At 73.8% G+C, this 111,068-nt stretch carries 109 protein-coding genes and 3 pseudogenes (2 of these 112 running past the window's edge); 60 read left to right on the forward strand and 52 right to left on the reverse strand.

All coding sequences use genetic code 11. The features are described from left to right. On the forward strand, positions 1 to 5 hold the 3' end of the coding sequence (locus ACQPYN_RS06360) for a VOC family protein (protein WP_433034711.1). The gene continues 886 nt to the left of window position 1, outside the view; the window shows 5 of its 891 coding nt (coding positions 887–891); its start codon lies off the left edge, out of view; it ends in the stop codon at positions 3 to 5. A gap of 3 nt (positions 6 to 8) precedes the next feature. Here ACQPYN_RS06360 and ACQPYN_RS06365 read toward each other — a convergent pair whose 3' ends face one another. Genes ACQPYN_RS06365 through ACQPYN_RS06385 form a run of 5 tightly spaced genes read right to left on the reverse strand, consistent with a single transcriptional unit; the run spans position 9 to position 3,206 of the window. Continuing rightward, positions 9 to 746 (reverse strand): GntR family transcriptional regulator, encoded by a 738-nt coding sequence (locus tag ACQPYN_RS06365; protein WP_433034713.1) that lies wholly within the window; start codon positions 744 to 746, stop codon positions 9 to 11. A gap of 23 nt (positions 747 to 769) precedes the next feature. After that, entirely contained in the window at positions 770 to 1,420 is a 651-nt protein-coding gene (locus ACQPYN_RS06370) for a class II aldolase/adducin family protein (RefSeq protein ID WP_433034715.1), read from the reverse strand. After that, on the reverse strand, positions 1,417 to 1,818 hold the full coding sequence (locus tag ACQPYN_RS06375) for a nuclear transport factor 2 family protein (RefSeq protein WP_433034717.1): 402 nt from the start codon (positions 1,816 to 1,818) through the stop codon (positions 1,417 to 1,419). Before ACQPYN_RS06375 ends, ACQPYN_RS06370 begins: the two co-directional genes overlap by 4 nt. A 33-nt stretch (positions 1,819 to 1,851) precedes the next feature. Continuing rightward, positions 1,852 to 2,316, reverse strand: a complete 465-nt coding sequence (locus tag ACQPYN_RS06380; RefSeq protein WP_433034719.1) for an SRPBCC family protein — start codon at positions 2,314 to 2,316, stop codon at positions 1,852 to 1,854. Next, the gene (locus ACQPYN_RS06385) at positions 2,313 to 3,206 is read right to left on the reverse strand and encodes a VOC family protein (RefSeq protein ID WP_433034721.1); all 894 of its coding nucleotides are present in this window, start codon (positions 3,204 to 3,206) and stop codon (positions 2,313 to 2,315) included. The genes ACQPYN_RS06380 and ACQPYN_RS06385 overlap by 4 nt, the downstream gene beginning before the upstream one ends. 140 nt (positions 3,207 to 3,346) lie before the next feature. Between ACQPYN_RS06385 and ACQPYN_RS06390 the strand changes: the two genes are divergently transcribed. Continuing rightward, the gene (locus ACQPYN_RS06390) at positions 3,347 to 4,174 is read left to right on the forward strand and encodes an SDR family NAD(P)-dependent oxidoreductase (RefSeq protein ID WP_433034723.1); all 828 of its coding nucleotides are present in this window, start codon (positions 3,347 to 3,349) and stop codon (positions 4,172 to 4,174) included. Here ACQPYN_RS06390 and ACQPYN_RS06395 read toward each other — a convergent pair. After that, positions 4,155 to 4,943 (reverse strand): N-acyl homoserine lactonase family protein, encoded by a 789-nt coding sequence (locus ACQPYN_RS06395; protein WP_433034725.1) that lies wholly within the window; start codon positions 4,941 to 4,943, stop codon positions 4,155 to 4,157. The two genes, ACQPYN_RS06390 and ACQPYN_RS06395, sit on opposite strands and share 20 nt — an antisense overlap. 178 nt (positions 4,944 to 5,121) lie before the next feature. Between ACQPYN_RS06395 and ACQPYN_RS06400 the strand changes: the two genes are divergently transcribed. Continuing rightward, complete coding sequence (locus ACQPYN_RS06400) at positions 5,122 to 5,826, forward strand: mycothiol-dependent nitroreductase Rv2466c family protein (protein WP_433034727.1); 705 nt, start codon at positions 5,122 to 5,124, stop codon at positions 5,824 to 5,826. A 49-nt stretch (positions 5,827 to 5,875) separates the two neighbouring features. Here ACQPYN_RS06400 and ACQPYN_RS06405 read toward each other — a convergent pair whose 3' ends face one another. The 3 genes from ACQPYN_RS06405 to ACQPYN_RS06415 are packed head-to-tail and all read right to left on the reverse strand — an operon-like array spanning position 5,876 to position 8,522. Continuing rightward, positions 5,876 to 6,712, reverse strand: coding sequence for a class I SAM-dependent methyltransferase (locus tag ACQPYN_RS06405; RefSeq protein WP_433034729.1), 837 nt, complete (start codon positions 6,710 to 6,712; stop codon positions 5,876 to 5,878). Beyond that, entirely contained in the window at positions 6,709 to 7,728 is a 1,020-nt protein-coding gene (locus ACQPYN_RS06410; protein WP_433034731.1) for a sigma-70 family RNA polymerase sigma factor, read from the reverse strand. The genes ACQPYN_RS06405 and ACQPYN_RS06410 overlap by 4 nt, the downstream gene beginning before the upstream one ends. After that, a complete protein-coding gene (locus tag ACQPYN_RS06415) occupies positions 7,725 to 8,522 on the reverse strand; it encodes a MerR family transcriptional regulator (RefSeq protein ID WP_433034733.1) in 798 nt (265 codons plus the stop codon). Before ACQPYN_RS06415 ends, ACQPYN_RS06410 begins: the two co-directional genes overlap by 4 nt. Positions 8,523 to 8,691: 169 nt before the next feature. On the opposite strand from ACQPYN_RS06415, the gene ACQPYN_RS06420 reads away from it, so the two are divergent. Both ACQPYN_RS06420 and ACQPYN_RS06425 read left to right on the forward strand, forming a co-directional pair. Continuing rightward, complete coding sequence (locus ACQPYN_RS06420; RefSeq protein WP_433034735.1) at positions 8,692 to 9,813, forward strand: ferredoxin reductase; 1,122 nt, start codon at positions 8,692 to 8,694, stop codon at positions 9,811 to 9,813. 52 nt (positions 9,814 to 9,865) lie between these two features. After that, positions 9,866 to 11,092 carry a fatty acid desaturase family protein gene (locus ACQPYN_RS06425; protein WP_433034738.1) on the forward strand — a complete coding sequence of 409 codons (1,227 nt, stop codon included), beginning with the start codon at positions 9,866 to 9,868 and terminating at the stop codon, positions 11,090 to 11,092. A gap of 13 nt (positions 11,093 to 11,105) precedes the next feature. On the opposite strand, the gene ACQPYN_RS06430 is transcribed toward ACQPYN_RS06425, so the two are convergent. After that, on the reverse strand, positions 11,106 to 12,461 hold the full coding sequence (locus tag ACQPYN_RS06430) for an MSMEG_0569 family flavin-dependent oxidoreductase (protein WP_433034740.1): 1,356 nt from the start codon (positions 12,459 to 12,461) through the stop codon (positions 11,106 to 11,108). Positions 12,462 to 12,657: 196 nt separating this feature from the next. Here ACQPYN_RS06430 and ACQPYN_RS06435 point away from each other — a divergent pair, with 196 nt between their 5' ends. Further along, entirely contained in the window at positions 12,658 to 14,394 is a 1,737-nt protein-coding gene (locus tag ACQPYN_RS06435) for a DUF222 domain-containing protein (protein WP_433034742.1), read from the forward strand. A gap of 12 nt (positions 14,395 to 14,406) precedes the next feature. Here the strand turns inward: ACQPYN_RS06435 and ACQPYN_RS06440 are convergent, their stop codons facing one another. Next, positions 14,407 to 15,300, reverse strand: coding sequence for an isocitrate lyase/phosphoenolpyruvate mutase family protein (locus ACQPYN_RS06440; protein WP_433034746.1), 894 nt, complete (start codon positions 15,298 to 15,300; stop codon positions 14,407 to 14,409). 99 nt (positions 15,301 to 15,399) lie between these two features. Between ACQPYN_RS06440 and ACQPYN_RS06445 the strand changes: the two genes are divergently transcribed. Beyond that, complete coding sequence (locus ACQPYN_RS06445; RefSeq protein WP_433034749.1) at positions 15,400 to 16,596, forward strand: FAD-dependent monooxygenase; 1,197 nt, start codon at positions 15,400 to 15,402, stop codon at positions 16,594 to 16,596. A gap of 66 nt (positions 16,597 to 16,662) precedes the next feature. Here the strand turns inward: ACQPYN_RS06445 and ACQPYN_RS06450 are convergent, their stop codons facing one another. After that, complete coding sequence (locus tag ACQPYN_RS06450; RefSeq protein WP_433034752.1) at positions 16,663 to 18,093, reverse strand: amidohydrolase family protein; 1,431 nt, start codon at positions 18,091 to 18,093, stop codon at positions 16,663 to 16,665. A 193-nt stretch (positions 18,094 to 18,286) separates the two neighbouring features. Between ACQPYN_RS06450 and ACQPYN_RS06455 the strand changes: the two genes are divergently transcribed. Then, a complete protein-coding gene (locus ACQPYN_RS06455) occupies positions 18,287 to 19,084 on the forward strand; it encodes an IclR family transcriptional regulator domain-containing protein (protein ID WP_433034755.1) in 798 nt (265 codons plus the stop codon). A gap of 6 nt (positions 19,085 to 19,090) precedes the next feature. On the opposite strand, the gene ACQPYN_RS06460 is transcribed toward ACQPYN_RS06455, so the two are convergent. Together ACQPYN_RS06460 and ACQPYN_RS06465 are read right to left on the reverse strand one after the other, a co-directional pair. After that, the gene (locus ACQPYN_RS06460; RefSeq protein WP_433034758.1) at positions 19,091 to 20,284 is read right to left on the reverse strand and encodes an acyl-CoA dehydrogenase family protein; all 1,194 of its coding nucleotides are present in this window, start codon (positions 20,282 to 20,284) and stop codon (positions 19,091 to 19,093) included. Continuing rightward, positions 20,281 to 21,261 (reverse strand): VOC family protein, encoded by a 981-nt coding sequence (locus ACQPYN_RS06465; RefSeq protein ID WP_433034761.1) that lies wholly within the window; start codon positions 21,259 to 21,261, stop codon positions 20,281 to 20,283. Before ACQPYN_RS06465 ends, ACQPYN_RS06460 begins: the two co-directional genes overlap by 4 nt. A 109-nt stretch (positions 21,262 to 21,370) precedes the next feature. On the opposite strand from ACQPYN_RS06465, the gene ACQPYN_RS06470 reads away from it, so the two are divergent. The 6 genes from ACQPYN_RS06470 (at position 21,371) to ACQPYN_RS06495 (ending at position 27,047) form a co-directional block, all read left to right on the forward strand. Next, positions 21,371 to 22,324 carry a helix-turn-helix domain-containing protein gene (locus ACQPYN_RS06470; RefSeq protein ID WP_433034764.1) on the forward strand — a complete coding sequence of 318 codons (954 nt, stop codon included), beginning with the start codon at positions 21,371 to 21,373 and terminating at the stop codon, positions 22,322 to 22,324. Next, complete coding sequence (locus tag ACQPYN_RS06475; RefSeq protein WP_433034767.1) at positions 22,321 to 23,019, forward strand: alpha/beta hydrolase; 699 nt, start codon at positions 22,321 to 22,323, stop codon at positions 23,017 to 23,019. Before ACQPYN_RS06470 ends, ACQPYN_RS06475 begins: the two co-directional genes overlap by 4 nt. Before the next feature lie 70 nt (positions 23,020 to 23,089). After that, positions 23,090 to 24,271 (forward strand): CaiB/BaiF CoA transferase family protein, encoded by a 1,182-nt coding sequence (locus ACQPYN_RS06480; RefSeq protein ID WP_433034769.1) that lies wholly within the window; start codon positions 23,090 to 23,092, stop codon positions 24,269 to 24,271. Next, the gene (locus ACQPYN_RS06485; RefSeq protein WP_433034772.1) at positions 24,268 to 25,095 is read left to right on the forward strand and encodes a citryl-CoA lyase; all 828 of its coding nucleotides are present in this window, start codon (positions 24,268 to 24,270) and stop codon (positions 25,093 to 25,095) included. Before ACQPYN_RS06480 ends, ACQPYN_RS06485 begins: the two co-directional genes overlap by 4 nt. 16 nt (positions 25,096 to 25,111) lie before the next feature. After that, on the forward strand, positions 25,112 to 25,990 hold the full coding sequence (locus tag ACQPYN_RS06490; protein WP_433034775.1) for a dioxygenase: 879 nt from the start codon (positions 25,112 to 25,114) through the stop codon (positions 25,988 to 25,990). A 22-nt stretch (positions 25,991 to 26,012) separates the two neighbouring features. Next, a complete protein-coding gene (locus ACQPYN_RS06495; RefSeq protein ID WP_433034778.1) occupies positions 26,013 to 27,047 on the forward strand; it encodes a 5-methyltetrahydropteroyltriglutamate--homocysteine methyltransferase in 1,035 nt (344 codons plus the stop codon). 4 nt (positions 27,048 to 27,051) lie between these two features. Here ACQPYN_RS06495 and ACQPYN_RS06500 read toward each other — a convergent pair whose 3' ends face one another. After that, the gene (locus ACQPYN_RS06500) at positions 27,052 to 27,339 is read right to left on the reverse strand and encodes a hypothetical protein (RefSeq protein ID WP_433034781.1); all 288 of its coding nucleotides are present in this window, start codon (positions 27,337 to 27,339) and stop codon (positions 27,052 to 27,054) included. A 143-nt stretch (positions 27,340 to 27,482) separates the two neighbouring features. Here ACQPYN_RS06500 and ACQPYN_RS06505 point away from each other — a divergent pair, with 143 nt between their 5' ends. Both ACQPYN_RS06505 and ACQPYN_RS06510 read left to right on the forward strand, forming a co-directional pair. Continuing rightward, the gene (locus ACQPYN_RS06505) at positions 27,483 to 27,995 is read left to right on the forward strand and encodes a hypothetical protein (protein WP_433034784.1); all 513 of its coding nucleotides are present in this window, start codon (positions 27,483 to 27,485) and stop codon (positions 27,993 to 27,995) included. A gap of 1 nt (position 27,996) precedes the next feature. Then, on the forward strand, positions 27,997 to 28,611 hold the full coding sequence (locus ACQPYN_RS06510) for a hypothetical protein (protein ID WP_433034787.1): 615 nt from the start codon (positions 27,997 to 27,999) through the stop codon (positions 28,609 to 28,611). 23 nt (positions 28,612 to 28,634) lie between these two features. On the opposite strand, the gene ACQPYN_RS06515 is transcribed toward ACQPYN_RS06510, so the two are convergent. After that, complete coding sequence (locus ACQPYN_RS06515) at positions 28,635 to 29,795, reverse strand: FAD-dependent monooxygenase (RefSeq protein WP_433034790.1); 1,161 nt, start codon at positions 29,793 to 29,795, stop codon at positions 28,635 to 28,637. A 90-nt stretch (positions 29,796 to 29,885) separates the two neighbouring features. On the opposite strand from ACQPYN_RS06515, the gene ACQPYN_RS06520 reads away from it, so the two are divergent. Beyond that, positions 29,886 to 30,782, forward strand: a complete 897-nt coding sequence (locus tag ACQPYN_RS06520; protein ID WP_433034793.1) for a GntR family transcriptional regulator — start codon at positions 29,886 to 29,888, stop codon at positions 30,780 to 30,782. On the opposite strand, the gene ACQPYN_RS06525 is transcribed toward ACQPYN_RS06520, so the two are convergent. The 3 genes from ACQPYN_RS06525 to ACQPYN_RS06535 are packed head-to-tail and all read right to left on the reverse strand — an operon-like array spanning position 30,774 to position 34,110. Beyond that, positions 30,774 to 31,208 carry an acyl-CoA thioester hydrolase/BAAT C-terminal domain-containing protein gene (locus ACQPYN_RS06525; RefSeq protein WP_433034796.1) on the reverse strand — a complete coding sequence of 145 codons (435 nt, stop codon included), beginning with the start codon at positions 31,206 to 31,208 and terminating at the stop codon, positions 30,774 to 30,776. The genes ACQPYN_RS06520 and ACQPYN_RS06525 overlap by 9 nt on opposite strands. Then, entirely contained in the window at positions 31,208 to 32,743 is a 1,536-nt protein-coding gene (locus tag ACQPYN_RS06530) for an acyl-CoA thioesterase/BAAT N-terminal domain-containing protein (RefSeq protein ID WP_433034799.1), read from the reverse strand. Before ACQPYN_RS06530 ends, ACQPYN_RS06525 begins: the two co-directional genes overlap by 1 nt. Before the next feature lie 26 nt (positions 32,744 to 32,769). After that, positions 32,770 to 34,110: an MFS transporter gene (locus ACQPYN_RS06535; RefSeq protein WP_433034802.1), complete on the reverse strand. Its 1,341-nt coding sequence runs from the start codon at positions 34,108 to 34,110 to the stop codon at positions 32,770 to 32,772. A gap of 98 nt (positions 34,111 to 34,208) precedes the next feature. Here ACQPYN_RS06535 and ACQPYN_RS06540 point away from each other — a divergent pair, with 98 nt between their 5' ends. The 3 genes from ACQPYN_RS06540 (at position 34,209) to ACQPYN_RS06550 (ending at position 37,413) form a co-directional block, all read left to right on the forward strand. Then, positions 34,209 to 35,423, forward strand: a complete 1,215-nt coding sequence (locus tag ACQPYN_RS06540; RefSeq protein ID WP_433034805.1) for a PucR family transcriptional regulator — start codon at positions 34,209 to 34,211, stop codon at positions 35,421 to 35,423. Positions 35,424 to 35,573: 150 nt separating this feature from the next. Next, positions 35,574 to 36,254, forward strand: coding sequence for a GntR family transcriptional regulator (locus ACQPYN_RS06545; protein ID WP_433034808.1), 681 nt, complete (start codon positions 35,574 to 35,576; stop codon positions 36,252 to 36,254). Positions 36,255 to 36,276: 22 nt separating this feature from the next. Further along, positions 36,277 to 37,413: an acyl-CoA dehydrogenase family protein gene (locus ACQPYN_RS06550; RefSeq protein WP_433034811.1), complete on the forward strand. Its 1,137-nt coding sequence runs from the start codon at positions 36,277 to 36,279 to the stop codon at positions 37,411 to 37,413. Here the strand turns inward: ACQPYN_RS06550 and ACQPYN_RS06555 are convergent. From ACQPYN_RS06555 to ACQPYN_RS06565, 3 genes are read right to left on the reverse strand one after another with little or no spacing between them, the layout of a single operon-like run. Continuing rightward, positions 37,401 to 39,104: an AMP-binding protein gene (locus ACQPYN_RS06555; RefSeq protein ID WP_433034814.1), complete on the reverse strand. Its 1,704-nt coding sequence runs from the start codon at positions 39,102 to 39,104 to the stop codon at positions 37,401 to 37,403. The two genes, ACQPYN_RS06550 and ACQPYN_RS06555, sit on opposite strands and share 13 nt — an antisense overlap. Beyond that, positions 39,105 to 40,151, reverse strand: coding sequence for an LLM class flavin-dependent oxidoreductase (locus tag ACQPYN_RS06560; RefSeq protein WP_433034817.1), 1,047 nt, complete (start codon positions 40,149 to 40,151; stop codon positions 39,105 to 39,107). It abuts the gene before it with no gap. Between the two features lie 59 nt (positions 40,152 to 40,210). Further along, the gene (locus tag ACQPYN_RS06565; protein WP_433034820.1) at positions 40,211 to 40,621 is read right to left on the reverse strand and encodes a GlcG/HbpS family heme-binding protein; all 411 of its coding nucleotides are present in this window, start codon (positions 40,619 to 40,621) and stop codon (positions 40,211 to 40,213) included. 231 nt (positions 40,622 to 40,852) lie between these two features. On the opposite strand from ACQPYN_RS06565, the gene ACQPYN_RS06570 reads away from it, so the two are divergent. After that, positions 40,853 to 41,464, forward strand: coding sequence for a sulfite oxidase-like oxidoreductase (locus ACQPYN_RS06570; protein WP_433034823.1), 612 nt, complete (start codon positions 40,853 to 40,855; stop codon positions 41,462 to 41,464). Beyond that, complete coding sequence (locus tag ACQPYN_RS06575; protein ID WP_433034826.1) at positions 41,439 to 42,197, forward strand: FAD-binding oxidoreductase; 759 nt, start codon at positions 41,439 to 41,441, stop codon at positions 42,195 to 42,197. The genes ACQPYN_RS06570 and ACQPYN_RS06575 overlap by 26 nt, the downstream gene beginning before the upstream one ends. A gap of 26 nt (positions 42,198 to 42,223) precedes the next feature. On the opposite strand, the gene ACQPYN_RS06580 is transcribed toward ACQPYN_RS06575, so the two are convergent. Further along, positions 42,224 to 42,580, reverse strand: a complete 357-nt coding sequence (locus tag ACQPYN_RS06580) for a UBP-type zinc finger domain-containing protein (RefSeq protein WP_328310465.1) — start codon at positions 42,578 to 42,580, stop codon at positions 42,224 to 42,226. After that, the gene (locus ACQPYN_RS06585) at positions 42,577 to 42,933 is read right to left on the reverse strand and encodes a GNAT family N-acetyltransferase (protein WP_328310463.1); all 357 of its coding nucleotides are present in this window, start codon (positions 42,931 to 42,933) and stop codon (positions 42,577 to 42,579) included. Before ACQPYN_RS06585 ends, ACQPYN_RS06580 begins: the two co-directional genes overlap by 4 nt. A gap of 191 nt (positions 42,934 to 43,124) precedes the next feature. Here ACQPYN_RS06585 and ACQPYN_RS06590 point away from each other — a divergent pair, with 191 nt between their 5' ends. Then, positions 43,125 to 44,336: a thiolase family protein gene (locus tag ACQPYN_RS06590; RefSeq protein WP_433034831.1), complete on the forward strand. Its 1,212-nt coding sequence runs from the start codon at positions 43,125 to 43,127 to the stop codon at positions 44,334 to 44,336. After that, positions 44,333 to 45,031 (forward strand): SDR family oxidoreductase, encoded by a 699-nt coding sequence (locus ACQPYN_RS06595; RefSeq protein WP_433034834.1) that lies wholly within the window; start codon positions 44,333 to 44,335, stop codon positions 45,029 to 45,031. The genes ACQPYN_RS06590 and ACQPYN_RS06595 overlap by 4 nt, the downstream gene beginning before the upstream one ends. A gap of 10 nt (positions 45,032 to 45,041) precedes the next feature. Here the strand turns inward: ACQPYN_RS06595 and ACQPYN_RS06600 are convergent, their stop codons facing one another. Both ACQPYN_RS06600 and ACQPYN_RS06605 read right to left on the reverse strand, forming a co-directional pair. Further along, complete coding sequence (locus ACQPYN_RS06600; RefSeq protein ID WP_433034837.1) at positions 45,042 to 46,343, reverse strand: hemolysin family protein; 1,302 nt, start codon at positions 46,341 to 46,343, stop codon at positions 45,042 to 45,044. A 52-nt stretch (positions 46,344 to 46,395) separates the two neighbouring features. After that, the gene (locus tag ACQPYN_RS06605; RefSeq protein WP_433034840.1) at positions 46,396 to 46,956 is read right to left on the reverse strand and encodes a TIGR03086 family metal-binding protein; all 561 of its coding nucleotides are present in this window, start codon (positions 46,954 to 46,956) and stop codon (positions 46,396 to 46,398) included. A gap of 204 nt (positions 46,957 to 47,160) precedes the next feature. Between ACQPYN_RS06605 and ACQPYN_RS06610 the strand changes: the two genes are divergently transcribed. Further along, positions 47,161 to 47,361: a hypothetical protein gene (locus ACQPYN_RS06610; protein ID WP_274191171.1), complete on the forward strand. Its 201-nt coding sequence runs from the start codon at positions 47,161 to 47,163 to the stop codon at positions 47,359 to 47,361. A gap of 16 nt (positions 47,362 to 47,377) precedes the next feature. Here the strand turns inward: ACQPYN_RS06610 and ACQPYN_RS06615 are convergent, their stop codons facing one another. From ACQPYN_RS06615 to ACQPYN_RS06635, 5 genes are read right to left on the reverse strand one after another with little or no spacing between them, the layout of a single operon-like run. Next, a complete protein-coding gene (locus tag ACQPYN_RS06615) occupies positions 47,378 to 47,926 on the reverse strand; it encodes a VOC family protein (protein WP_433034843.1) in 549 nt (182 codons plus the stop codon). Further along, on the reverse strand, positions 47,923 to 48,933 hold the full coding sequence (locus tag ACQPYN_RS06620; protein ID WP_433034846.1) for an LLM class flavin-dependent oxidoreductase: 1,011 nt from the start codon (positions 48,931 to 48,933) through the stop codon (positions 47,923 to 47,925). The genes ACQPYN_RS06615 and ACQPYN_RS06620 overlap by 4 nt, the downstream gene beginning before the upstream one ends. Then, entirely contained in the window at positions 48,930 to 49,307 is a 378-nt protein-coding gene (locus ACQPYN_RS06625; protein WP_433034849.1) for a nuclear transport factor 2 family protein, read from the reverse strand. The genes ACQPYN_RS06620 and ACQPYN_RS06625 overlap by 4 nt, the downstream gene beginning before the upstream one ends. Further along, on the reverse strand, positions 49,304 to 50,413 hold the full coding sequence (locus ACQPYN_RS06630; protein ID WP_433034852.1) for an LLM class flavin-dependent oxidoreductase: 1,110 nt from the start codon (positions 50,411 to 50,413) through the stop codon (positions 49,304 to 49,306). Before ACQPYN_RS06630 ends, ACQPYN_RS06625 begins: the two co-directional genes overlap by 4 nt. After that, the gene (locus tag ACQPYN_RS06635; RefSeq protein WP_433034855.1) at positions 50,413 to 51,804 is read right to left on the reverse strand and encodes a phytoene desaturase family protein; all 1,392 of its coding nucleotides are present in this window, start codon (positions 51,802 to 51,804) and stop codon (positions 50,413 to 50,415) included. The genes ACQPYN_RS06630 and ACQPYN_RS06635 overlap by 1 nt, the downstream gene beginning before the upstream one ends. Positions 51,805 to 51,883: 79 nt before the next feature. On the opposite strand from ACQPYN_RS06635, the gene ACQPYN_RS06640 reads away from it, so the two are divergent. The 12 genes from ACQPYN_RS06640 to ACQPYN_RS06695 all read left to right on the forward strand — a co-directional run bounded on the left by ACQPYN_RS06640 (position 51,884) and on the right by ACQPYN_RS06695 (position 62,466). Beyond that, positions 51,884 to 52,762, forward strand: coding sequence for an LLM class flavin-dependent oxidoreductase (locus ACQPYN_RS06640; protein WP_433034858.1), 879 nt, complete (start codon positions 51,884 to 51,886; stop codon positions 52,760 to 52,762). 241 nt (positions 52,763 to 53,003) lie between these two features. Next, positions 53,004 to 53,795, forward strand: a complete 792-nt coding sequence (locus tag ACQPYN_RS06645) for an endonuclease domain-containing protein (RefSeq protein WP_433034861.1) — start codon at positions 53,004 to 53,006, stop codon at positions 53,793 to 53,795. A gap of 283 nt (positions 53,796 to 54,078) precedes the next feature. Next, positions 54,079 to 55,308, forward strand: a complete 1,230-nt coding sequence (locus tag ACQPYN_RS06650) for a cytochrome P450 (protein ID WP_433034864.1) — start codon at positions 54,079 to 54,081, stop codon at positions 55,306 to 55,308. Next, on the forward strand, positions 55,305 to 55,715 hold the full coding sequence (locus tag ACQPYN_RS06655; protein WP_274191180.1) for a nuclear transport factor 2 family protein: 411 nt from the start codon (positions 55,305 to 55,307) through the stop codon (positions 55,713 to 55,715). The genes ACQPYN_RS06650 and ACQPYN_RS06655 overlap by 4 nt, the downstream gene beginning before the upstream one ends. Before the next feature lie 2 nt (positions 55,716 to 55,717). Further along, a complete protein-coding gene (locus ACQPYN_RS06660) occupies positions 55,718 to 57,289 on the forward strand; it encodes an AMP-binding protein (protein WP_433034868.1) in 1,572 nt (523 codons plus the stop codon). Between the two features lie 14 nt (positions 57,290 to 57,303). Further along, a complete protein-coding gene (locus tag ACQPYN_RS06665) occupies positions 57,304 to 58,143 on the forward strand; it encodes a mycofactocin-coupled SDR family oxidoreductase (RefSeq protein WP_433034871.1) in 840 nt (279 codons plus the stop codon). Between the two features lie 25 nt (positions 58,144 to 58,168). Continuing rightward, the gene (locus tag ACQPYN_RS06670; RefSeq protein ID WP_433034874.1) at positions 58,169 to 59,287 is read left to right on the forward strand and encodes an NDMA-dependent alcohol dehydrogenase; all 1,119 of its coding nucleotides are present in this window, start codon (positions 58,169 to 58,171) and stop codon (positions 59,285 to 59,287) included. Positions 59,288 to 59,298: 11 nt separating this feature from the next. Further along, positions 59,299 to 59,724, forward strand: a complete 426-nt coding sequence (locus ACQPYN_RS06675) for a nuclear transport factor 2 family protein (protein ID WP_433034877.1) — start codon at positions 59,299 to 59,301, stop codon at positions 59,722 to 59,724. Next, complete coding sequence (locus tag ACQPYN_RS06680) at positions 59,721 to 60,158, forward strand: nuclear transport factor 2 family protein (RefSeq protein WP_433034880.1); 438 nt, start codon at positions 59,721 to 59,723, stop codon at positions 60,156 to 60,158. The genes ACQPYN_RS06675 and ACQPYN_RS06680 overlap by 4 nt, the downstream gene beginning before the upstream one ends. After that, entirely contained in the window at positions 60,155 to 60,514 is a 360-nt protein-coding gene (locus ACQPYN_RS06685) for an AMP-binding protein (protein WP_433034883.1), read from the forward strand. The genes ACQPYN_RS06680 and ACQPYN_RS06685 overlap by 4 nt, the downstream gene beginning before the upstream one ends. Further along, positions 60,436 to 61,695 (forward strand): class I adenylate-forming enzyme family protein, encoded by a 1,260-nt coding sequence (locus tag ACQPYN_RS06690; RefSeq protein WP_433034886.1) that lies wholly within the window; start codon positions 60,436 to 60,438, stop codon positions 61,693 to 61,695. The genes ACQPYN_RS06685 and ACQPYN_RS06690 overlap by 79 nt, the downstream gene beginning before the upstream one ends. 99 nt (positions 61,696 to 61,794) lie before the next feature. After that, positions 61,795 to 62,466 (forward strand): TetR/AcrR family transcriptional regulator, encoded by a 672-nt coding sequence (locus ACQPYN_RS06695; protein WP_433034889.1) that lies wholly within the window; start codon positions 61,795 to 61,797, stop codon positions 62,464 to 62,466. A gap of 69 nt (positions 62,467 to 62,535) precedes the next feature. Here ACQPYN_RS06695 and ACQPYN_RS06700 read toward each other — a convergent pair whose 3' ends face one another. Together ACQPYN_RS06700 and ACQPYN_RS06705 are read right to left on the reverse strand one after the other, a co-directional pair. Continuing rightward, positions 62,536 to 63,390, reverse strand: a complete 855-nt coding sequence (locus ACQPYN_RS06700; protein ID WP_433038759.1) for a biotin/lipoyl-containing protein — start codon at positions 63,388 to 63,390, stop codon at positions 62,536 to 62,538. Next, positions 63,385 to 64,310 (reverse strand): annotated as a pseudogene (locus ACQPYN_RS06705) (biotin carboxylase N-terminal domain-containing protein); the annotation flags it as partial. The pseudogene ACQPYN_RS06705 and the gene ACQPYN_RS06700, both read right to left, overlap by 6 nt. Positions 64,311 to 64,571: 261 nt before the next feature. Between ACQPYN_RS06705 and ACQPYN_RS06710 the strand changes: the two are divergent. The 10 genes and pseudogenes from ACQPYN_RS06710 to ACQPYN_RS06755 all read left to right on the forward strand — a co-directional run bounded on the left by ACQPYN_RS06710 (position 64,572) and on the right by ACQPYN_RS06755 (position 74,866). Further along, positions 64,572 to 66,019: pseudogene (locus tag ACQPYN_RS06710) on the forward strand (acyl-CoA carboxylase subunit beta). Continuing rightward, positions 66,016 to 66,792 carry an enoyl-CoA hydratase/isomerase family protein gene (locus tag ACQPYN_RS06715; RefSeq protein ID WP_433034892.1) on the forward strand — a complete coding sequence of 259 codons (777 nt, stop codon included), beginning with the start codon at positions 66,016 to 66,018 and terminating at the stop codon, positions 66,790 to 66,792. Before ACQPYN_RS06710 ends, ACQPYN_RS06715 begins: the two are co-directional and overlap by 4 nt. Next, the gene (locus tag ACQPYN_RS06720) at positions 66,792 to 68,195 is read left to right on the forward strand and encodes an LLM class flavin-dependent oxidoreductase (RefSeq protein WP_433034895.1); all 1,404 of its coding nucleotides are present in this window, start codon (positions 66,792 to 66,794) and stop codon (positions 68,193 to 68,195) included. Before ACQPYN_RS06715 ends, ACQPYN_RS06720 begins: the two co-directional genes overlap by 1 nt. Beyond that, on the forward strand, positions 68,192 to 68,542 hold the full coding sequence (locus ACQPYN_RS06725; RefSeq protein ID WP_433034898.1) for a hypothetical protein: 351 nt from the start codon (positions 68,192 to 68,194) through the stop codon (positions 68,540 to 68,542). Before ACQPYN_RS06720 ends, ACQPYN_RS06725 begins: the two co-directional genes overlap by 4 nt. Next, on the forward strand, positions 68,539 to 69,780 hold the full coding sequence (locus ACQPYN_RS06730) for a cytochrome P450 (RefSeq protein ID WP_433034901.1): 1,242 nt from the start codon (positions 68,539 to 68,541) through the stop codon (positions 69,778 to 69,780). The genes ACQPYN_RS06725 and ACQPYN_RS06730 overlap by 4 nt, the downstream gene beginning before the upstream one ends. Then, positions 69,777 to 70,199, forward strand: a complete 423-nt coding sequence (locus tag ACQPYN_RS06735) for an AMP-binding protein (protein ID WP_433034904.1) — start codon at positions 69,777 to 69,779, stop codon at positions 70,197 to 70,199. Before ACQPYN_RS06730 ends, ACQPYN_RS06735 begins: the two co-directional genes overlap by 4 nt. 8 nt (positions 70,200 to 70,207) lie before the next feature. Further along, positions 70,208 to 71,374 (forward strand): class I adenylate-forming enzyme family protein, encoded by a 1,167-nt coding sequence (locus ACQPYN_RS06740; RefSeq protein WP_433034907.1) that lies wholly within the window; start codon positions 70,208 to 70,210, stop codon positions 71,372 to 71,374. Continuing rightward, positions 71,371 to 72,234, forward strand: a complete 864-nt coding sequence (locus ACQPYN_RS06745; protein WP_433034910.1) for a MaoC family dehydratase — start codon at positions 71,371 to 71,373, stop codon at positions 72,232 to 72,234. The genes ACQPYN_RS06740 and ACQPYN_RS06745 overlap by 4 nt, the downstream gene beginning before the upstream one ends. A 34-nt stretch (positions 72,235 to 72,268) precedes the next feature. Next, positions 72,269 to 73,183, forward strand: coding sequence for an alpha/beta hydrolase (locus tag ACQPYN_RS06750; RefSeq protein WP_433034913.1), 915 nt, complete (start codon positions 72,269 to 72,271; stop codon positions 73,181 to 73,183). A gap of 45 nt (positions 73,184 to 73,228) precedes the next feature. Next, positions 73,229 to 74,866, forward strand: a complete 1,638-nt coding sequence (locus ACQPYN_RS06755) for a flavin-containing monooxygenase (protein WP_433034916.1) — start codon at positions 73,229 to 73,231, stop codon at positions 74,864 to 74,866. A 75-nt stretch (positions 74,867 to 74,941) separates the two neighbouring features. On the opposite strand, the gene ACQPYN_RS06760 is transcribed toward ACQPYN_RS06755, so the two are convergent. Both ACQPYN_RS06760 and ACQPYN_RS06765 read right to left on the reverse strand, forming a co-directional pair. After that, positions 74,942 to 75,265 carry a hypothetical protein gene (locus ACQPYN_RS06760; RefSeq protein ID WP_433033058.1) on the reverse strand — a complete coding sequence of 108 codons (324 nt, stop codon included), beginning with the start codon at positions 75,263 to 75,265 and terminating at the stop codon, positions 74,942 to 74,944. Between the two features lie 117 nt (positions 75,266 to 75,382). Beyond that, complete coding sequence (locus tag ACQPYN_RS06765) at positions 75,383 to 76,384, reverse strand: helix-turn-helix domain-containing protein (RefSeq protein ID WP_433034919.1); 1,002 nt, start codon at positions 76,382 to 76,384, stop codon at positions 75,383 to 75,385. Positions 76,385 to 76,588: 204 nt separating this feature from the next. Here ACQPYN_RS06765 and ACQPYN_RS06770 point away from each other — a divergent pair, with 204 nt between their 5' ends. Beyond that, the gene (locus ACQPYN_RS06770; RefSeq protein WP_433034922.1) at positions 76,589 to 78,724 is read left to right on the forward strand and encodes a molybdopterin-containing oxidoreductase family protein; all 2,136 of its coding nucleotides are present in this window, start codon (positions 76,589 to 76,591) and stop codon (positions 78,722 to 78,724) included. Between the two features lie 38 nt (positions 78,725 to 78,762). On the opposite strand, the gene ACQPYN_RS06775 is transcribed toward ACQPYN_RS06770, so the two are convergent. The 5 genes and pseudogenes from ACQPYN_RS06775 to ACQPYN_RS06795 form a co-directional block, all read right to left on the reverse strand. After that, positions 78,763 to 79,095, reverse strand: a complete 333-nt coding sequence (locus tag ACQPYN_RS06775) for a hypothetical protein (protein WP_433034925.1) — start codon at positions 79,093 to 79,095, stop codon at positions 78,763 to 78,765. Beyond that, positions 79,085 to 79,303, reverse strand: coding sequence for a hypothetical protein (locus tag ACQPYN_RS06780; RefSeq protein ID WP_433034928.1), 219 nt, complete (start codon positions 79,301 to 79,303; stop codon positions 79,085 to 79,087). The genes ACQPYN_RS06775 and ACQPYN_RS06780 overlap by 11 nt, the downstream gene beginning before the upstream one ends. Positions 79,304 to 79,497: 194 nt before the next feature. Then, positions 79,498 to 80,910 (reverse strand): HAD-IC family P-type ATPase, encoded by a 1,413-nt coding sequence (locus ACQPYN_RS06785; protein WP_433038761.1) that lies wholly within the window; start codon positions 80,908 to 80,910, stop codon positions 79,498 to 79,500. After that, positions 80,814 to 82,013 (reverse strand): annotated as a pseudogene (locus ACQPYN_RS06790) (HAD-IC family P-type ATPase); the annotation flags it as partial. The gene ACQPYN_RS06785 and the pseudogene ACQPYN_RS06790, both read right to left, overlap by 97 nt. 75 nt (positions 82,014 to 82,088) lie before the next feature. Further along, entirely contained in the window at positions 82,089 to 82,679 is a 591-nt protein-coding gene (locus ACQPYN_RS06795; RefSeq protein ID WP_433034931.1) for a TetR/AcrR family transcriptional regulator, read from the reverse strand. 77 nt (positions 82,680 to 82,756) lie between these two features. On the opposite strand from ACQPYN_RS06795, the gene ACQPYN_RS06800 reads away from it, so the two are divergent. From ACQPYN_RS06800 to ACQPYN_RS06810, 3 genes are read left to right on the forward strand one after another with little or no spacing between them, the layout of a single operon-like run. Then, positions 82,757 to 83,128 carry a DUF1330 domain-containing protein gene (locus tag ACQPYN_RS06800; RefSeq protein WP_433034934.1) on the forward strand — a complete coding sequence of 124 codons (372 nt, stop codon included), beginning with the start codon at positions 82,757 to 82,759 and terminating at the stop codon, positions 83,126 to 83,128. Next, positions 83,125 to 83,517, forward strand: a complete 393-nt coding sequence (locus ACQPYN_RS06805; protein ID WP_433034937.1) for an alpha/beta fold hydrolase — start codon at positions 83,125 to 83,127, stop codon at positions 83,515 to 83,517. Before ACQPYN_RS06800 ends, ACQPYN_RS06805 begins: the two co-directional genes overlap by 4 nt. Beyond that, on the forward strand, positions 83,514 to 83,681 hold the full coding sequence (locus ACQPYN_RS06810; protein WP_433034940.1) for an alpha/beta fold hydrolase: 168 nt from the start codon (positions 83,514 to 83,516) through the stop codon (positions 83,679 to 83,681). The genes ACQPYN_RS06805 and ACQPYN_RS06810 overlap by 4 nt, the downstream gene beginning before the upstream one ends. A 147-nt stretch (positions 83,682 to 83,828) precedes the next feature. Here ACQPYN_RS06810 and ACQPYN_RS06815 read toward each other — a convergent pair whose 3' ends face one another. Together ACQPYN_RS06815 and ACQPYN_RS06820 are read right to left on the reverse strand one after the other, a co-directional pair. Next, a complete protein-coding gene (locus tag ACQPYN_RS06815; protein WP_433034943.1) occupies positions 83,829 to 85,046 on the reverse strand; it encodes a cytochrome P450 in 1,218 nt (405 codons plus the stop codon). Further along, the gene (locus tag ACQPYN_RS06820; protein WP_433034946.1) at positions 85,043 to 85,720 is read right to left on the reverse strand and encodes a TetR/AcrR family transcriptional regulator; all 678 of its coding nucleotides are present in this window, start codon (positions 85,718 to 85,720) and stop codon (positions 85,043 to 85,045) included. The genes ACQPYN_RS06815 and ACQPYN_RS06820 overlap by 4 nt, the downstream gene beginning before the upstream one ends. A 50-nt stretch (positions 85,721 to 85,770) precedes the next feature. Here ACQPYN_RS06820 and ACQPYN_RS06825 point away from each other — a divergent pair, with 50 nt between their 5' ends. Together ACQPYN_RS06825 and ACQPYN_RS06830 are read left to right on the forward strand one after the other, a co-directional pair. Continuing rightward, positions 85,771 to 87,291 carry an MFS transporter gene (locus tag ACQPYN_RS06825; RefSeq protein WP_433034949.1) on the forward strand — a complete coding sequence of 507 codons (1,521 nt, stop codon included), beginning with the start codon at positions 85,771 to 85,773 and terminating at the stop codon, positions 87,289 to 87,291. Next, on the forward strand, positions 87,288 to 87,488 hold the full coding sequence (locus tag ACQPYN_RS06830; protein ID WP_433034952.1) for a hypothetical protein: 201 nt from the start codon (positions 87,288 to 87,290) through the stop codon (positions 87,486 to 87,488). Before ACQPYN_RS06825 ends, ACQPYN_RS06830 begins: the two co-directional genes overlap by 4 nt. Here the strand turns inward: ACQPYN_RS06830 and ACQPYN_RS06835 are convergent. From ACQPYN_RS06835 to ACQPYN_RS06845, 3 genes are read right to left on the reverse strand one after another with little or no spacing between them, the layout of a single operon-like run. Continuing rightward, positions 87,485 to 87,970 carry a VOC family protein gene (locus tag ACQPYN_RS06835; protein ID WP_433034955.1) on the reverse strand — a complete coding sequence of 162 codons (486 nt, stop codon included), beginning with the start codon at positions 87,968 to 87,970 and terminating at the stop codon, positions 87,485 to 87,487. The genes ACQPYN_RS06830 and ACQPYN_RS06835 overlap by 4 nt on opposite strands. Positions 87,971 to 87,996: 26 nt before the next feature. Further along, the gene (locus tag ACQPYN_RS06840) at positions 87,997 to 88,608 is read right to left on the reverse strand and encodes an FMN reductase (RefSeq protein WP_433034958.1); all 612 of its coding nucleotides are present in this window, start codon (positions 88,606 to 88,608) and stop codon (positions 87,997 to 87,999) included. Beyond that, positions 88,608 to 89,699: an LLM class flavin-dependent oxidoreductase gene (locus ACQPYN_RS06845; RefSeq protein WP_433034961.1), complete on the reverse strand. Its 1,092-nt coding sequence runs from the start codon at positions 89,697 to 89,699 to the stop codon at positions 88,608 to 88,610. Before ACQPYN_RS06845 ends, ACQPYN_RS06840 begins: the two co-directional genes overlap by 1 nt. Positions 89,700 to 89,927: 228 nt before the next feature. Here ACQPYN_RS06845 and ACQPYN_RS06850 point away from each other — a divergent pair, with 228 nt between their 5' ends. Continuing rightward, a complete protein-coding gene (locus ACQPYN_RS06850; protein ID WP_433034964.1) occupies positions 89,928 to 91,607 on the forward strand; it encodes an FAD-dependent monooxygenase in 1,680 nt (559 codons plus the stop codon). On the opposite strand, the gene ACQPYN_RS06855 is transcribed toward ACQPYN_RS06850, so the two are convergent. From ACQPYN_RS06855 to ACQPYN_RS06865, 3 genes are read right to left on the reverse strand one after another with little or no spacing between them, the layout of a single operon-like run. Further along, entirely contained in the window at positions 91,592 to 93,067 is a 1,476-nt protein-coding gene (locus ACQPYN_RS06855; RefSeq protein WP_433034967.1) for a protein adenylyltransferase SelO, read from the reverse strand. The genes ACQPYN_RS06850 and ACQPYN_RS06855 overlap by 16 nt on opposite strands. Beyond that, a complete protein-coding gene (locus ACQPYN_RS06860; RefSeq protein WP_433034970.1) occupies positions 93,064 to 93,690 on the reverse strand; it encodes a hypothetical protein in 627 nt (208 codons plus the stop codon). Before ACQPYN_RS06860 ends, ACQPYN_RS06855 begins: the two co-directional genes overlap by 4 nt. A 37-nt stretch (positions 93,691 to 93,727) precedes the next feature. Further along, a complete protein-coding gene (locus tag ACQPYN_RS06865; protein ID WP_433034973.1) occupies positions 93,728 to 94,963 on the reverse strand; it encodes an alpha/beta hydrolase in 1,236 nt (411 codons plus the stop codon). 96 nt (positions 94,964 to 95,059) lie between these two features. Here ACQPYN_RS06865 and ACQPYN_RS06870 point away from each other — a divergent pair, with 96 nt between their 5' ends. Continuing rightward, entirely contained in the window at positions 95,060 to 96,820 is a 1,761-nt protein-coding gene (locus tag ACQPYN_RS06870; RefSeq protein WP_433034976.1) for a pyruvate dehydrogenase, read from the forward strand. Here the strand turns inward: ACQPYN_RS06870 and ACQPYN_RS06875 are convergent. Beyond that, positions 96,817 to 98,382, reverse strand: a complete 1,566-nt coding sequence (locus ACQPYN_RS06875) for an adenylate/guanylate cyclase domain-containing protein (protein WP_433034979.1) — start codon at positions 98,380 to 98,382, stop codon at positions 96,817 to 96,819. The two genes, ACQPYN_RS06870 and ACQPYN_RS06875, sit on opposite strands and share 4 nt — an antisense overlap. Before the next feature lie 42 nt (positions 98,383 to 98,424). Beyond that, positions 98,425 to 101,109, reverse strand: coding sequence for a pyruvate, phosphate dikinase (ppdK, locus tag ACQPYN_RS06880; RefSeq protein WP_433034982.1), 2,685 nt, complete (start codon positions 101,107 to 101,109; stop codon positions 98,425 to 98,427). A gap of 332 nt (positions 101,110 to 101,441) precedes the next feature. On the opposite strand from ppdK, the gene katG reads away from it, so the two are divergent. Continuing rightward, a complete protein-coding gene (katG, locus tag ACQPYN_RS06885; protein WP_433038763.1) occupies positions 101,442 to 103,634 on the forward strand; it encodes a catalase/peroxidase HPI in 2,193 nt (730 codons plus the stop codon). A 69-nt stretch (positions 103,635 to 103,703) separates the two neighbouring features. Here katG and ACQPYN_RS06890 read toward each other — a convergent pair whose 3' ends face one another. Together ACQPYN_RS06890 and ACQPYN_RS06895 are read right to left on the reverse strand one after the other, a co-directional pair. Next, positions 103,704 to 105,158, reverse strand: a complete 1,455-nt coding sequence (locus tag ACQPYN_RS06890; RefSeq protein WP_433034985.1) for a carotenoid oxygenase family protein — start codon at positions 105,156 to 105,158, stop codon at positions 103,704 to 103,706. Between the two features lie 11 nt (positions 105,159 to 105,169). Further along, positions 105,170 to 105,778, reverse strand: coding sequence for a hypothetical protein (locus ACQPYN_RS06895; RefSeq protein WP_433034988.1), 609 nt, complete (start codon positions 105,776 to 105,778; stop codon positions 105,170 to 105,172). A 371-nt stretch (positions 105,779 to 106,149) separates the two neighbouring features. On the opposite strand from ACQPYN_RS06895, the gene ACQPYN_RS06900 reads away from it, so the two are divergent. From ACQPYN_RS06900 to ACQPYN_RS06915, 4 genes are all read left to right on the forward strand, one after another. Then, the gene (locus ACQPYN_RS06900) at positions 106,150 to 108,903 is read left to right on the forward strand and encodes a DUF6777 domain-containing protein (RefSeq protein WP_433034991.1); all 2,754 of its coding nucleotides are present in this window, start codon (positions 106,150 to 106,152) and stop codon (positions 108,901 to 108,903) included. Between the two features lie 186 nt (positions 108,904 to 109,089). After that, on the forward strand, positions 109,090 to 109,599 hold the full coding sequence (locus ACQPYN_RS06905; RefSeq protein WP_433034994.1) for a hypothetical protein: 510 nt from the start codon (positions 109,090 to 109,092) through the stop codon (positions 109,597 to 109,599). Continuing rightward, positions 109,596 to 110,612, forward strand: coding sequence for an HTTM domain-containing protein (locus ACQPYN_RS06910; protein WP_433034997.1), 1,017 nt, complete (start codon positions 109,596 to 109,598; stop codon positions 110,610 to 110,612). The genes ACQPYN_RS06905 and ACQPYN_RS06910 overlap by 4 nt, the downstream gene beginning before the upstream one ends. 155 nt (positions 110,613 to 110,767) lie before the next feature. Continuing rightward, positions 110,768 to 111,068, forward strand: partial view of a hypothetical protein gene (locus tag ACQPYN_RS06915; protein WP_433035000.1) — the 5' portion only. 26 nt of this gene lie beyond the right edge of the window; 301 of the gene's 327 nt are visible here — the first part of the coding sequence; its start codon is at positions 110,768 to 110,770; its stop codon lies beyond the right edge, outside the window.

Genomic DNA, 111,068 nt, shown 5'->3' on the forward strand with positions numbered 1-111,068 from the left:
ACTGACCCCTACGCACCGAGCAGCAGCGCCAGCGCCCCGTCGACGCACGGGGTGCCGTGGCCCGGGGCGTGGCCGTCGACCACGCGCCGGGCCGTGCCGGCGAGGTGGCGCGCCATCTCGGCGACCGCCGCGTCGGGGTCGGCGTCGCGCACGGCGTCGAAGATCGCCTGGTGCTCGCGCTGCCGGGCCCCGAAGTCGGTCCGGTGCTGGGCCTGGTCGATGCGCACGTAGCGCTCGCTCTGCTCGGCGTAGGAGTTGATCGTGCGCAGCACGGTCGCCCCGCAGCGTCCGACCAGCAGACGGTGGAAGCCGCGGTGGGCGACGGTCCAGCTGGCCATGTCGCCGGCCCGGTAGGTGCGCTCCATCTCCTTGAACGCCGACGTCGCGCCCCGGATCTCCTCGCGGCTCAGCCGGCCGGCGGTCAGGCGCGCGCCGAGCGACTCGAGCGTGATCCGGGCGGCGTAGAGCGAGTCCAGCTCCTCGGCGTCGAGCCCGAGGACGTGGCTGCGCTGGTTGGGCTCCGAGGAGATGAGCCCCTCCTCCTGGAGCATCCGGAACGCCTCGCGCAGCGGCGTGCGGGACACCGCGAGGACGCGCGCGAGCTCGGCCTGCTTGAGCTGGGTGCCGGGCGGCAGCGTGCCGGAGATGATCAGGTCGCGCAGGTACGCGTGCACGCTGACGCTCGTCTGGCGCGGGTCGTTGATGCGCAGCCCCGCCCGTCCCCCCAGGAGCTCGCCGATCGACACCGCCGGAGTGTATGCAGACGTGCTCACGGCAGCCCTGCGAGGTGACGCCACAACCGCTCCATCAGGGGCGGGGCGGCCGCGCGCCACGCGTCGATCTCGTCGACGGTGAGGGCCCGCGGGCCGTGCCCCACGGTCGTGAGGTGCACCCGGCAGGCGGCCTCGAGCAGCCACATCCGGGCCACCGCCGCCCCGGGGTCCGCGCCCACGGTGAGCGCGCCGTTACCCCGCAGGAGCACGGCGTCCTCGTCGGCGAGGGTGTCGGCGGCGGCCTCGGCGCGCTCCCGGTCGCGCAACAGCCGCGCGGAGCCGTGCACCGGGATGCGGCGCCCCAGCCAGGAGGCCTGCCCGTGCAGCGGGACCAGCTCGGTCGCGATCGCCGACGCGGCGAACGCCGACTCGGGCTGGGCGCGCACCACGGCGCCGACGTCGGGGCGCGCCCGGTAGATCGCGAGGTGCGCCCAGGTCTCCGGGGCGGTGCCCGCCGGCAGCTCCCCGGCGGCCGCGTCGAGCGTCACCAGCACGTCGGCCGTGACGTCGCCCGGCGCGATCGGCGGGGTCACCACCACGAGGTCGTCGACGCGCGCGGACACGTGCCCGAACGCGGTGACCAGCCCGTGGCGGGCCAGCGTCCGCGCCGCGAGCGCGACCTGCTCGCGAATCTCGTCGAGTGTCACGGGACCGGCGCGGCCTCCTGGGATTCGGCCTCCATCGCGGAGAACAGGGGCGCGAGATCGATGTGGATGCGCAACGAGGAAACCAGGCCCTGCGGGGTGCGGTCGAGGATCGACACGCACGGCATCGACACGTGGGCGCCGCCCTTGGTCGTGTAGTGGGTGGTGACCTCGAGGATCACGGTCGCGCCGTCGTTCTCGTCCCAGCGGTGGTGGACCTCGTGGCGCATCCCGCCGATCATCGACCAGAAGCCCTCGAAGGCGTCGTGGATGGCGGCGATGCCGACCGTCGGCGGCTGGTTGCCGAAGGTCACCACGGCATCCTCGGCGTGGCGCGCGACGAACGGCTCGAGACGCAGGGCGTCGACGTCGGCGTAGTAGTCAGTGACCCAGTCGGACATGGTTGCTCCCAGGAAGTGGTCAGGCGGGTGGACTCAGACGGCGGCGCCGGCGGCGATCTTGCGGACGGCGCCGAGCGTGGCGGCCACCGCGGCGCGGTAGCTGTCGGTCATCTGGTCGGCGTGGGCCTTCTCGCCCGCCGACCCGCCCGGCTCGCCGGACACGGTCAGCGCGAAGCTGAACCGCAGCGTCAGGTGGTCCGGACCGTCACCCTCGATCTCATTGGCGATCGTCCCCAGCACCGGCCCCGCGATGCGGGTGAACACCACGCGGTGCGGGCGCTCGAGGGTGATCCGCTCGGAGAACGCCTGGCCCTTGAACACGATGTCCCGGTCGAACACGGTGTCGCTGTGCCGGGCGGTGACGGTGCAGTCGGTCATCGACGGGACGAACGGCAGCGCGTTCTCCGCCTTGCGCACCAGCCCGTCCCACAGGGCCTCGCGGGTGATCAGCGGCTCGCCCGGGGTGTTCACGGGCAGCGCGTGCGTCACGAAGATCATGGACGGATCCCCTCCGGGACCAGTTGGGGTTGAGTGATCGGCTTCTGCGTCGGACCGAGCCACATGTCGATCGATCCGCGCTCGGCGGGGTCGAAGTACCGGGGCCGCCAGGCCGCCTCGTCGGTGATCCGGCGGACGCCGTACGAGTACTCGTAGGTCAGGCCCTCGGGGCCGAGGAAGTAGAGGAACACCGCGCCCGACTGCGGGTGGCGTCCCGGGCCCATCTCGATGAGCACGTCCCGCTCCTGCAGGTGGTGCCAGTTGCGGAAGACGTCGTCGAGCTCGGCGACCTGGAAGTTCACGTGGCACAGGCCGGGACGGTCGCCCTGGAACACCGCGAGCTTGTGGTGGACCTCGTCGATGCGCATCAGGCAGGCCGCGTCGCCGATCCAGTCCGAGGCCCGCGCGTTGAACGTCGTCGACCAGAACCGGTGGGCTTCGGCGACGTCGGGGGCGTCGAGGCAGAGGTGGCCGAACTCGGTGATCCCCGACCCCCGGCCCGGCCGTACCGGGCGGGCGAGGGTCTGCTGCCCGCAGACCAGCTCGATCCGGTTGCCGAACGGGTCGTCGAACCCGATCAGCGCGCCGACCCGCCGCGACCGGGCGTCGGCCGCCCCGCCGCGCCACACCGTGAACCCGCGGCTCTCGAGCTCGGTCTCCGCCAGCGCCAGGGCGCCGGGGCCGGCGACGGTGAACGCCGAGGCGATGACGCCCGAGACCCCCTCGACGAAGGCCAGGCAGTGGTGCCGGGAGTCCGCGCGCAGGTGGGCGACGCCCGGCTCGCCGCCGTCGACGTGCTCGAGCCCGACCACCTCGGTCGCGAAGCGCACCGCGCCCGCGAGGTCGGCGGCACCGGAGCGGACGTAGGCGATGTCGACCAGCTCGATCACACGGGGCCTCCCGCCTCGACAGTGATGGGGACCACTCAGGGTGCATACAGTTGCGGCGGGTGTCAATGCGCTCCGGGCGGGCTGTCCGTGGAGCTTCGGGGCGGTTGACCGGCGCCGACAAGTGTGCACACTCTAGAGACGTGAGCACAGTGCCGACGGACGCCACGCCCGCTCGTTTCCCCGCGACCGCCCCCTCCGCCCCACCCGGCGGGCGCCTGGCCGGCAAGCGGGTGCTGATCACCGGCACCGCCGGCGGGCAGGGTGAGGCGGCCCAGGCGGTGTTCCTCCGCGAGGGCGCGCGGGTCGTGGGGTGCGACGTGCAGCCCGGCGCGGCCGAGCGGACGGCGGGCCCGCTCGCCGCCGAGGGGTTCGACGTCGCCGGTCACACGGTCGACCTCGCGGACCCGGTGGCGGCGGAGCGCTGGATCGAGGAGAGCGCCGCGCGGCTCGGCGGCATCGACGTCCTCTACAACAACGCCGCGGGCGCCGGGTTCGCGCCGTTCGACCAGATGACCCTCGACCTCTGGCGCCACGTGCTCCACGTCGAGCTGGACATCGTCTTCCACACCACCCGGCCCGCCTGGCCGCACCTGCTGGCCACCGGCAACGCCTCGGTGATCAACACGGCCTCGATGTCGGGGCTGCGCGGCATCGCACCCCTCGGACAGGTCGCGCACTCGGCGGCCAAGGGCGGGGTCATCGCGATGACACGCTCGCTCGCGGCCGAGGGCGCCGAGCGGGGCGTCCGGGTCAACACGATCTCGCCGGGCTTCGTCACCTCCCCGGCCACCGACCAGTTCGTCGGCGACGAGCTGCGGGCGTTCCAGATGGGGTTCCACCTGATCCAGCGGCCCGGCACCGGGCTCGACATCGCCCACCTCGCGGTCTACCTGGCCTCCGACGAGTCCGTGTGGGTCACCGGGCAGAACATCTCGATCGACGGCGGGGTCACGGCCGGCTTCCGCTGATCTCGCCGGGCGCCCCGAACCGCGCCCAGTCCTCGGGGTCGTGGGTCACCCAGATCGCGGCGTCGTGGGTCGCGGCGAGCCCGATGAGGCGCTGCAGCGAGGTGAGGGCGAGGCTCCGGTCGGTGTCCGCCGCCATGGGCGCCGGCGCCCGGATCGCCTCGTGCAGGTGTGCGGTGTCGCCGGCGAGGAGCAGCGTGACCGCGGGGAGCCGCACCAGCAGGCTCGTGTTCCCCGGCGTGTGCCCCGGCATCGCGAGCACGACGACCGAGCCGTCGCCGAAGAGGTCGAGGTCGCCGTCGACGAAGGTCCAGTCGGCGTCGCGGACGGGGTCGAGGTCCTCGGGACGGGCGAGCGCGGCGACGTCGGGGTCGCTGCCGTCGACCGCGCCCCGGTCGCCCACGCCGAGCACGAACCGGGCGTGCGGGACGTGGCGCAGCCCGCCCGTGTGGTCGAAGTGCACGTGGGAGAGCACGACGTGCGTGATGTCGCCGGGGTCGACGCCCGCCGCGGCGAGCTGCCGGTCGAGGCGCTGGGCCGGCGTCATCCGGACCTTCTCGCCGATCTCGCCGTAGGTGCCGACGGGGTCGTCCGCGGCCTCCGGCGCGAGCCCGGTGTCGAGCAGGACGAGGCCCTCGTCGTGCTCGACGAGGAAGCTCGGCACCACGAGCTCGACCGGGCCCGGGTCCGCGCCGTCGAGCATGTCGGCGCGGTCGAGCGTCAGCCGCGCGCCGTCGAGGGCCCGGAGCCCGCGCGCCGTCCCGGTGGTCATGGTCTCGGCTACCCGGTCCGGGGAGATGCGCGAGCGTACGGCCGATCGGCGCGACGGTTGGTCTGGACGCTCTACCGCGACGCCGGCGGCTCCGTCGCCCCCTGACCGGCGACGCTTCGGAAACCGAAGCATCTCCGCGAGGGCCCATGCCGGTCCGGGCTCCCGGGTATCCGGCCCCATGAGCGATCGACTCGAGTTCTTCTTCGACCCGATCTGCCCGTTCTGCTGGGTGACCTCGCGGTGGGTCGTCGAGGTCGCGCGCCAGCGGCCCATGGAGGTCACGTGGCGGCCGCTCTCGCTCGCGATCCTCAACGAGGAGATCAGTTACGAGGAGCGCAAGAAGGCGTCGCCGGAGTACCCCGACAGCCACGTCCGCGGCCTGGAGATGCTGCGCGTGGTGCACGCGGCGCGGGAGGCCCACGGGCCGGAGGTCGTCGGCGACCTCTACACCGCGCTCGGCGAGCTCGTCTGGGACGCCGACCCGCCCGAGGGCGACGACTTCGAGGCCGTCATGCACGAGATGGCCCGCCGGCGTGACCTGCGTCCGGCCCTCGAGCGCGTGGGCCTGCCCACCGACCTCGCCGAGGCCGCGGACGACACCTCCCGCGACGACGACCTGCGCGCCGAGACCCAGGAGGCGGTCGACCGCTGCGGGGGCGGGGTGGGGACGCCGATCCTCTCGTTCAGCCCGCCGGACGGTCCGGCCCTCTTCGGCCCCGTGATCGACGCGCCGCCGCGGGGCGAGGACGCCCTGCGGCTGTGGGACGCGGTGCAGACGCTGGGCGAGTGGGGCGGCTTCGCCGAGCTCAAGCGCACCGCGCGCTCGTTCCCCGACACCCCCATGTCCTCGAAGCTCGCGCGGACGGAGACGACGGTGCGGTAGGTCAGCCCGGGGGCCATGCTGACGTCAGCCGTCAGGAAAGCCCCCACGATCACGGCCGTCGGGCGCGCACGATCCAGGTCGCCGCGTCGTACCGGACGCCGCCGGGGCCGTGGTGGGCGACGAGGTCCGCGCGCAGGGCGGCGAGGGCGTCGGCGCGGGCCGCCGGGTCGAGGTCGGCGAGCATCCCCGCCTGCTGACCGGCCACGTAGCCCAGCGCGTCGTCGGGGTCGGCGCCGAACACCATCGGCGCGCGGTGGGCCATGAACTCGACGTCGGTGAACCCGGCCTCCCGGAGCAGCGCGTCCACGCGGGCGGGCACCGAGAGGGACAGCGGGCTCGCGCCGTGCGCCGGCGGGAACGCCACCTCGCGCCCGGCGGCGAGGACCGTCAGGAACGAGCGCAGCCACTCCTGGTGCTCGAGGCCCTGCCAGGTGAGCAGCACCATCCGGCCGCCCGGGCGCAGGGCGCGGGCGAGGTTGGCGAACGCCGCCACGGGGTCCGCGAAGAACATCGCACCGTGCCGGCTGACGACGACGTCGGTGCCGCCGGCGGGGAACGGGTGCACCTGGGCGTCGGCGTGCTCGAAGGTGACGGTGTCGAGCCCGGCGTCCGCGGCACGCTGCCGGGCGATCGCGAGCAGGCGCGTCGAGAGGTCGACCCCGGTGACGTGCCCGGGCGCCGCCGCCCGTGCCGCGTCGAGCGACGTCCGGCCCGCGCCGCAGCCGACGTCGAGCACCGTCTCGCCCGCGGCGACCGCCGCCGCCCCGAGGAACGGCGGGTGGTGCGCGGCCACGGCGGCGTCGAAGCGGTCGGCGTGCTCCGCCCAGAACGCGCCGGTGCCCCCGTCCCACGCCTGCGCCTGGGCGGCGTTGCCCGGATCGGTCACGGGAGGGACGCGGGCAGCCCGAAGCGCGCGTGGTGCTCGGCGCCGATGAACGAGGTGACCGCGGCGATGCGGTCGCCGCGCAGGGTCAGCACGTCGATCGACCAGGGCGTGTGCGGGGCGTCCGCGGGCTCGTCGGGCGCGCGCCGGTACGAGGCGACGGCGAGCTGGCCGTTGGCGGTGACCTCCAGGTGGCGCCACGAGCCGCAGTCGCCGCCGAGCGGCACGGCGCGGGCGAACGCCGTCACCGGGCCGATCCCGGCGTACCAGTGCGCCATGGGCGGCATCGACCAGGTGACGTCCTCGGTGAGCAGGGCGACGAGCGCCGGGGCGTCGCCGCGCTCGAGCGCCGAGGAGTAGCCGTGGACGACCTCGCGCAGGCGGGCGTCGTCGATCTCGCGCAACGTGCGCTGCTGGCTCGCCGTCGGCACCTTCTCGGCGACCAGCTTGCGGGCCCGCTGCAGCGCCGAGTTCACCGACGCCGTCGACGTGTCCATCGTCGTGGCGATCTCCGCGGCCGAGAAGCCCAGCACCTCGAACAGCACGAGCGCCGCCCGCTGGTTGCCCGGCAGGTGCTGCAGGGCCGCGACGAACGCCAGCTCCACCGACTCGCGCTCCTCGGCGCGGGCGCCGGGCTCGTCGGGGTACGGGCCCAGCCAGGCGACCTCGGTGACCGGGACGTCGCCCGTGGTCACGGTGTCGCTCGCGGGCCCGAGGTCGACGGGCAGGGCGCGGCGGCCGCGGGCGTCGACGAGGTCGAGGCACGTGCGGGTGGCCACCGTGTACATCCAGGTGCGCAGCGAGCTCCGGCCCTCGAACGAGCCGAGCTTGCGCCAGGCGCGCACCAGCGCGTCCTGCAGCGCGTCGTCGGCGTCGTGCGCCGAGCCGAGCATGCGGTAGCAGTGCGCGTGCAGCTCGCGGCGCAGCGGCGACACCAGGCGGCCGAAGGCGTCGTCGTCGCCGGCGCGTGCCCGGTGGAGGTCGTCCGTCAGATCGGGACTGACCGTGGTCTCGCTCACCTGTCCGATTCTGCCGCAGACGGGCTGCCCCTGGGAGCGGATCCGTCCGGCCCCGCGGAGCCGGACTCGAGTGCGTCGGAGACCTCGTCGAGGAAGCCCGAGATCGCCCGCGGCATCTCCTCGCGGAAGGCTGCGAGCAGGGCCTGTGCGGCCACGGGCTGCAGGGCGCCGACGACGTCGAGGACCTGCCCGTGGCGCTCGTGGGGGAGGCCGTCGCGGAGGTGGTCGGCCCACACCGTGCGCCGGAACAGGTCGATGAAGCTCGCCGTCACCGCGCCGACGTGGGTGGTCAGCTCCTCGTGCAGGTCGACGAGGGCGCGCAGCGGCATCCCGAGGCGGACGGCCTCGGCCCCGGCGCGCACGAGCCCGGGGTTGGGGACGCGCACGCGCCCGTCGTCGAGCGTCTGCACGAGGTGCGCGTCCACCAGCGACGCCCAGGTCTCCTCGTCCACCGCCACCCCGAGCCAGCCCGGCAGGTCCGCGAGCGGCATCTCCAGCGGCGGCTCCGGGGCCCAGGGCGCGAGCATGTGCAGGTACTGGGCGAGCGCCTCCTCCGCGGACTGCCGCGGGGTCGCCGTGACGAGACGCTCGATCGCGGCGAGCGCGAACCCCTGCTCCTGCAGCTGGGCGATGAGGTCGAGGCGCGCGAGGTGCTCGGGCCCGTAGTACCCGGTGCGTCCCTGCAGGTGGGGAGGCGGCAGCAGCCCCCGGGCGGCGTGCGCGCGGACGTTGCGCACGGTCATCCCGGCCCGCCGGGCGAGCACGGCGACCGTCATCTCGGGCCCGGTGTCCACGACCTCCACGCTAACGATCGCTCGGCGTGACATCTCGGGGCGACATATGACACGTGATCGTGTTTCATGCAGCCGTCGAGGGGTCATCCGTGGCCAGACGACAACCTGTACGTGTAACCCCTAGTTCCCGGTACCGCAGGTTCCATGTAGCGTGGCGGAGGTGAGCGACGTGAGCGATGGACAGACCGCCGGCCGACTCCCTCGCGGGGTACGGCGCCTCCGCAAGGTGGCGTCCCGGTTCACCACCCCGCTGCTCCCCGACGACTACCTCTCGTCGTTGGTCAACCCGCTCTGGTCGGCCCGCGAGCTGCGCGGCAAGGTCGTCAAGGTCGTGCCCGAGACCGAGGACGCGGTCACCCTCGTCATCAAGCCCGGCTGGGGCTGGTCGTTCGACCACCAGCCCGGCCAGTACGTGGGCATCGCGGTCCAGGTGGACGGGCGCTTCCACTGGCGGTCCTACTCGCTGACCTCGCCACCCAAGCGCGATCAGGGCCACCTGTCGGTGACGGTCAAGGCGATGCCCGAGGGCTTCATGTCCCAGCACCTCGTCGGCGGCCTCGAGCCCGGCACCATCGTGCGGCTCGCGCCGCCCAGCGGCGAGTTCGTCCTCCCGGACCCGCCGCCCAAGAAGATCCTGTTCCTCACCGGCGGCAGCGGCGTGACGCCGATCATCGCGATGCTCCGCACCCTCGACCGCCGCGGCACGATGCCCGACGTCCTCGTCGCCCACTCGGCGCCGGACGAGGAGAGCCTGCTCTTCTCCGAGGAGCTCGACCAGCTGTCGGAGAAGCACGAGAACCTGCGGGTGCACAAGCAGTTCACCCGCACCGACGGTCACCTCGACCTCGACAACCTGTCCGACCTCTGCCCCGACTGGCAGGAGCGCCAGGCCTGGGTGTGCGGGCCGAACGCGCTGCTCGACGACGCCGAGCGCGTGTGGAGCGACGCGGGTCTCGACGAGCAGCTGCACCTCGAGCGCTTCTCGGTGGACCTCGCGGGCGGCGAGGCCGAGGGCGGCACCGTCACCTTCAAGCAGTCCGACGTCGAGGTCGAGATCGACGGCGCGACCACCCTGCTCGAGGCCGGCGAGCAGGCCGGCCTGCAGCTCCCGTTCGGGTGCCGCATGGGCATCTGCCACACCTGCGTCGTCCCGCTGCGTCAGGGCGTCGTCCGCGACCTGCGCGACGGCACCGAGCACCGTGCCGACGGCACGGGCGGCGCCGACTGGGACGCCGTCAAGATCCAGACATGCATCGGCGCCGCCGCAGGCGACGTCGTGCTCGACATCTGACCTCGTTTCCCGCCCGACCAGGTCCAACGTCCCCGCCGGAGAGGAACAGACCATGGCCATCGCCGACGTCAAGGAGTTCGCCCACCTCAGTGAGGCGGACGTGGAGGCCCTCGGCCGCGAGTTCGACCAGATCCGCGCCGACTTCGAGGAGAAGCGCGGCGACGAGGACGCCGCCTACATCCGACGACTCATCACGATCCAGCGCCGCCTCAACGTGGCGGGCCGGGCGATGCTCTTCGGCAGCCACCGCCGCGAGCTGTGGTGGGCCGGAGCACTGACGCTGTCCGTGGCCAAGATCCTCGAGAACATGGAGATCGGCCACAACGTCATGCACGGCCAGTTCGACTGGATGAACGACCCGGAGATCCACTCGGCGACGTGGGAGTGGGACAACGTCTGCCCCGCCGACCAGTGGAAGCACTCCCACAACTACCTGCACCACACGTACACGAACGTGATCGGCAAGGACAAGGACGTCGGGTACGAGATCCTCCGGGTCCGGTCCGACCAGCCGTGGCACCCGTACTACCTCACCCAGCCCGTGGTGAACACGCTGCTGATGCTGGCGTTCGAGTACGGCGTCTCCCTGCACGACCTCGACATCGAGGGCCTGCGGAAGATGGAGCTCGAGGACCCGAAGGAGTTCCAGCGCAAGCTGCAGGGCATCGCGCAGAAGCAGGCCCGCCAGATCGGCAAGGACTACGTCCTGTTCCCGGCCCTGGCCGGCAAGAACTTCGTCCCGACCGCGACGGCGAACTTCACGGCGAACATCATCCGCAACATCTGGTCCTACGCGATCATCTTCTGCGGGCACTTCCCCGACGGGGCCGAGGTGTTCACCGAGGAGGAGCTGGAGAACGAGTCGCAGGGCGAGTGGTATCTGCGCCAGCTGCTCGGCTCCGCCAACTTCACCGGCAACCGGCTCATGCACATCATGTCCGGCAGCCTCGGCTACCAGATCGAGCACCACCTGTACCCGGACCTACCGTGCAACCGGTACCCGGAGATCCAGGAGCGCGTCCTCGCGCTGTGCGAGAAGTACGACCTGCCCTACACCACCGGGTCGTTCCCGCGGCAGTTCTGGCAGGCCACGCGCTCGATCTGGCGGCTCTCGCTGCCCGCGAAGAAGATGCGTGAGGCCTCGCAGCGTCGTCAGGCCCGCGGCCTGCCGCGCAGCGCGGGTGCGGTCAAGGCCACGGGCTCGGACAGCCCGGACACGCCGCAGACCCCGCCGGCCCCGGCGAGCACCCCGGGCCACCCGGGGCCGAACCAGGCCTGATTCACGAGCCCGGTCACGAGCCCAGCGCGAGGACGTTGCAGACGTCCCCGCGGGGCCCGGTGCTCGTCAGGCCGCGCTGGGAGCGGATGCGCTCGGCGAGGTACTGGGCGTCACGCCCGACGCCCGAGAACCGACCCGAGCCCCAGGTCCACTGCCACGGCAGACCGAGAAAGTAGAGCCCGGGGGAGCTGGTGACGCCGCGGCTGTGGGTCGGGGCGCCGCGGCCGGTGAACACCGGCACGTCGACCCACCGGAAGTCCTGGCGGAAGCCGATGCACCACACGACCGAGGTGATGTCCGTGTCCGCCAGCGCCAGCTCGGTCGTCTCGGCCTCGGGGCGCCACACCGGTGTGTAGCGCTCCTCGGCCGGGACGTCGAGCTGCTCCCGCGCGATGTACTTGTCGATCGTGTCCTTGATCGACTCCGAGACCTCGTCGGCGTGGTCCAGCCGCTCGGTGAGGTCCGGGTTGAAGTGCAGCTGGCCGTCACGATGGTCGGTCATGAGGCCGTAGAGCCTCATGCCCTCCTTCGCGTGGGCCCGCAGGTCGATGTCGCGGCCGCCGTCGCGTCCGGTGACGTAGTGGTTGGCCTGGGCGCGGACGGCCTCGCGGCGCGGGTGCTCGGTGACGGGCATGTCGTAGTAGCCCATCTCGGCGAGCCAGTCGGTGACGTCGCGGCCGCGGTAGAAGCGCGCGACCCGCGGGGCGTCGCCGACGACGAGGTGCACCCGCCGGCCCTCGAGGTGCAGGTCCTCCGCGATCTGCGCGCCGGACTGGCCGCTGCCGACCACCAGGACCTCGCCCGGTGGTAGCTGCGCGCCGGACTTGTAGTCCTGCGACTGCACCTGGGTGATCCCGGCCGGCAGCGGCTCGGACATCGGCGGGGTGATCGGCGTGTGGTACCCGCCGGTGGCGACGACGACCTGGTCGGCGGTGAGCTCGCCCGCGGTCGTCGTCAGTCGGTAGGTGCCGCGGTCGTCGCGGGCGAGCCGCGTGACCTCGACGCCCTCGACCACCGGCGGCTCGATGAACGCGCGGTACGCCTCGAGGTAGTCGACGATCTGGTCGCGGACCATGAACCCGTGCGGGTCCTCCCCGGCGTAGGGGAAGTCGGGCAGCTGGCACTGCCAGTTGGGCGTGACCAGGCAGAACGTGTCCCACCGGTAGGTCTTCCACGAGTGCGCCACCTCGGCGCGCTCGAGCACGACGTGGTCGACGCCGCGCCGGTCGAGGCAGCGGCTCATCGACAGCCCGGCCTGCCCGCCACCCACGACCACCACCGGCCAGTGCCCCCCGGCCAGGTCCTCGGGTCCGGTCGGGCGGTGTCGCGAGAACCGGTTCTCCGGGGCCGTGTCGGTGGACAGCGCCATGATCACTCCTGCGTCACGTGAGCGGGATCGGGGTCGACGTCGACCGGTGATCCCCACGATGCGCAGGGCCTGTTGCCTGGTGGTTGCGGCCGGACTGCCGCGGCGTTGCCGCGTGTAACGGGGGGACGGGGTTCGTCCCCTGGAGGCTCGGGAACGGCTGGCGGCCGAGTTCTGCGGGTCGCCCCACGGCTCGAGTGTGACTGGTATCATCGAACATATGTTCGACAGCGGCTACGCGGCGGTGGCGGAGAAGCCACGTCCGTCCGCCGTGCCGCTGTGGTCGTCCTGGGTTCCCGGCCCCGAGCTCGCAGCGGCGCTGGCCGGGTCCGAGGCCGTCGACCTCGTGGACGACGAGGGCCACGACGCCGCCGAACGCCTCGCCGGCTGGGAGGCCCTCGCGAACTGGGCGACCGGTCACCTCTACCGCGAGACCGGCGAGTACCTCCACGCCCGTCAGGGCCGTGTTCGAGGTGCCGGGCAGGCGGAGCTGGCGTCGGAGGCCGTGGCGATGGAGGTCGCCACGCTCGCCCGGGTCGCGCCGCGCACGGGAGAGATCCGCATCTGCCAGGCCGAGACCCTGATCGACCAGCTGCCCCGCACCCTCGACGCGCTCGAGGCCGGGCAGATCTCGATGTCGCACGTGCGGGTCGTGATCGAGCAGACCGAGCTGTGCGATCCCGGGACGGCGCGCGCCGTGGACGCCGAACTGTGGTCCCGGCCGGCCCGCGACCGGACGCCGACCCAGCTGCGCGACCTCGTGCGACGCATCGTCACCCGGCTCGATCCCGATCAGCTGCGCCGCCGGCCCGAGCAGGCGCGGAAGGACCGCGATCTGCGGTACTGGTCGGACGACCACGGCGCCACCGGCGTCCTGCAGCTGCGCCTGCCCGCCGACGAGGCCCGCGGGGTCTACGCCGTCATCGACGGCTTTGCCCGCCGCGCCGGCGACGGACCCGAGGGCGAGAAGCGCACTCTCGCGCAGAAGCGCGCCGACACCACCCGCGACCTCCTCCTCGACGGTGCCACCGCCCGCCGCGATGGCTGCGTGGGTGAGTGCTTGTGCGAGTCGACCGAAGAGGGAGAAGGGGCCGCGGGCAGAGTGTCGCCGGACGGGCCGACCGCCGAGCCGAACGACGAGGCGGCCGACGGGCCGACCGACGAAGAGCCCAACAAGCCGACCGCAGGCACGCCCCGCGCGGGCGACGCGACGTCCGGCCCGGGCGACGACCCCGATCCCGACCCCGACCCCGGGACCTCTCCCACCGCGGACCAGCGCGACCCGGCGCGCGGCGTGCGGGTCGGCACCCGGACACCGGTGCGCGCCGAGGTCCGGGTGACCATCGGGTGGGACGTGCTGGCCGGCTTCTCCGACCGGCCCGCGGAGCTCGAGGGCCACGGTCCGATCCCCGCCGAGATGGGTCGCCGGCTGGCAGGCGATCCGGACGCCTGGTGGCGGCGGCTCCTCACCGACCCGGTCACCGGAACGGCGTCCCACCTCGACGCGCGGCGCTACCGACCACCCGTGCCGATGCAGGAGTTCGTGCGCGCCCGGGACATGACCTGCGCGGCACCCGGCTGTCGCGTACCGGCGGCCCGCTGCGACCTCGACCACGTCGTGCCGTACGAGCACGGCCGTCCGGGCGGCGGTGGCGGGCCGACGCGCGCCGACAAGCTCAAGCCGGAGTGCCGACGGCACCACCGGCTCAAGACGCTGTCCGACTGGACGGCCGAGCTCGGCCCGGATCCCGAGGGCGGCGGCGAGGCGGTGATCGTCTGGACCTCGCCGTCCGGACACCGCTGGTGGGTGCGGCCGCCCGAGCTCGACCCGCCCTCGTGGGAACGTCCGGCGGACGACTGGGCTCGGGACGTCGACTCGTGGCGACGGCGCGAGGCCGATCCGCGGGCCGTCGGCTCGTGGCCGCGCGCGGGCTGACGAGCGCCGTGGTCACCCGTCGCCCCCGGACATGAGCGCGGCCAGCCGGGCGTAGGGGAGCTCGTCGGCCTCCGCGAGCGTGTCCCACCCGTGCCCGGCGGTGGTGTCCTCGACGATGACGAGGGCACGGGCGAGGGCGGCACGGTAGAGCGAGGAGCCGAAGCTGATCCGGCGCACCCCGAGGGCCGCGAGCTCGTCGAGCCCGAGCCCAAGGTCGCGGGAGGCCAACAGGTTCACGGGGACGCCGTCGCAGGCGCCGACCAGCTCGCCGACGAGGTCCGCGACCGAGCCCAGCTCGTTCCCCGTGCGCTGGATGCCCGGGACGAACAGGCAGGTGGCCCCGGCCGCGCGGTAGCGCTCGAGGCGGTCGAGGGCCAGTCCGAGGCGCTCGTCCGGCCGGCCCTCCGGGTTCCAGAAGACGTCGGTGCGCGCGTTCAGCACCGCCACCGACGACAGCTCACGGATCGCGGACGCCGCCGCGGCGACGATCTCCGCCTGCAGACCGACGTCGCGGAGCCGCCCGGTCGCGGGGTCGGTGTCCTCGACGTTCACCCCGCTCGCACCGGCGAGCACGGTGCGCGAGACGGTCTCGTGCACCTCCCCCGGCGTGGCCCCGAAGCCCGCCTCCAGGTCGACGGTCACGGGAACGTCGTCGGCAGCGACCGCCTCGATGACGGCGGTCGCGGCCGCGGCCGCCGCGTCCCGGCCCATCCGCTCGCCGTCGGCGAGACCCGCCGTGGCGGCGACGGCCGCGCTCGACGTCGCGATCGCGACCGTGCCGGGGCGGGCGGCCAGGACCCTGGCGCTCCCCGCGTCCCACGCATTGGGCAGCAGGAAGAGCTGGTCGTGCGCCGCCGCGAAGCGCTCCGCGCGGGCCTGGGCCGCGTCCGAGAGGGAGGGAGCCATGACGACACGCTAGGTCGGCGTCGCTTCGGTGATCGCCGAACCTCCCGCTCCCCGGGAGTCGCGCTGCGCCGGGGTGGCGGTGGGAGCGAAGGTGGCCGCGTGCGTACGGACGTGGTCGTCGTCGGCGCCGGCCCCGCGGGGCTGGTGCTCGCCTGGCTCCTGCAGCGGGCGGGGGTGGCGACGACGGTCGCCGAGTCCCAGCCGCAGGCCGAGCTGGGCCTCCTGCCCAAGGCCGGCATCGTCGAGTACCGGACGGTGCAGATGCTCACCGCGGAGGGCCTCGGCGACACCGTCCTGCCGTTCGCGGCCGAGAACCGGCGCTGCGAGTTCCGCACCGCCGACGAGTCGGTCGTCGTCGACTACGCCGAGATCACCGGCGGCCGCCCGCACTACGTCTTCCCGCAGCACGAGCTGGTCGCGCGGGTGGCCGCCTCCTTCCTCGACGAGGGCGGCACGGTCCTCTTCGAGCACCGGGTCACGGCCGTCGAGCAGGACGACGAGGGTGCGCGGCTGTCGGTGACCGGCCCGGACGGGCCGCGGGAGGTCCAGGCCGACACCGTCGTCGGGTGCGACGGCGCGGGCAGCGCGGTGGCGCGCTCGCTGCGGGGGCACCTGAGCGTCCACGACCGCCACCACCCCATGCGCTTCCTCGTGATCAGCGCCGCGATGCCGCCCCTGGTCGACCACACCATCTACGCCGCCCACCCCCGGGGCTACGCCGCGCACATGCGCCGGCTGCCCGACGTCACCCGGCTCTACCTCGAGGTGCCGGCCGGCGACACCGCCGCCGACTGGCCCGCCCCGCGGCTGCGCGACGAGCTGGGCCGGCGCCTCGGGGCGGACCTGGGCGACGTCGACCTGCCCGAGGTCGACGTCCTCGACCTGCGGGTGCGGGTGACGACGCCGATGCAGCACGGGCGGGTGTTCCTCGTCGGCGACGCCGCGCACCTGATCACCCCGGCCGGCGGCAAGGGCATGAACCTCGCGCTCGGCGACGCCGTCGAGCTCGCCCATGGGCTGATCGAGCAGTACGGGCCGCAGCGCGACGGCGCCCGGGCCGCGCGCTACAGCGACACCCGCCTGCCCGTGATCTGGCGGACCGAGGCGTTCTCCGACTGGTTCCTGCGCGTCATCACCGCCCCGCCCGGCGCCGGGGACGACCGCGACGGCTTCGGGCTCGGCCTGCGCGAGGGCTGGGTGTCGACGCTGCAGCACGACCCGCTGCTGCGGCGCTGGTTCGCCCACGCCTACGCGGGCGTGGACCCGGAACGAGACCCGGAACCAGACCCGCACTGACACGACGGCCCCCGCCCCGGGTCCCGGGACGGAGGCCGTCGCGCGCGTCGGCGCCCTACGGGGGGTTCAGGCGCCGTGCGTCGTCGCGGAGCGGTAGTCGGTGTACTGGTACGGGTTGTCGAGGATCTTCGTCTCGGGGATGTCGGGGTTCATGCCCTGGCGCCACTCGTCCTCGCCGAGCTCGCCGCGCAGGTGGTCGACGGTCTCCTCCACCGCGCGCCGCGCGGCGGCCAGGTCGACGCCGACGAGGCGGTGGTCGCGCTTGACGACGCGGCCGTCGACGAGCACGGCCTCGACGTCACCGCGCTGGGCCTGGAACGCGACGTGCCCGTGCGGGTGCAGGATCGGGAAGCTCACCGGCGAGTGCTCGTTGCGGACGAGCACGAGGTCGGCCTTCTTGCCGACCTCGACGCTGCCGAGGTCGGCCTCGCGCCCGAGGGCCCGGGCGCCGCCGCGGGTGGCCATGTCGACCACGTGCTCGGCGCGCAGCGCGGCGTGGGTGACGGTCTCGCCCCGGGCGTGGGCCTCGAGGTGCTCGCGGGAGCGGTCGGCGCCGAGGGTCGTGCGCATCGCGGTGAACAGGTCGCCCGACCACCACACCGAGGTGTCCATCGACAGGGACACCGGGATGTCGTGGCTGCGCAGCGCCCAGGTGGGCGGGTAGCCCTGGCCGGCGCTCTGCTCGCTCTCGGTGGACACCGACACCGAGCCGCCGGTGGCCGCGATCCGGTGGTACGAGTCGGCGGACAGCGTCGCCGCGTGGACGTAGATCGTCTCCGGCGCCATGAAGCCGTGCTCGTACATCAGCCGGATGCCGTCGTCGTTGGTCGCGCCCCACACGCCGGCGTGGGTGGTCACCGGGAGGGCGAGGTCGCGGGCGACCTCGAACGCCGGCTTCTCCGGGAACGACGGGTCGCCGGTGACGTCGAACGCGAGCTGGAAGCCCTCGACGTCGCCGCGGCGCCGGTCGAGGAAGTCGCGGAGCTCGGAGGTGCCCGTCCAGTTCGCGGGCGCGTCCTGGATGTTGCCGTAGGCGAGCAGGAAGCGGCCGGGCACGGCGGCGAGGCCGTCGACGGCGGCGTCGGCGTGCTGGGTGGTCTGCAGCCCGTGCGACCAGTCGACGCAGGTGGTGACGCCGGCGTCGACCGCCTCGATGGCGGCGACCAGGTTGCCCGCGTACACGTCCTGGGGGCGGAACTTGCGCCCGTGCTCGAGGTAGTACCAGACGAAGTACTGCGTGAGCGTCCAGTCGGCGCCGTAGCCGCGCATGGCCGTCTGCCACATGTGCCGGTGGGTGTCGATCATGCCCGGCATGACGATGCCGCCGCGCGCGTCGATCTCCTCGGTGCCCGCCGGCACCTCGAGGTCGACCCCGACGCCGGCGATGCGGTCGTCGACGACGAGCACGTCGTGGCCCTCGAGCACGGTGTGCCCGGCGTCGACGGTGAGCACGGTGCCGCCGCGCAGGACGACGGGGCGCCGCTCGGGCTGGCTCATGGACGGGCTCCTCGTCGCTCGCGGACGGATGTCCGGCAGACGGTCAGATGATGTGGGTCACTGTCGTCCAGCGATGGTCCAGCTGTCAACGACCTGACGCACGCGACCCGATGACCGGAAACTGCGGGTGCTGTCCGCCAGGCGGACGTGCGGTTACGCTCCCGCCACCCGGACCTCGAGGAGGGTGGTGCCCGTGCCACGGGACGGAGCGGGCCCGGACTTCATCGAGGCCCTCGCGCGCGGCCTGGACGTGATCACCGCGTTCAAGGCGGGGCGACCGGTGATGACACTCGCCGAGGTGGCGACCGCCACCGGGCTCGCGCGCCCCACGGCGCGGCGCATCCTGCTCACCCTCACCGAGCTGGGGTACGTCCGCGCCGGCGAGCGCGGCTTCACCCTGACGCCGCGGGTGCTCGACCTCGGCGTGGCCTACGTCGACGCGCTGGGCCTGTGGGACATCGCGCGCCCGCACCTCGAACGCCTGGTGGAGCGCACGGGGGAGTCGTGCTCGGTCGCCCAGCTCGACGGCTCCGACATCGTCTACGTCGCACGCGTCGCCGTCCCGAAGATCGTGTCGCTGACCGTGCAGATCGGCACGCGCTTCCCCGCACTGCCGACGTCGCTGGGCAAGGTCCAGCTCGCCGCCCTGGCACCCGACGACCTCGAGCGCGTCCTCGCCGAGCCCACCCGCTCCGGCCTGGTCGCGCGCTGGCGTCCCGACCGCGAGGAGCGCGACGCCGCGCTGCGCGAGGTGCGCGCCCGCGGCTGGGCGCTCACCGACGAGCAGCTGGCGCCGGGCATCCGCTCGGTGGCCGCACCCCTGCGCGACGGCGAGGGCCGCGTGATCGCCGGGGTCAACGTCAACTGCCACGCCGCCGAGACGTCGGTGGCCCACCTCCTCGAGCACCACCTGCCCCTGCTGCTGCAGGCCGCGGGCGACATCTCCGCGGACTTCGCGAGCCGGGAGAGGCTGCCGAGGGTCACCGCCTGAGGGCGCTCACCCCGGATCCACCAGGTCCAGGAAGACCCACGTCGCGCCGGGCGCCAGCCCCGCCAGCCGGCGCCCGCACCCGTGCCGGACGGCCGGCCCGGACGTGACGTGCTGGGTGCCGCCGTGCAGGTCGCGGAAGACGCGGTTGAGGTCCCCGCTGCGCAGCGCGGTGGTGCCCGCCCACTGGTAGACGGTCCGCCCGACGTCCTGGGCCGCGGTCGTCGCCGTGTGCAGGGCGAGCCGCAGGAGCGTCTCCTGGTCGGCACTGAGGTGCTCGCCGCGGTCGAGGGTGGCCTCGACGTCGGCCCACACCTCCATGTTCCAGGCGCGGGCCGAGCGCAGCGTCGCCTCGGCGCGGGCGTAGTCGGCGTGGAACTCGGCGGTGTCGACGCCGGCGTTGCGGGTCCCGGTCTTCGCCGCCGCGACCGCCTGCATCTCGTCGAGCAGGCGCCGTCCGACGCCCAGCGCCCAGCCGACGTGCTGGAGGCTCGCGAAGTTCGCGAGGCCCAGCCGGAACACCGCCCCGCCGAGCAGCGGCTCGGTGGTGGTCGCGACGTAGGTGTACTCGACGGGGACGAAGACGTCCTCGCAGTGGTAGTCGACGCTGCCGGTGGCCCGCAGCCCCATGACGTCCCAGTCGTCGACGATCGTCACCTGCTCCTTGGGCAGGGTGAAGACCCGCACCTCCCCGGTGTCGACCATCGCCGCCGTGTGGATGTGCGTGGCGTGGTGCAGCCCCGAGGCGAACGACCACGAGCCGGACAGCAGGAACCCGCCCTCCACGGCGCGCGCCCGGCCCGGCCGCGTGCCCTGGCCCGCGGCGAGCGTGCGGTCGCCGTGCGCGGCGACGAGGTCGGCGAAGGGCTCCCGTCCGAGATAGGCCGCCGTGGTGCCGATGGCCATCTGCAGCGTCATGACCACCCAGCCGGTGGACGCGTCGGCCCGCGCGAGGGCCTCGATCGCCGCGATGACCTGGCGCGGCGCGAGCTCCATCCCGTCGAGCTCGCGCGGCATGCTCATCGCGTAGAGGCCGCTCGCGTGCAGGGCCTCCTCGACCTCCGGGGTGAGGCGGAAGCCCTCCTCGTTGTCCCCGGCCTCGGCGCGCAGGAGCGGGTCGAGCTCGTCGATCCGCGCCATGACCTCGTCGAACCGGTCGCTGACGTGCAGTTCTGTCGTCGGCCGCACCATCTGGTCAGTCATGACTCCTCCTCGTCCGGCTCCTCCGGCGTCTCGATCGGCTCGAGCTTGGAGAAGATCTCCTCGCGGCGGTCCTCGAACTGCTCGGGGAGCTGGAAGCGCGTCCCGAGCTCGTGCGGGGACTCGTCGCACGTCCAGCCGCCCTCGGCGTGGGTGACGGCGAGCTCGAACAGGGCCCCGGACGGCGTGCGCACGTAGACCGACTTGAAGTACTTGCGGTCCTTGAGCTCGGAGATGTCGGTGTAGCCGTTGCCCTCGATGTCGAACTTGAGCGCGTCCTGGTTCTCGAGGGTCTCGAGGTTCCAGGCGACGTGGTGGAAGGTGCCCGCGCCGTAGCGCCAGGTGCCCTGCTCCTCGCCGTTGTCGGCGATCAGCTCGACGTGGTTGCCGACGGGGTCCTGCCCGACCTGGTAGGCGGCGCGGTCGCCGTCCTCGACGAGCTTGCCCTGCGAGTGGAAGACCTCGTCGGAGAACTCGATCATCCGCTCGGGCGTGGCGACGTGGATGCCCACGCCGTGGATGCCGTGGATCGCGTACTCCGGAGGGACGCCCTGCCCGGGATGACCGACCCTGGGGTCCGCGTCGGCGGGGACGAGGGCGTACTCGATGCCGCAGGGGTGGCGGAACTCCAGGCGCCGCCGGTCGAACACCTCCGTGCTCGTGGCCTCCACGCCGCGCTCGGCGAGGCGGCTCGCCCAGAAGTCCAGCGAGTCCGCGGGCACCGACAGGAGCACCTCGCGCGCCTGGTTCGTGCCGCGGCGCCCGACGAGCCCGGCCTGGCGCCACGGGAAGGTCGTGAGCACCGCCGACGGGTCGCCGGCCGCGTTCGAGTAGTACAGGTGGTAGATCGGCAGCGAGCCGTCGAACAGCACCGTGCGCTTGATGAACCGCATGCCCAGGGTGCCGACGTGGAAGTCGACGTCCTCCTGGGCGCCGGACACCGACAACGTCGTGTGGTGCGAACCGCGGATGTGGGACACCGGGCCTCCTCGTGGCAGGGGGGTCTCGCCCGTGACGCTAGATGTGGCCCGCGTCTCGTGGCTCTCGCTACAGTGCACGGACATCTCCACCCGGTGCAGGGACGACGGTATGGACGACGAGGTCCGGGACGTCGACGCCTGGCGGGGTGCCGTCACCGGGGCCCTGCTGCCGTTCCACGTCGAGTGCACGGCCCCCGAGCGCTTCCGCGGCAGCATCAGCCGCCGCCGGCTGGGCGACACCTCGCTGATCGCGATGACGTCGCGCCCCCACCGCGCGGTGCGGACGGCCGAGCACATCGACGACGGGCCGGCCGACTACCTGCTCTCGCTCCAGCTCGCGGGCACCGCACGGTTCCGGCAGGACGACCGGACCGCCCGCGTGGACCCCGGCGACATGGTCTTCTACGACTCCGGCCGTCCCGTGGAGATCGTCAGCGGGGAGGGCTACCGCAGCCTGTGCTTCCGCTTCCCCACCGACGGCCTCGGGGCGCACCGCACCGCCGGGGAGCTGACCGCCACGACGCTGGACGCCGCCCACGGCCTCGCCCCGGCCGTCGCGGGCCTGCTCACCGGTCTGCACGAGGGCCTGGAGAGGTCGGCCGGCGACGCCGCTGCCGCGCCGCTGCTCGCCGGCGCCCGGCACGCCACCGAGCTCGCCCGGGCCCTCTTCGACGACGAGCTCGGGCGCCGGGGACTGCTCTCCACCCCCGACCCGCACGCGGAGCTGCGCGCCCGGATCGACCGCCACATCGACGCCCACCTCGCCGACCCAACGCTCTCGCCGCGGGCGGTGGCCGCGGCGCTGTTCGTCTCGCCCCGCCACCTGCACGCCCTGTTCGCCGAGGACGGGCGCACCGTCGCGGGCACCATCCGCGAGCGTCGCCTGGAGCGGTGCCTGGCCGACCTCGCCGACCCGGGCCAGGGCCCCACCCCGGTGTCGGCGATCGCGACGCGCTGGGGGTTCGCCAACGCGACGCGGTTCGGGCAGCTGGTCAAGGCCGCGACCGGGCGCACGCCGGTGGCCTACCGTCGGGCGATGTGGAGCGGGACGTCCGGCACGTGAGCACCCCCGACCCCACCCCCGACCCTGCCCTCGCGGCGCCGGGGGTCGAGGTCCACGGGGCCCCGGTGGGCACGGGATCGCTCGCGGTGGTGCTGCTGCACGGGCGTGACCAGGACCCGGGGTGGATGGACGAGCACGTGCTGACCCGCCTCGCCCCGCGGCTCGACGGCGTCGCCGTCACCTGGGTGCTCCCGGCCGCCCCCGGCCGGTCCTGGTACGCCGGGCGCGTCCACGACCCGGAGAGCGAGACCCTCGCCGAGCGCGACCGCGCCGCCGACGTCGTCGACGGGCTCGCCGACGCCCTCGTCGCCCGCGGCGTCGACGCCGGGTCGCTGGTGCTCGCCGGGTTCTCGCAGGGCGCGTGCCTCGTCGCCGACCACCTGCTGCGCAGGCCCCGACGCTGGGCGGGCGCGGTGATCTGGACCGGGGCCGCGTTCGGTCCGCCCGGCACCGACCGGTCGCTGCCCTTCTCGGCGCCGGACCGCCTGCCCCTGCGCGGGCTCCCGGTGCTCGTCACCAACGGCGACGCCGACGCGTGGGTGCCGCTCGCGGACACCGAGGAGATGGTCGCCGAGCTGCGCGCACGCGGGGCCGACGCCGAGCTGCGCGTCCAGCCCGGACGCGACCACGAGGTGGCCGACGACGAGGTGGACGCGGCGGTGGCGCTGCTGACCCGGCTCGCCCGGCGGCCTTGACGATCTCGCCGACCGCGAGCAGGCTCCGCAACGACGGACAAGTGTCCGGCTGTCGGACGGAGGCGTGAGGATGGCGTCGGAGGACCACTCCGAGGGGACCGGCGGCGGGCCGCTGGCCGGGCTGGTGGTGGCCGACTTCTCGCGGGTCCTCGCCGGGCCCTACGCGACGATGCTGCTGGCGGACCTGGGTGCCGAGGTGATCAAGGTCGAGTCGCCGCAGGGCGACGAGACGCGCACCTGGATGCCGCCGAAGCGCGACGAGACGTCGACCTACTACCTCGGGATCAACCGCGGGAAGCGCTCGATCGCGCTCGACCTGCGCGACGCCGAGGACGTCGCCGTGGGCAAGGAGCTCGCCCGACGCGCCGACGTCCTCATCGAGAACCTGCGCCCGGGCGGCATGGCCAAGTACGGGCTGGACTACGAGTCCGTCGCGGCCGACAACCCGGGCCTCGTCTACGCCTCGATCTCGGGCTTCGGGTCCACCGGCGGCGGGCACGTGCCGGGCTACGACCTCATGGTCCAGGCGGTGTCCGGGCTGATGAGCCTCACCGGCGCCCCCGACGGGCCGCCCTTCCGCGCCGGCATCTCGATCTTCGACGTGATGGCGGGCAAGGACGCGCTCATCGGCATCCTGGCCGCGCTGCGCCACCGCGACGCGACGGGGAAGGGCCAGCACGTCGAGGTCAGCCTGCTCGGCTCGGCGATGTCGGGGATGGTCAACCAGAGCTCGGCGTACGCCGCGGGCGGCGTCGTCCCCACGCGGATGGGCAACGCCCACCCCAGCGTCGTGCCCTACGAGCCGCTGCCGACCGCGGACAACGACCTCATCGTCGCTGCCGCCAACGACGGCCTGTTCCGCAAGCTGGTCGTCGTGCTCGGGCGACCCGAGCTGGCCGACGACCCGCGGTTCCTGCGCAACGCCGACCGCACCGAGCACCGCGAGGAGCTGCGCCCGATCCTCATCGAGGCGCTCTCGGCGAAGGGCGCCGAGGAGTGGTTCGACCTCCTCGTCGACGCCGGGGTGCCGTGCGGGCCGATCAACTCCGTGGCGGGCGGCTTCGCCATCGCCGAGCGCTTCGGGCTCGACCCGATCGTCAGCGTCGGGGAGGGGGAGCGGGCGGTGCCCACCACGCGCAACCCCATCCGCTTCTCCGGCACGCCGGCCGTCTACGAGCTGCCGCCGCCGGAGCTCGACGAGCACGGCGCGGAGCTGCGCCGCTGGCTGACGACACCGGAGGGGCAGGCATGACCGAGGACCCCGCCGGCCCGTACGCCACCCCGGTGTACCCGACCGCCCTCGGCGCCGCCTCCAAGGACGAGATCACGCTGCTCGGGCACGACCTCGCCCGCGACGTCATGGGGGAGGTCTCGTTCGGCGAGCTCGCGTTCTGGCTCGCGACCCAGCGCCGTCCGACGCCGGGGGAGACCCGGGTGTTCGAGGCGGTGCTCGCCGCGCTCGCCGACCACGGCTACACGCCCACCGCGATCATCAGCAGGCTCGCCCTCCTGTCCGCGCCCGACTCCGTGCAGGGCGCGCTGGCCGCCGGCCTGCTGGCCGGGGGCTCGCGGTTCCTCGGCGTCACCGAGGACTGCGGACGGTTCCTGCACGCGGTGCTGGTGGAGAACACGATCCCCACCGACGACGCCGGCTGGGACGCCCTGGCCCTGGAGACCGTGACGGCGCAGCGGGCGGCCGGGAAGTTCGTCCCCGGGCTCGGTCACCACGTCCACAAGGACGGCGACCCGCGCACCCCGCGGCTCATGGAGATCGCGACCGAGGAGGGCCTGTTCGGCCCGCACCTGGCGCTGTTCGCCGCGATCGGGCGGGTGCACCCCCAGGTGCTCGGCAAGACCCTGCCGCTGAACGGCGCCGGGGTGTGCGGGGCGGCGCTCGCCGACCTCGGCCTGCCGCTCGAGCTGCTGCGCGCCTTCGCCCTGCTCGCCCGCACGGCGGGGCTCATCGGCCAGCTCGCCGAGGAGCTGCGCCACCCCGTCGCGAACGACATCTTCCTGTCGGTGGACCGCAACAACCGTCCGACGGACCCTGATCCGTACTACTCCGCAGACCTCTAGCCACCAGGAGGGCGCGATGGCGCACCCGGTCACTCCTACTGTCGTCACCGAGGACACGATCACCGACCTCGCCGCCGCCCGGTGGGGCACGGCGCACGACCCGCGCACGGCGGAGCTGATGAGTGCGCTCGTCCGCCACCTCCACGCGTTCGCGCGCGAGACCCGGCTGACCGAGGCCGAGTGGATGGCGGCGGTGCGTTGGCTCACCGACGTCGGGCAGATCAGCGACGACAAGCGCGAGGAGTTCATCCTCACCTCGGACGTGCTGGGCCTGTCGATGCTGGTCGTGCAGCAGAACCACCGCTTCGCCGAGGGCGCGACGCCCGCCACCGTGCTCGGGCCGTTCCACATCGAGGGCTCGCCGGAGCTGGGCTACGGCGCGGACATGTCCGAGGGCCTGCCCGGCACCCCGCTCTACGTCCACGGCACGGTGCGCTCGCTCGACGGCGGGCCGATCCCCGGCGCGGTGCTCGACGTCTGGCAGGCGGACTCCGACGGCGCCTACGAGTCGCAGCTCGACGTCGACGAGGCGCGCCTGCGCGGGAAGTACACCGCCCGCGAGGACGGCACGTACTGCGTCCGCACGATCGCCCCGCTCGGCTACGCGATCCCCATGGACGGGCCGGTCGGCACCCTCATCTCGAAGACCGACATCAGCCACTACCGGCCCGCCCACGTGCACTTCCTGCTCAACGTGCCCGGCTTCGAGCCGCTGATCACGCACCTCTTCCGCGAGGGCGCGCAGTACCTCGACAGCGACGTCGTCTTCGGCGTGAAGCGCGAGCTGGTCGTGACCTTCACCGAGCGCGAGCCGGGCCCGACGCCCGACGGCGGGCACAGCGACGTCCCGTGGTGCGAGGCCGCGTACGACTTCGTGCTGCAGCCGGCCGCCTGACCGACACCCCCGAGGAGCCCCCGTGCCGACCCTGCCCCTGCTGCCGACGTCGTTGGTCGGCAGCTACGCCCAGCCCGACTGGCTCATCGACCGCGCCAAGCTCGCGGGGCGCTTCCCGCCCCGGGTGCGGGCCAAGGAGCTGTGGCGGGTCGCCCCGGAGTTCCTCGCGCAGGCCCAGGACGACGCCACGCTCCTGGCGATCACGGCGCAGGAGGACGCGGGGCTGGACGTCCTCACCGACGGCGAGATCCGTCGCGAGAGCTACTCGAACCACTTCGCGACGGCCCTCGACGGCGTCGACGTCGACAACCCGGGCAGCGCGCTGGACCGCAGCGGGCACCCGAACCCGGTCCCGCGCATCACCGGCCCGATCGCGCGGCCCCGGCCGATCCAGGTCGACGACCTGCGCTTCCTGCGCGCGGCGACCGACCACACGATCAAGATGACCGTGCCCGGGCCGTTCACGATGTCCCAGCAGGCCCAGGACGACCACTACGGCGACCCGGAGGCCGCGGCGATGGCCTACGCCGCGGTGGTGAACGCCGAGGTCCGCGACCTCTTCGCCGCCGGGGCCGACGTCGTGCAGATCGACGAGCCGTACATGCAGGCCCGTCCCGAGGCCGCGCGGGCCTACGGGCTGGCGGCGCTCGACGCCGCGCTCGACGGCGTCACCGGCACGACGGCCGTGCACATCTGCTTCGGCTACGCCGCGATCATCCACGAGCGGCCCGAGGGGTACTCGTTCCTGCCCGAGCTCGCGGGCAGCCCGGTCCAGCAGATCTCCATCGAGACCGCGCAGTCCGGGCTCGACCTCGGGGTGCTGCGCGACCTCACCGACAAGACGATCATCCTCGGGGTGCTCGACCTGTCCGACCCGGCGGTCGAGACGGCCGAGACCGTCGCCGGCCGCGCCCGTCGCGCCCTCGAGCTGCTCCCGCCGGAGCAGGTCGTCCTCGCCCCCGACTGCGGGCTGAAGTACCTGCCGCGCGACGCGGCCGAGGGCAAGATGCGCGCGCTCGCCGCCGGGGCGGCGCTGCTGCGCGCGGAGCTCGCGTAGACGGTCAGGCCCTCGTTCGTCGGGTCATCGCGTCACCGAGGTCGCGGATCGCCCGGCTGCTGCGGTCGGCCGCGAGGACGTGGCCGCCCGCGATGACCAGGGCGATCGGCCACTCGAGGAGGCCCAGGGTCGTGAGCCCGGCGATCCCTCCGACATAGGCGAGCTCGGGACGCGACATCTCGATCGGGCCCAGCAGCGGCAGCCGGAGGGTGACGCCGTCGGGGCCGCTCCGGCGGACCTGTGCGGGGTCGGGAACCGTCGGCTCGCGGGCCGCGAGGGGTGCTGTCGTCATCCCGCAGCGTGCCCGTCCCGCCGTCGCCGTACGCCGCGATCCCCGGACGCCGCGATCCGGACGGGCCGGGGGATCGACCTCTCGGCCCAGTGGGTACCACCGCTCGTCAGCGCCGTTGGCGTCGTTCGAGCAGGAGGAAGCCCATGGCCGACCCCAGCGAGTCCACCAAGGCGACCCGCGCGGGTCAGCGCATCGCCGGCGCCGCCAAGCAGGCGGCCGGAGCGATCAGCGACAACCAGGACCTGCGCGCCGAGGGTGAGCTCCAGCAGGAGAAGGCGGACGCGGCGAAGGAGGCCAAGCGCGCCGACGAGTTCGCCGCGCAGAAGCGCGAGGAGGCCGAGGCCACCGCCCGCGAGGAGGAGCTCCGCGTCGAGCGCGAGCGCCTGGCGGCCGAGGACGCCGCCGCCGCGCGCGAGGAGCGCGCGGAGCAGGACCGGCAGGCCGAGCAGCAGCAGGCCGCCCGGGACACCGCGGTGCGCCGGCAGGCCACCGAGCAGGTCGCGCAGGCCCGCGAGCAGGACCTGCGGCGCGACGAGGTGGACGCCGTGCACGAACGCGTCGCCGCCGAGGAGCGCGCGCAGGACGAGGAAGTGCGAGCCGAGCAGGCCCGTCGCGACGCGGCCGCGCTCGAGAGTGTCGAGAAGGAGGAGTCCTGAGATGACCAATCCGGTGGCCGCGGTGCCGCGGACGATCGTGTCGCTGGGCTTCGGCGCGGCGCGCGTGCCGGTCGACCTGCTCGCGCAGGTGACCGGGAACGGCAACAACCGTGAATGGGGTCCGACGCTCGCCTTCGACAGCGTCGAGGCGACGGTGCGCGGGCTGTTGGGCTCGCTGCTCGGGGACCCGGAGCTGGCTGCGCAGGGTCACGTGAAGGAGGCCCGGGTGCAGCAGCGGACCGAGGCCGCGGAGCGGGACCGCGCGGCGGACGCGCGACGCGAGGTCGCCGACGACCGGTTGCAGCGCCGGCGCGAGGAGGACCAGCAGGCGCGCGAGCAGGTCCGGGACCAGGCGCAGGAGCAGAAGCAGCAGCTGGAGGAGGAGCGCCGACAGCGCGCGCAGGAGGCCGAGGAGCGCGAGGAGAAGCGCAAGGAGCAGGCCCGGCGCGACGAGCAGAAGGCGCAGGAGCGCGCCGACGAGCACGCGCAGGAGGCCCACCGCACGCGGGTGGCCGAGGAGTCCGAGGCCGTGGCCGCCGAGCGCGAGGCGGCGGAGCGCAAGGCCGAGGCCCTCGAGCTGGCCGAGGCCGCCGACGAGGCGCGCCGCCGGCGCTGACGGCGGCGGGCCCCGTCGGCCCGTCAGTAGTCCGGCAGGTCGATGGCGGTGGCGGCCGAGGCCACCCAGTGCTCGTCGAAGCCCTCGACGGCCTCGGTCGCCCCGCTCATCTCCCGGACACGCGCGGCGTTGACCAGCGCCAGCTCCTGGTTGGCGGCGACGAACCCGCGCATCCGTGCCTCGTAGGCGGCGAACCCCGCGGCGTGGTCGCCGCCTGCGCGCGCGAGCTCGCCCGCGAGCACGTAGCCGCCGACCATCGCGAGGCTCGTGCCCTGCCCCGACACCGCGGTGGCGCAGTAGCCCGCGTCCCCCACGAGCGCGACCGGGCCGGGCGTCGTCGTCGACCACGACGGCATCCGCACCTGGGTCATGGGCGTGAGGTAGAAGTCCGGCGCGCCCGCCATCCCCTCGAGCAGGTCGGGGATCCACCAGCCGCCGCCGGTGAACGCCTCCGCGACGAGCCGGCGCTGGGCGTCGAGGTCGCGGTGGTCGTAGACGACGTCGGGGTCGGAGAAGCCCATGACGGCGCGTACCTCCGCGTTCGCCCGTGCCGTGTAGACCCCGACCATCGCGTCGGGGCGCTGCAGGAACACCTGCCAGCGGTCGAGGCCGAACGTGTTGGGCAGCGTGAAGACCGCGAGGTGCTGGCCGAGCGGCACGAGCCGCCCGTCGTCGTCCGCGCCGAAGGCCAGGCGCCGGATGCCGGAGAACTGCCCGTCCGCGCCCACCACGACGTCGACCTCGCGCGCGTCACCGGTCGCGAACCGGGCCGTGACGCGACCGCCGGGTGCCGGGTCGAGGGCGACGACGCGGTCGCCGTACCGGACCTCGATGCCGGCCAGGGACGCCTCGAGGACGTCGACGAGGTCGTCACGCAGGATCTCGACGTCGGGTCCGTCGACCGGGCCGCCGGTGAGGGTGAGGTCGGTGGTGTGCGTCAGCTCGGTGCCGTCCTCGTCGACGATCGACATGCCGCGCATGTCGGTGCGGGCCGCGCGCAGCGCGTCGGCGACGCCCATGCGCTCCGCGACGGTGAGTGCGGGTCCCCGCAGGTCCACGGCCTGCCCACCCCCGCGGGGGGCCGGCGCGGCCTCGACGACCACGGGGGTCAGGCCGTGGTACCGCAGCCACCACGCCGTCGTGGCGCCGGCCACGCCGCCGCCGGAGACGAGTACGTCGGTCATCGGGTCCTCCTGTCGGTACGGTGTACGGACAGACGATGACCTGGTGGGCGGCGAGGCCGGTGCCACTGTGCTGGGACAGGTGGGACAGCGATGGGCGGCGACCTCCCCTCCGGTGATCTCCCGTCCGCGCGCATCGCCGCGGCGCTGCGGGCCCGCATCGCCGCCGGCGAGCTCGCGCCCGGCGACCCGGTGCCCTCGACGCGCGCGCTCGTCGCCGAGCACGGCGTCGCGAGCGCCACCGCCGCGCGCGCCCTGACACAGCTGCGTGACGAGGGCTGGGTGCGCACCGTGCCGCGCGTCGGCTCGGTCGTGGCGCCCCGCGAGCCGGAGCCCGCCGCGGTGTCGTCGCGAGGGCCCGACCTCGATCGCCTCGTCGCGGACGCGGTGGCGATGGCCGACGCGGACGGCCTCGCGGGACTCTCGATGCGCCGGCTGGCGAGCGAGGTCGGGGTGCCGACGATGTCGCTCTACCGGCTCGTGCGCAGCAAGGACGAGCTGGTCGTGCACATGATCGAGGCCGCCTTCGCGGAGGCCCCGCTGCCGCCTCCCCGGGGTGACTGGCGCGCCCGGCTCGAGGCCGCGGCGCGGACCCAGTGGCGGGTCCACCGGCGCCATCCCTGGGTGGCGCGCGTGCTCTCGCTGAGCCGGCCGCAGGCGCTCCCGTCGCTGCTCGCGCTCGCCGACCACGAGCTCGCCGCGCTCGAGGAGGTCGTGGCGGACCCTGTCGAGCGCTTCGACCTGCACGTCGCCCTGACCAGCTACGTGCGCGGCATGGCCGTCGACCTCGCCGCCGAGCGGGACGCCGAGGCCGACACGGGGCTCGACGCCGACACGTGGGCGGCCCGGGACCGCGGGGTGCAGGAGGCCCTGCGTCGCCACGGGGGGCCCGCCCTGCGACGCGTCGGCGACTACCCCTACGAGCTCTCGAGGATCTTCGACGCCGGCTTGCGCGTCCTGCTCGACGGGATCGCCGCGCGGTCAGCGTGACGGGCTGCTCGTCACGCCGGTGTACTGGACGAGGAACGCGGTCACCAGGTCCGTCGCCTCCCTCTGGGCGGCCGCCAGTCCGGGCCGGGTGCCGCCGAACGCGATGCCCCCGCTCCACGGCGCCTCGGTGGGCAGCAGCGCGCACCGGATCAGGTGCCCGGCGCCGGGGAAGGCGTGGTGCTGGTCGTCGACGCGGGCGCGGCGCGCCAGCAGGGTCTGCGCCATCGGGCCGGACGGCCAGAGCGCGTCGTCGTCGCCGGTGAGGACGAGCAGGGGACAGGGGACCTCCTCGGCCGCGAGGGCGGCCGCGTCGCTCGTGCCCCGCGCGAGGCCCGCCTCGTAGGCCGGGCGCAGTCGCAGCAGGGTCGGCCGGTGCGCCGCGACGTCGCGGCGGACGCGGAGCGCGTTGCGCACGAGCTGCGTCATCAGCACCCCGCTCGGGAGGGGCTGCCACGGCAGCGGGGCGCCGCGCAGCGTCCAGGACGGGGCGCCGGGCACCTCGCCACCGCCGCCGATCGCCTGCCAGGTGACGCTGCTCGGGCTGACGAGCACCAGCGCGGTCGGGTGGACGAGCCCCGCGACCGCGGCGGCGAGGACCCCTCGGAGCCGCGCGAGATCGCCGTCGCGCCCACCCGCGTCGGGTCGACCGCGGCGTGGCCTGCGAGGAGGTCGAACGCCTCCGCGAACCGTTCCAGCGGCACCTCCCGGACCGCCGTCGCGGCGTCCTCCTCGGTGATCCACGAGGCCGCGAGCGCGACCAGGCCGCGCGAGGCCAGCGCCGTCGCGAGCCCGAGCTGGGTGTCCGACCCGCCCTCGGAGCCGCCGAAGCACGCGACCGCGGCCAGCCGGTCGCCGGCGGTCGCGTCGGCGGGGAGCGCGAGGTGGGCGACGCGGCCCCCGAGGTGCACGGTCTCGATCCGCACGCCGGGACCGGCCGTGTGCCGCCGGACGGTGCGCGTCGCGGAGCGTCCACCCGAGTGGGCCCGCACCGTGACCTGCCACGGCTCGGCGGGCGGGATGAACAGCGACGGCGTGGGGTCCCCGCCGCCCGACGAGGCCTCGGGCACGCCGACGCAGCGCATCGCCCAGATCGGGGCGTCGCCGTCGGCGACGTCCCAGTCGCCGCCGGTCGGGGTGACCCGGCCCGCGTCCACGACGCCGTCGGGGCCTGCGGGCAGCGTCGCGCGGGAGCGCCAGGTGCGGCCGACGAGGTCGGTGCCCTCGACCTCGAGCTCGACGGGCCCGTCGGCGCCGCGGACGACGAGGTCGAACGGCTCGTCGTGGCGCTGGCCGGCGGCGAGGTCGATCTCCAGGCCGTCGGACGCGTCGGGCGGCGGGGCGCCCTGGGCCACGGGCGCCGGGTCGCCGGCGGAGCGGGCGTCGATCTCCGCCGACCGGGACGCGAACCACGGCGGGAACGCCCCCGAGACCGTGCCGCCCAGCCCGAGCAGCACGAACGGCGCCACCCAGTAGCAGAGGATCGACAGGGTGTCGTTCGCGTCCAGCATGGTGGCCGACCCGTCGACGATCGGGGGGATCGCCGAGAGCAGCGTCATCAGCGCGAACAGGCCGGCCCACAGCCAGGTCATCGCCGTGGTGATCGCGCGGAAGCCGTCGGTGCGGGCGGTGACGGCGTCGACGGTCGGCGTCGCGTAGTCCAGGACGAACGGGCGCCCGACGGCGAGGCCCGCGAGCACGACCGCCAGCAGCCCGGCGTTGCCCAGCGGCTGCAGCCACCGCTCGAGCACGTCGTCCGGGACCACGAACGCGAGCACGGCGAGGACGACGAAGACCACGAGCGTGCCGGTGTCGAGCGTCCGGCCGGGGAGGTGCCGCAGGCGCCCGACCAGCAGCGCCAGTCCGGAGACGGGCACGGCCACCAGCACCGCGAGCTGGAAGGGGACGTTGCCGACGAGGACCCAGTAGACGATCCAGGGCAGGAAGCCGACGACGAAGGCCATGCCCGGATGATCGGGCCCGCGCCCGCTCAGGACCGAGAGTCGGTGGTCCCCGCCGCCCGATCGGACGAGCCGGCGCCCGACCTGGCCCCCGGCCGGTGCGTCTCGTGCAGCAACCACGCGCACACGGCGGTGATCAGGCCCATCACGAGCAGGTAGGCCGAGACCGACGCCGAGGTGCCGGTGGCCTGGTACAGCGCCACGGCGATCAGCGGCGCGAGCCCGCCGCCCAGCACCGCGCCGATCTGGTAGCCCAGCGAGGCGCCGGAGTAGCGGACCTCGGCGCTGAACAGCTCGGCGAACAGTGCCGCCTGCGGCCCGTACATGGCCGAGTTCGCGATCCCGCCGAGCAGCAGGCCGACGAAGATCAGGAAGGTCGACCTGGTGTCGATGAGCCAGAAGACCGGGAAGGCGACGAGCACCGTCCCGATCGCCCCCGCCAGGTAGACCGGCCGTCGGCCCACCCGGTCGGACAGCAGGGCGAAGAGCGGGATGAGCGCGAGGTTGACGGCGCTGGACCCGAGGATGCCGACGAGCATCGTGGACTCGGGGAGGCCGAGGACCTTCGTGCCGTAGGACAGCGCGTAGACGATGTAGATGTAGAAGCCACCGTTGACCGCGATGAACGAGCCCGCCGCGAGCAGGACCTGACGCGGGTGCGAGCGCAGCACCTCGAGGATCGGCGAGCGCTTCTTCGCCCCGCCCTCCGCCTGGACCTGCTTGAACGCCGGGGTGTCCTCCAGGCGCAGCTGCGCGTAGAGGGCGACGCCGATCAGCAGGATCGACAGGAGGAACGGGACGCGCCAGCCCCAGGACTCGAACGCCTCCTCGCCGAGACCGGCCTCGAGGCCGAGGAAGATCCCGTTCGAGAGGATGACGGCGATCGGCACGCCGAGCTGCGGGAAGCTGCCGTAGAAGCCCTTGCGGTCCGGCGGGGCGTACTCGGTGGCGATGAGGACCGCGCCGCCCCACTGCCCGCCCACGGCGAGCCCCTGCAGGATGCGCAGGACGAACAGCAGCACCGGCGCGGCGACGCCGATCGTCGCGTAGCTGGGCAGCAGCCCCACCAGCGTCGTCGACGCCCCCATGAGGAACAACGCCGAGACCAGCGCCTTCTTGCGCCCGATGCGGTCGCCGAAGTGGCCCCAGATGATCCCGCCGATCGGCCGGGCGATGAACCCGACCGCGAAGGAGCTGAACGCCGCGAGCGTGCCGAGGAACGGGTCGACGCTCGGGAAGAACGCGGTGTTGAGGACCAGCGCGGCGGCGGTCCCGTAGATGAAGAAGTCGTACCACTCGATGGTCGACCCGAGCAGGCTCACCAGCGACGTCCGGCGCACCTCACCCCGACCCACGCCCGTTGCGGTCATGGGCATCGAGCCTCGTCCGGCCCCGGCCCGGACGGAATGGGCGCGGTGCACAAGATGTGACGTGGACCGCACAGCCCGTAGCACGGCATGCTGCCGCGATGGCCGCTCCCGCCCGCCCGGACGCCGCCCGGGAGACGCTCACCGTGCTGTGCCGCGCGCTGCTGGAGGACGTCGACGGCCTCGCCGACCGGCTCACCCGGCGGATCCTCGAGCGCGAGGACGTCTACGGGGTGCTCGGTGTCCCGGTGCGCGACGACCTGCGCGCGACCTGCCGGGCGAGCCTCGAGCGGCTGCTCACCCAGCTCGCCGGCGACCTGCCCGTCGACGTCGACGCGGCCGCCCTCACCGTCGACACCGGGCGGCGCCGAGCGCGCCAGGGCGTGCCGCTCGAGGTCGTGCTGCGCGCCTACCGCCAGTGCGGGCGGCTGGTCTGGGAGCGGATGCGGGCGGTGTCGCAGGAGCGGTTCGCCGGGGCGCACGACGCGGCGCTGTTGGTGGTCGCCGACGACGTGTGGCGCATCCTCGACGCGAGCTCCGACCGTCTCGTCGACGCCTACCGGCGCGAGGAGACGCGGCTGCGCGGCCTCGAGCTGGGCCGGCGCTGGGCGGTGCTCGAGGGCCTGCTCGCCGGGCGCGGCCGCGAGCCCGGCGCGGCCCGGGACGCCGCCCGGGTGCTCGACGTGGCCGAGGACGCCGAGATCCTCTGCGTCGTCGCGCCCGTCGCCGACGCCGACGACGACCCGCTGCCCGCGCCCGCCGAGGCCCTCACCGGCGTCGCGACCTCGATCTGGCACGCCCGCGCCGCCGAGGTGGTCGGCGTGATCGTGCCGCCCGAGGACGCGTCGGCGGCGATCCCCGCGGTGCTCGCGGCGCTGCGCCGGCGCGCCCACGGCCCGGTGGGCGTGTCCCCGGTGGTGCGCGGGCTCGGCGAGCTCGACATCGCCCACCGGTGGGCGCGCCTCGCGGCCCGGACGCTCCCGCCGGGCGCCGGTGCCGTCGCCGGGCTCGACGAGCGGCTGCCCGAGGCCCTGCTGGGCGAGGCGCCGGACCTCGTGCCCCGGCTTCGCCGCGCCGCCCTGGGCGACCTGCTCGACCTGCCCGCGCCCGAGCGCGCCACGCTGCTCGCCACCCTGCGCGCCGTCCTCGACGCCGACGGCTCGCCCTCGCACGCCGCGTCCGCCCTGTACTGCCACCGCAACACGGTCATGTACCGGCTCGCGCGGATCGAGGCGCTCACCGGCCGCCGCGTCGCCGCCGCCCGCGACCGCCTGCTCCTCGGCCTCGCCCTCGTCGCGGCGGACGAGCCGGGCTGATCCGGCCTGCCTGTTCCGGGCGATCACGGGCACGTGGTGCACCTCGGGAGGCCATGACGGGTGTGTCAGGTGCTCGTGATCACCGGCGCAGGGTCGTCGAGCCGAAGCGAACCCTCGTCGCGACAAATCCCATAGGATATGGTCGCCCTCGTGGACACCGGCCTGCTCGGCGACGCCCCGGCGCTGCCCGAGCGCGTGGAGCTGCAGCTCCGCGAGCGGATCCTCGCCGGCGACCTGCGCCCCGGCACCTTCCTGCGCCCCGATCGCCTGGCCGTCGAGCTCGGCGTCAGCCCCACGCCCGTGCGCGAGGCGCTGCAGGCCCTGCGCGCCGACGACATGGTGCGCGCCCTGCCCCGGCGCGGGTTCGTGGTCGCGCCGCTGGATCTCGGCGACGTCGCCGACCTGTTCGCGGTCCAGGCCCGCATCACCGGCGAGCTCGCGGCCCGCGCCGCGAACGCGCTCGACGCCGAGGGCCTCGCGGGGCTGCGGGCGCGCGCCGCGGAGGTCGACGCGCTCATCGAGGCCGGCGATCCGGGCGACCTCGCCCAGGCCGAGCGCCGCTTCCACGCCGCGCTCAACCGCGCCTCCGGTGCCCGCAAGCTCGCCTGGCTCGTCGGGCGCGCCGCGCACTACCTGCCCCCGCGCTTCTACACCGACCGGCGCGCCTGGCGCACCGCCACCGTCGCGGCGCACCGCACCCTGCTCGACGCGCTCGCCGCGGGCGACCCCGACACCGCCCGCGCGGCGATGGAGGGCCACGTCCTCGACGGCCGCGACCTGCTCGTCGCCCACCTGGAGGCCGTGGGCTTCTGGGACGAGACCACGACCTGACCGACACCACAGGAGGCCGACGATGCCCGTCACCCTGACCGAGGAACAGCAGGACTTCGCGAACGCGATCGGCGAGTTCGCCCGCCGCGAGGTGCCCGACAAGGCACGTCGCGACGAGCTGACCGCCGAGGGCCCGCACTCGATGGAGGTCTATCGCAAGATGGCCGACCAGGGCTGGCTCGGCATCGCGCTGCCCGAGGCGTACGGCGGCTCCGGCGGGTCGATGACCGACCTGCTCGTCTTCCTCGAGGAGACCTCGTACCACCAGATCCCCATCGGCGGCTTCGGCACGACGATCATCACCGCGGCCGCGCTGGAGCGCAGCGGCTCCGAGGAGCAGAAGCAGCAGCTGCTCGGCGACGTGATCAACGGGGAGCTGCTGGCGATCTCGATGTCCGAGCCGGGCGCCGGGTCCGACGTCGGCGGCCTGACCTGCAAGGCCGAGAAGACCGAGAACGGCTGGGTGGTCAACGGCCAGAAGACGTGGTGCTCCAACGCCCACATCTCGAAGCACATCCTGCTGGTGGCGCGCACGTCCACCGAGGGAGGCAAGCACGACGGCCTGACGATGTTCATGGTGCCGACCGACGCCGACGGGCTCGAGATGCACGGCATCGAGACGATGGGCGGCAAGGAGGTCAACGACCTCTACTTCACCGACTGCCACCTGCCCGCCGACGCCGTCGTGGGCACCGAGGGGCAGGGCTGGCGCCAGCTCATGGCCGGGCTCAACCTCGAGCGCATGATCCTCGCCGGGCTGATGCTCGGGCTCGCGCGCCGCGCGTTCGACGACACCGTCGCCTACGTCAAGGAGCGCCACCAGTTCGGCCGGCCGGTCGGCAGCTTCCAGGCCATGCGCCACCGCATCGCCGACAACGCCACCGAGCTCGCGGCCACGAAGCTGCTGGTGCACGACACCGCGCGCACCATCGACGCGAACCCGGGCGCGCTGTTCCCGCGCGAGGCGTCGATGGCCAAGCTCAAGGCCACCGAGCTGGCCAAGCACCTCTCGCTCGAGGGCATGCAGATGCTCGGCGGCTACGGCTACGCCACCGAGTACGGCATGGAGCGCCTGCTGCGCCAGAGCGTCGTCTCGACCGTGTACGGCGGCACGAGCGAGATCCAGCGCGACATCATCGGCAAGTCCTACGGACTCTGAGGGGGCTCCGCCAGCTCGTTGCGCAGGGTGTCCTTGAGGACCTTGCCGGTCGCGGTGCGGGGCAGCGGGTCCCCGCGCCAGATCACCGTGCGGGGCACGGCGAACGAGGGCAGCGTCCGGCCCAGGGCCTCCTGCAGCGCGCCGGTGTCGGGCGCGCTGCCGGGAGCGACGACGAGCACGGCGGCCACGTCCTCGCCGAGGCGCGGGTGCGGGATCCCGACGACGGCGGCCTCGTGCACGCCCGGCTGCGCGAGCAGCGCGGCCTCGACCTCGCCGCAGTAGACGTTCTCCCCGCCGCGCACGATGACGTCCTTCGCGCGGTCGACGACGAACACCCACCCCTCGCGGCGTAGCCCGAGGTCGCCGGAGGACAGCCACCCGTCGCGCAGCACGGCCGCGGTGGCCTCGGGGTCGCGCCAGTAGCCGCGCATGATCTGGGGGCCGCGGAAGCACAGCTCGCCCACCACGCCGTCGGGCACCTCGGTGCCCGTGGCCGGATCGACGACCCGCAGCTCCGCGCCGGGGACCGGGCGGCCGACGCTGTCGGGGTGCGCGGCGTAGTCGGCGCCGGTGTTGGCGCAGACCGCCGAGGTGGTCTCGGTGGCGCCGTACCCGTTGGCCGCCGACGCCCGTCCCGCGAGCTCCGTGGCCACCCGCGCCACCAGGGGCGGGGGGATCGGGGCGCCGCCCATGGCGATGCGGGTGAGCGAGGCCGTCTCGCGCGGGTGGTCGACGGCCAGCTCGACGACGTCGCGCAGCACCGCGGGCACGCCGGACGCGGTGGTCAGCTGCTCGGAGGCGATGAGGCGCAGCGCCTCCTCGGGGTCCCAGTGGTGCATCAGGGCGAGCGTCGCCCCGGACAGCACGGCGCCGTAGAGGCCGTTGAGCCCGGCGATGTGGAACATCGGGTAGGCCAACAGCGTGCCGGGGCGCGCGGGCGGGGTCACCGCATCGCCCCGCCGGGCGGCGGCCAGCGCGACGGCACGGCCGAGGCACGCGACGTTCAGCGCGTTCGTCACGTGGTTGCGGTGGCTGCTGACGACGCCCTTCGGCCGGCCCGTGGTGCCGGACGTGTAGATCAGCGTCGCGGTGTCGTCCGGCGCGACGTCCACCGCGGGCGGCGCCTGGTCGGACGGGCGCACGACGTCCTCCCACGCCACCACGCCGGCCGGGGCCGGGCCCTCGCCCCGCACCCGCACGATCGGCGGGAGGTCCGCGTGGTCCGCGAGCGCGGTGACCCGCTCCGGATCGGCGACCAGCACCCGCGCGCCGGCGTGCTCGAGCGCCCCGGCGAGCTGGTCGCCGGTCCACCAGGCGTTCAACGGCACGGCGACGAGGCCGGCGACCATCGCCGCCCAGAACGCCACCGTCCACTCGGGCACGTTGCGCATCGCGATCGCCACCCGGTCGCCCGGGCGAAGCCCCTGCTCGTCGACCAGCCACGCGGCGAGCCCCGCCACCGAGCGCCGGTGCTCGCCGTAGGTGCGGCGCTCGTCGCCGTAGACGGTGAACACGCGGTCGTCCGGGGCCGGCGACGTCAGGTAGAGCTCCCGCAGCGTGTGCGGGCCGCGCTCGTGGACGCGCATCGGGACGCCGTCGACGGTCGCGGGGACCATCGCGAACTCCCCGCCCGGCGCGGTGAGCTCCGCGAGCACCGGGCCCAGGCCGGAGCGCTCGGCGTGGTCGGTCATCTACGCGGCGGCCTTCCACCCCAGCGCCGGCCCCAGCTTGGTGGCCATGTCGGTGAGGATCTGGACGTAGTCGGAGTGCTCGAACGTGAACGGCAGCGCGAAGACGACCTCGCGCACCTCGCGGAACGCCGGGTCGGCGTACAGCTTCTCGGCGACCTCCTCGGACGTGCCGAGGACGTCGGGTGCCGCGAGCAGTCCCGGCCCCGGCGGGCCCAGCGGCGCCGCGGTGCGCGGGGTGCGCTTCTCGACGAAGGCCTCGTACTTCGCGCGCTGCTCGGCGGTGGCCGAGTCGGTGGGGATCACGACCAGGCCCTGCGACACCCGCGCGGACTCGCCGGCAGGGTGGTGCGCCTTGAACAGCGCGATCTGACGCTGCTGGATCGCCGCGAAGTCCCACTTCCCGTCGGTCTCGAGGTCGCTGTCCTCGGGCTTGATGATGTTGCTGGTGAGCAGGTTCAGACCCTGCTCGGCGGCCCACTGCGTCGAGCGCTTGCTGCCCGCGCCGTACCAGATGCGGTCGCCGAGCCCGGGGGAGTGCGGCTCGACCCGGGCCGAGAACTCCTCGAAGCCCTGGGTGCCCGAGAACGTGCTCACCGGCTCGCCGCGGACCATCCGCAGCAGCCGCGCCACACGCTCGTAGGAGAGGTCCTCGAGGTCCGCGGTGTCGGGGTAGAGTGCGCCCTTGACGTCGTCCCAGTGGATCGGCGGCCCGACGCTGAAGCCGGGCTCCAGGCGACCGCCGGACAGGATGTCGACGGTCGCGAGGTCCTCGGCCATCCGCAGCGGGTTCTCCCAGCCCAGCGGTGTGACGGCGGTGCCCATCGCGATCCGCGTCGTGCGCTGCGACGCGGCGGCCATGATCGCGATCGGCGAGGAGATGCCGGTCTGGAAGTGGCGGTGGCGCAGGTAGGCGCTGTCGAACCCGAGCTGGTCGCCGAGCTCGATGACCTCGAGCGTGCTCTCCATGCCGGGACCGGGGTCGTCCCCGTCGAACAGGCCGAGGGTGAGGAAGCCCAGCTTCTCGAGCGGGACGTCGGGTGTGGGCATGGCGGTTCCTCCCGGGACGCGGCACCCAGATCAACGTCGCGGAGCCCGGGATGTTCCCCCTAGAGCGCGGCGGCCGCGGCGGTGGCCACGGCCTGGTCCTGCTCGCCGGTGCCGCCGCTGACGCCCACGGCGCCGACGACGGCGTCGCCGGACATGAGCGGGACGCCGCCCGCGAAGATCATGACGCGGCCGTGGTTCGAGTCCTGGATGCCGTAGAACTGGCCGCCGGGCTGGGCGTTCTCGCTGAGCCCCTGGGTCGAGACGTCGAACGCCCGGGCGCTGAACGCCTTGTTGATCGCGACGTCGACGCTGCCGATCCAGGCCTGGTCCTGCCGGATGTGGGCCACGAGGACGCCGCCCACGTCGACGACCGCGATGTTCACCGGTTGGCCCTGCCGCGCCGCCTCCTCCTCGCCTGCCGCGATCACGCGGCGGGCGTCGTCCAGGGTCACGGTCTCGATCGAGCGCATGTCGGTCCTCCCGGCGGGCCGCGGACGGGCACGTCGATCGGTCGACGCCGCCTCGCCTCGGGGCCCGGAACTCATCGTGGTCCCTGCCGGAGGGACGCGTCCAGTACGGCGCGTCGCCGGGGTCACGCCCGCGCTGGGCCGTTCGCGGGAACCTCCGAGGGCTCCGGACTGGCTAGTGTCGACGCCGGGCGACGTGGCCCGTCCTGGCCGGAACGCACGTGAGACGGAGTGATGATCGTGGCGACCACGCGCGGTTTCCTGGGGCGGCGCAAGGAGCGCGATCCGCGTCTGCCGCCGGGGCAGTACGACGTCGGGGCGGGGTGGCCGGTGCTGACCGCCGAGGCCACGCCGCGGGTGGACGCCGACAAGTGGAGCGTCACCGTCGACGGCCTGGTGGACACCCCGACGACGTGGACGCTCAGAGAGCTGCGGTTGTTGCCGCCGTCGGTGTACGCCGGGGACATCCACTGTGTGACGACGTGGTCGAAGCTGGACACGAACTTCACGGGGATCTCGGTGGACACCTTGTTCGCCGCGGTGGGGGTGCGTCCGGAGGCGACGTTCATCGTGGAGACCTCGACGACCGGTTACACGACCAATCTCCCGATCGCGGACGTGACCGGCGGCAAGGCGTGGCTGGTGTGGGAGCACGAGGGCAAGCCGTTGTCCCGGGAGCACGGGGGTCCGGTGCGGATGCTGGTGCCGCACCTGTACTTCTGGAAGTCCGCGAAGTGGATCTCGAAGATCACGTTGCTGGACCACGACGAGCCCGGTTTCTGGGAGGTGAACGGCTATCACGAGCGAGGCGATCCCTGGCGTGAGCAGCGCTTCGACGGGGACTGAGGACCAGTTCGGCGCGCCCGAGGACCACGCGGGCGGGCCGAACGACCGGCGCGCGGCCGCGAAGTGGCGCGACGCGCGGGTCGTCGAGGTCGCGCACCCGGCCGTCGACGCGGTGGTCCTGCGCCTGGCCGTGCCCGAGCGCGTGCAGCACCTCCCGGGCCAGCACTACGTGGTGCGTCTGCGCGCCCCCGACGGCTACACCGCGCAGCGCTCGTACTCGGTCGCGTCCGCCCCGGGCGACGACCTCGTGGAGCTGTTCGTCGAGCGCATTGAGGACGGCGAGGTGTCCGGCTACCTCGCCGACGTCGTCGAGCCCGGCGACGAGCTCGAGGTCCGCGGCCCGATCGGGCGCTGGTTCGTCTGGCGCGGGCGCACCCCCGCCGTCGCGATCGGCGGCGGCAGCGGCGTGGCCCCGCTGGTCGGAATGCTGCGGAACGCCACCGACCTGGGGCACCCGGAGCGGCTGCGGCTCGCGGTCAGCGCCACCACCCGCGCGCGCCTGCCCTACGCCGACGAGCTCGAGGCCGCCGGCGCCCGGATCGCGCTCACCCGCGAGCCGGGCGAGCACGCCGGACGCCTCGACGCGGCGGCGATCGCCGAGCTGGTCGACCCGGCGGCCACGGTCTACCTGTGCGGCTCCGCGCGCTTCACCGGCGCGATGGAGACCCTGCTCGTCGACGCCGGCCAGCCCGAGGGGAGCATCCGCGTGGAGCGCTTCGGCCCCACGGGATAGCTCCGCCCCTCTCCTGGCGCGTCAGCTCAATGCAGTTGGCGCTGCCAGTCCCGCGGCACGCGGTCGGTCGGGCCCGGGGTGCCCTGGTCGGCGGGGTGGTGCCGGGGTCCGGCGAGCACCGGGCCGTGGGACACGGTCCCGTCGCGGTCGTCGAAGAACCAGTCCTCGCCGGGCTCGAAGCTCGTGAGGATCGGGTGTCCGGCGTCGCGCGCGTGATGGGTCGCGTGCTGCCCGGGCGAGGAGTCGCAGCAGCCGATGTGCCCGCAGGCGGCGCAGCGGCGCAGATGGAACCACCACCCGCCCGTCGCGTCGCACTCCACGCAGCCGGTGCCGGAGGGCTGGGCGTGCGGGTCGATCTCGGGGCCGTTCTCGCCGTCGCTCACGACGCCTCCTCGGTCGGTGCGTCCAGGCCGAGCGAGCGCCGGTCGTCCGGCGGCACGTCGGCGAGGTACTCGCGGTGGGTGCGCAGCCAGCGCTGCGCGTAGGGGCAGCGGGGGACGACGGCGACCCCCTCGGCGCGGGCGGCGTCGAACACCGCCTGCACGAGGCGGCCCGCCAGGCCGCGCCCACCGTAGGCCTCGTCGACCTCGGTGTGGATCAGCACGATCGCGCCCGGCGTCTCGTGGCCCCGACGGCGGCGCACGGAGACGTGACCCGCCTCGACGCCGTCGACGCGCAGCACGAACTCGCCGCGGTCGGGGTCCTCGTCCACCCGGACGTCGCTCTCGTCGTCCATCGGTCTCCTCACGTGCGATCCGGCCCCCGACCCGCCTCCATCCTGCTCCTGCGGGCGGCGGGACGCCCGTGACCCGCGGCACCCGGCGTTGACGGCGATCCCCGCCCGGCGCAGTATCGGGACCGATCGGTCCGGGACCGTGTGGTCCGTCATTCCGGCGTCCGGTACCGGTCCGACACCGAGGAGGAACCATGAGGGACGCGGTCATCGTCGACGCCGTGCGCACCCCGCTGGGCCGGGGCAAGCCCGGCGGCGCCTACGCCGGGGTGCACCCGGTGGACCTGCACGCGCACGTGCTGCGGTCGCTCGTCGAACGGACGGGGCTCGACCCCGCCGAGGTCGACGACGTCGTGGGCGGCGCGGTCGGGCAGGTCGGCGAGCAGAGCGGCAACACGACGCGGTTCGCGGCGCTGGCCGCGGGCTTCCCGGAGTCGGTGCCGGGGGTGACGATCGACCGCCAGTGCGGCTCCAGCCAGCAGGCGCTGTCGTTCGCGGCGCAGGGCGTCGTCGCGGGCGGCTACGACATCGCGATCGCCTCGGGCGTCGAGTCGATGTCGCGCATCCCGATCGGCAGCCAGACGCGGGTGGACGGGGTCGGCCAGGACGTCGCGGGGCCGTCGGTCGGCGCCCGCTACGCGCCGGGCCTCGTCCCGCAGGGCGTGAGCGCCGAGCTCATCGCGCGCCGCTGGGGCCTGTCGCGCCAGCAGCTCGACGAGTTCGCGCTCACCAGCCACCAGCGCGCCGCGAGCGCCTGGGCCGACGGGCGCTTCGCCGGCGAGGTCGCGCCGCTGAAGACCACGCGCGCCGACGGGTCGGTCGGTCAGCTCGAGACCGACGAGACGATCCGTCCGGGCACGACGGCCGAGGCGCTGGCGAGCCTCCGCACCCCGTTCGCCGACCCGCGCTGGACCGAGCGCTTCGGCGACATCGACTGGACGGTCACCGCCGGCAACGCGAGCCCGTACAACGACGGCGCCGCGGCCCTGCTCGTCACGACCTCCGAGATCGCCGCCGCGCACGGGTGGACGCCGCGCGCCCGGGTGCACACCGCGACCGTCACCGGCGACGACCCGATCCTCATGCTCACCGGCATCATCCCGGCGACGGCGAAGGTGCTCGCCCGCGCCGGCCTCGCGATCGGCGACATCGACGCCTTCGAGGTCAACGAGGCGTTCGCGTCGGTGGTCCTCGCCTGGCTCGCCGAGACCGGCGCCGACCCGCAGAAGGTCAACGTCCACGGCGGCGCGATCAGCATCGGCCACCCGCTGGGCGCGAGCGGCGCCCGGCTCGCCACCACCCTGCTCGGGGTGCTCGAGCAGACCGGTGGCCGCTACGGCCTGCAGACCATGTGCGAGGCCGGCGGCACCGCGAACGCCACGATCGTGGAGAGGATCGACCAGTGATCATTTCAGGAGCGAACGCCCTGGTCACCGGGGCCAACCGCGGGCTCGGCGCCGCGCTCGTGGAGGGACTGCTCGCGCGCGGGGCGGGCACCGTCTACGCCGCCGCGCGTGATCCCCGGACCGCAGCCCACAAGGACCCGCGCGTCGTCCCGCTGCGCCTCGACGTCACCGACCTCGCGTCGATCCGGGCGGTCGCCGAGCGCGCCGACGACGTCGACCTGCTCGTCAACAACGCCGGGGTGAGCGGGGCGGGCTCGCTGCTCACCGCCGATCCCGAGCGCGCCCGCGCCGAGATGGAGACCAACTTCTGGGGCCCGGTCGCGATGCTGCGGGCGTTCGCCCCCGTGCTCGCCGCGCGCGGCGGGGGCGCAGCCGTCTCCGTGCTGTCCGCGCTGTCGTGGGCGGCGATGCCCGGCGCCGGCGCCTACTCGGCGACCAAGGCGGCGGCGTGGTCGTTCACCAACACCGCCCGCGCCGAACTGCGCGACCAGGGCACGCTGGTGGTCGGCGTGCACCTGGGCTTCATGGACACCGACATGGTCGCCCACCTCGACGTCCCCAAGGTCGCCGCCGTCGATGTCGCCGACCGGATCCTCGACGCGGTGGCCGCGGGCGAGGAGGAGGTGCTGGCCGACGGCCCGGCCCGCGCGCTCAAGGAGGCCCTCGCCGGCCCGCCGAAAGGGCTGGAGATCTAGGGCTCCGGACCTAGGGGCCGGCGGTCGCGTCGTCGCTCACCAGCGGGGTGATCCGCACCCGCTCGACGCGGTGGCCGTCGACGGTCACCACCTCGAAACGATGGCCGAGCGCCTCGACGACGTCGCCGACCTCTGGGGTGCGTCCCAGCCGGTGCAGGACGAACCCGCCGAGGGTGTCGTAGGGCCCGTCGGGCAGCTCGAGGCCGGTCAGCTCGGTGACGTCGCTGCGGTGCAGCAGGCCGTCGACGTCGTAGGTGCCCTCGTGGCGGGGGCGCACCGGCACGGCCGGGTCGTACTCGTCCTGGATCTCGCCGACGATCTCCTCGACGAGGTCCTCGACGGTCACGATCCCGTCGGTGCCGCCGTACTCGTCGATCACCACCGCGAGGTGCCCGCCGCCGCGGCGCAGCAGCGTCAGGGTGTCGAGCACCGGCTTCCCGCCGGGCACCACCGTCACGGGGCGGGCGAGGTCGCGCAGCACGGGCGGCGTGCCGTCCGGGCGCGGGCGGGCCGTGAGCAGGTCGCGGACGTGCACGAAGCCGATGACGTCGTCGACCGACTCGCCGGTGACGGGGTAGCGGGAGTGCGGACGGTCGCTGATGTGGTCGACGGCGTCGGCGGCGGTGTCGTCGGCGGAGAGGAAGTCGACCTCGGTGCGCGGCACCATGACCTCGCTGATCACGCGGTCGGTCACCGCGAAGGCGTCCGAGAGCAGCCGGCGCTCGGCGTCGGTGAGCGTGCTCGTGGTGCGCACCATGTCGCGCAGCTCGTCCTGGCTGACCTCGTCGCCGGGGTCCAACGGGTCGACCCCGAGCACGCGGACCACCGCGTTGGTCGAGCGCGAGAGCAGCCAGATCAGCGGCCGGGTCAGGGTCGCCAGCCGGTCGAGCAGCGGTGCCGCGACCAGCGCGACCCGCTCGGGCTGCTGCAGGGCCAGGCGCTTGGGCACCAGCTCGCCGGCCACGAGCGACAGGTACGACACGAGCGCGGTGACGACGAGCAGCGCGCCGGTCGCCGCGAGCGCCACCGGCAGGCCCCAGCCGGCGAGCACCGGCTCGAGCCGCGTCGCGATCGTCGCGCCGCCGTAGCTCGAGGCGAAGAAGCCGGTGAACGTCACGCCGATCTGGACCGCGGACAGGAACCGGTTCGAGTCGCCGCGCAGCTTCGCGACGGCCCGGCCGCGCCCGCCCCGCTCAGCGAGCGCGGTCACCTGGCCGGGCCGCAGCGCCACCAGCGCGATCTCGGCCGCGGCGAAGAACCCGCCCACGAGCACGAACACCAGCACCAGCGCGATGTTCAGCGCGACGTCCACCCCGTGATCCTGACAGCCGGGAGGTACCGGACCTGTCGGGACGGGGGTGCTCCTACGGCGTGCGGCCCGTGACGGCCACGATCCGGTCGAGCATCCCGGCATCCTCGCCGGGGGTGACGGGATCGCCCCACAGCTCGGGGAGCGGCGCGGCCGGCACGAACACGATGACGTGGTCGAGACACGCCCGCAGGGTCGCGTCGGGCAGCGCGGGGGCGGGACGGTCGAGGGCGCGGGCGAGGTCCCACGCGTGCACGACGAGCTCGGTGAGCCCGATGAGCGCCCAGGTCGGACGCGGGAGCTCCGGCCCGCCGGGCGCGCCGGCCGTGCCCTTCCACGCGGCGGGATCGCGCCACGCCTCGGCCATCGCCCCGATCCTGGTCGCGAGCGCGTCCCGCCGCGTGGCGTCCCACGGACCGGTCCCCACGCCGGGGTCGTCGTCCCCGCGGGCCAGCGCGGCGAACCCGCCGGCGACCACGTCGAGGTGGTCGAGCAGGTCGGCGACCGTCCAGTCGGCGCACGGTGTCGGTGCGCGCAGGCCGGCGTCGTCCGTGGCCGTGACGAGGGCGGCCAGCGGCGCCGCGGCGGGGGCGAGGTCGATCGGTGGGGTGCTCATGGGGATGGGACTCCCCGACGCGGCCCCGAGTCATCGGTCGCGTCGTGACGTCCTCCTCGTCGTGCCGCAGAGGTCCGAGCGCACCCCTTCGAATGGCGGGGAGGGGTCGACGGTCGGTGTGACGTGGGTAACCTCGGAGGTGCCGCCCGTCAGGGGCGGTGATGTCCCGACGACGGTGACGACGATGTCATCGGAGGTGGACCGATGTCCGACGACGCGCGACGCGAACCCACGGCTCCCCGCGAGCGGCACGACGACGACCAGCCCGTACGCCAGGGCAACGTGCACGGCATGGTCGAAGCGGCCCGGCTGTGGGCCCGCCAGCAGGGCCTGCCGGTGCCGACGAACGGACCGCTCCCGCACGAGGTGATGGCGCAGTACAAGCGCCGCCAGACCTGGGAGTAGGCCAGACCTGGGATGATCAGCTCGGGTCCTCCCGCAGCACCGCCCGTTCGTCGTCGGTGAAGACGACGCGACCGGCGAGCACGTCCTCGAGCGTGATGCCCTCGGCGGGCTCGTCCCACCGCAGCGTGGTGTCGGCGAGCTGGAGCAGGGTGCCGCAGCCCGAGCGGGGCCGCACGAAGGCCTCGCGCCAGGCGGGGTGGCGGACGTCCACGTCGACGACCTCGTAGCCGTGGCCCTCGAGGCGGGCCACGGCCACCTCGACGTCGGCGACGATCAGCGTGATGTGGTGGACGCCCGGGCCCCGCTTCTCCAGGAACCGGGCGACCGGGGCGTCGTCGCGCAGCGGCGAGATGAGCTCGATCTTCATCCCGCCGGGCAGGACGAACTGCGCGACGCGGATGCCCTGGTGGTCGTTGTCGCCGCCGAACAGGAAGCGCCCGCCGAGGGTGTCGCCGAACAGGGCGGCGCCCTCGCGCGGGTCGGCGACGGCCACGGCGACGTGGTCCATCCGCAGGACGCCGGCGTCGGGCGGGAGGGCCGGCGTCGCCGGCGTCCCTGCGATCACGACCGCACCGCCACGGCCTCGGCCACGCGGGCGATGGTCTGCGCCGGTCCCTCGGCGTCCCCGGGTACGGCGCCGGGTGTCAGGGCGATCGGCAGGTCGACGCCGGCCTCCCGCAGGGCGGCGACCCGCGCGGCGACGTCGTCGCCGGTGCCGAGCGCGCACATCGCGCCCACGGCGTCGTCGTCGACCGCCCGCAGCGCCGCCTCCCGGTCGCCGGCCGCCCACGCGTCGGCGGCGCGGTCGAGACCGGAGAGGCTCGCGCGGAACGAGGGCCGGTGCGTCGGCACCATGGCGTACTGCAGCACGAAGCGGCGCATCCGCTCGCGCGCCTCGTCGACGCGGTCGCCCGCGTAGGCCCAGAACGACGCGGCGATGCCGACCTCGTCGGGGTCCCGGCCCGCCGCGCGCGCGCCCTCGCGGACCAGGGCGATCTTCGGTCCGTACTCGTCGGGCGGGGTCCAGGTCAGGAAGGCGACGTCGGCGATCGCGCCGGCGAGGCGCAGCATCCGCGGGTTCATCGCGGCGAGCACGATCGGCACGTCCACGGGACCCAGCCCCGCGCGGAAACCGTGCGAGCGCACGTGCTCGCCGTCGATGTCCGTGCGCTCGCCGCGGAAGATCGTGCGCATCGTCGCGACGTACTCCTCGATCCGGGCGCGAGGGGCGTCGAACCCCAGGCCGTGCCACTGCTCGACGATGATCGGGCTGGAGGCGCCCAGCCCGGCGAGCACCCGGCCGGGCGCGAGCGAGGCGAGCGTCGTGAAGCCCATGGCGGTGAGCACGGCGGTGCGGGGGTAGACGCCGACGATCCCGCTGCCGAGCCGGATGCGGGACGTGGACGCGGCGATCATCCCGAGCATGGAGAACACCTCGGGCCCGGCCACCTCGCCGACGAGGACGTCGGTGTAGCCGTGCTCCTCGGCCAGGCGCGCGAGCTCGAGGTACTGGCCGGCGGTGAGGCCCTCGTCGACCGGCAGGGTGACGCCGAGCCCGCGCAGCACGGTCACGGGACACGCACCATGCGCCCGACCGCGGCCGTGTCGTACCAGGTGGAGAGGCGCGCGATCCGCGTCCCGTCGTCGGTGAGGTCGAAGACGTCCACGGCGTCGAACTCCACGGGGTCGCCCGCCGGGGTCCGGCCGCTGAAGTGGATCTCGACGAGGACGACGGTGCCGGCGACGACCACGCGGGTCGGTTCGTCGTGGTGCACCGGGAGCGCGGCGAGGACCTTCGGGAAGTGGTCGGCGATCTCCTCGCGCCCGTGCCGGGTCGGGGCGCCGACGCTGACCAGCTCCGCGTCGGGGGCGAAGACGTCGCGGATCGTCGCCCAGTCCTCGTCGTTGACCGCGGCGAAGTAGCGCTCGACCGCCGACGGCGTCACGGGGCGAGCCTCTTGCGCAGCTCGGACATCGCGCCGAACGACCAGCGCGCCAGGCTCGGGTCGCCGAACGCGGTGATGTTCCACATGACGAGGTGGCGCAGGCCCTTCTCCACGTACTCCTCGACCTGGTCGGCGACCTCGTCGGGCGTACCGCAGAACGCGTAGTGGCGCACCACGGCCGGCGGGATCGCGTCGATGATCCGCAGGGACTCGGCGCGGTCGATGGCCGTGGGGATGAAGTCGTGGAAGCCGCTGCCGTCCGGGTAGGGGCCCTCGACCCCCAGGTCGCGGAACACCTGCGCGGGCAGCAGCACGCACAGCGCCCGGACCAGCGGGGCCTCGGTGAGCCGCTGCACGGTCTCGGCGTCGGGACCCATGAGGACGTAGCCGAGCATCCCCGGCGTGATCGCGTCGGCGTCGCGCCCGGCCTCGTCGGCGGACGTGCGGATCGTGCCCAGGGCGCTGCCATACTCGTCCGGCGAGAGCTTGGTGGGCAGCCAGCCGTCCGCCTTGCGCCCGGTGAGGCGCAGCATCCGCGGGCCGTGGGCGGCCGTCCAGATCTCCGGGGGCGTCTCGCCGCACGGGCGCAGGCCGAGGACGGCCTTGTCGAGACGGTGGAACCGGCCCTCGAAGTCGACCGGGCCGTCGGCGTCCATGAGCAGGCGCATGACGTCGATGCCCTCGTCGAGGCGGGCGACGGGCTTGTCGAACGGCATCCCGTACGGCGTCGCGTTGAGCTGCTCGCCGCTGCCGAGGCCGATGATCGCGCGGCCCTTCGTGACGTGGTCCAGCGTCAGCGCGGTCTGGGCGGCCATCGCGGGGTGGCGGCGGATGAGGTCGGTGACGCACACGCCGACCCTGATCCGCTCGGTCGCCGCCCCGACCACACCCATCATCACCGCGGGGTCGAAGTAGACGTGCGGGTTGGGCTGGAGGTCCGCGAGCGGCGTGAGGTCCGGCGTCCACATGGTGTCGGGGTGCCAGCCCATGAGGTGGTCGGGCCACCAGACGGCGTCGAAGCCCTCGTCCTCGCTGCGCTTCGCGAACTTCACCGCCGCCTCGGCCGGCGGCATGATCTGCCCGGGAACGCCCAGTTCGAGCGCCATCAGTAGCGCCACCCGTCACCGAAGGTCGACAGGCGCCTCCCGAGGTACTCCTCGACGACGGTGACGGCGGCCCGCGCCGCGCGGTCGGTGCCGATGCCGCGGCTGCGGAACGTCTCGCCGGCGAACCACAGGCCCTCGGTCCCCGGCGGGCGCCAATGCGGTCGGTACATGCCCACGAGCCCGGGCTTCTGGATCACGCCGAAGCTCGGCTCGAAGACGAGGTGCCTGCGGCGCCAGACGGACTTGGCGAACCCCGGCCACATCTCGGTGACGTCGGCCTCGAACTGCTCCATCTGCTGCCGCAGCCAGGCGCGGTCACGGCCCTTCTCCCCGGGGAAGATGCCGCCCATGACGTGGAGCTGCGTGCCCTCCGGCGAGCACGAGGGGTCCATCGCGGTCTGGTTGAACATGAAGCCGCTGAGCGCCGTGTTCGGTGTGCGCAGCCACGTCGAGAGCTCGCGCGGGTCGTACTGGTGGACGGGCTCCTCGGTGGCCAGGTAGAGCCCGAGCCACGAGATGCGGAACTGGTCCTGGGCCAGGAACTTGATCTGCGCGGCGTACCAGTCGGGGAGGTCGCCCTCGTCGACGACGTTCAGGACGTGCCACACGGGCAGCGTGCAGATCACGTGGTCGGCCTCGAGGATCTCCTCCTCGAAGAACTCGTTGGGCAGCACGCGCGGCTGCCGGGCGATCGCGACGCCCTTCACCTGGCGGTCCTCGATGACGACGCGCTCGACGGGGGTGGACAGCCGGAGGTCGCCGCCGGCGGCCCGGAAGGCGTCGGCGAGGTCGGCCCACATGCCGTCCCAGCCCTGGCCGGGCCAGCAGGAGTAGGCGGCGGTGCCGCGTTCGGCGAAGTGCATCTTGCGGACGAAGAGGTTGTCGCTGGCGGAGTGGTCCCACCAGTTGTCGGTCATGCACTCGAGGACGGTGATGAACTCGAAGAGGTCGACGACGCCCTGGTCGTCGGTGTGCTGGTGCAGCCACTGGCGCAGCGGGCGGTCGTCCCACCGGTCGAGCTCGTCCCACTCGGTGTTCAGCAGCGCCTTGATGACCTTCTTGAGCTCGCCCTTGCTGCCCGAGTAGCGGTCCCGGATCGAGCCCCAGCGGTTGTTCTCGTGGTCCCAGACGGGCATCTCGGCGGAGACCTCGCCGTGCTGCAGCGTCTTGCCGACGTGCTCGAAGACCTTCGTCAGCCCGGAGCCCGGGTCCTCGATGAGGTGGCCGCCGACGTTGACGGTGAACCCCTCGTCGGGCACCGCCATGCCCCGCCCGCCCAGGTACGGCGAGCGCTCGAGCAGGCACACGCTCTTGCCCTCGACCGCGAGCAGCGACGCCGCCGTCAGCCCCGCCGCGCCGGCTCCGATGACCACGACGTCGTACTTCGCCACGAGGGCCTCCCGTCTACCAAACGACCGTTCGAGAGCGTGGCAAGGGCGCGGGGTCGGGGTCAAGCGGCATGATGCCCCGGTGGCGACCACTCCCAAGTTCGGCTGGCTCTCCCCGGTGATCGGGAACAGGTGGAGCGACCACCGACCCATCGCCGCGGACCAGGACACCGCGATCCTCCCGACGGCCCTTCCGCACTTCGACTCGCTGTGGATCGCCGACCACTTCTGGGGCTTCGACCAGAAGTCCGACCCGTTCCTCGAGGCGTGGACGACGCTGACGTGGCTCGCAGCGCGCCACGAGGGCGTCGAGCTCTGCCACCACGTGCTGGGCGTCGGCTACCGCCACCCGCCGCTGCTGGCGAAGATGGCGGCGACCCTGCAGTACCTCAGCGGCGGGCGCTTCGTGCTGGGCATCGGAGCCGGCTGGCGCGAGCCCGAGTACGAGGCCTACGGCTACGACTTCCCCCGGCCCGCGGTGCGCTTCGCGCAGCTCGAGGAGGCGATCACGATCTGCCGGCGGATGTGGACCGAGATCGACCCGTCCTTCGAGGGCCGGCACTACCGCATCGAGGGCGCCGCGGCCCCGCCGCTGACCGACCCGCCGCCGCGCGTCTGCGTCGGCGCCGCCGGCGAGCAGATCGGGCTGCCCCTGGCCGGGCGGCTCGCCGACATGTGGAACGGCCCGTTCAAGGGGGAGCCCGAGGACTTCGTCCGCCGCTACGACATCGTGCGGCGCGCGGCCGAGGGCGCCGGCCGCGACCCGGATGCGATCGAGGTGTCGGTGACGCTCGAGCGCGCGCTGCCCGAGAGCGACGCGGATTCCGCCCGGCTCGTGGACGAGCTCGCGGCGAAGGTCGAGGTGGGCGTCGACCACTTCGTCATGGACTTCGGCAACCCGGCCTCCACGGAGCCCGTGCTGCGCTTCGCCGAGCAGGTGATCGCGCCCCTGCGGGGGTGATCTCCTGCAGGATCGCCTCGTGCCCGTGATCACGAGCACCTCATCGCCGCTCGCTGGGCCGGCGAGGTCGATGACGCGCCCGTGATCTTCGCGCGAGAGATTCACGCTCGGCGCAGGGAACCGGCGGGTCGCCGCGGCCCTCCAACCAGGCATGGACCTCTCGACACCCTTCCGCGGCAGCGCGGCCGTCCGAGCCGGGGTGACCACCTGGCGACGGCTCGACGGACCCACCTTCGATCGCTTGGGCTACGACACGTACGTCGCCGCTGGCACAGTGCTCGATCTCCGGGGACGGGCGACGGCAGCGGCGCTCGGCGTGCCCGGCTCCGTCGTCGGCGGTCATGCGGCCGCCGACATCCTCGGCGCGGACTGCGCACCGCGGAACGCGATCATCGAGCTCGTCGTGGGACGTCGCCGTGTGCGGCCCCGCAACGGCGTGCGACTCCGGCAGGACGTCCTCACCGAGGAGGAGGTCACCTTGTTCGACGGCGTCACGGTGACCTCGCCGCTGCGCACCATGTTCGACCTCGCGTGCACGCTCGACCACGACGAGGCTGTCGTCGCCGTCGATGCGCTCGCGCACCGGTATCGCCTCGATCCCGCGCAGCTGCTCGTCTACCCGGCCGCCCGGGACAACCCGCGCGGTGGCCGGAGGATCGCCGCCGTCGTCGCGGATGCCGACGCCCGGGCGGAGTCGCGGCCGGAGACCCTCGCCCGGCTCCTCATGCGCCGCGCCGGGCTGACCCCGACTCCGCAGCTCGAGGTGTACGACGCGTGGGGCGTCTTCGTCGGTCGCCTGGACTTCGCGTGGGAGGACTGCAAGCTCGGCGGCGAGTACCAGGGCGACCACCACCGCATCGACCGCGATCAGTGGCTCCGCGACGCCTCTCGCACCGCCGACTTCGCGTCGTGCGGCTGGTCGATCCTCCCGATCACGTCGGACGACGTCTTCCGCCGGCCGGCCGAGTTCGTCCGGCGCACCTGGGCCGCCGTCGACGCCCGTCGACGCGAGCTCGCGGCACGCTCACGCTGATCACGGGCGCGTCATCCACCCTCGCGTGCGGCACCGCGTGGATGAGGTGCTCGTGATCTCCGGAGCGTGGCGCGGGCCTTCCACCCGATGGAGATCACGGGCGCGCTCTGCACCCTCGCCTGCCGAACTGCGTGCATGAGGTGCCCGTGATCTCGGCTGCCGCGGAGCACCTCGGACCACCGCGATCGCCCTTGACCCGGAGGGGTGTGATGCTAGTCTCTCGACGCGTACCAAACGATCGGTAGATAGCGCGACATCGACGTCTGCGCAGGTCGGGGGACCCATGACGGCCACACTCGAACCGCCGGACATCCTCTCGGCGGAGTTCGCCCGCGACCCGTACGCGGCGTACCGGCTGCTGCGCGACGAGTTCCCGCTCGTGTGGCACGACGCGATGCAGACGTACGTGATCAGCCGCTACGACGACGTGCAGCGGGCGTTCAAGGAGCCCGTGTTCACGAGCGAGAACTACGCCTGGCAGCTCGAGCCGGTGCACGGGCGCACGATCCTGCAGATGGAGGGCCGCGAGCACTCCATGCACCGCGCGCTGGTGGCGCCGGCGTTCCGGGGGAAGGCGCTGCAGGAGCAGTTCGGGCCGACGATCCGGCGCAACTCCCGCGAGCTCGTGGACGCGTTCCGCGCCGACGGGCAGGTCGACCTCGTCGACGCGTTCGCGACCCGCTTCCCGATCAACGTCATCGTGGACATGCTCGGGCTCCCGCGCAGCGACCACGCCCGCTTCCACGCCTGGTACACGTCGATCATGGGGTTCCTCGGGAACCTGGCCGGCGACGAGGCCGTGGCCGCGGAGGGCCTGCGGACGAAGGACGAGTTCGAGCAGTACATGATCCCGGCGATCCGGGAGCGCCGGGCGAACCCCGGCGACGATCTCCTGAGCACACTCTGCGCCGCCGAGATCGACGGCGAGTCGATGACCGACGAGGAGATCAAGGCGTTCTGCAGCCTGCTGCTGACCGCCGGCGGCGAGACCACCGACAAGGCCGTCACCAGCCTGATGGCCAACCTCGTCGCCCACCCCGAGCAGCTCGAGGCGGTGCGCAACGACCGCTCCCTGATCCCCGCCGCGTTCGCCGAGACGCTGCGCTGGTCGCCGCCGGTGCACATGATCATGCGCCAGCCCGCGGAGGACGTGGAGCTCTCGGGCGGGATCGTCGAGGCGGGCCGCACGGTCACGTGCCTCATCGGCGCGGCCAACCGCGACGACCGCCGCTTCGACCGGCCCGAGGTGTTCGACGTCCTGCGCGCCGACCTCGACGGGTCGCGCGCGTTCTCCGCCGCCGCCGACCACCTCGCCTTCTGCCTCGGACGGCACTTCTGCGTCGGGGCCCTGCTGTCGCTGTTCGAGATCGAGGTCGGGGTCAACGACCTCCTCGACGCCATGACCGACATCCGCTTCGCCGACGGCGCCCCGCCGCCGGAGTCCGGGGTGTTCACCCGCGCCCCGAGCAGCCTGCACCTCCAGTTCACGCCCGCAGCGGAGGAACGACCATGACCGCACGCCCCCACATCGAGAACCTCCTCGGCAAGGCCTCCTGGGGCTACGACGAGGCCGACCCCGACCTCATCGCGTCCTGCTTCACCGAGGACGCCCGTATGAGCCTGCGCATCGGGCGCGACGGCGACCTGGTCGGCCCGTTCGAGGGCCGGGCGGCGATCCGCGCGCTGCACGCCGACTCGATGGCCGCCCAGACCGACCAGCGCCGGCACAACCTGTCGAACCTCTGGTTCGAGAAGGACACCGACGACGAGGCCATCGCGGTCACGAACCTGACGCTGCTCTCGATCGAGAACGGCGCGATCCGCGTGCTGTCCAGCGGCTGGTACCGCGACCAGCTCGTCCACCGGGACGGTGCCTGGTTCATCGCGGACCGGTACGTCTACCTCGACCTCCCCTACTGACCATGGTCAACATCGGCCGCATCCCCGAGAAGTGGGCGGCGCTGACCCCGGGCGGCGACGCCGTCGTCGACACCACCACCGAGCGCCGCACCACCTGGGCGGAGCTCGACGAGCGCGTCCGCCGCCTCGCCAACGGCCTGCGCGGGTCCCGGCCCGACGGCCTGGCGCTGCAGCGCGGCGACCGCGTGGCCGTGCTCGCCAAGAACTCGACCGAGTTCCAGGAGATCTACTACGCGGCCGGGCGCGCGGGCCTCGTCGTCCAGCCGCTGAACTGGCGTCTCGGGGTGGGCGAGCTGTCCCGCATCGTCGCCGACGGGGCGCCGCGCGCGATCGTCGTCGCGGGGGAGTGGGCCGACGTCGGGCGCGAGCTCGCGACGCAGGTGGACGTCGAGCACTGGCTGTCGTACGGGCCGGGCGGCGACGGGTCGTACGAGGACCTGCTGGCCGCGTCGTCGGACGACGAGCCGACCGACTCGGCGACCGTCGGGGACGACGACCCGTTCTTCATCCTCTACACCGGCGGCACCACCGGGGCCTCGAAGGGCGCGCTGCACACCCACCGCAGCGCGTCGTTCGGGATGCTCAACCAGACCGTGGCCGAGCGCATCGTGCCGACCGACGTCTACATGCTGACCGGGCAGATGTACCACATCCCCGTGGTGCTCTCGATGAACTACATGCGCCACGGCTGCCCGCTGGTGCTCATGAACTTCGAGGCCAAGCGGTCCCTGGAGATCATCGAGGCCGAGCGCGTCTCGGCGTTCCTCGGCATCACCACGATGCTCAACTGGATGATGGCCGTGCCCGGCTTCTCGGGCTACGACATCGCGAGCCTGCGCAACATCCAGTACGGCGGTGGGCCGATGCCGTCGGCGGTGGTCAAGAACGCACTGCAGGCCTTCCCGTGCACCCTGATCCAGGGCTATGGGCAGACCGAGGGCACGACGATGTGCTTCCTCTCCCAGGAGGACCACCACGCTGCGGTCAACGGCGTCCACCCCGAGCGGCTGCAGTCGTGCGGGCGCGAGGGGTTCGTGACGTCGGTGCGGGTCGTCGACGTCGACGGCCGCCCGGTGCCGACGGACGGGGCCACGGTCGGACAGATCGTCGTGCGCTCCGAGGCCAACATGGCGGGCTACTGGAACCGCCCCGACCTCACCGCCGACACCCTGCGCGACGGCTGGATGTGGACCGGCGACCTCGCCACCTGGGACCCCGACCGCTACGTGTTCATCGTCGACCGCGCCAAGGACATGATCATCTCGGGCGGCGAGAACATCTACTCGGTGCAGGTCGAGGAGGCCGTCAACCACCACCCCGCGGTCCTGGAGTGCGCGGTCATCGGGGTCCCGGACGAGGAGTGGGGCGAGAGCGTCAAGGCGTTCGTCGTGCTCAAGCCGGGCACGAGCGCGACGGAGTCCGACATCGTCGAGACCGCCCGGGCGCACCTCGCGTCGTACCAGAAGCCGCGCTCGGTGGAGTTCGTCCCCGAGCTGCCCAAGGCGCCCACCGGCAAGATCCTCAAGCGCGACCTGCGCGCCCCGTTCTGGGGCGAGCGCGGGCGCTCGGTCTGACACAGGAGCACCGCATGACCGGACGCATGGAGGGCAAGGTCGTCCTCGTCACCGGGGCCGCGCGTGGCCAGGGTCGCGCGCACGCGGTCCGGCTCGCGCAGGAGGGCGCCGACATCATCGCCGTCGACCTCTGCGCGGGGATCGACACCGTCGTCGGCAAGTACCCGCCGGCGACGCGCGAGGACCTCGACCAGACCGTCGTCGAGGTCGAGAAGCTCGACCGCCGGGTGGTCGCGAGGGTGGCCGACGTCCGCGACCAGGCGGCGCTGGACGAGGCGGTGGCCGCGGGCGTCGCGGAGCTCGGGCGGCTCGACGGCGTCGTCGCCAACGCGGGCATCGCGAGCTACGGGCGTGCGTGGGAGCTCGACGAGGCGACGTGGCAGGACATGCTCGACGTCAACCTCACCGGCGTCTGGCACACCGCCAAGGCCGCGATCCCGCAGCTCATCGAGGGTGATCGCGGCGGGGCGATGGTGTTCACCAGCTCGATCGGCGGCTTCAAGGGCATCCAGCAGGTCGGCCACTACGTCTCGGCCAAGCACGGGATCGTCGGGCTGATGCGCAACCTCGCCAACGAGCTCGCGCCCTACCGCGTCCGCGTCAACACCGTGCACCCGACGAACGTCGACACGCACATGATCCAGAACCCGGGGACGTGGGGGATGTTCGCGCCGGGCGACCCGGAGCCCACGCAGGACAAGGCGATCGCCGGGTTCACGTCGCTGAACGCCCTCGAGATCCCATGGATCGAGTCCGTGGACGTCGCGAACGCCGTGCTGTTCCTGCTGTCCGACGAGGCCCGCTACATCACCGGCGCGACGCTGCCCGTCGACGCCGGCGCGGCGATCAAGTGAGCGCCCCCGACGAGTGGAGTGACCAGTGAAGACACGAGGAGCCCTACTCTGGGAGCCCGGGACCCGGTCGGGGTGGAGCGTCGAGGAGATCGAGCTCGACCCGCCGAAGGCCCACGAGGCGCTGATCAAGCTGGCGGCGTCGGGCGTCTGCCATTCCGACGACCACCTCGACACCGGTGACATCCCGCTGCCGTGGTCGCCGGTGCTCGGCGGGCACGAGGGCGCCGGGATCGTCGAGGAGATCGGCCCGGGCGTCACGGCGGTGCAGCCCGGCGACCATGTCGTCCTGTCGTTCCTCCCCTCGTGCGGCCGGTGCCGGATGTGCGTGCAGGGCAAGTCGAACCTGTGCGAGCTCGGGGCCGGGGTGCTCGCCGGCGTGGCGCCCGACGGCACGCACCGGGTGCACGCCCGCGGGCAGGGCGTGGGGTGCATGTCCTACCTCGGGACGTTCGCGCCCTACGTCGTCGCCCCGCTCGACGCGGTCATCACGATCCCGGAGGAGATGCCGTTGGACAAGGCGGCGCTCATCGGGTGCGGGGTGCCGACGGGCTGGGGCTCGTCGGTGTACGCCGCCGAGATCGAGCTCGGCGACACGGTCGTGGTGGTCGGCACCGGCGGCGTCGGGATGAACGCGCTGCAGGGCGCGCGGCACAAGGGCGCCCGCCACGTCGTCGCCGTCGACCCGGCGCCGTTCAAGCGGGAGAAGGCCGTGGAGTTCGGCGCCACCCACGTCGCGAAGGACTACGAGGAGGCCGGGCAGATCGTCGAGGGCCTGACGAACGGCCAGGGCGCCGACCGCGTGATCATCACCGTCGGCGTGGTCACCGGTGACCTGATGAACCCTGCGCAGGAGATGACGCGGCGCGGCGGGACGATGGTGCTCACCGGCGCGGCCCCCGTGCTGCAGCGCGACGTGCCGTTCGACCTGTTCACCTTCGCCATGTCCGGCAAGCGGCTGCAGGGCTCGCTCTACGGCACGACCACGAGCCGCACCGATGTGCCGCTGCTCGCCGACCTCTACCTGCGCGGGGAGCTCAAGCTCGACGAGCTCATCACCCGCACCTACACGCTCGACGACATCAACCAGGCCTTCCGCGACATGCACGACGGCAAGAACGTGCGCGGCGTGATCATCTACGACTGACGGGGGCACCGATGCCGAACGCCGACGACCGCGCCGAGATCGTCCAGGCGACGTACCTCTACGCGCGCGGGCTGGACCGCTTCGACCCCAAGGAGGCGCTGTCGGCCTACACCGACGACGCGGTGTGGGACGCGACGGGCGTGGGGCTGGAGCGCTACGAGGGCCGCGATCAGGTCCTCGCGTTCTTCGAGCGCGACGCCGGGTCGATGTCCGAGCAGTTCCACATCATGACCAACCACGTCGTCGAGTTCGACGACGACGACCACGCGCACGGCACCAACTACGTGCTCGCCGAGGGGCGCACGACGGGCGGGGCGTCGATCAGGGCGGCGGCCCTGAACGTCGACACCTACCGGCGCACGGCGGACGGCTGGAAGATCGCCAGCCGCGTGATCTCGCCGTTGACGGCCCCGCAGATGGAGGGGTTCGGGGCATGAGCCGCGACGCCACGGAGGTCGTGCGGCGCTACCTCGACGCGGTGGGCGCCCTGGACCTCGAAGCGCTCGCGGAGACGTTCGCCGGCGACGTCGTCATGGATCTGCCCTACGCCCCGCCGGGGTTCCCGCGGCGGGTCGAGGGCAAGGACGACGTGACGGCGTTCTTCGCCGGCCTGCCCGCGATGATCACGCCGCTGCGCTTCCACGACTACCGGCTCGACGCGCTGGCCGACGACCCGGGCTCGGTCGTCGCGCAGTACGCCAGCGACGCGCGCATCCTCACCACCGACAAGCCCTACCGGAACTCCTACATCGCGAGGTTCCAGGTGCGCGGCGGAGTGATCACCTGGTTCGCCGAGCACTTCGACCCGATCACGCTGGTCGAGGCCCTCGGCGGCTCCGTCACGATGCCGGGGCAGGAGGTGCCGGCGTGAGGGTGCGGCGCACCCTGTCCGACCTGCTCGACGACGCGGCGGAGCGGTCGCCGACGCGCGAGGTCGTCTTCCCGACCGAGCGGGCGACCTGGCCCGCGGTCCGGGAGGCCGCCCGGTCGTGGGCGGCCGGGCTGCACGCCCGTGGGGTGCGCCGCGGCGACCGGGTGCTGATCGTGCTGCCCGGCGGGCTGGACGCCGTGGTGGGCACGGTGGCGGCGGCGATGCTCGGCGCGGTACCGACGCCGGTCAACCACCGCGGCACCGCCGACGAGGTGGCGTGGCTGCGCGACGACGCGGACCCCACCGTGGTGGTGGCGTCCCCGAGCTCCTCGGGCTCGCCGGCGGGGGCGCCGTGACGCCCGCCGAGCTGGCGGGGGACCCGGCCGACGCGCCCGCCGTGGACGTCGCCCCGGACGACCCGATGATCCTGCTCTACACCTCGGGGACGACGTCGCGCCCGCGCGGCTGCGTCCACACGCACGCCGCCTACGCCGCGCTCGGGGAGAACCTCGTCGAGCGGCTGCGCCTGACACCCGACGACAGGTTCTGGACCCCGCTGCCGCTGCACCACTGCGGTGGGATCGACCTGCTCATGGGCTCGCTCGCGGCGGCCTGCACGCTCGTCCACGTCGGTGCGTTCGCCCCGGACGTCGCGTGGCGGCAGCTCGTCGACGAGCGCGCCACCGTCGCGTTCCCCGCGTTCGACACGATCTGGCTGCCGGTGCTCCACCACCCGGAGTTCGCGCCGTCGGCCGTGCCGGACCTGCGCACGGTGATCAACGTCGGGCCCGCCGAGCGGATGGCCGCGATGCAGGCGAGGCTGCCGACCGCGGTGCAGATCTCGTGCCTGGGCGGGACGGAGTCGGCCGGGTTCTGCTGTGTGGGCTCGGTGGACGACCCGCCCGAGGCGCGGGCGGGCACGAGCGGGGTGCCGTTGACCGGGATGGAGGCGACGGTCCGCGACCCCGAGAGCGGCCGGGAGTGCGCGCCGGACGAGGTCGGCGAGTTCCTGCACCGCGGCGTCTCGCGGATGGCCTACTACCACGGGGATCCCGGGACCACGGCCGAGCGCATCGACGCCGACGGCTGGTTCCACACCGGCGACCTCGTGCGCCGCGACGCCGCGGGCCGCTTCACGTTCGTGAGCCGGCTCAAGGACATGCTCAAGGTCGGCGGCGAGAACGTCGCGGCGGCCGAGGTGGAGGGCCGCCTCGCCGAGCACCCCGCGGTCGGGGTGGTGGCCGTGGTCGCCGCCCCGGATGCGCGCCTGGGCGAGGTCGCCGCCGCCTTCGTCGAGCTGGCGCCGGCGTTCCGGGACGCGGACCGCGAGGTCCTCGGTCGCGAGCTCGTCGACCACTGCCTGGAGGCACTCGCGACGTACAAGGCACCGCGCTACGTCGAGTTCGTCGACACCTGGCCCATGTCCGGCACGAAGATCCAGAAGGGGGCGCTGCGCGAGAGGATCGCGGCCGACCTCACCGACCGCGGGATCACCGAGGCGCCGCGCCTGTCGCGTCGTCACCTGACGGCGGGGTGAGCCGCACGGCGGGGCGAGCTGCTCCGGGCAACCTAACGACCGTATGGTGGTCGGGCGCACCGGGGCGTCGTCGTGAGCGTCTCGACCAGGGAGCAGACCATGGCACAGGACCGCCGCCCGGCGGGGCGCAGCGAGCGCCGGGCCGCCGGGGAGCGCAAGCCCCGCGAGGAACGCTGGGCGCAGCTGCTCGAGGTGGCCACCCAGGTGTTCTACGAGAAGGGCTACGACGGCGCGTCGCTGCAGGACATCGCCGACCGCCTCGGGATGCTCAAGGGCAGCCTCTACTACTACATACAGTCGAAAGAGGACCTGCTCTTCGAGGTGATCAGCGAGGTGCACCGGGAGGGCTACGCCGTGGTGCGCGCCGCGGCCGCCTCCGAGGGCGACCCCCTCGACCGCCTCGAGCGCACCATCCGCGCCCACGTCGAGCACGCCTGCCGCAACCTCGTGCCGACGGCGGTGTTCCTGCACGAGCTCGAGGCGCTCCCGACCGCGCGGCGCGAGGAGATCCTCGGCAGCGGCCACGCCTACCAGGGCGTCTTCCGCGACCTCGTCGCCGAGGCGCAGAGCGAGGGCCTCGCGCGGCCGGACGTCGACCCCCGGGTGGCCGGGCTGTCCATCCTCGGCTCGACGAACTGGGTCTACCGCTGGTTCCGGGCGGACGGCCCGTCGACCCCCGAGGAGATCGCCGCGCAGCTCGCGGCCATGGCGGTGCACGGCGTCGCCACCGCCGACGCCCTCGTCGCGCGCGGCGCGGCCGTCGGGGCCTGACGGGGGTTCGCCTCCTGGACGCAGCGAACGCGCTGTTCGCTGCTTCTACGCGCGCGAACTCCCCGTTGATCACCCGGATTCCGGCGCCGACATCCCCACCAGCGCGCTCCCGGCCGTGACGCGGTCGCCCGGCGCGACGTGCACGGCGTCCACGCGGGTCGCCCGGGACGCCCGCACCGGGAGCTCCATCTTCATCGCCTCCAGCACGACGAGCACCGCGCCGGCGTCGACGTCGTCGCCCGGCGCGACGACGACCTCGACGACCGTCGCGTCCATCGGCGCCACCGGGTCGCCCGCCGGCGTCGACCCCGCGACGGGACCGCTCCGCTCCGGACGGGGTGCCACCGCGGCGGCGGCTCCCGTCGCGCCCGCGCGGTGGCGGGGGACGCGCAGCGCCAGCGCGCCGCGGTCGGTGGCGAGGTGGACGGCGCGGGCGGTGGCGGGCTCCGCGGTGGGCGCGGGCGTCGGTCGGGCCGTGGCCTCCGGCGCCCAGTCCCGCTCGACGCTGCCGGTGTCGTGCGCCATCGCGGCGTGGTCGGGGCGGTCGAGCACCGCGCGCAGGTAGGGCGCGGTGGTGGGCACGCCGGTGAGGACGAGGTCGTCGAGCGCGGCGGCCAGGCGCGCGCACGCGGTCGCGCGGTCCGGGCCCCAGGCGTGCACCTTGCCGAGCAGCGAGTCGTACGCCCCGGGCACCGCGTCCCCGGCCTCGACGCCCAGGTCGCAGCGCACCCAGGGTCCGGACGGCAGCGTCAGCGCGGTGATCCGTCCCGGGGCCGGGCGGAAGCCCTCCCACGGGTCCTCGGCGGCGATCCGGGCCTGGACCGCGTGGCCCCGCACCACGACCGCACCCCCGAGCACCTCGTCGAGCGTCTCCCCGTCCGCGATCCGGAGCTGGGCGACCACGAGGTCGACGCCCGTGACCATCTCGGTGACCCCGTGCTCGACCTGCAGCCGGGTGTTCATCTCGAGGAACGCCGGGGCGCCGGTGTCGCGGTCGACCAGGAACTCCACGGTGCCCGCGCCGCGGTAGCCGACGGCTGTCGCGAGGCGCCGGGAGGCCTCGTGCAGCTCGGTGCGCACGTCGTCGGGCAGGTCGGGGGCCGGGGCCTCCTCGAGCAGCTTCTGGTGGCGGCGCTGCACGGTGCAGTCGCGGTCGCCGAGGACGGCGACGGCGCCGTGGTGGTCGGCGAGGATCTGCACCTCGACGTGGCGCGCGCGGGCGACGTGACGCTCGAGGAACACCTCCCCCCGCCCGAACGCGGCGGCTGCCTCGCGCCCCGCGGCGGCCAGGGCACCGGGCAGCTCGTCGGGGCCCGCGACGACCCGCATCCCGCGACCCCCGCCCCGTGCGCGGCCTTGACCAGCAGCGGGAAGCCGATCCGAGCGGCGGCGTCCCCCGCCTCGCCGGCGCCGACCGCCTCCTCCGTGCCGTCCAGCACGGGCACCGCGCACTCCCGGGCGAGCGCCCGCGCGCGCACCTTGTCGCCCATCGCCGCCACGACCTCGGCGGGCGGGCCGACGAACACCAGGCCGGCGTCGGTCACCGCTCGCGCGAACCCCGCGTCCTCGGCGAGCAGGCCGTAGCCCGGGTGCACGGCCCGCGCACCGTGGGCGAGCGCCGCGCCGACCACGGCGTCGACGTCGAGGTAGGACGCGACGCGCACCACGGTGTCCGCGACCCGGGTGGGCAGCGCGCCCGCGTCGACGTCGGTGTGCACCACGATCGAGCGCAGCCCCAGCTCACGGCAGGCCCGCACGATGCGCACGGCGACCTCACCGCGGTTGGCGACGAGGACCGGGCCGGGCCCCGCACGGTCCATGAGCGACCTCCACTGGTGCGCCATCTACCAAACGACCGGATGGTAGATTACGGTCGCCGGGAGAGCCACGTCACGCGGGGAGGAACGGTGCCAGTCGCCAACGGCCAGGGGCCGGTGCCGCCCGGCCAGACCCCCGCGCACCAGCCCCCCGCGCAGGACGCGACGGCACCCGGGACGGCACGGTCCGGCATGACGGAGGCGCTGGACGAGCTGGCCCGCCGGCGGGAGGCCGCCGAGGCGATGGGCGGTGAGCAGGCGCTCGCCCGCCACCGGGCCTCGGGGCGGATGCCGGTGCGCGAGCGGGTCGCCGCGCTCGTCGACCCCGGCACCTGGTTCGAGATCGGCGCGCTGGCCGAGCCGGAGATCCGCCGCGAGAAGCCGGTGCCCGGCGACGCCGTGGTCACCGGGTTCGGCACGCTCGACGGGCGCCGCGTCGGCGTCATCGGGATCGACGCCACCGCCGTCGCCGGCACCACGGCGCCGATCAGCATGCGCAAGCAGGGCCGGCTCATCGAGCACGCCCAGCACGGCGGCTTCCCGCTCGTGCTGCTCTGCGACGCCGACGGCGGACGGATGCCCGACGTCATGGGCTGGCGGTTCTCGGGTCTCCCGCTCGACTTCACCAGCTTCCTCGGCGCCACCGACGGCAGCCCCGCGGTGCCCCGGGCGGCGGCCGTCCTCGGCCCGTCCTACGGCGACTCGGCGCTGCACGCCGCCACCGCCCACTACGTCGTCATGACCCGCGGGTCGTCCGTGGCGCTGTCCGGTCCGTCGGTGGTCGAGCCCGCGATCGGCGAGCGCGTCACCGACGACGAGCTCGGCGGGCCCGAGGCCGCGACGGCCGCCGGCAACGCCCACCTCGTCGTCGACACCGAGGCCGACGCGCTCGACGCCCTCGGCGCGTTCCTGTCCTACCTCCCTCGAACGCCGCGCTCCCGGCGCCGGCGTCGGAGCCGGTGGCGCCGGCCCGCGACCCGGCCGAGCTCGCCGACGTCGTCCCCACCGGAGCCCGCGCGGGCTACGACATGCGCGAGGTGCTCGCCGCCGTCGCCGACGCGGAGTCCGTGCTGCCCTGGGCCGACGGGTGGGGGCCGAGCCTGCTGTGCGCGCTGGCCCGCATCGAGGGCCGGCCGGTGGGCATCGTCGCCAACCAGCCGCTCGTGCGCGCCGGCGCGCTCGACCTGGACTCGCTGGCCAAGGAGCACGACTTCGTCGACCTGTGCGACACGTTCGGGCTGCCGCTGGTGTTCCTGCACGACGTCCCGGGGCTGATGATCGGCAGCCAGGCCGAGCGCTCCGGGATCCTGCACGCCTACGAGCGCACGGTCTCGCGCATCGCGCGGGCGTCGGTGCCGCGGGTCGGTGTCGTGCTGCGCAAGGCCTACGGCGGCGGGCACTTCGCCATGGGCGGGCGCCCGACCGGGCCCGACTTCCTCTACGCCTGGCCCACGGCCGAGATGGGCTTCATGGCGCCCGACACCGGCATCCGCACCGTGCACCGCCGTGCCCTCGACAGGCTCCTGGCCGACGAGGGCCCGGACGCCCGTGACGCGCGGGCGGCCGAGCTCACCGCCGAGTGGGTCGCCGAGTCCGAGCCGTGGGAGGCCGCGGCGCACCTGTCGCTGGACGACGTCATCGCGCCGGCCGCCACGCGACACGTGATCGCCACGAGCATCGAGATCGCCTGGGGGGAGCGGCCGCACCGGGTGGGCCACCGGGGAGGTGCGTCGTGACGGACGACACCGAGATCACCGTCAAGGCCGACGGCCCGGTCGCGGTGATCCACCTCGACCGGCCGGAGAAGCACAACGCGCTCACCGAGGCGTTCTGGCCCCAGATGCGCGAGGCCCTCGCCCGCCTCGAGGGGGACGGCACGACGCGTGCGGTGGTGCTCACCGGGTCCGGCGACAAGGCGTTCTCCGCCGGCGGCGACATCGCCGGCTTCGGCGACCTCGACGGCGCGGCGGCCAAGCGCGCGTTCCAGGCCGACTGCCTCCGGACGTTCGCGGCGGTGGAGGAGTGCGCGCTGCCCGTCGTCGCCGCCGTCAACGGTTACGCGTTCGGCGGCGGCTGCGAGCTCGCACTGGCCTGCGACCTGGTGCTCGCCTCCGACCGTGCGAGCTTCGCGATGCCCGAGAGCGCGATCGGACTCGTGCCCGGCTTCGGGGTGCTGCGCGGGCCCGCGGTGATGGGCCGGCACTGGACGAAGTGGATGGTGCTCGCCGGCGAGCGTGTCGACGCCGCGCAGGCCGAGCGCATCGGGCTGGTGCAGCGGGTGGTGCCCCACGACACGCTGCTCGACGAGGCCGTCGCGCTCGGCGAGCGCATCGCCCGCGCCGCGCCGCTGGCCGTGCGCGTCGGCAAGCAGATGATCAACCGGGGGGTCGACCGCGGGGAGACGGGCTACTCGCTCGAGGCGGTGACGATGCTGCAGGAGACCGCCGACACCGCCGAGGGCATCGCCGCCTTCACCGAGAAGCGGCCGCCGCGGTTCGAGGGACGTTGATGGATCCTTTCGTCGCGCTCATGCGCCGCTACGTCGTCGACTACACGAACTCCCACGACCTCGCCGTCTGTGACGAGATCATGGAGCCGGACTACGTCCTGCGCATGGGACCGCACGTCGTCGCCGGCCGGGACGAGGCCTACAAGCCCGCGACGCGCAAGCAGCTCGAGCAGTTCCCCGGCCTCGGGCTCACGGTCCACGAGGTGGTGAGCAACGGCGAGCGCCTCGCCCTGCGCTTCTCCGAGCACGGCGCCTCGGTGCGCCACGGCGGGGCCGTCGCGGTGTGGGGCGGGATCGGGCTGTACGCCTGGAACGGGCGGCGGCTGACCGCGAACCGCGTCGAGCAGGACTACCTCGCCCGGCGCCGCCAGCTCGCCGACGGCCTGCCCGACACGGTGCCCCCGCCCGCCCCGGCGCCCTGGGACACCGCGGCCCGCGAGCCCGACGCCGGCACCGAGCGCGCCGCGCGGGCATGGGCGGAGCAGGGGATGCCCACGCTCGGGGACGTCGTCGTGGACGACGGCAGGCACCCCGCGACGCTCGTGGAGCCCGACGCCGTGGTGGTCGACGACCTGTTCAGCGCCGGCGACCGGGCCGCGGTCCACGTGACGATCTCGGGGGCGTTCCGCGGCGGCCTCGACGGCGCCGACGAGCACGTCGGTGAGCCCGCGACGCTCCACGCCGCGGCGGTGGTCGCCGTCGCCGACGGACGGGTCGTCGCCGGTCACGTCGTCCGCGACCGCCTCGGGCTCCTGCGCGTCCTCACCCCGCGGGGCCGCGCGGTGACCCGCGTCGGGCTCTACCTCGACCTGCGCATCCCGCCCGGGGCGACGGGCGCCGACGTCTACCGACGCACGCTCGACCGCGTCGCCGACGCCGAGCGCCGCGGGCTCGAGGCCGCGTGGGTCACCGAGCACCACGGGTTCGCCGACGGCTACCTCCCCGCGCCGCTGACCGCCGCCGCCGCGATCGCCGCGCGCACGCACACCCTGCGGATCGGCACCGGCGTGGTGATCGCGCCGATGCTCCCCCTCGAGACCCTCGCCGAGCAGGCGGCGGTGGTCGACCTCGTCTCCGGCGGCCGGCTCGAGCTCGGCGTCGGGGCGGGCTGGCGGGCCGAGGAGTTCGCGCGGGTCGGCGCCGACCACGGCGCCCGCTACGCGACGCTCGAGGACCACCTGCGCCGCCTGCCCGGACTGTGGGCCGACGGCACCGTGACCCCGGCGCCCGTGCAGGATCCGCTGCCGACGTGGGTCGGCGCGCGCGGTCCCCGCGGGGCCCGGCTGGCGGGACGGGTCGGCGCCGGGCTGCTCTGGCTCGACCCGGCCCTGGTCGCCCCGTATGCAGAGGGCTCGCCGCCGGCGGGTGGCCGCGGGAGCAGGGCCGGCTCGGCGGCCTGGTGAACGTCCTGCTCGCCGACGACCCGGACGCCGCGAAAGCGGAGGTCCGCGCCGCCGCCCGCCGCAACCGGGAGTCGTACCAGGGCAACGACGACGCGGCCCCGAAGCCCGGCGACACCACGTTCCCGAGGTTGCGGGTCCTGACCGGCGAGGACGCCGTCGCCGCGGTCCGCGATCAGCTCGCCGCGCTCGAGGGCTTCCCGGTCACCGACGTCTTCTGCTTCGCCGACCTCGGCGGGCTGCCGGCCGAGGTCGTCGACCGCCACCTCGAGCTGGTCACCGACGTGCTGCGCCCGGGGCTCTCCGACGTCGGCGCCGCGTCGCCCGTCCCGGTGGGAGGCACCTCGTGAACGACCTGCCCGACGACCTCCTGACCCCCGAGGCCGTGGCCGATCCCGACGGGGCCGCCGCGGTGCTGCGCGCCCACGACCCCGTCCACTGGAGCCCGACCCACCGCGCGTGGCTCGTCACGCGCTTCGACGACGTCGTCGCGGCGTTCAAGAACCCGGCGCTCTCGTCGGACCGGGTCCGCCCGCTCATGTCGGCCCGGGACAAGCCGTCGGGCGACGCGTCCCAGAAGATGCTCGGGCTGATCAGCGAGTGGATGGTCGTCACCGATCCGCCCGCCCACACGCGGCTGCGGCGCCTCGCCGGGGCGGCCTTCAAGCAGCAGCAGATCGCGGCGATGGAGGAGCGCATCCAGACGCTGGTCGACGACCTCGTCGACACCTTCCTCGCCGAGGGAGGGACCGACCTCGTGGCGGGCGTCGCCTACCCGCTGCCCGCGATCGTGATCGCCGAGATGCTCGGCGCCCCGCCCGAGGACCGCGACAGGTTCCGCTCCTGGTCCGACGAGCTCGCCCTCGTCGCGTTCGGTGCCGGCGGCGACGCGCGCCCGGACCGTCACGAGCGGGCGCTGCGCGGGCTGGAGGAGATGGCCGAGTACTTCCGCGCCCTCGTCGCGCACCGCCGCCGCGCGCCGGGCGGCGACATGCTCTCGGCGATGATCAGCGGGGACGATCCGTCCGACGGCTCGGGCCTCTCCGACGACGAGCTGGTCGGCATGTGCGCGCTGCTGCTGTTCGCCGGGCACGAGACCACCACCAACGCCATCGCCAACGCCGTCCGCCTGCTCACCGCCGACCCGGCGCTGCGCGACCGCGTGCGGGACGACCCGGCCCTCGTCGCCCCGGCGGTCGAGGAGGCGCTGCGGCTCGTGGGGCCGATCAAGGTGCTCGTCCGCTGGGTGATCGAGGACCACGAGCTGCGCGGGCGCACCATCCGGGCGGGCGAGCGCGTCTACCTCGTGCTCTGCGGGGCCAACCGGGACCCCGAGCGCTTCGCCGACCCCGACACCGTCGACCTCGCGCGCTCCCGCGCCACCCACATCGCCTTCGGGCGCGGCGTGCACGCCTGCATCGGCGCCCAGCTCGCCCGCATCGAGACCCGGATCGCGGTCGGCACGTTGCTGCGCCGCCTGCCGGGCCTGCGGGTCGAGGGCGAGCCGGAGTACCTGCCGACGATCGCCTCGCGGGCCCAGACGTCGCTGCCGGTGGTGCACGACGGCGTCACGGCGGGCCGGCCGTGAGACCCCGGGTCACGACGCTCTTCGAGCTGGTCGACGAATCGGCGGCGGCCGACCCCGACGCCGAGGCGCTGGTGTTCGCCGACGGCGAGCGCCTGACCGTCGGCGCGCTCGCGGAGCGCTCGGTACGGCACGCCGCCGCGCTGCTCGGGCTCGGCCTGACGGCGGGCGACCGGGTGGCCCTGCTGCTGCCCGCGTCGGCCGACCTCGTCGCCCTGCTGCTCGCCGTGACGCGCGTCGGGGCGGTGGCCGTGCCGGTCAACGCCCGCTACCGGCCCGACGAGGTCCGCCACGTCGTCGTGCACTCCGGCGCCGCGCTCCTGGTGACGGCGGCGCCTGTCCGGGATGGGCCCGCGCCGGGCGCCCCGACCTCGCCGACCTCGCCCGCCGTGCGGTCGACGCCGGGCCCACGCCGGAGCTGAACGCTGTGGTGACGCTCGCCGACCTCGCCGGCGGGGAGGCGGCCGAGGTCGCGAGGGCCGAGGCCGGTACCCGCGTCCGCGACCCCGCCGTACTCGTCTACACCTCCGGCACCACCGCCGCGCCGAAGGGCGCGCTGCTCTCGCACGAGGCGCTGGTGCGGCTCGCGGCCGGGATCGCGGAGCGGATGGCGTTCACCCCCGCGGACCGGATCTGGACCGCCATCCCGCTCTTCCACGGCGGCGGGATCACGTTCGCGGTCGCCGCGCTCACCGCGCGCGCGGCGTTCGTCCACCCCGGGCACTTCGACCCCGCGTCCACCCCCGCCCTGCTCGAGGCCGAGCGGATCACGGTGGCGCTGGCGGCCTTCGAGACGATCTGGCTGCCGGTGCTCGACCGGCCCGACTGGCCCGAGCGGGACCTGCACCGCATCCGGCTCGTCATGGCCGTCGGCGTCCCCGAGCGGCTGCGGGCGATGGCGGCGCGGGTGCCGCAGGCCGTGCACGTCTCCTGCGTGGCGATGACCGAGTCGTCCGCGTTCCTCGCCCTCGGCCGCCTCGACGACCCGCTCGAGGCGCGCCTGACCACCGGCGGGCACCCGATGCCGGGCATGGCGGTGCGCGTCGTCGACCCGGACACCGGCGCCGACCTGCCGCCCGACACCCCCGGTGAGCTGCTCTTCCGGGGCCCGACGGCGTTCGACGGCTACTTCCGCGACCCGGGTGCGACGGCCGCGACGATCGACGCGCAGGGCTGGGTGCACACCGGCGACGTCGTCACCGTCGACGCCGACGGGCGGGTCACGTTCCGCACCCGGCTCAAGGACATGCTCAAGGTCGGCGGCGAGAACGTGTCGGCCGCCGAGATCGAGAACCACCTGCTCACCCACCCCGCGGTCGGGGTGGTGGCCGTGGTCGCCGCCCCGGACGCGCGCTACGTGGAGGTGCCGGCGGCGTTCGTGCAGCTCGCCCCCGGGGCGTCCGCCACCGCCGAGGAGCTCATCGCGCACTGCGTCGGGCGCATCGCGAGCTTCCGCGTGCCGCGCTACGTGCGCTTCGTCGCGGAGTGGCCGATGTCCGGCACGAAGATCCGCAAGGTGGCGCTGCGGGCCCGGATCGCCGAGGAGCTGGCCGCGGCCGGGATCACCGAGGCGCCGCGCCCGGCGAGCCGCGTGTGACGGCGCCCGCGGACCTCGCCGGCCTCCGGCTGCCCGGGGGCACCTGCCGCGTCGAGGGCTACGAGAGCCTGCTCCTGCACGACGCCGTGCGGTCGCCCCGGTCGCCGCGCCCGCACCCGATCTGGGCGTTCCTCGCGCCGCAGCGGGGCATGGGCCTGACCCTCGCCGCACTGTTCGAGACCCTCGGTTGCCCGCTGGATTCCGGGCCGCTGCTCGGCACGTTCGGCGCCCGGTGCGCGGAGCCCCTGGCGCTCGACGTCGACCACGAGGTGCGGGGCGGGGTCACCACGGTCCGGCGGCGCCGCTCCCGCCTGCTCGGCGTCGTCGACGAGGTCGAGGTGGTGCTCGACCTCGTCCGGGGCGACGGGGCCCCGGTGCTCACCGCGACCTACGGCTTCCTGCTGCCGCGCCGCGACGTGCCGGCGCCGCCGGAGGGCCCAAGGACCGAGACGTCGGCGTCGGCCCCCACCGGTTCCGGACACACCGGTCCCGGGTACGCCGGCGAGCCGCTCACCGTACGCGCGGACGAGATGAAGCTGATGGCCCTGCTGCTGCGCGACCCCAACCCCATCCACCTCGACCCCGACGCCGCGGCCGCCCTGGGGTTCGGGCGGGCCTGCGTCAACCAGGGCCCGGCGAACCTCGCCTACGCGCTGGGCTTCCTCACCGCCCGCCACCCGGACGCGGCGCTGCTCGGGTTCGACGCCCGCTTCCGCGCGACGGTGGTCGCGGGCGACGTCGTCACGCCCGTCGCGTACGACGACGGATCCTTCGCCCTGCGGCACGCCGACGGCCGGGCGGCGGTGACCGGGCACGCGCGGTGGGGCCGACCCGTTGTGAGCGGGACCACGCCCCCCTAAACTAACGGCCGTTTGGTAGCGAAGGGACGGGTGCATGGCTCTCGACGAGGCGAGCACGGCGCTGCTGACGCAGCTGGGGGAGAGCGGCCTCCCCCCGATCAGCGACATGACCCCGGAGCAGGCCCGCAACCTCGGGCCGGCGCTGGCCGAGATGTACGGGCCGGGGCCGGACGTCGAGCACGTCGTGGAGCCGGCCGACGCGCCGGTCCCGATGCGGGTGATCGTGCCCGAGGGCACGCCGCGCGGCGTCGTCGTCTACTACCACGGCGGCGGGTGGGTGATCGGGGCGCTCGACGAGTTCGAGACGCTCGGGCGCACCCTCGCCGTGCGCACCGGCTGCGTCGTGGTGCTCGTGGACTACCGGCTCGCGCCCGAGCACCGGTACCCCACCGCGGTCGACGACGCGTGGTCGGCGCTGCGCTGGGTCGACGAGCACGTCGAGACCCTCGCCGGCGGGCGCGTCCCGGTGGTCGTCGCGGGCGACTCGGCGGGCGGGAACCTCGCCGCCATCGTGGCCCGCCGCGCCCGTGACGCCGGCGGCCCGTCGCTCGCCGGGCAGGTGCTCGTCTACCCCGTCACGGACGCGAACGTCGACCGGGCGTCGTACGTCGACCCCGCCAACCAGCTGCTCGTCAGCCGCGCCGCCATGATCTGGTTCTGGGGCCACTACGCCCCCGACCCCGCGCAGCGGGGCGAGCCCGACGCGTCGCCGCTGCGCGCCGAGGACCTCGGCGGGCTGCCCCCCGCGGCCGTCCTGCTCGCCGAGCACGACCCGCTGCGCGACGAGGGCCAGGCCTACGCCGACCGGCTCTCCGAGGCCGGGACCAGCGTCGCGACGCTGCTCGTCCCCGGCCAGATGCACGGCTTCTTCACCCTGCTGACCCTGCCCGGCGCTGCCGTCGGGATGGACTTCGTCGTCGAGCAGATCGCGAAGCACCTGACGTCCTGAGCTCCGCCGTTCCGAGTAGGGCCCGCTCACCCGGAGGTGACCGCAGTGACCGACACCCTCGCGCAGTCCACCCGCCCCGACACCGCCGTCCGTCGCGTCGACGCCCTCGTCGTCGGCGCCGGTCTGTCCGGTCTCTACATGCTGCACCGCTTCCGCGGTCTCGGGCTCGACGCGGTCGTGCTGGAGGCCGGCAGCGACATCGGCGGCACCTGGTTCTGGAACCGCTACCCGGGCGCGCGCTGCGACGTCGAGAGCATGGAGTACTCCTACTCGTTCTCCCCGGAGCTCGAGCAGGAGTGGGACTGGTCGGAGAAGTACCCGACGCAGCCCGAGATCCTGCGCTACGTGCACCACGTGGCCGACCGTTTCGGCCTGCGCGACGGCGTCCGGCTCGACACCCGCGTCGCCTCGGCGCACTTCCGCGACGCCGAGGGCCGCTGGACGGTGACGACGGAGTCGGGCGAGCGGTGGGACACCGAGCAGCTGGTGATGGCCACCGGGTGCCTGTCCACCTCGAAGCTGCCGGAGATCCCGGGCATCGACCGGTTCGCGGGACGGACCCTGCACACCGCGCACTGGCCGCACGAGGGCGTCGACTTCACCGGCCGCCGCGTCGCCGTGATCGGCACCGGCTCGTCGGGCATCCAGGCCATCCCCCTGATCGCCGACGAGGCCGCCGACCTCACGGTCTTCCAGCGGACCGCGAACTTCAGCATGCCGGCGAACAACGCCCCGCTCTCCGACGAGGCCCAGGCGCAGCGCAAGCGGACCTACCCCGAGCACCGCCGCGCGGCGCGGGAGTCGGGCTTCGGCGTCCCCGTGCCGGAGGCCACGCGGTCGGCGCTGGAGGTCGATCCGGAGGAGCGCCGCGCGCAGTACGAGTCGACGTGGGGCCGCAACCTGGTCGGGCTGCTCACCTCGTACACCGACAGCATCGTCGACGCCGCCGCCAACGAGACCGCCGCCGAGTTCGTCCGCGACAAGATCCGCGAGATCGTCGACGACCCGGAGACCGCCGAGACCCTGTGCCCGCGCGACCACCCGTTCGGCACCAAGCGGCCGTGCCTCGACTCCGGGTACTACGCGACGTTCAACCGCGAGCACGTGCACCTCGTCGACCTGAAGAAGACCCCGCTGACCGAGGTCACCGAGCGCGGCGTGCGCACCGGCGAGCGGGAGTACGAGGTCGACGACCTCGTGTTCGCCACCGGGTTCGACGCCATGACCGGGTCGCTGGCCGCGATCGACATCCGCGGGCGGGCGGGACGGGCGCTCACCGACAAGTGGGCCGACGGCCCCGTCTCCCACCTCGGCCTGCAGGTCGCCGGGTTCCCGAACCTCTACACGATCACCGGGCCCGGCAGCCCGTCGGTGCTGTCGAACATGATGGTGTCGATCGAGCAGCACGTGGACTTCGTCGCGGACGCCGTCCACCACGCCCACCAGCGCGGGGACACCGTCGTCGAGTCCACCGAGGAGGCCGAGCGGGCCTGGACCGACCACGTCCGCGAGGTCGGCGACTACACGCTCTACCCGCAGGCCGATTCCTGGTACATGGGCGCCAACGTGCCCGGCAAGCCGCGGGTGTTCATGGCCTACATCGGCGGCGTGGGGGCCTACCGTCAGCACTGCGACCAGCTCGCCGCCGACGGCTATCCCGGGTTCGCGTTCTCGGCGCCCTGAGCGCGCCCGGGCCCTGCACCGCGCGTCCCTACGTGAGCGAAGTTCCCGGCTATAGCCGGGAACTTCGCTCACGGGTCAGAATCCGTTGGGGTCGTAGGCGGTGGTCTCGAAGGTGCCGTCGGCGTTGGTGTCGACCGCGGAGGTGTCGAAGTCGCCGTCGTTGTCGGTGTCGACCAGGACGACCTCGCCGTAGCCGTCGGCGTCGGTGTCGACGACGGCGGATTCGAAGGAGCCGTTGTGGTCGGTGTCGGCGATGACGGTGTCTACGGCGCCGTTGCCGTCCTCGTCGGTGGACACGGAGTCGATGTTGCCGTTGGTGTCGGTGGTGTAGGTGCCGGCCACGGTGCCGTCGGCGTGGTAGACGGTGCCGTTGCTGAAGGAGTAGGTCTCGGCGCTCATGGTGTGCTCACTCTCGGTCTGTTCGTGGTGCCCGGCGGGTGGGCTCTCGGCACTGTGACGACGCGAGGAGCTGGGGATGTTCCGCGACGACCGACAATTTTCTCCGCGAGGGAGCGATCACGCTCCATGACGACGCCGGAAGGTGCTCGGCGGCTCGTGGAACGTCTCCTTGAACGCGCGGCTGAACGAGGCGAGGTCGCCGAAGCCGCAGCGCAGGGCGACGTCGGTGACCGAGACGCCGCCCAGGCGCGGGTCGGCGAGCTCGCGGCGCCCGTGCTCGAGGCGTCGCCGGCGCACGAGGCGGCTCACCGTCGTCGAGGCGTCGGCGAAGGCGCGGTGCAGCTGGCGGGTCGAGACGAAGTGCGCGCGGGCGATCGTCTCGGGGCTGAGGTCGGGGTCCTCGAGGTGCTCGGCGACGAACGCCTCCACGCGGGCGCGCAGGTCGGCCGCCCCGCGGGTCCCCGTGATCTCGTCGCGGCGCAGCGCCTCGCCCACCACGGTGCCCACGAGGTCGCCCAGCTCGGTCGCGAGGCGCTCGGCCGCGGCGGGGGAGAGCTCCGGCGGCGCGGCGACGACGTCCGCGAGCGTCCGGCCGACGATCCCACCGAGGCGGTCACCGCCGAGCGCCCGGGCCGTCGCGGCGCGGGAGGTGTCGGGCGAGATGCCGAGCAGGTCGCGGGGCCAGGTGAACACGAGCATCCGCCACGGTCCGTGGAACCTCCAGGCGAACGGCCGTCCCGTCTCGTAGACCGACCAGGCCCCGGGGCCCAGCGGGGCCTCCCGGCCGTCCTGGCGCACCACGGCGTGACCCCGGGCGATGAGCCCGACCTGCAGGTAGTCGTCGGGATCGTGCCGGGCCAGGCCGGGCGTGCGGACGCACTCCTGGTCGGTCGAGTCGACCGTCGCCACGGCGAGGTGCCCGACGAGGCTGCTGCGGACGGCGCCGTCGAACGGGGTGTCCCGCTGCGCGTTCACGTCGAGGGCGACGAAGTGCTCGCGGATCAGGTCGCGCCAGCCGTCGAGGCGGTCGGTCGCCCCGTGCACGTCGGTCGCGTCCGGGACGTGCGACACCGCGCGGGGCCGTGGGAACGGGCCCACGGGGCGTGTGGTGGTCGCCACGGGCGGCTCGCAGAGGGGATCGACGGGGTTCTCCGACGCTAGAAGCCCACCCCGTCGTGGTCAAACCCTGCGTGCCCGATCCGTCGCGCAGCGACAAGCGCCCGACCCCGGGCGCGGCCAGGCTCCGGTGTGACGGTCGTCGCCGACCGCCCGGACCACCACCACAGCGAGGCACCACCACTCGCGCCGACCCCGGGAGCGCCCGTGACCGCACTGGACGACCTGCCGATCACGCCCACCACGACCACCGTGCGTGCCGCGTGTCCGCACGACTGCCCCGACACCTGCGCCATGCTCGTCACCGTCGAGGACGGCCGCGCGACGAAGGTCGCGGGCGACCCGGAGCACCCGTTCACCCGCGGCGGGCTGTGCGTGAAGGTCAACAACTACCAGGAGAAGACCTACAGCCCCGACCGCGTGCTGCACCCGATGCGGCGCACCGGGCCCAAGGGCAGCGGCCGGTTCGAGGAGATCTCCTGGGACGAGGCGCTGGACACCATCGCCGACACCTTCCGGGCGAGGATCGCCGAGCACGGTCCCGAGACCGTCATGCCGGTCAGCTACCTCGGCACCCAGGGCATCCTCAACGGCCTGTCGGTGGGCGACGCCTTCTTCCACAAGCTCGGCGCGACGATCACCGAGCGCACGTACTGCGACTCGGGCTCCTGCACCGCCCACGTGGCCACCATCGGGGCGACCGCGGGCGTCGACCCGGAGAGCCTGGTCCACGCCCGCTACATCATCATCTGGGCGTCGAACACCATCTCGACGAACCTGCACCTCTGGCCGGTGATCGCCGAGGCCCAGAAGCGCGGCGCGAAGGTCGTCTGCATCGACCCCGTGCGTCACCGCACCGCGCAGCGGGCCGACTGGCACATCCCGCTGCGGCCCGGCACCGACGGCGCCCTCGCGCTGGCGATGATGAACGTGATCATCAGCGAGGGCCTGCACGACGAGGCCTACGTCCGCGACCACACCGTCGGGTTCGACGAGCTCGCCGAGCGCGTGCGCACGGCCACCCCGGAGTGGGCGTCGGAGGAGACCGGCGTCCCCGCCGAGGACATCCGCACGCTCGCCCGCGAGTACGCCACCACCGACCCGGCCGTCATCCGCATCGGCGTCGCGATCGAGCGTCACGCCGGCGGCGGCCAGACCGTGCGGTCGCTCGCGTGCCTGCCTGCGCTCGTCGGCGCCTGGCGCCACGTCGGGGGCGGGCTGCTGCAGCTGCCGCTCTGGGCGCACCCGGTGAACTGGCCGGCGTTCATCCACCCCGAGCTCGCCACCCCGGGCACGCGGGTCGTGAACCAGTTCCTGCTGGGGCAGGCGCTGACTGGCGAGATGCCGCTGGACCCGCCGGTCACGGCCCTCATGGTCTACAACTCGAACCCGATGGTGGTGGCCCCCGAGCAGGAGAAGATCGCGCGGGGGCTGGCCCGCGAGGACCTGTTCACGGTGGTCAGCGACCAGTTCCTCACCGACACCGCGCGCTACGCCGACATCGTCCTGCCCGCGACGACCCAGCTCGAGCAGCACGACCTCATGTTCAGCTGGGGCCACTTCTACGTCACCCTCAACGTCCCCGCCGTCGAGCCGGAGGGGGAGTCGATCCCCAACACCGAGCTGTTCCGGCGGCTCGCGGCCCGGATGGGCTTCGACGACGAGTACTTCCGCCTGACCGACGAGGAGCTGCTGGCGCAGGCCTACGACTGGTCGGCGCCGGCGATGGAGGGCATCACCCTCGAGTCACTGCGCGAGACGGGGTGGGCGCGGCTGAACCTGCCGGGCCCCGACGCGTACGCCCCGCACGCCGAGGGCAACTTCCCGACGCCCTCGGGCAAGACCGAGTTCCGGTCGTCGGCGCTCGAGGCGGCCGGCAACTTCGTCGTCCCGCTGTTCCGGCAGCTCTACGAGGAGTTCCAGCCCGGCGGCACCGTCGACCCGCTGCCGCACTACATCGCGCCGCGCGAGACCGGCGAGGTCTACCCGCTCAACCTGCTCTCACCGAAGTCGCACGCCTACATCAACTCCAGCGCGGGCGACCAGGCGATGCAGAAGCGCGTGCAGGGCGAGCAGAAGGTGACCATCCACCCCGCCGACGCCGAGGCGCGCGGCATCACCGACGGGCGCTACGTCGAGGTGTCCAACGACCGCGGCCGGTTCGTCGCGCTCGCCGACGTCTCCGACGAGGTCTCGGTCGGCGTCGTCGTGTGCCCGATGGGCTCGTGGGCGAAGAACGCCAAGGACGGCAGCACGGTGAACGCGGTCAACCCGTTCGCCTTCGCCGACCTCGGCAACGCCCCGACGTTCTCGGACACGCGGGTCGAGGTCACCCCGGTGTGAGTTGCCCCGGTCTGAGTGGCCCCGGTGTGATTGCCCGGTCACCGGGCGGCCAGGACCTCCGGGTCCCGGTCGCTCGGTGACCGCGGGGTGGGGGCCGTGCCCGTCGAGGTCTCGGCCCGGTCCGGGGTCTCGGCATCGGCGAGGTCGGTGAGGAGCCGCCGGGCGGCCCGGACCGCGACGTCGGGCACCTCCCCGTCGCGGGCGAGGCGGCGGAAGACCTCGGCGAGCGCCGCGGCCGCCGAGCCGGAGAGGACCAGCCCGCGGTCGGGACGCGTGTAGGGCGCGAGGGCGCGCGCGACCTCCCGGCAGGTCTCGGCGCCGGGATTCGCGAGGGTGAAGGCGAGGGTGTCGGCGTCGAGGTCAGCGGCCACGGACACGCACCGACTCGGGAACGTCGGCGGCCTTGGCCGCGTCCGGGGTGTCGCTCCGGATGTGCTGGAACGTGCCGCGCGACGGCGCCGAGCCGCTCGCGCGCCGACGACGACCGAGCCGGCCGTCGGTGCCGGTCGTGCTCCCACCGTCGACCGTGTCGACGCCGTGGGGGTGGCGCGCGTCAGCACGCCAGTGCAGGTGCCACATGGGCGGGGACCTCCTGATCCACCACCGGGGCCGTACTCGGGACCACTCGGGGCGTCACCGGACGAGTACGGAGGGACGGCCGTCGCTCACGGACTGAACACGGCACCCGCGATGGTGGTCCAGATCACGCCCCGGTCGCCACGCGAGGGCGGCCTGTACCGAGAAAGCACCTCATCGGCTGAGCGCTCGTCCGGTCAGGGAGTGGTCGCGGCCGGTCGCGGGCGGAGGCCGAGGACGCGTTCGAGCACCCGGTACCGCAGCGCGACGCTCAGCGTGACGAACCACAGCACCAGGGCGATCCCGGGAATCTGCAGCACGGGCGGGTCGGGCGCGGTGAGCCCGAAGTACTCACGGGTGGCCGGGACGACGAGCACGACGGCGAACGCCGCGAAGAGACCCAGCGCGAGCCAGGTGGGACGGCGGTCGCTGCTCACGGGAGCCCAGGCCGTGAAGATCCGGTGCGGGGGCTCGAGCAGCAGGATGAGCACGATCGCGGTGCTCGAGACGAACACCGACATCGCGGACTGCGCGCCGAGGGTGGCCGAGGCCTCGACGAAGTCGGCGTCCTCCCCGTAGGTCAGGCCGGTGTACTGCTCGAACAGGCTGATCGCCTGCGGGTACGGCGTGCCGGTGAAGCCGTCGGCGATCTGGCGGTAGAGGTAGGCGTAGATCGCGGTGGCGAAGCCGGCGGTGAGCACGCCGACGGGGAGGACGAACCGCGCCAGGGACGCCAGCAGGTCGTCGTCGGGCGGCTTCGGGCGGGCCCACAGCGTCAGGAAGAAGGTCGGCACGCCGACGGTGAACAGCGTGAGCCCCACCTGCGTGGGCGTGTAGGGGAAGCCGAGCCCGAGCAGCGTCACGGTGAGGATGACGAGCATCTGCGTCACCACCCGCGACAGGAACAGGTACATCGACGAGCCGACGCCGGCGATGATCCGGCGGCCCTCGGTGCGGGCCGGGGGCAGGGTGGCGAACGAGTCGTCGAGCAGCACGATGTCGGCGACGTCCCGGGTCACCGAGCTGCCCGAGCGCATCGCCACCCCGACCTGCGCGCGCTTGAGCGCGCGGGCGTCGTTGACGCCGTCGCCCACCATCGCCACCTGGTGCCCGCGGCGGGCCAGGGACGCGACGATCTGCTCCTTCTGCTCCGGGGCGATCCGCCCGAAGACCCCGTGGGTGTCGACGGCCTCGTCGAAGGCGTCGGTGTCGGAGCCCTCGAGCCGGGCGAGCGCCGGGCCGGCGATCGCGGGCGCGTCGAGCCCCGCGCGGCGGGCGAGGGCGGCGACGGTGTCGGGGTCGTCGCCGGAGACGACCTTGACCGCGACCCCTCGGCGGCGAGGCCGGTGAGGACGTCGGTGACGCCCTCGCGCAGCTCGTCGGCCAGCGCGACGAGCGCGACCGCGCGCAGGCGCGGCAGCCGGGGCCGTCCGTCGGCGTCGTGGAGCGCGCCCTCCCCGCGCGCCAGCACGAGCACGCGCAGGCCCTCGCCCGTGCGCCGGCGCACCGCGTCGTCGGAGACCACCGCGGCGTCGGCCAGGGCGGGACGCACCGTGGACGGTGCGCCGAGGACGAGGGCGGTGCCGTCGGCGAGCGTGATCCCGCTCCAGCGCAGCGACGAGCGGAACTCCACCTCGTCGAGCACCTCGGCGGGCTCACCGGGCAGCGAGGTGTCCGCGGCCAGGGCGGTGGTGGTGGCGTTGGTGCTCGCCACCGAGCGGGCGACGGTGCCGAGCAGCGCCCGCGCGCCCGCCTCGTCGCCCCCCGCGGGCACGACCTCCACCAGGGCGAGCCGGCCGCTGGTCAGCGTGCCGGTCTTGTCGGTGCACACGACGTCGACGCGACTGATCGCCTCGACGGCGTTGGTCTGCTGCACGAGCGCCCCGCGCCCGCCGATGCGCGCGGCCCCGACCGCGTAGGCGACGGCGATGAGGAAGAACAGGCCGTAGGGCACGAGGCCCGAGAGCACGGCGGAGGTCTGCACGAAGCGCAGCACCGTCGACCCGTCGAGTGCGGCCTGGGCGAGGATCGCGCCGCTCATGAGCAGGACCAGCAGGATGAGCAGGCGCACCACGAGGTCGATGCGCCGCTGCAGCGGGGTGAGCCCGGTGGTGTCCTCCCGTGCGGCGATCGTCAGGCGGCCGGCGTGGCTGTCGACGCCGACGCCCTCGGCGCGCTGCAGTCCCTCGCCGCCGGAGCAGGAGCTGCCCGAGAGCAGCGGGTCGCCGACCGCCTTCGCGACGGGGTCGGACTCGCCGGTCAGCAGGGACTCGTCGGCCTCCAGACGGCCGTCGACCAGCGGCCCGTCCACGACGATCTGCCCGCCGCTGCGCAGCCGCACGAGGTCGCCGACGACCACCTCCGACGGCGGCACCGACCGGTCCGCGCCGTCGCGCACCACCGTCACGGGCTCGCGCGCGAGGAGCTGCAGCCGGTCGAGCTGGCGCTTGGCGCGCAGCTCCTGGAACGCCGCGAGGGCCGCGTTGATGATGCCGAGCCCCACGCTGACCAGCGCGTCGCTGTAGCGCCCGAGCGCGAGCAGCGCGAACCCGATCACGAAGAGCGTGTTGTTGTAGAACGAGAAGACGGTCGTGCGCAGGATGCGCGCGGTGGTGCGCCCGGAGCCGGAGACCGGGGCGTTCGCCTTTCCCTCCCGCACGAGCTCGCGCGCCCGGGCCTCGGTGAGGCCCTCGACGGCCGCCGTCGTCGTCATCCCGTCGTCCCCCGCTCGTCCCCTCGCACGCGGCCATGATCCCGGCCGGACCTGGAGCGGACCTGAAGGGGCGGGTCAGCCGGGCTGCAGGGCGCGGCGCCACTGGGCGGGCACCTGGGCGCGCAGGCGCTCGGTGTCCACGCCCTCGGGGTCGAGCAGGCGCTGCATGCCGATGCCGCGCAGCTGGCCGACGACGGCCACCGCGACGGCGTCCGGGTCCACGTCCGCGCGGACCTCGCCCGCGGTGACGCCGGCCTCGACGTCCTCGCGGAGGTCGGCGCGGAAGCCGCGGTCGCGCTCGCGGAAGGTCGCCGCGAGCTCGGAGGCGGTCGCGGCCTCGGCCCAGAGCAGCAGGAAGGCGCGGTTGGCGGTGCCGAGGCCGGTGAGCGCGTGCAGGTACCCGTCGACGAGCGCGAGCAGCCGCTCGAGGCCCGGCGGCATCTCCTCGAGACCCGGGACGAAACCGCCCTGGATCGCGCGGGAGAGGGCGTCGACGAGGCCCTGCTTGGAGCCGAACTGGTGGGTGACGATGCCGCGGCTGTACCCGGCCCGCTCGCCGACCTTCGCGAGCGTGAGCGCGCGGACCCCGGACTCGACCACCAGCTCGGCGGCCGCGGCCACGAGCGCCGCCTCGGTGCGCTCCCGACGTTCCTGCTGGGTGGGCATGGCGGTGAGCGTAGCGCAGTCACTTGCGTGTCAACCGACAAGTATGCGACCGTGGCTCTCGACGAGAGGAAGTCATCGTGATCGAGTTCGAGGACAGCGCCCTGGACACCCTGCTGGCGGAGGACCCCGGCGGGCCCGTGGTGATGCTGAACCTGTTGCGCTTCCGCCCCGACGGCGGCCGGGAGAGCTACCAGCGCTACGTCGACGCGGTGGGGGCGGTGAGTGGGCGCCACGGCGTGCAGATCACCTACCTCGGGGAGGGCGGACGCGCCCTGGCGGCTGAGGAGGGGCAGGCCTGGGACATGGTGCTCCTGGTGCGCTACCCGAGCCGGGAGCACTTCGTCGCCATGATCCGCGACCCCGCCTACCAGCAGATCGAGCACCTGCGCGCCGAGGCGCTCGTCGAGGGGGTCCTCCAGCCGACCGTGCCGGTGACGGGGGCGGCATGACGGCGGTGCTGGTGCACGGCAACCCCGAGACCGCGGCGGTCTGGGACCCCCTGCTGCCGGCTCTCGAGACGGTCGGGGTGCCGAGGGAGCAGGTGGTGCGCCTCTCCCCGCCCGGCTTCGGCGCGCCGCTGCCCGACGACTTCCCGGCGACCCCGGAGGCCTACCGCGACTGGCTCGTCGGCGAGCTGGAGGCGATCGTCGCGGAGCACGGCCCGGTCGGCCTCGTCGGCCACGACCTCGGCGGCGGGCACACCCTGCGCGTCGCCATGACCCGGCCGGACCTGCTGCGCAGCTGGGTCGGCGACGTCGTCGGGAGCTTCGCGCCCGACTACGTCTGGCACGAGCTCGCCCAGCGCTGGCAGACGCACGGCGTCCCGGGCTCGCCGTGATCGCCACCGGCGACCACGTCGTGGGCACGGAGGTCCAGCGTCGCGCGATGGCCGAGCGCGCGGGTGCGCGCGTCGCGGTGCTCGACGGCCTGGGGCACTGGTGGTTGGCCGAGGACCCCGACCAGGCCGCGCGCGTGCTCGTGGACTTCTGGTCGTCGGTCTGAGGGACGGTCCCGACTTGCGGAGAACGCTTCGGAAATCGAAGCGTCGGCGCGAGGGGTCGGCAGCACCTACCGCTTCCACCGGGTCGCGGCCCGACCTCGACCGACCTGACACGGATGCTTCGGAAACCGAAGCGTCTCCCGCACCCTTCACCAGGCGACGGGGAGGCGCTCCAGTCCGTGGATGGCGTGCCGGGTGGCCCAGGCGACCTCGTCGTCGGGGATCGCCAGGTGCAGCGTCGGGAAGCGGCGCAGCAGGGCGGGGAAGGCGATCCGCATCTCCATGCGGGCCAGCGGCGCGCCGAGGCAGTGGTGCACGCCGTGCCCGAAGGCGACGTGCGGCGGCGGGGCGTCCCGGGTGATGTCGAGGCGGTCGGGGTCGTCGACGACCGCGGGGTCGCGGTTGGCGGCCGGCAGGTTGAACACCACGAGGTCGCCGCGGTGGATCGTCGCGCCCTCGATCTCGACGTCGCGCAGCGCGAGGCGCGGCGAGCCGCTCGAGACGATCGACAGCCAGCGCATCAGCTCCTCGACGGCGGGCGCCACCGCGTCGTCGTCGTCGCGCACCGCGGCGAGCTGCTCGGGGTGGCGGAGCAGAGCGAGCGTGCCGAGACCGAGCATGTTGGCCGTGGTCTCGTGCCCGGCGACGAGCAGCAGGTTCGCGATGCCGACGAGCTCGTCGGAGGTGAGGTCGTCGGGGTGCTCGCGCAGGAGCATGCCGATGAGGTCGTCGCCCGTGTCCCGCCGCGCCCGGGCCACCAGGGTCTGCATGTAGGCCAGGGCCTCGGCGGCGAGCGCCACCCGCCGCTCCTCCGGCAGCCCCGTGTCGAGCTGGGCGCTCGTGCGCGCCTGGAACTCGTCCTGGTCGCCCGGCGGCACGCCGAGCAGCTCGCAGATGACGAGCGACGGGATGGGCAGCGCGTACTGCGCGACGAGGTCGGCAGGCGCGCCGGACCCCTCGAGGGCGTCGAGGTGGTCGTCGACGATCTCGACGATGCGCGGCTCCAGGCGGCGCATCCGGCGCACGGTGAACTCGCCGGCGAGCATCTTGCGCAGCCGCGTGTGCTCCGGCGGATCGAGCGAGAGCAGGTTGCCGGTGCGGTCCCCGGAGAGCTGGCGGGGGTCGCGGCGCACGGCACCGTCGTCACCCGCGAGGTCGTCCGGGGTCCAGCCGTTGGCGAACGTGTCGGCGTCGCCGAGCATCCGGCGGACGTCGGCCTGCCGGGTCAGCAGCCACGCCGGCGGACCGAACGGCGTCGGCACCCGGGCGATCCCGGCGCCGTCCCGCAGCTCCTCGGCGTCCGGAGCTGGGCCGAAGCCGGTGCGCCGGAGATCGAGGGGGATGGTGGTGCCGGGGGAGGGGGTCACACGGGCTCCTGGTCTGGCGTCGGGTGGTCCGGGGTGGCCGTCACGGGCGCGAGCCAGACGCCGACGAGCACGTCGACGAGGCCGGTGGCGGTGTCGGCCCAGGTCGCCCGGGTGGTGGGGGCGCCGTCGGCGAGGGCGCGCTCGCGCTCGACGGGGACGTGCACGAGCAGGTGGCGCGCGACGTCACCGCGCTCGCGGAACACCGCGGGGGGCAGGCTCGGCAGGCAGGCGTGCAGCCCGTCGAGGATGCGCAGCAGCGCCGGAGACGACAGCGACTCGTCGACGAGGATCTCGCGCAGCGCCGGGTCGGTCATCACCTGCGCGCCGAAGCGGGCGTACCAGGTCGGCGAGCCCAGCGTGGCGAGGTGGTCGAACGCCGGGCGCACGAGGCAGGCGAGCCAGTCGCGCAGGTCGTCGCTGTCGGCGACCTGCTCGACCATCTCCTCGCGCGTGCGCTCGATCGCCGTGGTGTGACGCCGCACGATGGCGCGCACGAGGTCGGCCTTGGTACCGAAGTGGTAGCCGACCACCGCGGTGTTGCCCTGGCCGGCGGCGTCGGCGACCTGCCGGTTCGACACACCGTGGACGCCGTGCTCGGCGAACAGGCGCTCGGCGGCGTCGAGGATGGTCGTCCGGGTGTGGGCGTTGCGATCGGTCCGGGCCTTGGCGGGCACGGCTCCGAGTGAACGACCCCACCTCGCGTTTGTCAATCGAGTGCTTTAAATTGAGCGGCGTGTCCTCGGCAACCACGGCCGCACCGCCCCGCGCCCCCATCTTCGTCGCGGTGCTCGCGGCCGCGGGGATCACGGTCTCCCTGCAGCAGACGCTGGTCGTGCCGCTGGTGCCGCAGTTCCCGCGCCTGCTGGGGGCGCCCGCGGCCGACACGGCCTGGGTGGTGACCTCGACGCTGCTCACGGCGGCGGTCGCGACGCCCGTCGTCGGGCGGCTCGCCGACATGGTCGGGAAGCGCCGCATGATGGTGTTCTGCCTGGTCATGCTGATCAGCGGCTCGGTGGTGGCCGCGCTGTCCACCTCGCTGGTCCCGCTGATCGTGGGGCGCGCGCTGCAGGGCCTGTCCACCGGCCTGATCCCGCTGGGCATCAGCCTCATGCGCGACGAGCTCCCGCCCGAGCGCCTCGGTTCCGCGACGGCCCTCATGAGCGCCTCGCTCGGCGTCGGCGGCGCCCTCGGGCTCCCGCTGGCCGCGTTCGTCGCCCAGGCCGCCGACTGGCACGTCCTGTTCTGGGCGGCCGGTGGGCTCGGCGTCCTCGTCCTGATCGGCGTGCTCGGGCTGGTGCCGGAGTCCGCGCAGCGTGCCGGCGGACGCTTCGACGTCGTGGGGGCGGTCGGGCTCGCCGTGGCGCTCGTGTCCCTGCTGCTCGCGGTGTCGAAGGGCGGCTCCTGGGGCTGGGGGAGCGCGCGGGTCGTGACGCTCTTCGTCGTCGCGGCCGTGGTGCTGCTGGCCTGGGGCTGGTGGGAGCTGCGCACCCGCCAGCCGCTGGTCGACCTGCGCGTCAGCTGGCGGCGTCAGGTGCTGCTCACGAACACCGCGTCGATCGTCTTCGGCTTCTCGATGTTCGCGATGTCGCTGGTGTACCCGCAGCTGCTGCAGCTGCCGACCTCGACCGGCTACGGGCTCGGGCAGTCGATCCTCGTCGCGGGCCTGGTGCTGGCCCCCGGCGGGCTGTGCATGATGGCGATGTCCCCGGTGTCCGCGCGCATCAGCGCCGCCTCGGGCCCGCGCACCACGCTGATGCTGGGCGCGCTCGTCGTGGCCGTCGGCTACGGCATCGGGGCCGTGTTCCACGCCGCGGTCTGGCAGCTGGTGGTCAGCTCGATCGTCATCGCCTGCGGCATCGGCCTGTCCTACGGCGCGATGCCCTCGCTGATCATGGCCGCCGTGCCGATCGAGCAGACCGCGGCGGCGAACAGCCTCAACAACCTCATGCGGGCGCTGGGCACGTCGTTTGCGAGCGCCATCGCCGGCGTGCTGCTGGCCTCGCTCGTGACGACCGCCGGTGTCCCCACCGAGGCGGCCTTCGTCCTGGTGATGCTGCTCGGCGCGGGGGCGGCGATCGTCGCGCTGGTGATCGTCGCGGCCATCCCGCCGCGGCCGGCGCCGGTGGCCTCGACGACGACGACGCCCGCGCCGCAGGCGGAGCCGGACCCCGAGCCCGATCCGCTCGTGCGCGGCACGGTGCGCCACGGCGGCGGGCCCGCCGGGGCGCCGTGCTCACCGTCGTGAGCACCGACGGCCACCAGCTCGGCAGCGGGCGGACGGCGGACGACGGCGGGTTCACCCTGCGCCGGACCGGCGACGGCCGCCCGCACCTGCTGGTCGTGCAGTGGTCCGGGATCGCCCGGGCCGAGCCGCTGGCCGGCACCGACGGCCTCGTGCGCGACGTCGAGCTCGGCGACCGGGTCCCGGTGCCGGCCCGCTAGAGCACCTGGTGCCCGTACATCTCGCCGAGCGGGTCGGAGATCAGCTCGATGCGCGCGCCGTCGGGGTCGCGGAAGTACACCGAGACGCCGCTGTGCACCTCGTGCTCGACCCCGGCGTCGGCCAGGCGCGCGACGAGCTCCTCCCAGCGGGCCGGGTCGACGCTGATCGCGACGTGGTGCAGCCCGCCGAGCACCTCGGCGTACGGCCCGAGATCGAGCCCGGGGAAGTCGAAGAACGCGAGCAGGTTGCCGTTGCCGATGTCATGGAAGAAGTGCGACGAGCCGGGGTAGTCGCGGTTGTCGATCAGCTCGGTGAGCGGGAAGCCGAGGACGTCCTGGTAGAAGGCCACGGTCCGCTCGACGTCGCTCGACACCAGCGCCGTGTGGTGCAGACCGCGGGCGGTGGACGCCGGCCGCTCGCCGACGGGACGCAGGTAGCGCTCGCGGAGCGCGTCGCGGCGGTTCTCGATGTCGGTGCTCATGGGCGTACCTCTCCGGTGGGTCGGGATCAGCGGGACAGCAGGGCGGTGAAGTCGGGGACGTCGGCGAAGGGGTCCACGGGACCGGCTGGCGCGCGGGCGGCCACCAGGTCGGCCAGCTCCCCGGCCGCCCGGTCGATACGCGCGCCCAGCTCGCTGCCGACCCCGCTGGCGCCCCAGTCCTCCGCGGCGGCGAACACCGCGGTGGGCGCGACGACGGCGTGCAGGTAGGAGAACAGCGGGCGCATCGCGTGGTCGAGCGCCAGCTGGTGGCGGGCCGTGCCTGCGGTGGCGCCGAGCAGCACCGGGGTGCCGTCGAGCGCGTCGCGGTCCAGCACGTCGACGAACGTCTTGAACAGGCCGCTGTAGGACGCCGAGAAGATCGGCGTCACGGCGATGACGCCGTCGGCGCCGGCGACGGCATCGAGCACCGGGCGCAGCGTGGCGTTCGGGAAACCGGTGACGAGGTGGTCGGCGAGGTCGCGGGCGTGCTCGCGCAGCTCGACGACCTCGACGCGGACGTCGACCCCGCGGTCGCGCAGGGCCGCGGTCGTCGCGTCCGCGAGACGGTCGGCCAGCAGGCGCGTCGACGACGGCGAGGAGAGCCCGGCGCTGACGACGGCGAGGGTGCGGGTGGTCATCAGACCGTCACCTCCTGGGCGAGACGAGCGGCCACGAGCGACTCGTGGGTGGGGGCGTCGGGCACGTGTGCGGGCCTGCGGGCCTCGAACTCCTTGCGCAGCACCGGCACGACGTCCTCGCCGAGGATGTCCAGCTGCTCGAGCACGGTCTTCAGCGGCAGGCCCGCGTGGTCGATGAGGAACAGCTGGCGCTGGTAGTCGCCGACGTACTCGCGGAAGCCCAGCGTCCGGTCGATGACCTCCTGCGGGCTGCCCACGGTCAGCGGGGTCTCGCGGGTGAAGTCCTCCAGCGACGGCCCGTGCCCGTAGACCGGGGCCTCGTTGAAGTACGGCCGGAACTCGCGCACCGCGTCCTGCGAGTTCTTCCGCATGAACACCTGGCCGCCGAGGCCGACGATCGCCTGGTCGGCGTCGCCGTGGCCGTGGTGCTCGAAGCGCCGGCGGTAGAAGTCGACCATGCGCCGGGTGTGGTCGGCGGGCCAGAAGATGTGGTTGTGGAAGAAGCCGTCGCCGTAGAAGGCGGCCTGCTCCGCGATCTCGGGGCTGCGGATCGAGCCGTGCCACACGAACGGCGCGACGCCGTCGAGGGGGCGCGGGGTGGAGGTGAAGCCCTGCAGCGGCGTGCGGAACTTCCCCTCCCAGTCGACGATCTCCTCGTCCCAGAGACGGCGCAGCAGCGCGTAGTTCTCCACCGCCAGCGGGATGCCCTGACGGATGTCCTGGCCGAACCACGGGTAGACCGGGCCGGTGTTGCCGCGCCCGAGCGTGAGGTCGACGCGGCCGCCGGAGACGTGCTGCAGCATCGCGTAGTCCTCGGCGATCTTCACCGGGTCGTTGGTGGTGATCAGCGTCGTCGCGGTGGAGAGCTGCAGGCGCTCCGTGCGTCCGGCCAGGTAGCCGAGCGTCGTCGTGGGCGAGGACGACATGAACGGCGGGTTGTGGTGCTCGCCGAGGGCGAAGACGTCGAGGCCGACCTCCTCGGTCTTCTCCGCGATGCGCAGGACGGCCTGCAGCCGCTCGGCCTCGGTGGGGGCGAGGCCCGTTGTCGGGTCGGGGGTGATGTCGCTGACCGAGAAGACACCGAACTGCATGGCCCTGCGCTCCTTTAGTTGACGATTCAACTTGCACCCCGCAGAACCGCCGAGGCGGCGCGGCTATTCCGGGTGGATGTCCTGTCCGGATCGTTGACGCCCGGACGGGTCTCGGTTGTACTCCAGGTGACGGGTGGATCTCACTGTTCCCCGAACAGAGCAGTCTCCGATACGCGGGCCGGTCTGAGCGGTCGCTGTCGGTGACGGACGGTGACGAACGGAGTGGGTATGGCGGACGAGGCGCAGGACGTCCTGGTGGCGGGGGCCGGCCCCGTCGGCCTGACCGCAGCGGTGGAGCTGGCGCGGCGCGGGGTGGCGGTCCGGGTGATCGACACGCTCGAGCAGCCGCGGCACTACGCCAAGGCCGTCGGGCTCCAGCCGCGGACGTTGGAGCACTGGGAGCGCACCGGCATGCTGACCGCGGCGCTCGACGAGGTCCAGACGATGCGCGGCCAGATCGTGCACGTCGACGGCGCCGAGGTCGCGCGCCTGGAGCTCCACCTGCCCCCGGACGTGCCCTACGGCTTCACGTCCCTGCCCCAGTACACGACCGAGCGCCTGCTCGCCGAGGAGCTGCACCGCCACGGCGGCACCGTCGAGCGCGGGGCCGAGCTCGTGGGCTTCTCCCAGGACGCCGACGGGGTGACGGCGCAGATCCGCACCTCCGCGGGCGAGGAGACGGTCCGGGCGTCCTACCTCGTCGGGGCCGACGGCGCCCACAGCGTGGTGCGCAAGGGGCTCGGGCTCGCCTTCGAGGGCGACGCGTTCGCCGAGGAGTACATGCTCGGCGACGTCGTGCTCGACTGGTCGCTGCCGCCCGGCTTCGGCGTCCGGCTGACGCGCACCGTCCCCGACGGCCCGGACGACATCCTCGTGGCCATCCCGCTCCCGGAGCACGGGCGCTACCGCATCTCGATGCTCGCCCCGCCCGAGCTCAGCACCCGCCCGGCGGCGGCCCCGGCCGGCGCCGCCCCCGTCGACGACGTCGTCCACGGCCTGGAGTCCGGCCACGCCCCCGAGCTGCACCACCTCCAGGCCGTCGTCGACCGCCTCGCCCCGGAGCCGACGACCGTGTCCGACCTGCGCTGGTCGTCGGTGTTCCGCATCAGCCACCGGCTCGCCTCCCGGTACGGGGTCGGGCGCGTGTTCATCGCGGGCGACGCCGCGCACATCCACCCGCCCACCGGCGGGCAGGGCATGAACACCGGCATCCAGGACGCCCTCAACCTCGCGTGGAAGCTCGCGCTCGTCGTCGACGGCGTCGCGGAGCCCGCGCTGCTGGAGAGCTACCACCTCGAGCGCCACCCGGTGGGCGAGGAGGTGGTCGGGCGCACGGTGCGCCAGGCGCGGCAGGGCTTCGACGCCGACGACCCGGCGACGATGATGCGGCGCGAGGCCCAGCTGCTGGTGAGCTACCCCGTCAGCCCGATCGTCGGCGCCGCGGGCGCCGCCCTCGGGGTGCTCCCCGGCGAGCGGGCCCCCGACGCCCGCGGCCTGCGCCGTCCCACGGTCACCGACCCGCTGCGCCTGCACGCCGTGCTCGCCGCGACGGAGTTCGCGCTGCTCGCCTACGTCGCCGACCTCGACCAGGTCGCCGAGGTCGCCGCCGCGCGGGCGGTCGCGGCCGCGAGCGCCCTGCCGGTGCGCGTGCACGTGGTCGGCGCCCCGGACCTCGGGCCTGCGCTGGACGCCTCCGGGGAGCCCTACCTGCTCGACGGCGCCGGGGACCTCGCGGCGACGTACGGCGTGCGGGGCGGCGACGCGGTGCTCGTCCGTCCCGACGGCTACGTCGGCTGGACCGCGCGCCCGCTCACGGCCGAGGCGCTCGCCCTCCACCTCGCCACCCTGACCCGGGCCCCGCAGGGTGCCGCGGCCGGCGCGACCGCGTCGGCTCAGGTCCCGCAGTAGGTCACGTACGCCGCGGAGCCGGCCGGGTCGGGGGCGGCGTAGGCCTCCTGGCCCGGCTGCTCGGTGAACGGGTCGGCGAGCACCGCGACCAGCCGGTGGAACGGCGCGAGGTCGCCGTCGACGGCCGCGGTGAGCGCGGCCTCGACCTGGTGGTTGCGGGGGATGTAGACCGGGTTGACGCGGTCCATGGCGTCCGCGATCTCCGCGGCGGGCCGGGTGTCGCCGGCCAGCGCGGCGTGCCAGCGCTCCAGCCACGCGTCGACGGCCTCCCGGTCGATCACCAGGTCGCGCACCGGGGCGTCGTCCCCGCGCGCGGCCGACGACAGCGCCCGGAAGAACCGCGTGTGGTCGGGGTGCTGCTCGGCCATCAGCGTGACCAGGTCCTCCACCAGCTCGGGGTGCTCGCCGGTGAGCCCCAGCTTGGCGTGCAGACCGGCCGACCGGTGCCGCGTGTAGCGCTCGCCGAACGCCGAGACGGCGTCGGTCGCGAGCTGCACCGCGGTGTCGGCGTCGTCATCGATCAGCGACAGCAGGCTCTCGGCGAACCGCGCCAGGTTCCACTGCGCGACCGCGGGCTGGCGGCCGTAGGCGTAGCGCCCGCCGTGGTCGATGGAGCTGTACACCGTGGCGGGGTCTTCGGCGTCCATGAAGGCGCAGGGCCCGTAGTCGATGGTCTCGCCGGAGATCGTCATGTTGTCGGTGTTCATGACGCCGTGCACGAACCCGACGTCCATCCACTGCGCGATCAGCGACGCCTGGGCCTCGACGACGGCCTCGAGCAGCGCCAGCGCCGGGCGCTCGGCCTGCGCCGCCGCGGGGTGGTGGCGCGTGATCGCGTGGTCGGTGAGGCGACGCAGGAGGTCGGCGTCGCCGGTGGCCGCGGCGTACTGGAACGAGCCCACCCGCAGGTGGCTCGACGCGATCCGCGCCAGCACCGCGCCGGGCTGCGTCGTCTCGCGGGTCACGCTCTCGCCGGTGGTGACGACGGCGAGCGCCCGCGTCGTCGGGACGCCCAGCGCGTGCATGGCCTCGCCGATCACGTACTCGCGCAGCATCGGCGCGAGCGGCGCCCGGCCGTCCCCGCCGCGGGCGAACGGCGTGCGGCCCGAGCCCTTGAGGTGCAGGTCGCGGCGCCGCCCCGCGGTGTCGGTGAGCTCGCCGAGCAGCAGCGCCCGGCCGTCACCGAGGCGCGGGGAGTAGTTGCCGAACTGGTGGCCGGCGTAGGCCTGCGCCACCGGCGTCGCGCCGGCGGGCACGGCCGCGCCGGCGAGCACGGCGACGCCCTCGGGGCTGCGCAGCGCCTCGGCGTCCAGCCCGAGCTCGCCGGCCAGCTCCTCGTTGAGCGCGACGAGCTCCGGCGACGGCGAGGGCGCCGCCTGCCACGCCTGGTAGAGGCCACCGAGGTCGCGGACGAACCAGTCGTCGAGAGCGAACATCGGCCGGGTGTCGGCGACGGTCATGGATCCGAGGTTAACCACGTCGGCCGATCGTCACGCCGGATCAGCGTCGTGATCCGCACGAGCGACGGTGCCCTGGGCGTCGAGCCGAAGCCGAAGTGCACGGGCGGGCGCACCGGGCCGAGCGCGCCCTGGTCGCGGCCCTCGAAGGTCACCGCGGCGTCGACGACGCGGTGCAGGTCGCGGGCGCCGTAGTACTCGGTGCGCCCGCCCCCGGCGGTGCCGACCGTGCGGACGCCGGGCAGCACCCGGCGCGCGATCGCGTCGAGGGCGGCGATCCAGCGCGGCCCCGTGGCCAGCCGCGACGGCACGGCGCGCAGCAGCCACCCGAGCGCCGGGCGCCCGCCGACCCGCAGGGTCACCTCCAGGTCGTCGGTGACGACCCGGTGGCAGTCGCCGAGCTCCTCGTGGGTGACCGCCCCGAGGCGCGTCTCGTCGAACGTGTAGGTCGCGCCCACGAACTCCGCCACCCGCTCGTCGGGGGCCAGGAGGGTCCGGTGGCCGTCGGGGCGCTCGACCATGACGTCGGTGAACGCCCCGAGTGGCGACGTCGGCCAGTGCCCGATCACCACGCGCAGTCCGGCCGCCGTGCCGAGGCCGGCGATCCACCCGTCGAAGCGCTCCACGTCCCGGGCCTACCCGATCCGGATCACGGGACGCAGCTCACCGCGGTAACCCGACCTGGTCCCCCGCCCAGCGCCCGAGCACCGAGAACGCGGCCTGGTGCCCGAGCGAGCCGTCCGGGCCCGTGTCGAAGGCGTGGTCGGCGAACGGGAGGTCGACACGCTCGACGAGGACCCCGGCGTCCCGCGCGGCGTCGACGAAGCCGTCGGCACCCGACGGCGGGACGAGCCGGTCGCGCGCCGGCACGATGAGCAGTGTCGGCGGGGCGGCCCCCGGGACGGCCGCGAGCGCGTCGACGGCGGAGACGGCCCGGTAGCGGTCCGGCACCTGCTCGGGGGTACCGCCCGTGTAGCCGACGGCGAACTCCTGCGCGCCCCGCCCGTGGCGGTAGGTGTCGGCGAGGTCCACCGCCGGATAGAGGGTGGCGATCGCACGCGGGACCGGCACGGGCACCGGCGACGCGCACGCCGCGGTCTGCGTGCCGGCCGCGGCGCCGTAGCCCACGGACAGGGCGAGCTGGCCGCCCGCCGAGTCGCCGCCGATCACGAGCCGGCGGGCGTCGCCACCCTGCTCGGCGGCGTGCTCGGCGACGCGGGAGAGCGCGCAGGCGACCTGGGGGCCCGCGACGTCCCACGTCGGGCGCCCCGGGCGGGTGAGCGTGTACTCGACGGAGACGACGAGCCAGCCCTCGTCGGCGAGGCGCCGGAAATCCGGGGTGCGGTCGAGCTCGGAGCCGGTGCGCCACCCGCCGCCGTGCACCCAGACGAACACGGGGGCCGGGGTGGCCGCGCGCGGCCGCAGGACCGACAGGTGCAGGTCCTCGCCCTCGGGGGTCGTCAGGTAGATCGGGTGCGCGTCGGGCTCGGCGGCCGGCGGCCCCGGCAGGGCGACGGCGCGCAGGGGGTCGACGCTCCCGCCGCCGCCGAGCGTCGCCGCCACCACGGCGCCGACGGCCCCGGCGAGTGCCAGGGTCGCGACGGTGGCGACGGCGGCCACGACCGTGACCGCGACCGTCCGCCGGGCCCGGCGCAGCAGCCACGCCCCGGCCGTCACGACGAGGCCGAGGAGCAGCAGCGGCGGCCCCCACACGACCACCACCACCGGCGAGCCCTGCGCGCCGAGCAGTGACGACCCGGGGACGAGCGCGGTGAGCGCCGCGACGACGAGGAACAGCGACGCCAGGGCGAGGACGACCAGCGCGACGACGCCGAGCGGCCCGGATCGGCGCGGGCCGGCCGGCCCGGCGTCGCGGTCCGCCACGTCCTGGTCGGTCACGTCCGACAGCGAAGCACGCCCGCCGGCCCGCGCGTCGGTCACGGTCGGGTGAGACGACCCGTGCGCCGCCGCACCGGGCGGGTGGAAGATCGGGCCATGGCTCACACCGTCGCCGACCAGCTCCTCGAGGTTCTGATCCAGTCCGGGGTCCGGAGGATCTACGGGCTCGTCGGCGACAGCCTGAACCCGATCGTCGACGCCGTGCGACGCTCGGGCGGCGCGGCCGAGGGCGGGATCGACTGGATCCACGTGCACAACGAGGAGGCCGGCGCGCTCGCGGCGGCCGCGGAGGCCCAGCTCACCGGCACCCTCGCCGTCTGTGCGGGGAGCTGCGGGCCCGGCAACACGCACATGATCCAGGGCCTCTACGACGCCCACCGCTCGGGCGCCCCGGTCCTCGCGATCGCCTCGCACATCCCGTCGATCCAGATCGGCACGACCTATTTCCAGGAGACCCACCCGACGTCGTTGTTCGCCGAGTGCTCCTCGTGGGTCGAGCTGGTCTCCCGCCCGCAGCAGCTGCCGCGCCTGCAGCGCATCGCGATGCAGACCGCGCTGGCCGACCGCGGGGTCTCGGTGCTCGTGATCCCCGGCGACATCACCGCCGAGGCGGCGGCGCACCCCACCGGGCTGGGCGACCTCGTGGCGCCGTCCGCCGTCGTGACGCCGGCCGTCGACCGCGTCGAGGCCCTGGCGGAGCGGGTGAACCGAGCGTCGTCGGTGACGTTGTTCGTCGGCGCCGGGGTGCGGGAGGCCCGCGACGAGGTCCTCGCGCTGGCCGAGAAGGTCAAGGCGCCGGTGGGCCACTCCCTCGGCGGCAAGGAGTGGATCCAGTACGACAACCCCTACGACGTGGGGATGAGCGGGCTGCTGGGCTACGGCGCCTGCTTCGAGGCCAGCCACGAGGCCGACCTGCTCGTGCTGCTCGGCACCGACTTCCCCTACGACGGGTTCCTGCCGCAGGCGCACACCGTGCAGGTCGACCGCGACGCGCGGCACCTCGGACGGCGCACCGTGCTCGACCTCGGCGTCGAGGGCGACGTCGGCGCCACCCTGCGCGCGCTGCTGCCGCTGCTCGACGAGAAGACCGACCGCACCTTCCTCGACCGGATGCTGCGCCACCACGCCGAGGCGCTCGAGCACGTCGTCGACGCCTACACGCAGCGCGTCGAGGACCACCGGCCCGTGCACCCCGAGTACGTCGCCTCGGTGCTCGACGAGGAGCTGACCGACGACGCCGTCGTCACCGTCGACACCGGCATGTGCAACGTCTGGGCCGCCCGCTACATCACGCCCACCGGCCGCCGGCGGATCGTCGGCTCCTTCCGGCACGGGACGATGGCCAACGCGCTGCCGCACGCGATCGGCGCGGCGGTCTCCCAGCCCGGCCGCCAGGTCGTCTCGATGTCCGGCGACGGCGGGCTGACGATGCTGATGGGGGAGCTGCTCACCACCGTCGAGCAGGACCTCGACCTCACCGTGGTGGCGTTCAACAACGGCGCGCTCGGCATGATCCGCCTGGAGATGATGGTCGCCGGGTTCCCGTCGTTCCAGACCGACCACGGGCCCGCGGACCTCGGGGCGATCGCCGCGGCCGCGGGGCTGCACGCCGTGACGGTCACCGACCCGCACGAGCTGCGGGGCGCCCTGCGCGCGGCCCTCGACCACCGCGGCCCGTCGCTGGTCGACGTGCGCACCGATCCGAACGCCCTGTCGATCCCCCCGCACATCACCGGGGAGCAGGTGCGCGGCTTCGCCCTCGCCGGCATGCGGACCGTGCTCGCCGGCGGTGTCGGGAAGATGGTCGACCTCGCCCGGTCCAACCTGCGCTCGATCCCGCGGCACCCGCTGCGCTAGTCGTCGCCGGCCCGGTCACACGGCGCGTGCACGCGGGTGGCCCGGTTCCGGCCGCGCAGCCGCAGCACGTCGACCTCGGTCCAGCGCGCGGCCTCGTCGGGGCCGGCGCGGCGGATCGCCGCGTCGGAGGCGGCGACGAGGCCCCGGAGGCCCTTCGCGACGTCGCACAGGCGCGCGGCCTCGTTCACCGGGTCGCCGATCACGGTGTACTCGTAGCGGCGGGTGTCGCCGATGTTGCCCGCCACGGTCGGGCCCGCGGAGACGGCGATGCCCGCGGTGGCGGGAGCCGTGGTGGTGGCGGTGCGCGCGTCCAGGCGCTCGGCCAGCGCCCGGGCGGCGGCGAGCGCGCACCCCGCGGGGTCGTCCAGGTCGTCCGGCGCCCCGAACACCGCCAGCGCCGCGTCGCCCTCGAACTTGTTGATCCACCCCCGATGGCTCTCGACGACGTCGACGACCTCGCCGAAGAAGGCGTTGAGCACGGCGACGACCTCGTGCGGCGGGTGCTCGAACGCCATCTCGGTGGACCCGACGAGGTCGACGAACAGCACCGCGACCTCGCGCACCTCGCCGCCGAGCTCGATCTCGCCCGCGAGCGCGGTGCGCGCGACCCCCTCGCCGACCTGGCGGCCGAACAGCTCGCGGATGCGGTCGCGCTCGCGCAGCCCGGTCGCCATCTCGTTGAACCCGGCCTGCAGCATCCCCAGCTCCGAGGCGTCCGAGATCTGCACCCGGGTCCCGAGCTCGCCGTCCTGCACCCACCGCAGGGCCCGCCGGACGTCCATGACGGGCCCGGCGATCGACGTCGACGTCAGCGCCGCGAGCAGGAACCCGACCGCCAGCGCGACCGCGGCGAGCACCAGCACGACGACCCCGAGCCGCGTCACCGTGTAGTAGTCGCGGAACACCAGCGACGCCGCGGCGGCGAGGGCGATGCCGAGCAGCGGCACGCCGGTCCCGAGGGTCCAGGCGCTCAGGGACCGGGCCACCACGCCGGGCACCAGGCCGAGCCGGTCGGGCGGGTCCTCGGCGAGCACCCGCGCCACCTCGCCGCGCAGGGCGAGCTCGCTGAGACGGTAGGCGACGGCGACCGTCGCGACGCCCCCGAGGGCGACGACGCACGCGACGGTGAGGGCGACGGTCAGCGAGGAGAACGCGTTGATCGTCGCGAAGAGCGGCACGGCGACGATCCACGGGACGGCCTGGACGACGGTGATCCGCAGCGGCGCCGCGAGGACCGCGCTGCGCGCCAGCCGTCCGTGCGCCCGCCAGACGTCGTCGCCGGCGTCCGCGTCCGGCTGCGGGGGCACGTGCACCCACAGGAAGCCCCAGATGAGGCCGACGACGGCGGCGAACACGAGGTAGAAGCCGAACGCCCAGAGGTTGCGGTCGAGGGTGTCGTCGAGGTCGGGCACCAGGTTCTGGGTCGGCAGGAGCCACCCGGCCACCGCGAGCACGATCGCCGCCCCCACGACGTTCGAGACCACCACGAGGGCGCCGACGCGCGCCTTCGTGGCCGGCCGGAAGTCGCGGTGCACGGTTCCGCGCTCCGGGGGGTCCTCCATGCGCCCGACCCTATATAGCAGGTACCGGCGGTACCGCGAGGGTCAGCCCGTGGCGTCCGCCACCACGGCCCGCGCCGCCTCGAGCCGCGCCACCGGCACGCGGAACGGCGAGCAGGAGACGTAGTCCAGCCCGGCGCGGTGGAAGAAGTGCACCGAGTCCGGGTCGCCGCCGTGCTCCCCGCAGATTCCGAGCTTGAGGTCGTGGCGCACCTCACGGCCGCGCCACGACGCGATCTCGACGAGCTCGCCGACGCCCTCCACGTCGAGCGACTCGAACGGGGAGACCCCGAAGATGCCCGACTCGAGGTAGTCGGAGAAGAACGAGCTCTCGACGTCGTCGCGGGAGAAGCCCCAGGTGGTCTGGGTGAGGTCGTTGGTGCCGAACGAGAAGAACTCGGCGACCTCGGCGATCTGCGCCGCCACGAGCGCGGCGCGCGGCAGCTCGATCATCGTCCCCACCTGGTGGGGGACCGGCGCCCCGTTCACGTGGGACTCCGGCTCGGCCACCACCTCCGCGATCTCGGCGGCGACGGCCTGCAGCTCCTGCACGGTCCCGACCAGCGGCACCATGATCTCGGGCAGCACCTCGACGCCCTCGGCGGCGAGCGCCGCGGCGGCGCGGGTGATCGCACGGACCTGCATGGCGAACAGGCCGGGCACCGCGATCCCGAGCCGCACGCCGCGCAGTCCGAGCATGGGGTTCTGCTCGTGGAGCCGGCGGACCGAGGCGAGCAGCTCCTCCTTCTCGGTCGTGAGCTGGCCGCGCTCGCGGTCGAGGGCGACCTCGACCGACAGCTCGGTGAGGTCGGGGAGGAACTCGTGCAGCGGCGGGTCGAGCAGCCGGATGGTCACCGGCAGGCCCTCCATCGCCCGGTAGATCGCGGTGAAGTCCTCGATCTGGTGCGGGAGCAGGGCCGCGAGGGCCTCCTCGCGCTGGTCGCGGGTCTCGGCGAGCACGAGCGTCTCCACCAGCTCCCGACGCTCGCCCAGGAACATGTGCTCGGTGCGGCAGAGCCCCACGCCCTCGGCGCCGAAGGTCCGGGCGGTGGTGCAGTCCTCGCCGGTGTCGGCGTTGACGCGCACGCGCAGCCGCCGCAGGGAGTCGGCGTGGCGCATGATCCGGTCGACGGCCGCGACGAGGTCGTCGTTCTCGGCGAGCCCCGTGGACCCCTCGAAGTAGGCCATGACCGGGCTCGCGACGACGGGCACCTCGCCGAGGTAGACCTCGCCGTTCGTGCCGTCGATCGAGAGCACGTCGCCCTCGACGACCTCGCGCCCGTCCGGCAGCGTGATCTTCTTCGCGCGGACGTCGACCTCGAGCTCCTCGGCGCCGCACACCGCGGTCTTGCCCATCCCGCGGGCGACGACGGCCGCGTGCGACGTGCGCCCGCCCCGGCTGGTGAGCACGCCCTGGGCGGCGATCATGCCGTCGAGGTCGTCGGGGGTCGTCTCGCGGCGGACCAGGATGACCTTCTCGCCGGCCTTCGCCCGACGGACCGCGGTGGCGGAGTCGAACACCGCGGCCCCGCCCGCGGCGCCCGGCGAGGCGTTCATGCCGGTGGTCAGCAGCTCCTTGGTCGCGTCGCGGTCGAAGCGGGGGAACATCAGGTTGGCCAGCTGCGCGCCGCTGACGCGGTCGAGGGCCTCGTCCATGCCGATGAGGCCCTCGTCCACAAGCTGGCAGGCGACCGTGAACGCCGCCGCCGCGGTGCGCTTGCCGACCCGGGTCTGGAGCATCCAGAGCTTCCCGCGCTCGATGGTGAACTCGATGTCGCACAGGTCGCGGTAGTGGTTCTCCAGCGTCGTCATGATCTCCATGAGCTGGTCGTACGACGCCTTGTCGATCCGCTCCAGCTCGGTGAGCGCCAGGGTGTTGCGGATGCCCGCGACGACGTCCTCGCCCTGCGCGTTCTGGAGGTAGTCGCCGTACACGCCGCGCGCGCCGGACGCGGGGTCGCGGGTGAAGGCCACGCCGGTGCCGGAGTCCATCCCGAGGTTGCCGAACACCATCGAGCACACGCTGACCGCGGTGCCGAGGTCGGCGGGGATGCGCTCCTGGCGGCGGTAGACGTTGGCGCGGGGGGAGTTCCAGGAGTCGAAGACCGCCCGGACGGCGAGGTCGAGCTGGTCGCGCGGGTCCTGGGGGAAGTCCCGGCCGGCGTGCTCGCGGGTGAGGCCCTTGAAGACGTCGACGAGCGCGCGCAGGTCGTCGGCGTCGAGGTCGAGGTCGTTCGTGGTGCCCTTGGCCTTCTTCGCCTGCTCGAGCGCCTCGGCGAAGTGCTCGCCCTCGATGTCCAGCACCGTGGCGCCGAACATCTGCACGAGGCGGCGGTAGGAGTCCCAGGCGAAGCGCGCGTCGCCGGACTGGGCGGAGAGGCCCTCGACCGACGCGTCGTTGAGGCCGACGTTGAGGACGGTCTCCATCATCCCGGGCATCGAGAACTTGGCGCCGGAGCGGACGGACACCAGCAGCGGGTCGTCGGCCTGGCCGAGCTGCTTGCCCATCGTCTTCTCGAGCGCGACGAGGTGCTCGGTGACCTCGTCGGCGAGGCCGGCAGGCTCGTGGCCGTCGACGAGGTAGGCCCGGCAGGCCTCGGTGGTGATGGTGAACCCGGGCGGCACCGGCAGGCCGAGGTTCGTCATCTCGGCGAGGTTCGCGCCCTTCCCTCCGAGCAGGTCCTTCTGGTCCTTGTTGCCCTCGCCGAACGAGTACACGAGCTTGGTCATGCTGCCTCCGGGGCACGGGCGACGATCTTGGCGCAAACAATCATGGACGGGGCCGGCGCGCGCGCCGACCCCGCCACTGTGGCCGAGGGGCCGCACGGCGGCCAGACCTGACCACGCAGATGATGCTCATCGCGCCCCGATTCTTGATTCGTTCCAGAATAGGCGCGACACTGCGGCCCGTGTCCGCGCCGACCGCACCCCCACCGCGGGGTGACCGCCACGGCCCGGCCCACCACCTCGAGCACCGCACGAACCACCGCACCACCCACCGCTGACCACCCAGTGACCCGGAGGACTTCCTCGTGTCAGAACACGTGACCCGTGAGACCGCGATGAACACGGAGGAGGCCGGGGGCTGCCCGGTCGACCACGGTCGCCTCGCGCACCCGACCGAGGGCGGCGGCAACGTCGACTGGTGGCCGAACCAGCTCAACCTGCGCGTCCTGCGCTCGCACACGTCGGTCTCCAACCCGATGGACCCCGACTTCGACTACGCGAAGGAGTTCGCGACCGTCGACCTCGACGCGCTCGCCGCGGACGTCGACGAGGTCCTGACGACGAGCCAGGACTGGTGGCCCGCCGACTTCGGCCACTACGGCGGCTTCATGATCCGTCTCGCCTGGCACTCGGCCGGCACCTACCGCCTGGCCGACGGCCGCGGCGGCGCCGGCATGGGCATGCAGCGCTTCGCCCCGCTGAACAGCTGGCCCGACAACGGCAACCTGGACAAGGCCCGCCGCCTGCTCTGGCCCGTCAAGCAGAAGTGGGGCAAGAAGGTCTCCTGGGCCGACCTGCTGATCCTCGCCGGCAACCGGTCGCTCGACACGATGGGCCTGAGCACCTTCGGCTTCGCCGGCGGGCGTCCCGACGTCTTCGAGCCCGACAACGAGACCTACTGGGGCCCGGAGAACTACTGGCTCGGCGGCGACCAGCGCTACACCGGCGACCGCCAGCTCGAGCAGCCCCTCGGCGCCTCGCAGATGGGCCTGATCTACGTCAACCCGGAGGGCCCGGACGGCAACCCCGACCCGCTGGCCGCTGCGCGCGACATCCGCGAGACCTTCGGCCGCATGGCGATGAACGACGAGGAGACCGTCGCCCTCATCGCCGGTGGCCACACGTTCGGCAAGACCCACGGTGCGGCCGACCCCGACCAGTACGTCGGCCCCGAGCCCGAGGGCGCGTCCATCGAGGAGGGCGGCCTGGGCTGGAAGCAGAGCTTCGGCAAGGGCAAGGGCCGCGACGCGATCACCTCCGGCCTCGAGGTCACCTGGACCTCCACGCCGGTGCAGTGGAGCAACGGATACTTCGACAACCTGTTCGGCTACGAGTGGGAGCTCCACAAGTCGCCGGCCGGTGCGTGGCAGTACCGCCCGGTGAACAACGGCGGCGCGAACACCGTGCCGGACCCGGAGACCGGTGAGCTCACCCGCCAGCCCACGATGCTCGTCACCGACGTCTCCCTGAAGGTCGACCCGGTCTACAAGGAGATCTCGAAGCGGTTCCACGAGAACCCCGACGAGTTCGCCGACGCGTTCGCGCGCGCCTGGTTCAAGCTGACCCACCGCGACATGGGCCCGATCCAGCGCTACGTCGGCCCGTGGGTGCCGGACGAGACGCTGATCTGGCAGGACCCGGTGCCCGCGCACGAGGGCCCGGTCATCGGCTCCACCGAGATCGCGGAGCTGAAGAAGCAGATCCTCGACACCGACCTGACCGTCTCCCAGCTCGTCAAGGCGGCCTGGGCGTCGGCGTCGACGTTCCGCATCGGCGACAAGCGCGGCGGCGCCAACGGTGCGCGCGTGCGTCTCGACCCGCAGATCGACTGGGAGGTCAACGACCCGCAGGAGCTGCGCCGCACGCTGTCCGCCCTCGAGGGCGTCCAGTCGTCGTTCAACGCCTCCGGCACGCAGGTCTCGCTCGCCGACCTCATCGTCCTCGGCGGCTGCGCCGCGGTGGAGAAGGCGGCGCGCGACGCCGGGTTCGACGTGTCGGTCCCGTTCACCCCGGGCCGCACCGACGCCTCGCTGGAGTGGACGGACGTCGACTCGTTCACCCACCTCGAGCCGAACGCCGACGGGTTCCGCAACTACCTCGGCAAGGGCCACCAGCTCCCGGCCGAGTACCTGCTGGTGGACCGCGCGAACCTGCTCAACCTCTCGGCCCCCGAGATGACCGTGCTCGTCGGCGGTCTGCGGGTGCTGGGCGCGAACACCGCCGGTGCGCCGCACGGGGTGCTCACCGACCGGGTCGGGCAGCTCACGAACGACTTCTTCACCAACCTGCTCGACATGAGCACCACCTGGGCGAAGGTCGCCGAGGAGGAGGGGCTCTACGAGGCCCGCGGCACCGACGGTGAGATCCACTGGACCGGCACCCGCAACGACCTCGTGTTCAGCTCGAACTCCGAGCTGCGCGCCCTCGCGGAGATCTACGCCGAGAACGGGTCGGAGGAGAAGTTCGTCCGAGACTTCGTCGCCGCCTGGGACAAGGTCATGATGCTGGACCGCTACGACGTGAAGTAGCCCCGCACGGAACGAGGGACGCCCCGGCTGCGCACGTCGCAGCCGGGGCGTCCCTCGTTCCGGGGTCGGTCACTCCTGCGTCGGCAGCCACGCCCCGTGCAGCCCGAGCGGGACCCGCACGGGGATGCGGACGCGGGCCACCGGCCCGGAGCCCGGGTCGGCGCCCGGGAAGACCACGAACCAGCTCGACCGGTCGGTGCGGTCGGTCGCGAACGTGACCCACCAGCCGTGCGAGGCGTCCTCATCGCCGGGTCGTGGGACGAAGCACGGCTCGCCGACCGACAGGTCGCCGGCGTCCCACGTGACGCTGCGGCCGGTGGCGGTGTCGACCCACAGCACCGCGTCGAACTCGCCGCCGGCGAGCTCGTGGTGCCCCGTCTTCGTGCCGAGCGCGACGACGTCGTGACGCTGCCCGAGCCGGCGGTCGTCGACCCGCGGGAACTCCATCCCGTGCGGCTCGGTGAGGAAGTCCCGCGTGATCGCACCGCGCTCCGGGTCGATCACGGCCCGCGAGAGACCGCCGACGACCGGGCCGGTGTCCGGGGACAGGCCGCCCGGCCGGGACCACTCGACGTAGTCCAGGACGACCCCGCCGGCAGAACCGTCGGCTCCGTCGGCGAGGTCGTAGGCGTTGGCGCTGTGCCACGACCAGAACGCCTCGGTGTGGGCCCAGCGCACCGGTCCGCCGTCACGGGGGATCAGCGCGATCCGCGTGCCGTCGTCGGGCCGCCAGGACAGGAGCGACCCGCCGCGCATCGCCGCTGCCACGTCGAAGTACATCGGGCCGAGCACGAGCACGACGAAGCGCTCGGTGAGCGCCATGTCGTGGATCATCACCGGGACGTCGACGTCGGGCACCGCCGTCGGCGTGCGCCGCGCGCTGCCGTCGGGGCCGAGCACCGACCACGTGAGGTACGGCGCCTCGAGCCCGTAGCAGAACACCACCATCTCGCCGGTGCGCGGATCGACCTTCGGGTGAGCGCAGAGGCCCGCGGGCAGCGAACCGCCGAAGGTCTCCCGCCCGCGCGTCGCGAGCTCCGGGGTCAGCGCGTAGGGCGGCGCCGACTCCGCGAGCGCGAGCAGCTTCCCGCCGTGGCGCACGACGTTGATGTCGGGCAGGTCCTTCACGGCCCCCGCGAGCGCCGGGCCGACCTCCTCGGCGCTCGGGGTGTAGCCCGTCATCAGACCACCCCACAGCGCGCGGCCGGCGGCGATCTCGGCGTCGAGCATCGGGGTGTGCACGAAGCGGTTCGCGTACCGGGCCTTCCCACCCGAGACCCAGAGCCCGTGCACCATGCCGTCGCCCTCGAGCGGGAACACGTAGGAACCGAGCGGCGTGAAGCGTGGGTTGGGACCGTTGCGCAGGTACATCCCGTCCATCTCGGACGGGAGCTCGCCGACGACCTCGAGGTCGCCGGCGTCGATCTCGTCGATCACCGGCTCGAACAGGCCGGAGAGGTGCGGGTCGTGTGCGGCGTCGACGGGCGGCGGTGCGCCTGGGGCACTCGGCACGGTGGCGGTCATCGCTCGCGCCCTCAGGCCGGCTGGGCGGGCGGGGAGGACGCCTCATGGGCACCCTGCGGCTGGTTCCGGCCGGTGACGTGGTCGGGGTACCAGCCCGTGAACTTCACCGCGGCGACGATCGCGACGATCGGCACCACCCAGTTGAAGATGTCCGAGTTCACGCCGAGGTAGGCGACGGCCGCATCACAGAGCGCGTTGAGGACGAACACCAGACCCCACACCGCGGTGATCACGCGGTTGATCTGCTTGAAGGTCGGGCTGTTCCAGTACTCGCGCGGCGTCTGCTGCCGTGCGTAGTACTCGGTGAACGGCCGGCCCACGGCCAGCGACCCGAGGGCGACGAGCGCGATCACGATGCTCGAGAGCAGCTGGGCGCGGTCCTCGATCGGCTGCAGGGTCGCGCGGTCCAGCACCAGCGCGAGCACGACCAGCGCGCCGAAGAAGACGAGGCCCGCGGCGTCGAGGACGCTGATCGAGCGGGTGCTGCGCCAGCTGGGCACCGAGAGGATCAACGAGCAGAGGAGAGCCGCGAGGGCCGCCCACATCCAGGTGCTGGGTCCGGCGACCACGCTGAAGACGATCCAGGGGACGAACCCGAGGAAGATGGCGGCTTTCTGCACGGCGAGGCCTCCTGACGACGATGACTGTGAGTCATCATGAGAGAGGCAGGCGGAGGACTCAAGAGTCCGGAGCCGGAGATCCCTCTCTCGGTAGGTAACGATCTCGCGGAGTGTGCTGCGCCGAACGAGTGACATCACGCTCGGCTCGCCGACCCACTCGCCGCATCGGGCTCGGGGTCCTCCCTCCCGACGCGATTCCTACAGGCCGCGACGAGCGGTCACTCGTCGGTGCGGCTTGTTAGTCGCATTGGGCAAATCGATGCTCCCGCTTGACACTCTGAGCTACAAGCCACACTGTGTTGTTTGTCAAGCAAGAGATGACACTCTGCATGTCTGCGTGCTGACACCGGTCAGCGACGAGGGAAGCCGATGTGAAGTACCGACCGATACTGACCACTCTCGTGGTGGCCGGACTGATAGGCGGCGGTGCCGTCGGCACGGCCATGGCCTCCGACCCCGTGCCCTCCGCCCTCGCGGCTCCGCCCGCCCTGGTGGCCCAGTCCGCGGCGACGCCCGGACCGAACCCCTTCGCGCCTCCCGCTGCGGGCGGGCTCGACGCCGTCCTGCCGGCCGCCTCCGTGGGCGCCGTCTCGGGCGCCACCCCCGGCCTCTACGGCGGTACGCGCGACAACGCCTGCGACAGCGCCGCGATGGCCTCGTTCCTGCAGTCCAACCCGGACCGCGGCAACGCCTTCGCCGCCGCCCAGCAGATCGCGCCCGCCGACATCGGGGGCTACCTCGACGCGCTGACCCCGGTCACGCTCCGCGCGGACACGGCGGTGACGAACAACGGGTTCTCCGACGGCAGCGCCACCCCGTTCCAGGCCGTTCTCCAGGCCGGGACCGCGGTCATGGTCGACGAGTTCGGCGTGCCCCAGGTGCGCTGTGCGTGCGGGAACCCCCTCGAGGGGTCGATGCAGAACGGGCCGGCCGGCCTCACGGGCGACACCTGGCAGGGCCTCTCCTCCGACGACGTCGACTCGATCAGCGCCTCGGATCACCGGATCGACGAGTTCGCTCTGGTGACGGCTGCGAACGAGACGATGACCCGGCCCACCGGGAGCCACGGTGACCGGGACTACGTGACGCCGGGCGGCAGCACGACCGGGACCACCGCGGGCACGACCGGCACGACCGGCACGACCGCTGGCGGGACCACCGCTGGTGGCACGACCGATGGCGGGACCACCGCTGGCGGGACCACCGCTGGCGGGACCACGGCTGGTGGGACCACGGCTGGTGGGACCACGGCTGGTGGGACCACGGCTGGTGGGACCACGGCTGGTGGGACCACGGCTGGTGGCACGACTGCTGGTGGGACCACGGCTGGTGGGACCACGGCTGGTGGGACCACGGCTGGTGGGACCACGGCTGGTGGGACCACGGCTGGTGGGACCACGGCTGGTGGCACGACGGCTGGCGGGACGACGGCTGGTGGGACGACGGCTGGTGGGACGACGGCTGGTGGGACGACGGCTGGTGGGACGACGGCTGGTGGGACGACGGCTGGTGGGACGACGGCTGGTGGGACGACGGCTGGTGGGACGACGGCTGGTGGGACGACGGCTGGTGGGACGACGGCTGGTGGGACGACCGCTGGTGGGACGACCGCTGGTGGGACGACCGCTGGTGGCACGACCGCTGGTGGCACGACTGCCGGTGGCACGACTGCCGGTGGCACGACTGCCGGTGGCACGACTGCCGGTGGCACGACTGCCGGTGGCACGACTGCCGGTGGGACGACTGCCGGTGGGACCACTGCCGGTGGCACGACTGCTGGCGGGACCACTGCTGGTGGCACGACTGCTGGCGGAACCACTGCCGGGACCACTGCTGGTGGCACGACTGCTGGTGGCACGACTGCTGGCGGAACCACTGCCGGGACCACTGCTGGTGGCACGACTGCTGGCGGAACCACTGCCGGGACCACTGCTGGTGGCACGACTGCTGGCGGAACCACTGCCGGGACCACGGCAGGCGGCACGACCGCTGGTGGGACGACCGACGGCACGACCGGTACCACCGACGGGACGACCGACGGGACGACCGGTACCACCGACGGCACGACCGACGGCACGACCGACGGCACGACCGACGGCACGACCGACGGCACGACCGGCACGACCGACGGCACGACCGGCACGACCGGCACGACCGGCACGACCGGCACGACCGGCACGACCGGCACGACCGGCACGACCGGCACGACCGGTGTCTCCACGGGCTGTGTCTTCGCCGACGACGTCACACGGGTCGGCAATGTCATCACCGGAACGTCCGGCAACGACACCATCGACTGCACGAATGCCACTGGCCCCGTGACGATCATTGGTGGCGAGGGCAACGACACCCTCACCGGATCGAATTTCGCCGACATCATTGATGGCGGGAACGGCAACAACACCATCACCGGCGGGCCGGGCGACGACACCCTCACGGCGGGCATCGGCGATGACACGATCACCGGCAGTGCCGGCCTCGACATCATCGAGGGCGGGACAGGCAACGACACCATCGACTACGGCGACCAAGAGCCGACCCCGGATCCGCTGACTGCGGGGACGAATGCTCGGACCGCACCGTCAACAGACGGGCCGTTGGTCGACGAGCCGATCGTTCCGGGTACCGAGGACGCTCCGGCGACCGAGGCTCCGGTGACTGAGGCTCCGGTGACTGAGGCTCCGGTGACTGAGGCTCCGGTGACTGAGGCTCCGGTGACTGAGGCTCCGGTGACTGAGGCTCCGGTGACTGAGGCTCCGGTGACTGAGGCTCCGGTGACTGAGGCTCCGGTGACTGAGGCTCCGGTGACTGAGGCTCCTGCTGAGGAGGCTCCGGCCACTGAGGAGGCTCCGGCCACTGAGGAGGCTCCGGCCACTGAGGAGGCTCCGGCGACCGAGGAGGCTCCGGCGACCGAGGAGGCTCCGGCCACTGAGGAGGCTCCGGCGACCGAGGACGCTCCGGCGACCGAGGACGCTCCGGCGACCGAGGACGCTCCGGCGACCGAGGACGCTCCGGCGACCGAGGACGCTCCGGCGACCGAGGACGCTCCGGCGACCGAGGAGGCTCCGCCGACCGAGGGCCTGCTCGCGCCGACCCTGGCCGCGTGGGGATTCCTGCTCCCGTAGGAGCACATGTGAATGAGGAATGGCTCCAGCCCCTTGCGAGAGGCTGGAGCCATTCCCACTGTGCGGCTCTCTCGGATCGACTCCGGGGTCGTCGCTATCGAACGATCATCCCACGATGATGTCGAAGTGGACCGGGACATGGATGCGAAGACGAACGTGAAATCGACGGACCCCGACGGACGGGAAGTGACCGCCGTCTCGCGTCGGCGCCGGATCGCGATCACGATCTTCGTCGTCGTCACCCTCGGGGCGATCCTCGTGCAGCACATGCCGGATTCGGTGATCAAGACAAATCTCATGGCTGCCGCCCGGCCATACCTCAACATGACCGGCTTGGACCAGACCTGGTCGATCTTCTCGCCGAACCCGCGCGGGGCGACGGTCTACGTCCTCGCCCGCGTCGACAGGGCCGACGGTTCCGTCGCGTTCCATCCGATCCCGACCGGCATCGGGCCGTCGGAGTACTGGGGCTACCGGTGGCAGAAGTACGGGGAGAGCCTGTCCGAAGCGGGCGGGAGCGCGCTCCTGCGGCCCTATGCCGAGTGGGTGGTCGGGCAGGACCAGCGCGAGGGGGGCGATCCCGTGCGGGTGACCCTGGTCCGGAGATCGTCGAAGAACCTGCCGCCCGGGTCCGAGCCCAACGCTCAGCCCTTCGTCGACCAGGACTTCTACACCGCCCCGGTGGGCTCCCGATGAAGGTCGCGACGGATCGCATACGCGCAGCCTGGAACACGTTCTGGTTCCGGCCCGAGCCGACCTCGACCATCGCCGTCGTCCGGATCGTGTTCGGCTTCGTGGCGATCCTGTGGACGTTGTCGCAGCTCCCGACATTGTTGACGTTCTACGGACCGGCGGGTGTGCTCCCGACGGTGCCGGCCCTCGGCCCCGGGGCCTGGACCCTCCTGGGTGTCTCGACCAGTGCCCCGGTGGTCATCGGCCTGTGGGCGGTGACCCTGCTCGGGTCGATCGGCGTCATGATCGGGTTCCGGACGCGGCTGGCGGCGATCCTGGTGTTCGTCGGGGTGCTGTCGTTCGAGCGTCGGGATCCCTACATCCTCAACGCCGGGGATCTGCTGCTGCGCACCCTCGCGTTCTACCTGGTGTTCTCCCCGGCCGGCGAGGCGTTGTCGCTCGATCGGTGGCGCCGCGCGCGGGACCGGTTCTGGGAGTTCCCGCTCCGCGCGCCCTGGACGCTGCGCCTGATGCAGATCCAGCTCAGCGTCATCTATTTCGCCACCTTGTGGGGGAAACTGCAGGGGGATCGGTGGCGTGACGGCACGGCGGTGTCGTACGCGTTGCGCATCGAGGACATCCATCGATTCGCGACACCGGGCTTCCTCACCGACTCGGTCGTCCTGTCCGAAATCCTGACCTTCGGCACCCTGCTGCTCGAGCTCGCGCTCGCCATTCTGGTATGGAATCGCGTCCTGCGTCCCTGGGTGCTCGCACTCGGGGTCTCCCTCCATGTGTCGATCGCGTTCTCGATCATGGTGGGGTTCTTCACGATGCTCATGCTCACGCTCTATCTGGCATTCATCCCCGCGGAGACCTCCCGTCGTCTCATCGTGTCCGCGCTGGCGGCGTGGCGCGGGCGAAAGGCCACCCGGCGAAAGGTCACCCGGCGACGACCAGGACCGCCCTCAGCGCGCCAGCCGGCTCACTCGCCGAAGTCAGATCTCGCAGAGAGTAGTGACGTAGTGCGCAGTTGAGCTGTGAGAGTGCCGCGTTGGCGTATTGCCGCCGCGTTCCCCGGACGTGAGGGTTGGGCTAGACGTCGTACCCGAGCCCCCGGTGCCTGTCGTCACGTGCACGCGGCGAGGGGATCGGTATGGGTGTTCGCAGGAGCACGACTCCGTCTCCGGACGTGGCCGGACGAGGAACGTCATCCGGGGTCGTCCACCCGCGGTGGTGCGATGAGGACGTCGACGCCGAGTTCGACGGCGTCGAGCACGCCTCCCGGGCTCATCAGTGGCGCCCGGCGTACGAGCACGAAGTCGCGATCGTCGACCTTCTCCGCCAGGTCGTCTATCTCGACGGAGGCACCGAGATCCCCACGGCGACCGTCCGCATCGACAACTCGTCGCAGCCCGGCGAGGTCGCCCTGACGGCGGAGGACCTCGCGACCTTCGTCGACCGCCTCCTGAGCCTGCGCGCCGCGCTCATCG

It is taken from the genome of Actinomycetospora sp. CA-053990, from assembly GCF_050948445.1.
GTDB classification, from domain to species: Bacteria; Actinomycetota; Actinomycetes; order Mycobacteriales; family Pseudonocardiaceae; genus Actinomycetospora; species Actinomycetospora callitridis.

Bases quoted from the DNA above. Each gene is read 5' to 3' on its own strand.
- ACQPYN_RS06380 (WP_433034719.1), bottom strand. From the start codon at position 2,316: ATGATCTTCGTGACGCACGCGCTGCCCGTGAACACCCCGGGCGAGCCG.
- ACQPYN_RS06520 (WP_433034793.1), top strand. From the start codon at position 29,886: ATGGGCGGCGACCTCCCCTCCGGTGATCTCCCGTCCGCGCGCATCGCC.
- ACQPYN_RS06875 (WP_433034979.1), bottom strand. From the start codon at position 98,382: ATGGAGGACCCCCCGGAGCGCGGAACCGTGCACCGCGACTTCCGGCCG.
- katG (WP_433038763.1), top strand. From the start codon at position 101,442: ATGAACACGGAGGAGGCCGGGGGCTGCCCGGTCGACCACGGTCGCCTC.
- ACQPYN_RS06500 (WP_433034781.1), bottom strand. From the start codon at position 27,339: ATGACGACAGCACCCCTCGCGGCCCGCGAGCCGACGGTTCCCGACCCC.
- ACQPYN_RS06675 (WP_433034877.1), top strand. From the start codon at position 59,299: ATGCCGAACGCCGACGACCGCGCCGAGATCGTCCAGGCGACGTACCTC.
- ACQPYN_RS06555 (WP_433034814.1), bottom strand. From the start codon at position 39,104: ATGACCGACCACGCCGAGCGCTCCGGCCTGGGCCCGGTGCTCGCGGAG.
- ACQPYN_RS06870 (WP_433034976.1), top strand. From the start codon at position 95,060: ATGGCTCACACCGTCGCCGACCAGCTCCTCGAGGTTCTGATCCAGTCC.
- ACQPYN_RS06760 (WP_433033058.1), bottom strand. From the start codon at position 75,265: ATGAGCGCCGAGACCTACTCCTTCAGCAACGGCACCGTCTACCACGCC.
- ACQPYN_RS06585 (WP_328310463.1), bottom strand. From the start codon at position 42,933: ATGGACGACGAGAGCGACGTCCGGGTGGACGAGGACCCCGACCGCGGC.
- ACQPYN_RS06655 (WP_274191180.1), top strand. From the start codon at position 55,305: ATGACCGCACGCCCCCACATCGAGAACCTCCTCGGCAAGGCCTCCTGG.
- ppdK (WP_433034982.1), bottom strand. From the start codon at position 101,109: ATGACCAAGCTCGTGTACTCGTTCGGCGAGGGCAACAAGGACCAGAAG.
- ACQPYN_RS06470 (WP_433034764.1), top strand. From the start codon at position 21,371: ATGGACGACGAGGTCCGGGACGTCGACGCCTGGCGGGGTGCCGTCACC.
- ACQPYN_RS06375 (WP_433034717.1), bottom strand. From the start codon at position 1,818: ATGTCCGACTGGGTCACTGACTACTACGCCGACGTCGACGCCCTGCGT.
- ACQPYN_RS06540 (WP_433034805.1), top strand. From the start codon at position 34,209: ATGGCCGCTCCCGCCCGCCCGGACGCCGCCCGGGAGACGCTCACCGTG.
- ACQPYN_RS06430 (WP_433034740.1), bottom strand. From the start codon at position 12,461: ATGGCGCTGTCCACCGACACGGCCCCGGAGAACCGGTTCTCGCGACAC.
- ACQPYN_RS06530 (WP_433034799.1), bottom strand. From the start codon at position 32,743: ATGGCCTTCGTCGTCGGCTTCCTGCCCTGGATCGTCTACTGGGTCCTC.
- ACQPYN_RS06560 (WP_433034817.1), bottom strand. From the start codon at position 40,151: ATGCCCACACCCGACGTCCCGCTCGAGAAGCTGGGCTTCCTCACCCTC.
- ACQPYN_RS06680 (WP_433034880.1), top strand. From the start codon at position 59,721: ATGAGCCGCGACGCCACGGAGGTCGTGCGGCGCTACCTCGACGCGGTG.
- ACQPYN_RS06850 (WP_433034964.1), top strand. From the start codon at position 89,928: ATGGCGGACGAGGCGCAGGACGTCCTGGTGGCGGGGGCCGGCCCCGTC.
- ACQPYN_RS06910 (WP_433034997.1), top strand. From the start codon at position 109,596: ATGAAGGTCGCGACGGATCGCATACGCGCAGCCTGGAACACGTTCTGG.
- ACQPYN_RS06505 (WP_433034784.1), top strand. From the start codon at position 27,483: ATGGCCGACCCCAGCGAGTCCACCAAGGCGACCCGCGCGGGTCAGCGC.
- ACQPYN_RS06630 (WP_433034852.1), bottom strand. From the start codon at position 50,413: ATGGCGCTCGAACTGGGCGTTCCCGGGCAGATCATGCCGCCGGCCGAG.
- ACQPYN_RS06855 (WP_433034967.1), bottom strand. From the start codon at position 93,067: ATGACCGTCGCCGACACCCGGCCGATGTTCGCTCTCGACGACTGGTTC.
- ACQPYN_RS06795 (WP_433034931.1), bottom strand. From the start codon at position 82,679: ATGCCCACCCAGCAGGAACGTCGGGAGCGCACCGAGGCGGCGCTCGTG.
- ACQPYN_RS06515 (WP_433034790.1), bottom strand. From the start codon at position 29,795: ATGACCGACGTACTCGTCTCCGGCGGCGGCGTGGCCGGCGCCACGACG.
- ACQPYN_RS06700 (WP_433038759.1), bottom strand. From the start codon at position 63,390: ATGGTCACGGGCGTCGACCTCGTGGTCGCCCAGCTCCGGATCGCGGAC.
- ACQPYN_RS06485 (WP_433034772.1), top strand. From the start codon at position 24,268: ATGACCGAGGACCCCGCCGGCCCGTACGCCACCCCGGTGTACCCGACC.
- ACQPYN_RS06400 (WP_433034727.1), top strand. From the start codon at position 5,122: ATGAGCGATCGACTCGAGTTCTTCTTCGACCCGATCTGCCCGTTCTGC.
- ACQPYN_RS06695 (WP_433034889.1), top strand. From the start codon at position 61,795: ATGGCACAGGACCGCCGCCCGGCGGGGCGCAGCGAGCGCCGGGCCGCC.
- ACQPYN_RS06605 (WP_433034840.1), bottom strand. From the start codon at position 46,956: ATGAGCACCCCACCGATCGACCTCGCCCCCGCCGCGGCGCCGCTGGCC.
- ACQPYN_RS06890 (WP_433034985.1), bottom strand. From the start codon at position 105,158: ATGACCGCCACCGTGCCGAGTGCCCCAGGCGCACCGCCGCCCGTCGAC.
- ACQPYN_RS06425 (WP_433034738.1), top strand. From the start codon at position 9,866: ATGGCCATCGCCGACGTCAAGGAGTTCGCCCACCTCAGTGAGGCGGAC.
- ACQPYN_RS06450 (WP_433034752.1), bottom strand. From the start codon at position 18,093: ATGAGCCAGCCCGAGCGGCGCCCCGTCGTCCTGCGCGGCGGCACCGTG.
- ACQPYN_RS06535 (WP_433034802.1), bottom strand. From the start codon at position 34,110: ATGACCGCAACGGGCGTGGGTCGGGGTGAGGTGCGCCGGACGTCGCTG.
- ACQPYN_RS06845 (WP_433034961.1), bottom strand. From the start codon at position 89,699: ATGCAGTTCGGTGTCTTCTCGGTCAGCGACATCACCCCCGACCCGACA.
- ACQPYN_RS06460 (WP_433034758.1), bottom strand. From the start codon at position 20,284: ATGACTGACCAGATGGTGCGGCCGACGACAGAACTGCACGTCAGCGAC.
- ACQPYN_RS06550 (WP_433034811.1), top strand. From the start codon at position 36,277: ATGCCCGTCACCCTGACCGAGGAACAGCAGGACTTCGCGAACGCGATC.
- ACQPYN_RS06660 (WP_433034868.1), top strand. From the start codon at position 55,718: ATGGTCAACATCGGCCGCATCCCCGAGAAGTGGGCGGCGCTGACCCCG.
- ACQPYN_RS06570 (WP_433034823.1), top strand. From the start codon at position 40,853: ATGATCGTGGCGACCACGCGCGGTTTCCTGGGGCGGCGCAAGGAGCGC.
- ACQPYN_RS06490 (WP_433034775.1), top strand. From the start codon at position 25,112: ATGGCGCACCCGGTCACTCCTACTGTCGTCACCGAGGACACGATCACC.
- ACQPYN_RS06750 (WP_433034913.1), top strand. From the start codon at position 72,269: ATGGCTCTCGACGAGGCGAGCACGGCGCTGCTGACGCAGCTGGGGGAG.
- ACQPYN_RS06480 (WP_433034769.1), top strand. From the start codon at position 23,090: ATGGCGTCGGAGGACCACTCCGAGGGGACCGGCGGCGGGCCGCTGGCC.
- ACQPYN_RS06525 (WP_433034796.1), bottom strand. From the start codon at position 31,208: ATGACGCAGCTCGTGCGCAACGCGCTCCGCGTCCGCCGCGACGTCGCG.
- ACQPYN_RS06440 (WP_433034746.1), bottom strand. From the start codon at position 15,300: ATGGCTCCCTCCCTCTCGGACGCGGCCCAGGCCCGCGCGGAGCGCTTC.
- ACQPYN_RS06805 (WP_433034937.1), top strand. From the start codon at position 83,125: ATGACGGCGGTGCTGGTGCACGGCAACCCCGAGACCGCGGCGGTCTGG.
- ACQPYN_RS06835 (WP_433034955.1), bottom strand. From the start codon at position 87,970: ATGAGCACCGACATCGAGAACCGCCGCGACGCGCTCCGCGAGCGCTAC.
- ACQPYN_RS06840 (WP_433034958.1), bottom strand. From the start codon at position 88,608: ATGACCACCCGCACCCTCGCCGTCGTCAGCGCCGGGCTCTCCTCGCCG.
- ACQPYN_RS06650 (WP_433034864.1), top strand. From the start codon at position 54,079: ATGACGGCCACACTCGAACCGCCGGACATCCTCTCGGCGGAGTTCGCC.
- ACQPYN_RS06590 (WP_433034831.1), top strand. From the start codon at position 43,125: ATGAGGGACGCGGTCATCGTCGACGCCGTGCGCACCCCGCTGGGCCGG.
- ACQPYN_RS06665 (WP_433034871.1), top strand. From the start codon at position 57,304: ATGACCGGACGCATGGAGGGCAAGGTCGTCCTCGTCACCGGGGCCGCG.
- ACQPYN_RS06610 (WP_274191171.1), top strand. From the start codon at position 47,161: ATGTCCGACGACGCGCGACGCGAACCCACGGCTCCCCGCGAGCGGCAC.
- ACQPYN_RS06720 (WP_433034895.1), top strand. From the start codon at position 66,792: ATGGATCCTTTCGTCGCGCTCATGCGCCGCTACGTCGTCGACTACACG.
- ACQPYN_RS06510 (WP_433034787.1), top strand. From the start codon at position 27,997: ATGACCAATCCGGTGGCCGCGGTGCCGCGGACGATCGTGTCGCTGGGC.
- ACQPYN_RS06395 (WP_433034725.1), bottom strand. From the start codon at position 4,943: ATGACCACCGGGACGGCGCGCGGGCTCCGGGCCCTCGACGGCGCGCGG.
- ACQPYN_RS06565 (WP_433034820.1), bottom strand. From the start codon at position 40,621: ATGCGCTCGATCGAGACCGTGACCCTGGACGACGCCCGCCGCGTGATC.
- ACQPYN_RS06780 (WP_433034928.1), bottom strand. From the start codon at position 79,303: ATGTGGCACCTGCACTGGCGTGCTGACGCGCGCCACCCCCACGGCGTC.